114 protein-coding genes (1 of these 114 cut by a window edge) are annotated in these 110,877 nt (G+C 71.8%); 61 read left to right on the top strand and 53 right to left on the bottom strand.

Annotation, left to right across the window (positions count from 1 at the left end):
* Positions 1-75: 75 nt before the first annotated feature.
* Both ACFY2A_RS03785 and ACFY2A_RS03780 read right to left on the bottom strand, forming a co-directional pair.
* On the bottom strand, positions 76-267 hold the full coding sequence (locus ACFY2A_RS03785; RefSeq protein WP_387167990.1) for a DUF397 domain-containing protein: 192 nt from the start codon (positions 265-267) through the stop codon (positions 76-78).
* A 43-nt stretch (positions 268-310) separates the two neighbouring features.
* Positions 311-1,153, bottom strand: coding sequence for a helix-turn-helix domain-containing protein (locus ACFY2A_RS03780; RefSeq protein ID WP_387167988.1), 843 nt, complete (start codon positions 1,151-1,153; stop codon positions 311-313).
* A gap of 141 nt (positions 1,154-1,294) precedes the next feature.
* Here ACFY2A_RS03780 and ACFY2A_RS03775 point away from each other — a divergent pair, with 141 nt between their 5' ends.
* The 3 genes from ACFY2A_RS03775 to ACFY2A_RS03765 are packed head-to-tail and all read left to right on the top strand — an operon-like array spanning position 1,295 to position 4,072.
* Entirely contained in the window at positions 1,295-1,921 is a 627-nt protein-coding gene (locus tag ACFY2A_RS03775) for a GPP34 family phosphoprotein (RefSeq protein ID WP_363918962.1), read from the top strand.
* Positions 1,922-1,958: 37 nt separating this feature from the next.
* Complete coding sequence (locus tag ACFY2A_RS03770; RefSeq protein ID WP_363918960.1) at positions 1,959-3,482, top strand: APC family permease; 1,524 nt, start codon at positions 1,959-1,961, stop codon at positions 3,480-3,482.
* Positions 3,479-4,072, top strand: a complete 594-nt coding sequence (locus tag ACFY2A_RS03765) for a GNAT family N-acetyltransferase (RefSeq protein ID WP_387167983.1) — start codon at positions 3,479-3,481, stop codon at positions 4,070-4,072. Before ACFY2A_RS03770 ends, ACFY2A_RS03765 begins: the two co-directional genes overlap by 4 nt.
* A gap of 58 nt (positions 4,073-4,130) precedes the next feature.
* Here ACFY2A_RS03765 and ACFY2A_RS03760 read toward each other — a convergent pair whose 3' ends face one another.
* Positions 4,131-4,952, bottom strand: a complete 822-nt coding sequence (locus ACFY2A_RS03760; RefSeq protein ID WP_387167981.1) for a SigB/SigF/SigG family RNA polymerase sigma factor — start codon at positions 4,950-4,952, stop codon at positions 4,131-4,133.
* 422 nt (positions 4,953-5,374) lie between these two features.
* Here ACFY2A_RS03760 and ACFY2A_RS03755 point away from each other — a divergent pair, with 422 nt between their 5' ends.
* On the top strand, positions 5,375-6,079 hold the full coding sequence (locus ACFY2A_RS03755; RefSeq protein WP_363918954.1) for a hypothetical protein: 705 nt from the start codon (positions 5,375-5,377) through the stop codon (positions 6,077-6,079).
* On the opposite strand, the gene ACFY2A_RS03750 is transcribed toward ACFY2A_RS03755, so the two are convergent.
* On the bottom strand, positions 6,028-7,617 hold the full coding sequence (locus ACFY2A_RS03750) for a phospholipase D family protein (RefSeq protein ID WP_387168557.1): 1,590 nt from the start codon (positions 7,615-7,617) through the stop codon (positions 6,028-6,030). The two genes, ACFY2A_RS03755 and ACFY2A_RS03750, sit on opposite strands and share 52 nt — an antisense overlap.
* A 122-nt stretch (positions 7,618-7,739) precedes the next feature.
* On the opposite strand from ACFY2A_RS03750, the gene ACFY2A_RS03745 reads away from it, so the two are divergent.
* On the top strand, positions 7,740-7,868 hold the full coding sequence (locus ACFY2A_RS03745) for a hypothetical protein (RefSeq protein ID WP_275415497.1): 129 nt from the start codon (positions 7,740-7,742) through the stop codon (positions 7,866-7,868).
* A gap of 52 nt (positions 7,869-7,920) precedes the next feature.
* Here the strand turns inward: ACFY2A_RS03745 and ACFY2A_RS03740 are convergent, their stop codons facing one another.
* Positions 7,921-8,907 carry a pirin family protein gene (locus ACFY2A_RS03740; RefSeq protein ID WP_387167977.1) on the bottom strand — a complete coding sequence of 329 codons (987 nt, stop codon included), beginning with the start codon at positions 8,905-8,907 and terminating at the stop codon, positions 7,921-7,923.
* Positions 8,908-8,917: 10 nt separating this feature from the next.
* Positions 8,918-9,412 carry a MarR family winged helix-turn-helix transcriptional regulator gene (locus ACFY2A_RS03735; RefSeq protein ID WP_387167974.1) on the bottom strand — a complete coding sequence of 165 codons (495 nt, stop codon included), beginning with the start codon at positions 9,410-9,412 and terminating at the stop codon, positions 8,918-8,920.
* 174 nt (positions 9,413-9,586) lie between these two features.
* Here ACFY2A_RS03735 and ACFY2A_RS03730 point away from each other — a divergent pair, with 174 nt between their 5' ends.
* A complete protein-coding gene (locus ACFY2A_RS03730) occupies positions 9,587-10,108 on the top strand; it encodes a GNAT family N-acetyltransferase (RefSeq protein ID WP_363918948.1) in 522 nt (173 codons plus the stop codon).
* Positions 10,109-10,158: 50 nt separating this feature from the next.
* Here ACFY2A_RS03730 and ACFY2A_RS03725 read toward each other — a convergent pair whose 3' ends face one another.
* Both ACFY2A_RS03725 and ACFY2A_RS03720 read right to left on the bottom strand, forming a co-directional pair.
* The gene (locus ACFY2A_RS03725) at positions 10,159-10,746 is read right to left on the bottom strand and encodes a general stress protein (protein WP_363918946.1); all 588 of its coding nucleotides are present in this window, start codon (positions 10,744-10,746) and stop codon (positions 10,159-10,161) included.
* Between the two features lie 171 nt (positions 10,747-10,917).
* A complete protein-coding gene (locus tag ACFY2A_RS03720; protein ID WP_387167969.1) occupies positions 10,918-12,315 on the bottom strand; it encodes a glycoside hydrolase family 6 protein in 1,398 nt (465 codons plus the stop codon).
* A gap of 163 nt (positions 12,316-12,478) precedes the next feature.
* On the opposite strand from ACFY2A_RS03720, the gene ACFY2A_RS03715 reads away from it, so the two are divergent.
* The gene (locus tag ACFY2A_RS03715) at positions 12,479-13,441 is read left to right on the top strand and encodes an NAD(P)/FAD-dependent oxidoreductase (RefSeq protein WP_387167966.1); all 963 of its coding nucleotides are present in this window, start codon (positions 12,479-12,481) and stop codon (positions 13,439-13,441) included.
* A gap of 24 nt (positions 13,442-13,465) precedes the next feature.
* Here ACFY2A_RS03715 and ACFY2A_RS03710 read toward each other — a convergent pair whose 3' ends face one another.
* Together ACFY2A_RS03710 and ACFY2A_RS03705 are read right to left on the bottom strand one after the other, a co-directional pair.
* Complete coding sequence (locus ACFY2A_RS03710; protein ID WP_387167963.1) at positions 13,466-14,743, bottom strand: cation:proton antiporter; 1,278 nt, start codon at positions 14,741-14,743, stop codon at positions 13,466-13,468.
* 153 nt (positions 14,744-14,896) lie between these two features.
* Complete coding sequence (locus ACFY2A_RS03705) at positions 14,897-17,026, bottom strand: SpoIIE family protein phosphatase (protein WP_387167960.1); 2,130 nt, start codon at positions 17,024-17,026, stop codon at positions 14,897-14,899.
* Between the two features lie 188 nt (positions 17,027-17,214).
* Between ACFY2A_RS03705 and ACFY2A_RS03700 the strand changes: the two genes are divergently transcribed.
* Positions 17,215-18,075 (top strand): hypothetical protein, encoded by an 861-nt coding sequence (locus ACFY2A_RS03700; RefSeq protein ID WP_363918936.1) that lies wholly within the window; start codon positions 17,215-17,217, stop codon positions 18,073-18,075.
* A gap of 69 nt (positions 18,076-18,144) precedes the next feature.
* Here ACFY2A_RS03700 and ACFY2A_RS03695 read toward each other — a convergent pair whose 3' ends face one another.
* Positions 18,145-18,516, bottom strand: coding sequence for a DUF6401 family natural product biosynthesis protein (locus tag ACFY2A_RS03695; protein WP_363918934.1), 372 nt, complete (start codon positions 18,514-18,516; stop codon positions 18,145-18,147).
* A gap of 159 nt (positions 18,517-18,675) precedes the next feature.
* Here ACFY2A_RS03695 and ACFY2A_RS03690 point away from each other — a divergent pair, with 159 nt between their 5' ends.
* The gene (locus tag ACFY2A_RS03690) at positions 18,676-19,122 is read left to right on the top strand and encodes a hypothetical protein (RefSeq protein ID WP_387167957.1); all 447 of its coding nucleotides are present in this window, start codon (positions 18,676-18,678) and stop codon (positions 19,120-19,122) included.
* A 73-nt stretch (positions 19,123-19,195) separates the two neighbouring features.
* On the opposite strand, the gene ACFY2A_RS03685 is transcribed toward ACFY2A_RS03690, so the two are convergent.
* From ACFY2A_RS03685 to ACFY2A_RS03665, 5 genes are all read right to left on the bottom strand, one after another.
* A complete protein-coding gene (locus ACFY2A_RS03685) occupies positions 19,196-19,405 on the bottom strand; it encodes a hypothetical protein (protein WP_363918930.1) in 210 nt (69 codons plus the stop codon).
* Positions 19,406-19,575: 170 nt separating this feature from the next.
* The gene (locus ACFY2A_RS03680; RefSeq protein ID WP_099846597.1) at positions 19,576-19,833 is read right to left on the bottom strand and encodes a hypothetical protein; all 258 of its coding nucleotides are present in this window, start codon (positions 19,831-19,833) and stop codon (positions 19,576-19,578) included.
* A gap of 141 nt (positions 19,834-19,974) precedes the next feature.
* Positions 19,975-20,436, bottom strand: coding sequence for an SRPBCC family protein (locus ACFY2A_RS03675; protein WP_363918928.1), 462 nt, complete (start codon positions 20,434-20,436; stop codon positions 19,975-19,977).
* A gap of 49 nt (positions 20,437-20,485) precedes the next feature.
* A complete protein-coding gene (locus tag ACFY2A_RS03670; protein ID WP_363918926.1) occupies positions 20,486-20,902 on the bottom strand; it encodes a DUF2795 domain-containing protein in 417 nt (138 codons plus the stop codon).
* Positions 20,903-20,947: 45 nt separating this feature from the next.
* Positions 20,948-21,925 (bottom strand): YihY/virulence factor BrkB family protein, encoded by a 978-nt coding sequence (locus ACFY2A_RS03665; RefSeq protein WP_363918924.1) that lies wholly within the window; start codon positions 21,923-21,925, stop codon positions 20,948-20,950.
* Positions 21,926-22,065: 140 nt separating this feature from the next.
* On the opposite strand from ACFY2A_RS03665, the gene ACFY2A_RS03660 reads away from it, so the two are divergent.
* The gene (locus tag ACFY2A_RS03660) at positions 22,066-22,467 is read left to right on the top strand and encodes a ChaB family protein (protein ID WP_363918922.1); all 402 of its coding nucleotides are present in this window, start codon (positions 22,066-22,068) and stop codon (positions 22,465-22,467) included.
* Positions 22,468-22,588: 121 nt separating this feature from the next.
* Here the strand turns inward: ACFY2A_RS03660 and ACFY2A_RS03655 are convergent, their stop codons facing one another.
* Positions 22,589-24,022 (bottom strand): aldehyde dehydrogenase family protein, encoded by a 1,434-nt coding sequence (locus ACFY2A_RS03655; RefSeq protein WP_363918920.1) that lies wholly within the window; start codon positions 24,020-24,022, stop codon positions 22,589-22,591.
* A gap of 69 nt (positions 24,023-24,091) precedes the next feature.
* On the opposite strand from ACFY2A_RS03655, the gene ACFY2A_RS03650 reads away from it, so the two are divergent.
* Positions 24,092-25,705, top strand: a complete 1,614-nt coding sequence (locus tag ACFY2A_RS03650; protein WP_387167952.1) for a phytoene desaturase family protein — start codon at positions 24,092-24,094, stop codon at positions 25,703-25,705.
* Positions 25,706-25,721: 16 nt separating this feature from the next.
* On the opposite strand, the gene ACFY2A_RS03645 is transcribed toward ACFY2A_RS03650, so the two are convergent.
* Positions 25,722-26,489: a polyprenol monophosphomannose synthase gene (locus ACFY2A_RS03645; protein ID WP_387167949.1), complete on the bottom strand. Its 768-nt coding sequence runs from the start codon at positions 26,487-26,489 to the stop codon at positions 25,722-25,724.
* Between the two features lie 93 nt (positions 26,490-26,582).
* Entirely contained in the window at positions 26,583-27,020 is a 438-nt protein-coding gene (locus ACFY2A_RS03640; protein WP_387167946.1) for an SRPBCC family protein, read from the bottom strand.
* A 250-nt stretch (positions 27,021-27,270) separates the two neighbouring features.
* On the opposite strand from ACFY2A_RS03640, the gene ACFY2A_RS03635 reads away from it, so the two are divergent.
* From ACFY2A_RS03635 to ACFY2A_RS03600, 8 genes are read left to right on the top strand one after another with little or no spacing between them, the layout of a single operon-like run.
* A complete protein-coding gene (locus tag ACFY2A_RS03635) occupies positions 27,271-28,974 on the top strand; it encodes an HAD-IIIA family hydrolase (protein ID WP_387168554.1) in 1,704 nt (567 codons plus the stop codon).
* Positions 28,971-29,942, top strand: coding sequence for a glycosyltransferase (locus ACFY2A_RS03630; RefSeq protein ID WP_387167943.1), 972 nt, complete (start codon positions 28,971-28,973; stop codon positions 29,940-29,942). Before ACFY2A_RS03635 ends, ACFY2A_RS03630 begins: the two co-directional genes overlap by 4 nt.
* Complete coding sequence (locus ACFY2A_RS03625; protein ID WP_363918912.1) at positions 29,933-31,150, top strand: glycosyltransferase; 1,218 nt, start codon at positions 29,933-29,935, stop codon at positions 31,148-31,150. The genes ACFY2A_RS03630 and ACFY2A_RS03625 overlap by 10 nt, the downstream gene beginning before the upstream one ends.
* Positions 31,150-31,803 carry an SIS domain-containing protein gene (locus ACFY2A_RS03620; RefSeq protein WP_387167939.1) on the top strand — a complete coding sequence of 218 codons (654 nt, stop codon included), beginning with the start codon at positions 31,150-31,152 and terminating at the stop codon, positions 31,801-31,803. The genes ACFY2A_RS03625 and ACFY2A_RS03620 overlap by 1 nt, the downstream gene beginning before the upstream one ends.
* A 10-nt stretch (positions 31,804-31,813) precedes the next feature.
* Positions 31,814-33,244: a PfkB family carbohydrate kinase gene (locus tag ACFY2A_RS03615; RefSeq protein ID WP_363918908.1), complete on the top strand. Its 1,431-nt coding sequence runs from the start codon at positions 31,814-31,816 to the stop codon at positions 33,242-33,244.
* Positions 33,245-33,299: 55 nt separating this feature from the next.
* Entirely contained in the window at positions 33,300-33,995 is a 696-nt protein-coding gene (locus tag ACFY2A_RS03610) for an SDR family oxidoreductase (protein ID WP_387167936.1), read from the top strand.
* Entirely contained in the window at positions 33,992-34,945 is a 954-nt protein-coding gene (locus ACFY2A_RS03605; RefSeq protein WP_387167933.1) for a glycosyltransferase family 9 protein, read from the top strand. Before ACFY2A_RS03610 ends, ACFY2A_RS03605 begins: the two co-directional genes overlap by 4 nt.
* Complete coding sequence (locus ACFY2A_RS03600; RefSeq protein WP_387167930.1) at positions 34,929-35,912, top strand: DNA topoisomerase IB; 984 nt, start codon at positions 34,929-34,931, stop codon at positions 35,910-35,912. The genes ACFY2A_RS03605 and ACFY2A_RS03600 overlap by 17 nt, the downstream gene beginning before the upstream one ends.
* A gap of 9 nt (positions 35,913-35,921) precedes the next feature.
* Here the strand turns inward: ACFY2A_RS03600 and ACFY2A_RS03595 are convergent, their stop codons facing one another.
* Complete coding sequence (locus ACFY2A_RS03595) at positions 35,922-36,722, bottom strand: TetR/AcrR family transcriptional regulator (protein WP_387167927.1); 801 nt, start codon at positions 36,720-36,722, stop codon at positions 35,922-35,924.
* Between the two features lie 94 nt (positions 36,723-36,816).
* Between ACFY2A_RS03595 and ACFY2A_RS03590 the strand changes: the two genes are divergently transcribed.
* Positions 36,817-37,782, top strand: a complete 966-nt coding sequence (locus ACFY2A_RS03590) for an ATP-binding cassette domain-containing protein (protein ID WP_387167924.1) — start codon at positions 36,817-36,819, stop codon at positions 37,780-37,782.
* Positions 37,775-38,539, top strand: coding sequence for an ABC transporter permease (locus tag ACFY2A_RS03585; protein ID WP_363918896.1), 765 nt, complete (start codon positions 37,775-37,777; stop codon positions 38,537-38,539). The genes ACFY2A_RS03590 and ACFY2A_RS03585 overlap by 8 nt, the downstream gene beginning before the upstream one ends.
* A gap of 131 nt (positions 38,540-38,670) precedes the next feature.
* Here the strand turns inward: ACFY2A_RS03585 and ACFY2A_RS03580 are convergent, their stop codons facing one another.
* The 4 genes from ACFY2A_RS03580 to ACFY2A_RS03565 form a co-directional block, all read right to left on the bottom strand.
* Complete coding sequence (locus ACFY2A_RS03580; protein ID WP_363919460.1) at positions 38,671-39,174, bottom strand: hypothetical protein; 504 nt, start codon at positions 39,172-39,174, stop codon at positions 38,671-38,673.
* Positions 39,175-39,305: 131 nt separating this feature from the next.
* Positions 39,306-40,934: a RecQ family ATP-dependent DNA helicase gene (locus ACFY2A_RS03575; protein WP_387167921.1), complete on the bottom strand. Its 1,629-nt coding sequence runs from the start codon at positions 40,932-40,934 to the stop codon at positions 39,306-39,308.
* 47 nt (positions 40,935-40,981) lie between these two features.
* Positions 40,982-41,932: a TIGR03557 family F420-dependent LLM class oxidoreductase gene (locus ACFY2A_RS03570; RefSeq protein WP_387167917.1), complete on the bottom strand. Its 951-nt coding sequence runs from the start codon at positions 41,930-41,932 to the stop codon at positions 40,982-40,984.
* Positions 41,933-42,004: 72 nt separating this feature from the next.
* On the bottom strand, positions 42,005-42,127 hold the full coding sequence (locus tag ACFY2A_RS03565) for a hypothetical protein (RefSeq protein ID WP_278181633.1): 123 nt from the start codon (positions 42,125-42,127) through the stop codon (positions 42,005-42,007).
* Between the two features lie 215 nt (positions 42,128-42,342).
* On the opposite strand from ACFY2A_RS03565, the gene ACFY2A_RS03560 reads away from it, so the two are divergent.
* Positions 42,343-43,857, top strand: coding sequence for a glycoside hydrolase family 3 protein (locus ACFY2A_RS03560; RefSeq protein ID WP_387167914.1), 1,515 nt, complete (start codon positions 42,343-42,345; stop codon positions 43,855-43,857).
* Here ACFY2A_RS03560 and ACFY2A_RS03555 read toward each other — a convergent pair.
* Positions 43,841-44,122 (bottom strand): GNAT family N-acetyltransferase, encoded by a 282-nt coding sequence (locus ACFY2A_RS03555; RefSeq protein ID WP_363919458.1) that lies wholly within the window; start codon positions 44,120-44,122, stop codon positions 43,841-43,843. The genes ACFY2A_RS03560 and ACFY2A_RS03555 overlap by 17 nt on opposite strands.
* 72 nt (positions 44,123-44,194) lie before the next feature.
* Here ACFY2A_RS03555 and ACFY2A_RS03550 point away from each other — a divergent pair, with 72 nt between their 5' ends.
* The 7 genes from ACFY2A_RS03550 (at position 44,195) to ACFY2A_RS03520 (ending at position 48,483) form a co-directional block, all read left to right on the top strand.
* Positions 44,195-44,575: a hypothetical protein gene (locus ACFY2A_RS03550; protein ID WP_387167911.1), complete on the top strand. Its 381-nt coding sequence runs from the start codon at positions 44,195-44,197 to the stop codon at positions 44,573-44,575.
* Positions 44,576-44,635: 60 nt separating this feature from the next.
* Positions 44,636-45,457 carry a DUF1206 domain-containing protein gene (locus ACFY2A_RS03545; RefSeq protein ID WP_387167908.1) on the top strand — a complete coding sequence of 274 codons (822 nt, stop codon included), beginning with the start codon at positions 44,636-44,638 and terminating at the stop codon, positions 45,455-45,457.
* A 138-nt stretch (positions 45,458-45,595) separates the two neighbouring features.
* Positions 45,596-46,810 (top strand): mechanosensitive ion channel family protein, encoded by a 1,215-nt coding sequence (locus tag ACFY2A_RS03540; RefSeq protein ID WP_387167904.1) that lies wholly within the window; start codon positions 45,596-45,598, stop codon positions 46,808-46,810.
* A 147-nt stretch (positions 46,811-46,957) separates the two neighbouring features.
* On the top strand, positions 46,958-47,410 hold the full coding sequence (locus tag ACFY2A_RS03535) for a phage holin family protein (RefSeq protein WP_387167901.1): 453 nt from the start codon (positions 46,958-46,960) through the stop codon (positions 47,408-47,410).
* On the top strand, positions 47,407-47,721 hold the full coding sequence (locus ACFY2A_RS03530) for a DUF3618 domain-containing protein (RefSeq protein WP_387167898.1): 315 nt from the start codon (positions 47,407-47,409) through the stop codon (positions 47,719-47,721). The genes ACFY2A_RS03535 and ACFY2A_RS03530 overlap by 4 nt, the downstream gene beginning before the upstream one ends.
* Positions 47,718-47,990, top strand: coding sequence for a DUF4235 domain-containing protein (locus ACFY2A_RS03525; protein ID WP_363918879.1), 273 nt, complete (start codon positions 47,718-47,720; stop codon positions 47,988-47,990). The genes ACFY2A_RS03530 and ACFY2A_RS03525 overlap by 4 nt, the downstream gene beginning before the upstream one ends.
* Before the next feature lie 289 nt (positions 47,991-48,279).
* Positions 48,280-48,483, top strand: a complete 204-nt coding sequence (locus tag ACFY2A_RS03520; RefSeq protein ID WP_013732668.1) for a cold-shock protein — start codon at positions 48,280-48,282, stop codon at positions 48,481-48,483.
* 110 nt (positions 48,484-48,593) lie between these two features.
* Here the strand turns inward: ACFY2A_RS03520 and ACFY2A_RS03515 are convergent, their stop codons facing one another.
* Both ACFY2A_RS03515 and ACFY2A_RS03510 read right to left on the bottom strand, forming a co-directional pair.
* Complete coding sequence (locus tag ACFY2A_RS03515; RefSeq protein WP_363918877.1) at positions 48,594-48,788, bottom strand: hypothetical protein; 195 nt, start codon at positions 48,786-48,788, stop codon at positions 48,594-48,596.
* 56 nt (positions 48,789-48,844) lie between these two features.
* Complete coding sequence (locus ACFY2A_RS03510) at positions 48,845-49,828, bottom strand: aldo/keto reductase (RefSeq protein WP_387167892.1); 984 nt, start codon at positions 49,826-49,828, stop codon at positions 48,845-48,847.
* 91 nt (positions 49,829-49,919) lie between these two features.
* On the opposite strand from ACFY2A_RS03510, the gene ACFY2A_RS03505 reads away from it, so the two are divergent.
* Both ACFY2A_RS03505 and ACFY2A_RS03500 read left to right on the top strand, forming a co-directional pair.
* Positions 49,920-50,711, top strand: coding sequence for a trans-aconitate 2-methyltransferase (locus ACFY2A_RS03505; protein ID WP_387167889.1), 792 nt, complete (start codon positions 49,920-49,922; stop codon positions 50,709-50,711).
* A complete protein-coding gene (locus ACFY2A_RS03500; protein ID WP_387167886.1) occupies positions 50,708-51,733 on the top strand; it encodes an adenosine deaminase in 1,026 nt (341 codons plus the stop codon). The genes ACFY2A_RS03505 and ACFY2A_RS03500 overlap by 4 nt, the downstream gene beginning before the upstream one ends.
* Before the next feature lie 287 nt (positions 51,734-52,020).
* On the opposite strand, the gene ACFY2A_RS03495 is transcribed toward ACFY2A_RS03500, so the two are convergent.
* Positions 52,021-53,439, bottom strand: a complete 1,419-nt coding sequence (locus tag ACFY2A_RS03495) for an ATP-binding protein (RefSeq protein ID WP_387167883.1) — start codon at positions 53,437-53,439, stop codon at positions 52,021-52,023.
* Positions 53,440-53,456: 17 nt separating this feature from the next.
* On the bottom strand, positions 53,457-54,146 hold the full coding sequence (locus ACFY2A_RS03490) for a response regulator transcription factor (protein WP_363918869.1): 690 nt from the start codon (positions 54,144-54,146) through the stop codon (positions 53,457-53,459).
* A 74-nt stretch (positions 54,147-54,220) separates the two neighbouring features.
* On the opposite strand from ACFY2A_RS03490, the gene ACFY2A_RS03485 reads away from it, so the two are divergent.
* Entirely contained in the window at positions 54,221-55,141 is a 921-nt protein-coding gene (locus ACFY2A_RS03485) for an ADP-ribosylglycohydrolase family protein (RefSeq protein ID WP_363918867.1), read from the top strand.
* Positions 55,142-55,164: 23 nt separating this feature from the next.
* On the opposite strand, the gene ACFY2A_RS03480 is transcribed toward ACFY2A_RS03485, so the two are convergent.
* Positions 55,165-56,118: a DUF1775 domain-containing protein gene (locus ACFY2A_RS03480; RefSeq protein WP_387167880.1), complete on the bottom strand. Its 954-nt coding sequence runs from the start codon at positions 56,116-56,118 to the stop codon at positions 55,165-55,167.
* A gap of 196 nt (positions 56,119-56,314) precedes the next feature.
* On the opposite strand from ACFY2A_RS03480, the gene thrS reads away from it, so the two are divergent.
* The 3 genes from thrS to ACFY2A_RS03465 all read left to right on the top strand — a co-directional run bounded on the left by thrS (position 56,315) and on the right by ACFY2A_RS03465 (position 60,373).
* Positions 56,315-58,321: a threonine--tRNA ligase gene (gene thrS / locus ACFY2A_RS03475; RefSeq protein ID WP_387167877.1), complete on the top strand. Its 2,007-nt coding sequence runs from the start codon at positions 56,315-56,317 to the stop codon at positions 58,319-58,321.
* Between the two features lie 62 nt (positions 58,322-58,383).
* Positions 58,384-58,896 carry an HIT family protein gene (locus tag ACFY2A_RS03470; protein WP_387168550.1) on the top strand — a complete coding sequence of 171 codons (513 nt, stop codon included), beginning with the start codon at positions 58,384-58,386 and terminating at the stop codon, positions 58,894-58,896.
* A gap of 469 nt (positions 58,897-59,365) precedes the next feature.
* The gene (locus ACFY2A_RS03465) at positions 59,366-60,373 is read left to right on the top strand and encodes an aldo/keto reductase (protein WP_387168546.1); all 1,008 of its coding nucleotides are present in this window, start codon (positions 59,366-59,368) and stop codon (positions 60,371-60,373) included.
* 4 nt (positions 60,374-60,377) lie between these two features.
* Here ACFY2A_RS03465 and ACFY2A_RS03460 read toward each other — a convergent pair whose 3' ends face one another.
* Complete coding sequence (locus tag ACFY2A_RS03460) at positions 60,378-62,528, bottom strand: elongation factor G-like protein EF-G2 (RefSeq protein ID WP_387167874.1); 2,151 nt, start codon at positions 62,526-62,528, stop codon at positions 60,378-60,380.
* Between the two features lie 276 nt (positions 62,529-62,804).
* Between ACFY2A_RS03460 and pgsA the strand changes: the two genes are divergently transcribed.
* The 6 genes from pgsA to pdxT all read left to right on the top strand — a co-directional run bounded on the left by pgsA (position 62,805) and on the right by pdxT (position 67,742).
* Positions 62,805-63,437 carry a phosphatidylinositol phosphate synthase gene (gene pgsA, locus ACFY2A_RS03455; RefSeq protein ID WP_363918857.1) on the top strand — a complete coding sequence of 211 codons (633 nt, stop codon included), beginning with the start codon at positions 62,805-62,807 and terminating at the stop codon, positions 63,435-63,437.
* Between the two features lie 25 nt (positions 63,438-63,462).
* Positions 63,463-64,341 (top strand): phosphatidylinositol mannoside acyltransferase, encoded by an 879-nt coding sequence (locus ACFY2A_RS03450; protein WP_387167870.1) that lies wholly within the window; start codon positions 63,463-63,465, stop codon positions 64,339-64,341.
* Positions 64,342-64,354: 13 nt separating this feature from the next.
* A complete protein-coding gene (locus tag ACFY2A_RS03445) occupies positions 64,355-65,515 on the top strand; it encodes a glycosyltransferase family 4 protein (protein WP_363918853.1) in 1,161 nt (386 codons plus the stop codon).
* Positions 65,516-65,550: 35 nt separating this feature from the next.
* On the top strand, positions 65,551-66,048 hold the full coding sequence (locus tag ACFY2A_RS03440; protein WP_387167867.1) for a hypothetical protein: 498 nt from the start codon (positions 65,551-65,553) through the stop codon (positions 66,046-66,048).
* Positions 66,049-66,211: 163 nt separating this feature from the next.
* The gene (gene pdxS / locus ACFY2A_RS03435) at positions 66,212-67,129 is read left to right on the top strand and encodes a pyridoxal 5'-phosphate synthase lyase subunit PdxS (RefSeq protein ID WP_363918849.1); all 918 of its coding nucleotides are present in this window, start codon (positions 66,212-66,214) and stop codon (positions 67,127-67,129) included.
* A gap of 7 nt (positions 67,130-67,136) precedes the next feature.
* Positions 67,137-67,742, top strand: coding sequence for a pyridoxal 5'-phosphate synthase glutaminase subunit PdxT (gene pdxT, locus ACFY2A_RS03430; protein WP_387167863.1), 606 nt, complete (start codon positions 67,137-67,139; stop codon positions 67,740-67,742).
* A gap of 169 nt (positions 67,743-67,911) precedes the next feature.
* Here pdxT and ACFY2A_RS03425 read toward each other — a convergent pair whose 3' ends face one another.
* Positions 67,912-68,760, bottom strand: coding sequence for a helix-turn-helix transcriptional regulator (locus ACFY2A_RS03425; protein WP_387168543.1), 849 nt, complete (start codon positions 68,758-68,760; stop codon positions 67,912-67,914).
* A gap of 103 nt (positions 68,761-68,863) precedes the next feature.
* On the opposite strand from ACFY2A_RS03425, the gene ACFY2A_RS03420 reads away from it, so the two are divergent.
* From ACFY2A_RS03420 to ACFY2A_RS03410, 3 genes are all read left to right on the top strand, one after another.
* Positions 68,864-69,580, top strand: a complete 717-nt coding sequence (locus ACFY2A_RS03420) for an NADPH-dependent FMN reductase (protein ID WP_387167860.1) — start codon at positions 68,864-68,866, stop codon at positions 69,578-69,580.
* Between the two features lie 7 nt (positions 69,581-69,587).
* Complete coding sequence (locus ACFY2A_RS03415; protein WP_387167857.1) at positions 69,588-69,884, top strand: hypothetical protein; 297 nt, start codon at positions 69,588-69,590, stop codon at positions 69,882-69,884.
* Positions 69,885-70,103: 219 nt separating this feature from the next.
* Positions 70,104-70,853 (top strand): YebC/PmpR family DNA-binding transcriptional regulator, encoded by a 750-nt coding sequence (locus ACFY2A_RS03410; protein ID WP_099846556.1) that lies wholly within the window; start codon positions 70,104-70,106, stop codon positions 70,851-70,853.
* A gap of 447 nt (positions 70,854-71,300) precedes the next feature.
* Here ACFY2A_RS03410 and ACFY2A_RS03405 read toward each other — a convergent pair whose 3' ends face one another.
* Positions 71,301-71,699, bottom strand: a complete 399-nt coding sequence (locus tag ACFY2A_RS03405) for a nuclear transport factor 2 family protein (RefSeq protein ID WP_387167854.1) — start codon at positions 71,697-71,699, stop codon at positions 71,301-71,303.
* 135 nt (positions 71,700-71,834) lie between these two features.
* On the opposite strand from ACFY2A_RS03405, the gene ACFY2A_RS03400 reads away from it, so the two are divergent.
* Positions 71,835-72,047 (top strand): hypothetical protein, encoded by a 213-nt coding sequence (locus ACFY2A_RS03400; RefSeq protein WP_387167851.1) that lies wholly within the window; start codon positions 71,835-71,837, stop codon positions 72,045-72,047.
* Positions 72,044-72,667 carry a DUF402 domain-containing protein gene (locus ACFY2A_RS03395; RefSeq protein WP_387167848.1) on the top strand — a complete coding sequence of 208 codons (624 nt, stop codon included), beginning with the start codon at positions 72,044-72,046 and terminating at the stop codon, positions 72,665-72,667. The genes ACFY2A_RS03400 and ACFY2A_RS03395 overlap by 4 nt, the downstream gene beginning before the upstream one ends.
* Here the strand turns inward: ACFY2A_RS03395 and ACFY2A_RS03390 are convergent.
* From ACFY2A_RS03390 to ACFY2A_RS03355, 8 genes are all read right to left on the bottom strand, one after another.
* The gene (locus tag ACFY2A_RS03390; protein WP_387167845.1) at positions 72,664-73,725 is read right to left on the bottom strand and encodes an ABC transporter permease; all 1,062 of its coding nucleotides are present in this window, start codon (positions 73,723-73,725) and stop codon (positions 72,664-72,666) included. The two genes, ACFY2A_RS03395 and ACFY2A_RS03390, sit on opposite strands and share 4 nt — an antisense overlap.
* Positions 73,722-74,615, bottom strand: a complete 894-nt coding sequence (locus ACFY2A_RS03385) for an ABC transporter ATP-binding protein (RefSeq protein WP_387167842.1) — start codon at positions 74,613-74,615, stop codon at positions 73,722-73,724. Before ACFY2A_RS03385 ends, ACFY2A_RS03390 begins: the two co-directional genes overlap by 4 nt.
* A gap of 81 nt (positions 74,616-74,696) precedes the next feature.
* On the bottom strand, positions 74,697-75,377 hold the full coding sequence (locus ACFY2A_RS03380; RefSeq protein ID WP_387167839.1) for a response regulator: 681 nt from the start codon (positions 75,375-75,377) through the stop codon (positions 74,697-74,699).
* Positions 75,374-76,588: a sensor histidine kinase gene (locus ACFY2A_RS03375; protein WP_387168540.1), complete on the bottom strand. Its 1,215-nt coding sequence runs from the start codon at positions 76,586-76,588 to the stop codon at positions 75,374-75,376. The genes ACFY2A_RS03380 and ACFY2A_RS03375 overlap by 4 nt, the downstream gene beginning before the upstream one ends.
* A 605-nt stretch (positions 76,589-77,193) precedes the next feature.
* Positions 77,194-79,134 carry a M48 family metallopeptidase gene (locus tag ACFY2A_RS03370; RefSeq protein WP_387167836.1) on the bottom strand — a complete coding sequence of 647 codons (1,941 nt, stop codon included), beginning with the start codon at positions 79,132-79,134 and terminating at the stop codon, positions 77,194-77,196.
* 10 nt (positions 79,135-79,144) lie between these two features.
* Positions 79,145-79,741 (bottom strand): LemA family protein, encoded by a 597-nt coding sequence (locus ACFY2A_RS03365; protein WP_363918823.1) that lies wholly within the window; start codon positions 79,739-79,741, stop codon positions 79,145-79,147.
* Positions 79,742-79,812: 71 nt separating this feature from the next.
* The gene (locus tag ACFY2A_RS03360) at positions 79,813-80,757 is read right to left on the bottom strand and encodes a permease prefix domain 1-containing protein (protein WP_363918821.1); all 945 of its coding nucleotides are present in this window, start codon (positions 80,755-80,757) and stop codon (positions 79,813-79,815) included.
* Positions 80,754-81,095 (bottom strand): PadR family transcriptional regulator, encoded by a 342-nt coding sequence (locus tag ACFY2A_RS03355; RefSeq protein ID WP_387167831.1) that lies wholly within the window; start codon positions 81,093-81,095, stop codon positions 80,754-80,756. Before ACFY2A_RS03355 ends, ACFY2A_RS03360 begins: the two co-directional genes overlap by 4 nt.
* A gap of 248 nt (positions 81,096-81,343) precedes the next feature.
* On the opposite strand from ACFY2A_RS03355, the gene dnaE reads away from it, so the two are divergent.
* Positions 81,344-84,877 (top strand): DNA polymerase III subunit alpha, encoded by a 3,534-nt coding sequence (gene dnaE / locus ACFY2A_RS03350; RefSeq protein ID WP_387167828.1) that lies wholly within the window; start codon positions 81,344-81,346, stop codon positions 84,875-84,877.
* 217 nt (positions 84,878-85,094) lie between these two features.
* The gene (locus tag ACFY2A_RS03345) at positions 85,095-86,132 is read left to right on the top strand and encodes an aminotransferase class V-fold PLP-dependent enzyme (RefSeq protein WP_387167826.1); all 1,038 of its coding nucleotides are present in this window, start codon (positions 85,095-85,097) and stop codon (positions 86,130-86,132) included.
* 183 nt (positions 86,133-86,315) lie between these two features.
* On the opposite strand, the gene ACFY2A_RS03340 is transcribed toward ACFY2A_RS03345, so the two are convergent.
* The 9 genes from ACFY2A_RS03340 to ACFY2A_RS03300 all read right to left on the bottom strand — a co-directional run bounded on the left by ACFY2A_RS03340 (position 86,316) and on the right by ACFY2A_RS03300 (position 93,379).
* Positions 86,316-87,173 (bottom strand): SPFH domain-containing protein, encoded by an 858-nt coding sequence (locus ACFY2A_RS03340; RefSeq protein ID WP_387167823.1) that lies wholly within the window; start codon positions 87,171-87,173, stop codon positions 86,316-86,318.
* Positions 87,174-87,285: 112 nt separating this feature from the next.
* Positions 87,286-87,984: a DUF3618 domain-containing protein gene (locus ACFY2A_RS03335; RefSeq protein ID WP_387167820.1), complete on the bottom strand. Its 699-nt coding sequence runs from the start codon at positions 87,982-87,984 to the stop codon at positions 87,286-87,288.
* 16 nt (positions 87,985-88,000) lie between these two features.
* A complete protein-coding gene (locus ACFY2A_RS03330) occupies positions 88,001-88,402 on the bottom strand; it encodes a phage holin family protein (protein ID WP_387167817.1) in 402 nt (133 codons plus the stop codon).
* On the bottom strand, positions 88,399-89,097 hold the full coding sequence (locus ACFY2A_RS03325; protein WP_387167814.1) for a hypothetical protein: 699 nt from the start codon (positions 89,095-89,097) through the stop codon (positions 88,399-88,401). Before ACFY2A_RS03325 ends, ACFY2A_RS03330 begins: the two co-directional genes overlap by 4 nt.
* 163 nt (positions 89,098-89,260) lie before the next feature.
* Entirely contained in the window at positions 89,261-89,713 is a 453-nt protein-coding gene (locus tag ACFY2A_RS03320; protein ID WP_387167811.1) for a DUF3618 domain-containing protein, read from the bottom strand.
* Complete coding sequence (locus tag ACFY2A_RS03315) at positions 89,710-90,141, bottom strand: phage holin family protein (RefSeq protein ID WP_387167808.1); 432 nt, start codon at positions 90,139-90,141, stop codon at positions 89,710-89,712. Before ACFY2A_RS03315 ends, ACFY2A_RS03320 begins: the two co-directional genes overlap by 4 nt.
* An 86-nt stretch (positions 90,142-90,227) precedes the next feature.
* Positions 90,228-90,464, bottom strand: coding sequence for a hypothetical protein (locus tag ACFY2A_RS03310; RefSeq protein WP_387167805.1), 237 nt, complete (start codon positions 90,462-90,464; stop codon positions 90,228-90,230).
* A gap of 195 nt (positions 90,465-90,659) precedes the next feature.
* Positions 90,660-92,579 carry a helix-turn-helix domain-containing protein gene (locus ACFY2A_RS03305; protein WP_363918807.1) on the bottom strand — a complete coding sequence of 640 codons (1,920 nt, stop codon included), beginning with the start codon at positions 92,577-92,579 and terminating at the stop codon, positions 90,660-90,662.
* Between the two features lie 17 nt (positions 92,580-92,596).
* Positions 92,597-93,379 carry a 3-hydroxybutyrate dehydrogenase gene (locus tag ACFY2A_RS03300; RefSeq protein ID WP_387167802.1) on the bottom strand — a complete coding sequence of 261 codons (783 nt, stop codon included), beginning with the start codon at positions 93,377-93,379 and terminating at the stop codon, positions 92,597-92,599.
* Between the two features lie 315 nt (positions 93,380-93,694).
* Here ACFY2A_RS03300 and ruvC point away from each other — a divergent pair, with 315 nt between their 5' ends.
* From ruvC to ACFY2A_RS03260, 8 genes are all read left to right on the top strand, one after another.
* A complete protein-coding gene (gene ruvC, locus ACFY2A_RS03295) occupies positions 93,695-94,222 on the top strand; it encodes a crossover junction endodeoxyribonuclease RuvC (protein ID WP_363918803.1) in 528 nt (175 codons plus the stop codon).
* Positions 94,219-94,821, top strand: coding sequence for a Holliday junction branch migration protein RuvA (gene ruvA, locus ACFY2A_RS03290; RefSeq protein ID WP_387167799.1), 603 nt, complete (start codon positions 94,219-94,221; stop codon positions 94,819-94,821). Before ruvC ends, ruvA begins: the two co-directional genes overlap by 4 nt.
* Positions 94,818-95,882, top strand: a complete 1,065-nt coding sequence (ruvB, locus tag ACFY2A_RS03285) for a Holliday junction branch migration DNA helicase RuvB (protein ID WP_387167796.1) — start codon at positions 94,818-94,820, stop codon at positions 95,880-95,882. Before ruvA ends, ruvB begins: the two co-directional genes overlap by 4 nt.
* 138 nt (positions 95,883-96,020) lie before the next feature.
* Positions 96,021-96,359: a preprotein translocase subunit YajC gene (gene yajC / locus ACFY2A_RS03280; protein ID WP_170863428.1), complete on the top strand. Its 339-nt coding sequence runs from the start codon at positions 96,021-96,023 to the stop codon at positions 96,357-96,359.
* 286 nt (positions 96,360-96,645) lie between these two features.
* The gene (gene secD, locus ACFY2A_RS03275; RefSeq protein WP_387167793.1) at positions 96,646-98,535 is read left to right on the top strand and encodes a protein translocase subunit SecD; all 1,890 of its coding nucleotides are present in this window, start codon (positions 96,646-96,648) and stop codon (positions 98,533-98,535) included.
* Between the two features lies 1 nt (position 98,536).
* On the top strand, positions 98,537-99,721 hold the full coding sequence (gene secF, locus ACFY2A_RS03270) for a protein translocase subunit SecF (protein ID WP_387167790.1): 1,185 nt from the start codon (positions 98,537-98,539) through the stop codon (positions 99,719-99,721).
* Between the two features lie 105 nt (positions 99,722-99,826).
* On the top strand, positions 99,827-100,393 hold the full coding sequence (locus ACFY2A_RS03265) for an adenine phosphoribosyltransferase (RefSeq protein WP_363918794.1): 567 nt from the start codon (positions 99,827-99,829) through the stop codon (positions 100,391-100,393).
* Between the two features lie 173 nt (positions 100,394-100,566).
* A complete protein-coding gene (locus ACFY2A_RS03260; RefSeq protein WP_387167786.1) occupies positions 100,567-103,026 on the top strand; it encodes a RelA/SpoT family protein in 2,460 nt (819 codons plus the stop codon).
* A 281-nt stretch (positions 103,027-103,307) separates the two neighbouring features.
* Here ACFY2A_RS03260 and ACFY2A_RS03255 read toward each other — a convergent pair whose 3' ends face one another.
* Both ACFY2A_RS03255 and ACFY2A_RS03250 read right to left on the bottom strand, forming a co-directional pair.
* Entirely contained in the window at positions 103,308-104,141 is an 834-nt protein-coding gene (locus ACFY2A_RS03255; protein ID WP_387167783.1) for a peptidylprolyl isomerase, read from the bottom strand.
* A 64-nt stretch (positions 104,142-104,205) separates the two neighbouring features.
* The gene (locus tag ACFY2A_RS03250; protein WP_387167780.1) at positions 104,206-105,147 is read right to left on the bottom strand and encodes a peptidylprolyl isomerase; all 942 of its coding nucleotides are present in this window, start codon (positions 105,145-105,147) and stop codon (positions 104,206-104,208) included.
* A gap of 245 nt (positions 105,148-105,392) precedes the next feature.
* Between ACFY2A_RS03250 and ACFY2A_RS03245 the strand changes: the two genes are divergently transcribed.
* Entirely contained in the window at positions 105,393-106,112 is a 720-nt protein-coding gene (locus ACFY2A_RS03245; RefSeq protein ID WP_387167777.1) for an MBL fold metallo-hydrolase, read from the top strand.
* Between the two features lie 87 nt (positions 106,113-106,199).
* Positions 106,200-107,528 carry a histidine--tRNA ligase gene (gene hisS, locus ACFY2A_RS03240; protein WP_387167774.1) on the top strand — a complete coding sequence of 443 codons (1,329 nt, stop codon included), beginning with the start codon at positions 106,200-106,202 and terminating at the stop codon, positions 107,526-107,528.
* Positions 107,529-107,660: 132 nt separating this feature from the next.
* On the opposite strand, the gene ACFY2A_RS03235 is transcribed toward hisS, so the two are convergent.
* The gene (locus ACFY2A_RS03235) at positions 107,661-108,491 is read right to left on the bottom strand and encodes an SGNH/GDSL hydrolase family protein (protein ID WP_387167771.1); all 831 of its coding nucleotides are present in this window, start codon (positions 108,489-108,491) and stop codon (positions 107,661-107,663) included.
* Positions 108,492-108,736: 245 nt separating this feature from the next.
* On the opposite strand from ACFY2A_RS03235, the gene ACFY2A_RS03230 reads away from it, so the two are divergent.
* From ACFY2A_RS03230 to aspS, 3 genes are all read left to right on the top strand, one after another.
* Positions 108,737-109,786, top strand: a complete 1,050-nt coding sequence (locus ACFY2A_RS03230) for a S1 family peptidase (RefSeq protein WP_387167768.1) — start codon at positions 108,737-108,739, stop codon at positions 109,784-109,786.
* Positions 109,787-109,888: 102 nt separating this feature from the next.
* Positions 109,889-110,590, top strand: a complete 702-nt coding sequence (locus ACFY2A_RS03225; protein WP_387167765.1) for a hypothetical protein — start codon at positions 109,889-109,891, stop codon at positions 110,588-110,590.
* Positions 110,591-110,791: 201 nt separating this feature from the next.
* Positions 110,792-110,877, top strand: partial view of an aspartate--tRNA ligase gene (gene aspS, locus ACFY2A_RS03220; protein ID WP_387167762.1) — the start only. The gene runs 1,738 nt beyond the window's last position; 86 of the gene's 1,824 nt are visible here — the first part of the coding sequence; its start codon is at positions 110,792-110,794; its stop codon lies beyond the right edge, outside the window.

The following is a 110,877-nucleotide window of genomic DNA, read 5'->3' as shown; positions in this document are numbered from 1 at the left end:
GGGCCGCGCGGGGTCGGCGGCGCGGGGCCGGGCAGGGCGGTGTGGGCCGGCGGACCCGGCGGGCGGTGGGTGGGGTCAGCGAGGGTGGACGCTGGCGACGAAGGTGTTCCAGGCCGACGGTGGGAAGGTCAGCACTGGGCCGTGACGGTCCTTGCTGTCCCGAACCGCGACCCCACCGTCGACAGTGGCCACCTCGACGCAGTTGCCGTTGCCCACACTGCGCGTGCTGGTGCGCCACTTCGCCAGGGACAGGTCGAGCGCGGTCATCGCGATCCCTTCGTCGATACCGACAGTGACCGCGAGGCAGCGGTCACGTAAAGTAACGAGAAGCTTCCTTCAGGCGGATCAGGGACGCCGCTGGATCGAGTGCCAGACTGCACAGCCTCTCGTGCACAAGGCTATACGAGCGCACCTGTGCGGCCTCCTCCAGTGCCAGGCCAGTAGAGAGATTTTCCAGGTAGACGACGGCCGCGTCGGCCGCGTCGGCGAACGTGAGGATCACGTACGGCGAGTTCATCGCCGGATGCCCGCCAGCATCGAAGGGAAGTACCTGAATGGTTACGTTCGGTAATTCGGCGAGGGTTTCCAGGTGGGCCATCTGGCCCGCCATGACGGTGCGATCGCTGACAGGGCGTAGCAGTACCGCCTCGTTAAGCACCACCGACAGCTCCACCGGTTCGTTGCCGCGCAGCACGTCCTGCCGGCGTAGCCGGGCGGCCACCTTGCGGTCCAGATCATCCTCACCGGCGGTCAGCCGGTACACCTCGCGGGCGTACGCCTCGGTCTGCAACAGACCGGGCACCGCCTCGGCCTCGTACGTGCGCAGGGTGGCGGCCTCGGCCTCCAGTCCCACGTAGAACTCGAACCATTCCGGGAGTACGTCGCTGTAGTGCTGCCACCAGCCGCGTTGCTGCGCGCCCCGGGCGATCTCGATGAGCGCCTCGGCGTCGTTGCCGGTGACCTGGTACAGCGCGAGCGCGGCCCGGACATCGCGCGGCTTGATGCCGATCTGTGCGTTCTCGATGCGGGACAGGTTGCTTTTGGACATGTCCAGCTGTCGGGCGGCGACGTCCAGGGTCATCCCGGCGCGTTCACGTAGCTGGCGCAGTTCCCGGGCGATACGGCGGCGTCGAACGGTGGGGCTCGCGGTCACCCTCCGAGTCTGTCACGGGAAAAGGCGCAGGTCGCTTCACCACGGAGTGCAACTGACCAAAACGGGAGTTGCGTTGCAGTTGCGCTCGGTGCATCCTTTCCCGGTTAGCGATCACTGTGGACGGCCGGCTCGGGAGGACGTGTGCTCACCGCCGACGAGTTCTTTCTGATCGCGCACAACGACACCCGGGGCAAGGCGAAGCTGCACCCGGCGGCGACCAGTCTCGGGTTGGCCGGGGGGCTCCTCGGCGAGTTGATCCTCTATGGACACATCACCGTCGCCGCCGGTCAGGTCGGCGTGATCGACCGACGGCCGCCGGCTGACGCGTTGGCGCACACCGTGCTGGACCAGTTGATCGGGGAGGCCCAGCACCAGTCGGTGCGTACCTGGCTCAGCTTTCTCGCGCAGACCTCGGTGACCTCGGTGGGCGAGCGGTTGTCCCGGGCCGGTGTGCTGCGCCGACAGGAGAGCCGGCGGCTGCTGCGGACCACCGTCACCTACCAGCCCATCGACCTCAACGTCGTGGCCTGGCCGGCCACCCGGTTGCGTGCGCTGCTGGAGCGTGCCGAGCCGCCCAGTGTGCCCGACGCGACGCTGCTCGGGTTGGTCGCCGCCGCGGGACTGACCCGGGAAGTGCTGTGGAGCGCCGGTCCGCGCGCACACCACCGACTCAATCTGATCATCCCGGCCCTGCCGGACCCGCTGAAGGAACTCGTGGCGCACACCGAAGCCGCCGTTGGTGCGGCGGTGCTGCGCGGTGCCCCCTGACCCGGTACACCCCCTTCCCCTCAGACCGGAGCAGTACATGTCCTCGACAGCGACAACCGAACGACCGAGCAACGTCTCCGAGGCGCTGGCCCGCGGCCGGCTCGGCGTCCCCTCAGTGATCTTCTTCGTCCTCTCCGCGGCGGCACCGCTGACCGTGGTCGCCGGCGTGGTCACCACCGGCTACGGGGTCATCGGCGTGCTCGGCATTCCGCTGGCCTTCCTGGCGGTGGCCGTGGTACTCGCCGTGTTCTCCGTCGGCTACGTGGCGATGGCCCGTCGGATGGCCAACGCCGGGGCCTTCTACGCGTACGTGGCGCGTGGGCTGGGGCGTCCGGCCGGAGTGGGTACGGCCTGGGTGGCGCTGATCGCCTACAACGCCCTCCAGGTCGGGCTCTACGGGACCATCGGCGCGGCGGCGGCACCGGTGCTGGACCGGCTGTTCGGGGTCGCGCCGCAGTGGTGGGTCGTGGCGCTGGTGGCGTGGGCGCTGGTGGCGATGCTCGGCCTGCTCCGGGTGGACATCAACGGCATGGTGCTGGCGGCGCTGCTCTGCGCCGAGATCGCCATCATCGTGGTGTTCGATCTCGGCCAGTTGGGCAACCCGGCCGGCGGCGACGTGAGCTTCGCCGCGTTCGCCCCGGACAACTTCTTCGTGCCGGGGCTCGGCGCGGTGCTGGTGCTGGCGATCCTCGGTTTCGTCGGCTTCGAGGCGGCGGTGGTCTTCAGCGAGGAGAGCAAGGACCCGAAGCGTACGGTGCCGATGGCCACCTACCTGTCCGTGGCGATCATCGCGGTGGTCTACGCGCTCTCCTCGTGGAGCATGACGGTGGCCGTCGGGCCGGACCGGATCGTCGAGGAGGCGGGTACCCAGAGCGTCGAGCTGATCTTCAACCTGGCCGGGGCGCACCTGGGCGACACCGTCCTGACCATCGGGCAGGCACTCTTCCTGACCTCGGTGCTGGCCGCCATGATCTCGTTCCACAACACCACCGCGCGCTACACCTTCGCGCTGGGCCGGGAGCGGGTGCTGCCCGCGGTGTTCGGGCGGACCTCACCGACCACCGGCGCACCCCGGGCCGCCTCGCTCGCGCAGAGCGCGCTCGGCCTGGTGGTGATCATCCTGTACGCGGTCAACGGCTGGGACCCGGTCCTGCAACTGTTCTTCTGGTTGGGCACCAGCGGCGGCTTCGGCGTACTGCTGCTGATCGCCATCACCGCGGTCGCGATCATCGCGTACTTCGCGCGCGGCGGTGTGCAGGAGACGCTGTGGCGGCGGTTGGTCGCGCCCGGCATCGCCGTGATCGCGCTGGTCGCGATCATCGTCCTGGCGGTGCAGAACTTCGCCAACCTGCTCGGGGTCGAGCCGGACTCGCCGCTGCGCTGGGCGATCCCGCTGGCCTATCCGGTCGCGGCGCTGCTGGGCGGGTTGTGGGGCCTGTCGTTGCGGCGGCGCCGTCCCGACACGTACGCCCGGATCGGCCTGGGCGCGGAGAGCGCGGCGGCCGTCGTGGTTCCCCCGCCGGTCACCGAGCCGGCGCCGACGGCGGAGGTGCGGCGGTGACCGGGCCGGAGATCAACCAGCTCGGCGCGGACGACGCCCGCTGGGTCGCCGCGCGGATCGCCGAAGCATTCATGGTGCTCGACCAGCCCCGCTGGCTGGTGCCGGACGAGTCCAAGCGGGAGTCGGTGCTGGCCGGGAACTTCGAGATCATCGTCGACCACGCCACTCGGTACGGACTGGTGTTCGGCACCGAGGACCGCGCCGGGGTGGCCGTCTGGCTGCCGTCGGTCGGTGAACCACTGCCGCCGCCGGAGGACTACGACGCCCGGCTGGCCTCGGCTTGCGGGGAGTGGACTCCGAACTTCGTGCACCTGGACGAGTTGTTCGCCGCCAACCATCCGCACGCCGACCATCATCACCTGGCGCTGCTGGCCGTGCGTCCGGACCGCCAGGGCCAGGGCGTCGGCACGGCGCTGCTGCGCCACCATCACGCCTGGCTGGACACCAACGGCGTGCCGGCGTACCTGGAGGCGAGCAGCGAGACCAGCCGCGACCTGTACGCGCGGCACGGCTACCGGGTCGCCGAGCCGTTCCGGCTGCCCGACGGCACCCCGTTCTGGCCGATGTGGCGGGAGCCGGTCGCCGGCTGAGGTGCGAAGACGATGGTGGCCGGGTCCGTCGGACCCGGGCCACCATCGCCACCCCCTCCTAGTACGTGCCGTCGAGCTGACCCCGCAGCTTCGTCAGGGCCCGGGTCAGCAGCCGCGACACGTGCATCTGCGACACGCCGATCTGCTCCGCGATCTGCGACTGCGTCAGGTTGCCGTAGAACCGCAGCGTCAGGATCTTCTGCTCGCGCTCGTCCAGCGTGGCCAGCGCCGGGCCCAGTGCCACCCGCAGCTCGGCCAGCTCGAACTCGCTGTCCTCACCGCCGAGCATGTCGCCCAGCTCGGTCGCGCGGTCGCCGTCACCGGTCGGGGTGGACAGCGACACCGCGTTGTACGCGCGGGCGCCCTCCAGGCCCTCCAGCACCTCTTCCTCGGTGAGCTTGAGGTGGGCGGCGATGTCGGCCACGGTCGGGGAGCGACCCAGGGACTGCAACAGGGTGCTGTTGGCGTCGGAGATGGCCAGCCGCAGCTCCTGCAACCGGCGAGGTACGCGGATGTCCCACGTCCGGTCGCGGAAGTGCCGCTTCAGCTCGCCGATGATGGTGGGGATCGCGTACCCGGCGAAGTCGACCCCGCGGGACGGGTCGAACTTGTCGATGGCCTTGATCAGGCCGACGGCGGCGGTCTGCGCGAGATCGTCGGTGGGCTCGCCGCGACCGCTGTAGCGGTGGGCGAGGTGTTTGGCCAGCGGCAGCCAGGCCTCGATCGCCCGGTCACGCAGCGCGGCCCGGGAGGGATGCCCGGCCGGCAGCGCAGCCATGGCGTTCAGCAGCTCGGCGGCGCTGTCGGTGAGCGCCCGCGGGTCGAGCTTCGGGGTGCTGGCCGGGGTTGTCGCCGATTCAGTGATCGTTGACGCGGTCATGGTGGTCCTCCCTGCACCTCGTCCGCGGATATAGACGTGACGCTTTGGTTGGTTCTGTTAGTACGTTCGGGAGTCACCTTAGCCCGATCGTCTCCCAGAAATCTAGCCGAAAGGACGATGTACTTAAGTAATTTCTGGGTGGAAAAGCCGCAAAGGGTCTCAGGCTGACGTGCCGAGAGCGGTCAGATCGTCGCGGCTACCGCGTACGGGCGGCCGATCGGACCAGTCGCGGATGTCCGTGCGTCCATGATCGCCGAGCCGGACGAGGTCGTCGGGGTGCCGAACGGACGATGGCCGCCGCAGGTGGTAAGCGGAGTGTCACCAATCCGTCGTTGTCCCATGAACGGGACCGGGCTTAACGTCGCGGGGTACAACCCTGATCCGGAGGTGCCGTGCTCGATCCTGCCGTTCCTCACCTCGTCGTGAACAGCCGGACGCTGTACTTCAGCTGGCTGCCGGCGGACCCGGACGCGGTGGCGGCGCTGGTCCCCACGGGGCTACGGCCCCACCCGGACCGCGAGGTCTTCATGAACCAGTACGTCGTGGACGACGAGAGCCAGACCTCCGGCTTCGGTTCCTACTCCCTGACCTACCTCGGCGTCACGCTTGTCGACATGGACGCCCCGGACGGGGTGACCCCGGGTGGCTGGTGGACCCACTACGTCACCTCCAGCGAGCGGGTACGCGGCTACGCCCTGGCCCGGGGTGCCCCGGCCGTACCCGGCCGCACCAGCATCACCGAGCAGGGCGACACGATCGTCACCGGGACGGACATCGAGGGCGTGCCGGTGATCCGGGCCCAGGTGCGCGTCGGTGACACCGGACACGCCGTGCACAACGGGCACCATCGCTACCTGACCGAGTTGCACGGTCAACTGGTCAGCAGCATCTATGCGGTGGTCGCCGAACCGTCCACCTCGTTCGAGATCGAATCGGTCGAGTTCCTCGATCCGGACCACCCGGTGTACGCGTTGCGCCCGGAGAACCCGCTCACCATCGCCTGGGGCTACTACTCGCCGCGCTCCTCGTTCGCGTACCCCGGAGGGCTGACGGTGCTCGGCGAGTTGGAGCCGAGCTACCAGGTGCCGGACCGGCGGGCCCGCAGCGGTCTGCCGTCGGGGTCGTAGACCAGGCGGTACGCGGGCAACGCCCAGGCCCGGATCCACCAGGGCAGGCGCCGGGCACGGTGCGGTCGCAGCCGGCCGGGTGGGCGCGGGCCCACCTGCCCGCCGTCGTACCAGCGCTGCAACGCCTCGGCGGCGGCGGTGATCGCGGCGACCGCGTCGTCCGGGTCGATCAGGTCGGCGTCGTCGCCGCCGGCCGGATCGCGGTCCAGGTGCTCGCGGAGCAGACGTAGCCGGAGCTCCCGGGCGAACTGCCGGGCCCCGTCACCCCGACCGGCCGGATCGGGCGGGTGGCGTTCGTCCGCAGTGTCGTCCAGCACCGCGCAGGACAGTTCGCTGTCGTGCGTCCAGGACCGTCGGTTGAAGTTGTCGCTGCCGACGCAGGCCCACACGTCGTCGACCACGCACACCTTGGCGTGCACGTAGACCGGGGTGCCGGCGTGGTTCTCCGCGTCGAAGACGTGCACCCGCCCTGCCGCGGCCTGCTCGCACAGGGCCAGCGCCTGCTCGCGACCGACCGTGTTCGGCGGCAGAGCCAGCCGCCCGTCCACGTCGGGATGGCGGGGTACCACGGCGACCAGATGCAGCTCCGGGTTGTCGCGCAGCGCTCCGGCGAAGAGTTCGGCTACCTCGGTGGACCAGAGGTACTGGTCCTCCAGGTAGATCAGCCGACGGGCCCGGCGTACGGCCTTGGTGTAGCCGCGGGCCACCGTGCGTTCGCCGTCCGGTGCGAACGCGTACCGGGGCCGGACCGCCGGGTAGGTGCGCAACACCTGGACGTGGTGCGGCCCGCAGGTCGGCGGGTCGGCCGGTTGCTCCGGCAGCGGCCCGGGGGCGAGATCCGCCCCGCGCAACCGGTCGCGCAGATAGGCCAGGGGGTTCTCCGAATCCAGCGGTATCGGGTCGGTCCAGCGTTCGCGGAACGTGGTGTCCAGCGCGCCCACCACCGGCCCGCGCAGCGCGAGCTGCACGTCGTGCCAGGGCGGATGGTCGCCGTAGGCGGCGGCCATCCGTACCGCCTGTGGGTCACCGTGATGCGCGTCGTCGTCGCGACGGCTGTGGCAGAGGTCGATGCCGCCGACGAAGGCGACGTCCTGCTCGGGGGCGGCCGGACGGCGCAGCACCACCAGCTTCTGATGGTGTGATCCACCTCGCCGGACCCGCTGGTCGAGCAGCACCTCACCGCCGGCTGCCGAAATGGCCTCGCTGAGGTTGCGGTTCTCCTGGTGGCTGTAGGACAGCACGTCGAGGTGCGACCGCCAGATCAGACCCTTGACCACCACACCGCGCTGGGCGGCGCGGGCGAACAGTTGGGAGGTCGTCGGTCCGTCCGGGCGCAGGCGCTCGTCCGGGTCGCCCCGCCAGTCGGCGAAGAAGAGGTGGTCGCCTTCGCCCAGCCGCTCGACCTCGGTGACCAGCCGGTCGAAGTACGCGGCACCGTGAATCAGCGGCTCGGCGAGGTTTCCACTGGTCCAGACGGGTAACTCAGAGACCGGGTTGGCGCGTTCCGGTGCGGTGAGGAACCAGTCCTGTAGCGGCACGCTCCCGCCCTCAGAGAGGTCGTTCACGTCCTCACCATACGAACCCGTGGTCGGGCTCGCACGCTGGTGGGCTGCCGGCTGATGGCGACCGACCCGCACCCCGAGCAGCGAGGAGCCGAAGCATGTCCGGCGAGCCGACGAACTCCGCGACCGAGCACCGCGAGCAGGCGGTGGAAAGCGAGCGGGGGGCGCTGTTGACCGTGCTGGTGATGGTCCTGCTCGGTGTGGCCGGCATCTTCGCCGTCTCCTGAGCCGGGCGGGCGGCCCCGGTGACCGGAGCCGCCCTGCGTCCAGCGCGGTCGATCAGGGGCGCTCGCCCTGCTCCTCGGTGTGCGGCAGCCGCTCCGCCGGGACGACTCCGAGCCGTCCGGCCTGGAAGTCCTCGAATGCCTGGATCAGCTCGTCGCGGGTGTTCATCACGAACGGCCCGTAGTGCGCAACCGGCTCCCGGATGGGCTGGCCGCCCATGATGTAGAGGTCCAGGGTCTGGTTGCGGCTGTCCTGGCGGGCGTTCGCCTTGAACCGCAACGCGTCGCCCGGCCCGTGCACGGCCAGTTGTCCGGTGCGTACGCCGCGCCCGTTGGCGCCCACCGTGCCGCGCCCGCCGAGCACGTACACCAACGCGTTGAAGTCCGGCCGCCAGGGCAGGTCCACCTGCGCCCCCGGCTCGACCGTCACGTGGGTGACGGTGATCGGGGTGTAGGTGGAGCCGGGCCCGCGGTGGCCGGCGATCTCACCGGCGATCACCCGGATGAGCGCCCCGCCGTCCGGGGTGGTGAGCAGCGCGGCCTCGTTGCCCCGGATGTCCTGGTACTTCGGTGGACTCATCTTGGCCGCACCGGGCAGGTTGACCCACAGTTGGGTGCCGTGGAACAGCCCGCCGCTGACCACCAGGTGCTCCGGCGGGGCCTCGATGTGCAGCAGGCCGCTGCCGGCGGTCATCCACTGGGTGTCGCCGTTGGTGATGGTGCCGCCGCCGCCGTGGCTGTCCTGGTGGTCGAAGATCCCGTCGATGATGTAGGTGACGGTCTCGAAGCCCCGGTGCGGGTGCCAGGAGGTGCCCTTCGGCTCGCCGGGTGCGTAGTCCACCTCGCCCATCTGGTCGAGCATGATGAACGGGTCCAGCTCGCTCATCGGCACCCCGGCGAAGGCCTTGCGCACCGGGAAACCCTCGCCCTCGAAGCCGCTGGGCGCGGTGGTGAGCCGGCGGACCGGCCGGAACGCGGTGGACTCGTCGAGCCGGGGCAGCCGGGGCAGGACGAGGACGTTGTCGACGGTGATGGCGGGCATCGGGGCTCCTTCAGTTGTCGCCGGGGGCGGTGGCGAGGGTGGCGTCGCTGCCGTCGGCCCCTCGCAGCCGTCGGCCGAGCCGGGTGAAGATCCTGGTCAGGACGGCGACCTCGGCATCGTCGAGGTCGTCCATCAAGTGGGTACGCACGGAGTGCAGGTGGTGCGGCGCGGCCTCCCGCAGCGCCAGCAGCCCGGCGGCGGTCAGCACCGCCTCATTGCCCCGGCCGTCCTGCGGGCAGGGCTGCCGGGCGACCAGGCCCCGCCGTTGCATGGAGGAGACCTGATAGGTCAGTCGGCTGGGTGAGAAGACCAGGCGGTCGGCCAACTCGCCCATCCGCAGTCGTTGCCCTGGCACCTCGGAGAGCAGCACCAGCACGTGGTAGTCGGCGAAGCTGAGCCCGCTGTCGGCGCGCAGGTCGTCCTCCAGCCGGGTGAACAAGCGTTGGCTGGCCTCGATGTAGGTCCGCCAGGCGGCCAGGCGGTCGCGGTCCAGGCTCTCCGTCACGCCGCAAAGGTAGCACCTATTCAAAATTTGAACAAGAGTTCGCCGTAGTGGTGACTGCGGGTGTGGCGGGGGAGGGTAACGGGGTATTGGTCAAGCTTTGAAGGAACGGACCGGGCGACCTCCGGGGAGGTATCCGGTGCGCGCCCGGAGCGGGCGGTGTGAGACTCTGCCGCCGTGGAACTGACCGCTCCCGGCCTGCTGCTGCGTCCCTGGCGGGAGGCGGACGCACCCGCCGTCCTGGATGCCTGGCGTGATCCGGCGATCGCCCAGTGGAACCCGCAGGGCGACCCGCTCGACCTCGACGCCGCGCTGCGCTGGCTACGGTGGCGGGCCGACTGGTCCGGCGGTGGCCACGTGTCGTTGGCGGCCGCCGACCCGGTCGACCCGGAGATCCTGCTCGGTTCGGTGTCGCTGCACCGCATTCACGCCGGCGACGCGTCGATCGGTTACTGGACCGTGGCCGCCGCCCGCGGTCGCGGGGTCGCCACGGCTGCGGTCGTACGGCTCAGCGGGTGGGCCTTCGCCGACCTCGGGCTGGAACGGATCGAGTTGTGCCACGCGGTGGCCAACCCCGCGTCCTGCCGGGTCGCCGAGCGGGCCGGCTTTCCGGCCGAGGGCACCCTGCGGCAGTCGCACCGCTACGGCGACGGCCGACGCTACGACGAGCACCTGCATGCCCGCCTCGCCACCGACTGACCGGGCGGCCCCACCCACGGCGGGACCGCCCGGTGGGCGTCTTCGCGGGGTCAGCCCGCCGTCTGCGGAGCCCGTCCACCCAGGTTGAGCCGGGCCAGCAGCTGACGGGCCTGGTCGGCCACGTCGGCCTCCACGGTGACCGCGTACTGGTTGGCCCGCAGGGAACTGGCGGAGGTGAAGTCACGCTGCCCGCCCGTCATCGCATGTGCCACGGCACCGAAGACGGCACCCCAGATCGCACCGATGACGAGGCCGGCGAGGATCACCGCCACCCAGTTGCCGACGGTGAAGATGCCGAACAGCAGGCCGATGAACAGACCGAACCAGGCCCCCGTACCGGCCCCGACCAGCGCCGCGCGGGCGGTGGTCATTCGGCCCAGCACGGTCTCCACCAGGGTCAGGTCGGTGCCGACGATGGCGGTGCGTTCCACCGGGAACCGGTTGTCGGCGAGGTGGTCCACCACCCGCTGGGCGGCCGGATAATCCGGGAACGCGCCGATCGTCACGGTCGGCGGCCCGGTCGGCGGTCCGTGGCCGTCGCCACTGGGAGCGGCCGGGCGGCCGCCGGGACCCGACGGGAGGGTGCCGCCGCCGGTCACACCCGGCTGCCAGGCCGAGGGGTTCGACTGTGTGGTCATGGGTCTCCTCCTTCGTCGCCGGTCGCCTTCCCGCGTCGGCGCGGCGGTAACACCCCGGCGGCCTCCGGCTCGTGCGCCGGCGCTGAAGCGGCGGTCCTACCGGAACAGGGGCGGGCCCCCGGCGCCGCCGGTACGGGCGGCGGCCGGGGGCCCTCGGGACGGGTCGGGCGATCAGGCGCAGGCGGTCCCGTTCAGCGTGTAACCGCTCGGCGCGGACAGGCTGCTGCCGGTGTAGGTGCCCTGAAGACCAACGCTGACCGTGCCGCCGCTGGGCAGGTTGCCGTTCCAGGCGGCGTTGCGGACCGTGATCTGGTTGCCGGACTGGCTCCAGTCACCGTTCCAGCCGTTGCTCAACTGCACCCCGGAGGCGACGTTGAAGGTGAGGTTCCAGCCGTTCAACGCGGAGCCGCGGTTGGTGACCCGGATCTCGGCGGTGAAGCCACCGGTCCACGTGTTCGGGGTGAACGTCACCGAGCAGCCACCGCCGGGCGGGTTGGTGGTGGGCGGGGTGGTGGTGGGCGGCGTGGTGGTGGGCGGCGTGGTGGTCGGCGGGGTGGTGGTCGGCGGGGTGGTGGTCGGCGGTGCCGTGGTCGGCACCGGACCGGCCGCGATGGCCAGGTCGTACGCCCGCTGCGGCACGAACTGACCCGCGGCCGCGATGCAGCCGTCCGCCTCGCCCGGCAGCTTCACCCAGAGGAACGCGTCGATGGCGGAGTCACCGGTGTTGGTGGTGCTCGGGGTGCCGATCGCCCGCCCCGGCGGGTCGCACCATTCGGAGCCGGCCGGGCCGTTGCCGTTGCGGCTGGTGTCGACGACCGCCTTCAGTCGGGAGTTGCCGGTGGCCGCGATGATCTGCTTGGCGTACGAGACCTCGTCGGCGGTGCGGCGGTAGTTCGACACGTTCACCGAGATGCCGTCGGCGCTGTTGGCGATGTCGGCGGCGTTCAGCCGCGCGGCGGCCTCCCCGGCGGAGAGCCAGCCACCGTGGCCGATGTCGAAGTAGACCTTCGCCGCCGACGAACCCCGCTTGAGCGCCTTGCCGGCGTACGCCATCGAGGCCCGTACCTCGGCCTGCTGGCTCTCGTTCATGCAGCTGGTCATGATGGGGAGCACGTCGGGCTCCAGGATGATGCTGGCCGGCCGACCGCCGAGGCCCGCGGCGACCTGGTCCACCCACTGCCGGTAGGCCGAGTGGTTCGGTGCGCCGCCCCCGCTGTGGTTGCTGCAGTCACGGTTGGGGATGTTGTAGACCACCAGGATCGGGATCTTGCCGGCGGCGGCTGCGGCGCCGACGAAGGAGTCCACCTCGGCGCGTACGGTCGAGGTGTTGGTGGTGGTGTACCAGCGGGGCTGGGGGACGCTGGCGATCCGGTCCCGGATCACGGCGGCCTTCGAGTCGTTCGGGTTGGCCGCCACCCAGCGTGCGGCGCTGGTCTGCGGGTCGACGTAGAAGGCGGAGTCGGCGGCCGCGGCGGGCGCGGGGCGCAGCGCGCCCACGCCGACGCTGCCGGCCACGGTCAGTGCCGTCGCCACGACGCCGACCAGAGCGAAGGTGCTTCGGGTTCTCATGGTCTGCTCCTCGTACCCATCGAAGAAAGTGCGTGGAAGCGCTCCCACATGTCCGACAAGGTACGGGCCGATTGCCGGCTTGTGAAGACCTTCCGGAAGTATCCGGCCGACCACCGTCTCACGGCGTCGAGCCGCGGCGGGCCGGCCGCCCTACGATCATGGGATGCATGGTGAGCGGTCGGGCGTGGTGGTGATCGGTGCGGGGATCGCCGGTGTGGCCTGCGCCCGGGAACTGCGCGACGCCGGCGTACCGGTCCAGATTCGGGAGCGGGGACGGGTGGCCGGCGGCCGGATGGCCAGCCGGCGCTTCGACGGTCGCCCCGCCGACCTCGGCGCGGCCTACCTGACCGTGAGCGACCCCGAGTTCGCCGAGGTGGTACGCGGCTGGCAGGCGGCCGGTCTGGCCCGCGAGTGGACCGACACCTTCGTCGCGTACGACGGTGGGGGCCGCCGCGAGGTCCGCGGGCCGATGCGGTGGGCGGCACCGCGTGGGCTGCGCTCGCTTGTGGAACATCTCGCCCGGGACCTGCCCGTGGTGGTGAACCGGCTGGTGCTCGGTGTCGGGCCGGGACCGACCGTGGACGGCGAGGAGTGCGCGGCGGTGGTGCTGGCGATGCCCGGGCCGCAGGCCGCGTGGCTGCTCGACCCGGGACTCGCCGCGGCCACCGAGGCCGTGGCACGGCAGCGGTGGTCGCCGACCCTGGCGGCGATGCTGCGGTTTCCGAGCCGGCGGTGGAGTGACTTCCGGGGCGCGTTCGTCAACGACCATCCACTGCTCAGCCTGGTCTGCGACGACGGCGACCGGCGCGGCGACGGTGCTGCGGTCCTGGTCGCCCACACCACCGAGGAGTTCGCGGCCGGACACCTGGCCCAACCCACCGCGGCCGCGCCGGACGTCGAGGCGGCCGTACGCGACCTGCTCGCCCTCGCCGACCGGGCAGAACACCTGCACGTGCACCGGTGGACGTACGCCAAGCCGGCCGACGGTGGTGGCCCGGACACCGGCTTCCACCTCGACGACGACGGCATCGGACTGGCCGGGGACGCGTTCGGAAAACCCCGGGTGCAGACCGCCTGGCGCTCCGGCCGCGACCTCGGCCGGGCGCTGGCCCGCCGGCTGACCTGACCATCGTGCCGCCGGGTGGGCGGCTCAGGCGGCGACGGCTGCGGAAGGCTTCGGGGCCACCGTCCTGGTACGCGGACCGGACGCGTCCAACAACCGCATGACCGGGGTCGCCGCGACGCCGTGTACCACCACGGAGACGATCACCACCAGGGCGGCGGTGGCCCAGACGAGCTCCGCCTGCGGGAAGTCCGCCTTCGTGGTGGCGTAGGCCAGGTAGTAGAACGAGCCGATGCCCCGGATGCCGAAGGTGGCGATCACCAAGTGCTCCGCCGGTCGTCCCGGTGCGCCGCGCAGCGCCAGCCAACCGGCCAGTGGCCGGACCAGGAACACCAGAGCCAGGCCGACCAGCGCGGCGGGCCAGGTCAACGGGGCCAGCAGACCGCCGATCACCGCGCCGCCCAGCAGCAGCAACATCAGCACGGTGAGCAGCCGTTCCACCTGCTCGGCGAAGTCGTGCAGCACCGCGTGGTACTGGTGGCTGCGCTCCGCCGCCCGGATCGCGCGGGCGGCCACGAAGACCGCCAGGAAGCCGTAGCCGCCGGCCACCTCCACCAGCCCGTACGCCAGGAAGGTGGCGGCCAGCGCCAGGAATCCCTCCGCGTGCCGGGCCAGCCGCAACTCGCTGGGCGCCCGGAAGAAGAGCTTGCCGAGCAGCCAACCGATCAGGAGCCCACCGACCAGCCCGGCCCCGACCTTGTAGAGCAGGTCGACAGTGATCCAGCGGACCAGCCAGTCGCCGGGAGCGAGGCCGGTGCCGGCGATCGCGATCGCCGCGTAGACGAACGGAAACGCCAGACCGTCGTTCAACCCCGCCTCCGAGGTGAGCGCGAAGCGAACCTCGTCCTCGGAGTCCGACTCGGCGGTGGGCTCACCGACCTGGACGTCGGAGGCGAGGACCGGATCGGTCGGCGCGAGCGCCGCGGCGAGCAGCAACGCGCTGGCCGGCACCAGGCCCGCCCACCACCACCCGAGCAGTGCGACGGCGGCGATGCACAGCGGCATGGCCACGGCCAGCAGCCGCCACGTCGACGACCAGCGCGCCCAACTCAACGGACGATCGATCTTCAAGCCGGCGCCCATCAGCGCGACGATCACGCAGATCTCGGTCAGATGGGTGGCCAGATCCCGGTGTGACAGGGGATCCGGCACGGGCAGTCCGGTGGGCAGCGCGTACACAAGCATCCCGAAGCCGAGGAAGGCCAGCGGCATCGACAGCGGTCGCCGCTCCAACAACCGAGGCAGGATGCCGGCGAGCAGCGCGGCCACGCCGAGCACCGCGAACGCAAAGTCGATCGTCTCCACCGGACCGCCTCTCGCCACGTCCGCAGCACGCGGACAGGTGGCGCACAACGTGCCCCGGCGGAGGTTCCGGTAATCCGGGGAAAACTCCCGCGCCCGGTGACGACGGTGCCGGCCGGTGACCGACGGCGAGCGGCGTCAGCCTCCGTGGAGTGCTCAGGCGGGTGGGAGCAGGATCTCGAACCAGACCGTCGAGCCGCGGACGGTGGGGTCGGTGCCCCAGGCGTCGCTCAGCTCCTCGATCAGACCCAACCCGCGTCCGCGGCTGCTCAGCGTCTCCGTGCGGGCCCGGCTCACCGTGCCCCGGGAACCCGAGTCGGCCACCGACACGAGCAGGCGCTCCGGGCTGAGATCGACCTCCACCCGAGCCGCGGTGCCGGCGTGCAGCAACGCGTTGGTGGTCAGCTCGCTGGTGCACAGCACCGCCGCGCCGATCACCGACTCCGCGACCTCCCACTCGGTGAGCTGGGCGGTCATCCAGTGCCGCACCCGGCTCGGCGCGGTCGGCTCGGCGGGCACCTCCATCCGCGCCGACCGGCTCGGCCGCACCGCGTACTCGACAGCGAGCACGGCCACGTCGTCCTCGGTCGCGCCGGGCACGGCCGCGGAGGCCACCGCGCACAACGACCTCGGGTCGCCGCTGGGTGCCCCGGCCACCGACTCCGCCAGGCGTTCCAGGCCGTCCGACAACCCGCGCCGGCGTCGTTCCACCACACCGTCGCTGAACAGCAGCAGCGTGTCGCCGGGCGAGAACGCGACGGTACGCGTCGCCGCCCGGTAGCCGATCCCCAACGGGGCACCGGAGGGCACGTCGAGGTACTCGGCCCTCGGCTCACCCGTCGCCGCACAGCGACGCACCAGTGGTGCCGGATGACCGGCGCTGGCCAGGGTCAGCTCCTCCCGGCCGACGTCGATGACGCCGAACGCCACGGTGACGAACAGCTCGTACGTGCCGGCCTCGGCACCGAGGCTGCCCACCAGCCGGTCGAGCCCGGCGAGCACCTGGTCCGGGCGGGGGTCGTTGAGCGCCAGCGCCCGCAGCGCGGCGCGTACCTGGCCCATCCGTGCGGCGGCCTGCACGTCATGGCCGGCGACGTCGCCGAGGACCACACCCAGGTCGCCGGTGGGCAGCACGAACGCGTCGTAGAAGTCCCCGCCCGCGGCGTTGCCGTCGACCCCCGGGTCGTAACGCGCGGCGATCCGCAGGCGGGGCAGGACCGGCAGGTTCTCCGGCAGCATGCTGCGTTGCAGCAGTTGGGCGGTGCCGTGCTGGGTCTCGAACCGGCGGGCCCGTTCGGTGGCCTGCCCGACCAGTTCGGCCGAGGCTGCCAGCAGTGCCCGCTCCGCCGCCGACCACGGATGCGCCGAGCGGTAGCCGACCGTCAGCGCTCCCCGGACCACCGAGGCCCGCAGCGGTACCGCCGCCAGGGCCCGGATCTTCTCGTCGTGCCGGTCCGCCGCGATCTCGTGCAGGGGCTGGCCGTCGTCGATGAAGCTGGCCTGGCCGCTGCGGGCACTGACCACCGAAGGAGCCGACCAGCCGGCCGGGCCGCGCCGCCACAGCGGGGGCAGCCGCTCGTCCGCCTCGTCCACCAACTCGCCGCGGACCCGCCGGACCATCCGCCACCCGCTGCCACCGCCCCCGTCGTCCACCGCGAAGGAGACCCGGTCGGCGTCGAACGAGGTGATCGCGTAGCGCATTGCCACCCGGGCCACGTCGTCCAGGGTGAGCGTGCCGGCGAGCGCCGCGGCGAAATCGCTGAGGCCCTGCAACTGGCGGGTGGCCGGGCTGGTCTCGGCCACCACGGACAGCACGCCGACGACCCGGCCGTGGCTGTCCCGCACCGGTGAGCAGGCACGGGTGTAGACGGGCTGGTCGAGGGCGACGGCGGCAGGGTGCAGGGGGAGCGGGATCTCCCGGTCCAGGACGGGAACGCCGGTGCGATAGGTCTGCTCGACGACGTCACCCACCCCGGGGCGTTGCCAGACCTCGGCGAAGACCTCGGCGGGGGGACGGCCGATGGCCTCCGGGTGCCGGTCGCCGATCAGGTCGGCGTACGCGTCGTTGTACAGCAGCAGCAACTCCGCGCCGAGGTGCAGGGCCATCGGGGCCGGAGAGGCGAGCACCACCTCGACGGTCGCGCGGACGGCGGGATCCCACGACTCGTACGGGCCGAGCACCGTGGCACCCCAGCGGGGGTGGCCGGCGACGGTCGCCGTGCCCGGCACCGCCGTGCCCGGCAGCGGGCCTGCTGGCGTGGGTACTCGCCCGACCGTTCCTGGCATGAACGCAGCCTAGTCCGCCCGCTCGACCGGCGTTCCCGATCATCGGCCGGGCGCGCCGGGTCGGGACGTCAGCGCAGGTCAGAGCCGTTCCGGTGCGGTCTGTCCAGAAAAAGGGGGTGATCGGAGCGGCGTGCTGGCCGGGGGAAGGGGTAAGCGCGCGGGGCAATCCATGCGACAGGAGGGACGTCATGCCGGAAACCCTCGCGGCCAGGCAGGTCAACATCGGTGACGCCGCGGCCGACATGTGGAGGTCGGTGCTGCTGTTCGTGCCCCGGGCCATCGCGTTCATCGCGATTCTCGTGGTCGGATGGCTCATCGCCAGAGCCGTGCTCAAGATCGTGGACACGGTCCTGGAACGGGTGGGGTTCGACCGGTGGGTCGAACGGGGCGGTATCAAGCGTGCGCTGGAGCGGACGCGGTACGACGCCAGTGACATCCTGGCGAGGCTCGCGTACTACGCGGTGCTGCTGTTCACCCTTCAGTTCGCCTTCGGCGTCTGGGGGCCGAACGCGATCAGCGATCTGATCGCCGGCGTGGTGGCGTGGCTGCCCCGGGCGTTCGTCGCGATCGTCATCGTGGTGGTGGCCGCAGCGATCGCCAACGCGGTGCGGGATCTCGTCACCGGGGCGCTCGGCGGGCTGTCGTACGGCCGCTTCCTGGCCGACGTGACGGCGATCTTCATCATCGCGCTGGGCGTCATCGCGGCGCTCAACCAGGTGGGTATCGCCACCACCGTCACCCAGCCCGTGCTGATCGCGGTGCTCGCCACGGTGGCCGGCATCCTGATCATCGGCGTCGGTGGTGGTCTGGTGCGGCCGATGCAGAACCGCTGGGAAGGCTGGCTCACCAGAGCGGCCGAGGAGTCGCGGGCGATCCGCGAGCAGCGGCAGGGTGCCGAGGCCGGTCGCGGCGACATGCAGCGGCAGATGGCCGACCGGACCGGCGCGGCCCAGCCGGCCGCCCGGGGATCGGAGTCCTCGATGGCCGGGGGACGGGGTACCTACCAGTCCGGCAACGCGGGCGACGAGACCCAGCAGTTCCGTCCGTGACGGTGCTTCGGTCGCGTTGCCGGTCGCACTGGGACGGGTGTCCGCCGCATGGCGGGCACCCGTCCCACCTCACAACGGTGGTGGCTGCGGCGCCGGGGTGTCTAGCGCGGCCGTAAGCGCGCAGACCGCGAGCAGGCGCAGCAGTACCCAGTCCGCCTCCGCCCAGTCGATCGGGGTGGCCGGCTGCCAGCCGTACTCCTCGGCGGCGGCGCGCACACCGTCGGCGTAACCGGCGAGGGCTGCGGCGGTCAACGGCCGCCGGTCCCCGCGCAGGCTGTCACGCACCGCGGCGGCGTGCTGGTCCACGGCGGCGAGCAGCCCCGGCCGGGCGGAGGCGGCGGCGAGCCCGTCCAGCCCCACGGCGTTGGCGAGCGTGACCAGACTGGACCGGGTCCAGTCGACGGCGGTGGGGGAGACGACCCGGTTCGACGGCACGCGCATGGGGAACGAATGTAGCCAACCCGCAGCGTCGCGACCTCGGCCGCTCGGACGGTCCCGGTATCCGCGGCGGTGCCCGGCAGGTGTCCGAGGGGATCGAGTCGGGCGCGGCGGACGGCGGGTAAGCGGACGCTGCGGCACGACCGGCACCAGGAGGTACGGATGGACACCACCGACGGGCCCGACGAGCAGCACCGGCGTCCGGCCGGAGTGAGCGACGACACGGTGGCCGCCCTCGGCAAGCTCAGCGAGGCCCTGGAGTGCGTGGAACGCGCCCGTGGCCATCTCTACTCGCTGCACCAGCTCATCGGGCACGCCGACCTGATGCTCGACGACGCGGTACGGATGTTCCGCGACGCCGGGCACCCCGGGATCGCCGACCGGATCGCCGACGAACTGGTGGGCCGCAACGTCATCGCCGGTCGGTGGACGTTCCAGATCGTCGAGGACTTCGACGACGGATACCACGCGGTGTTCCGCGACCTGGACCGGTCGGCACGTGACCAACTGGTCGGTGGCCGACGGCACCTCTACGAGGCGGAGATGAAGGAACGCCGCCGGACACACGGGCGTTCGGGCCACGAGGCGCGCCCGGTTGGCGAACCATGAGCCCTCGGCCCGGCCGAGGCGCGCGGCCGGCGAAGTGTGCCGCCTCGACCCGGCCGGTGACCTCGGGCAGCCCCTACTCGGAAGGCGCGTCCGCCGGGCGGCGCCGCGCGGCGTCGTCGGCGATGATCACGGTCGCCACCATCAGCGCGACGCAGAGGCTGAACAGCCACGAGCTGTCGTCGACCAGCCTGGCGGAGACGGGTGCCTGCACTGCGGCGAGGAGGAAGCCGAGCCATGCCAGGCGACGCTGACGCGTGGAGAGGAAGCCGGAGCCCTGATGCATTCCGAAAGTCTTGCGCGCGACGCGGCCATTGCCGTCAGCCGAACGGCCGATTCTGCCTGAGCTGTCCGAATTCGCCGTCCGTTCGGCTGACCTGTTTCCGCTGCCGGCTGTCGCGCTCCGGGTACCTCACGGACCGCTGCCGCGGCCCGGAACGCGTACCCGTGGTGGTGTCAGAGAGTGTCCGGGCCGGTGCGCCCGGTGGTGGAGGGGCGGTAGGCGCGGTCCGGATCGGTGGGTTCGCGGCCGGTACCGGGCACCTCGCCACCCCGGTCGGCCGCCTCGGGGCCGTGCCCGAAGGCGGCTTCTTCTCCGGCGTCGTTGCCGGTCACGTCGTCGGCCTGCCCGTCGAGCGTGGACCGGGCGACGGCCCGGTCCAGTTCCTCCAGCGGGAGTCGTTCCTCGTTGCGCCACGCCCTGTCGTCGGTCATGCCATCGCGGTACCCCCGCGCCGTCGTCGCAAACGGCACCCCCGGGCCGGGCGTGATCGTTCGGCGGTAGGGCACCGGATCCGGTGCACGCGGCGACGGCCGCCGGGGACACCCGGCGGCCGTCGACGGTCTCATCCGGGATCAGGGCTGCGGACGGTCGACCTGCCCGCGCCACGCACCGGTCTCCTGACCGCGCCGCTCGATGAACGTCTTGAACCGTTGCAGGTCGCCCTTGGCCCGGCGGTCGACCACGCCGAGCTTGTCGCCGGCCTGCTCGATGACGCCGTGCGGGTCGAACTCCAACTGGAGGCTGACCCGGCTGCTGTTCTCGTCCAGTCGGTGGAAGGTGACCACCCCGGAGTGCTGGGTGCCGCCGGTCGACCGCCACGCCACCCGCTCGTCGGGCAGCTGCTCGGTGATCTCAGCGTCGAACTCCCGCTTGACCCCGGCGATCTCGACGGTCCAGTGGGTCATCGTGTCGGAGACCTGGCGAATCTCCTGCACGCCCTCCATGAACTGCGGAAACTCCTCGAACTGGGTCCACTGGTCGTACGCCGTCCGCACCGGGACGGCCACGTCGACATGCTCAATTACGCCACTCATCAGCATCCTTCCCTGCGCTTGGTGAGGCTTGCGGACCGGTCGGGTCCACCTACCAGCGCGTTGTCTCGTTGGTGTGGCCGAGCGCCGCCCACACCTCGGACACCGTCTGGTACCGGGTGCTCTCGGGCAGGCGCTCCAACGCGGCCAGTACGTCGTCGGGGGCCTCGTTCTCGCGCGCGTTGGCGAGCAGTGCGGCCCGGTCCCCGGGCAGGGCGCTCATCGTGATGAACCGCCCCAACCGGCTGCGGGCCTCGACGTCCTCGGAGGTCATGCCCTGGGGAGCGCCGCTGCGCAGGTCGCCGGCCGGCGCCGTGGTCGGCTCCGGCTGGTCCTCTCCCGCGGGCTCCGGGACGCGGAACTCGTCGACCCGTGAGCCGCCGGTCCCCGGCCCCTGCACGAGGCCGCTGACCTCCTGGCTCATCTGCTCGTCGACCCTCGGTGAGTGCTTGCTGCTGCCGCGATCCATGTCTTCTGCGCTACCCGGCGGGACGGGTGGTAAACCGGTGAGCGGTCACGCACCGGCCGGCGACCGCGGCGGCAGCACCGGCTCGTCGGCGTCCTCCCGGCCGGACTGGAGCCGCCGTCCCCGCTGGAGTTCGGCGTTGATCTGAACACCGAGCATCAGCGCGGAGTTGGACAGGTAGAGCCAGACCAGGAACGCGATCACCGCTCCGAGGCTGCCGTACGTGGTGTTGTACGAGCCGAAGTTCGCCACGTACAACCCGAAGCCGAAGGAGCCGAGCGCCCAGGTGGTCAGGGCCACCACCCCGCCGGGGGTGAGCCAGCGGAAGCGTGGCTGACGCACGTTCGGGGCGACCCAGAACAGCAGGGACATCAACAGCATCGCGATCAACGCAAGCGCCGGCCACTTGGCCACCGCCCACGCGGTGCGGGCCGCACCGCCGGCCCCCACCAGGTCACCGACCGCGTCGGCGACCGGGCCGCTGACGATCAGACCGGCGGCCACGGTGGCGAGCAGCACCAGCGACAGGGCAGCCAGTCCGATCTGCGTCGGGCGCAGCTTCCACACCGGCCGTCCCTCGACCACGCCGTAGATCGCGTTCGAGGCCCGGGTGAACGAGGCGATGAAGTTCGAGGCCGACCAGAGCGCGCCGAGCAGACCGAAGCTGAGCAGCACCCCGGCGGAGCTGTTCTGGTCCACCACCTCGCGGACCACGCCGACGAAACTCTCGTTCGCCACCACGGAGCCGGCACCGACGTCGCGGGCCAGATCGAGCACCGTGTCGACGGTGCGTTCACCGTCGGAGACCAGACCGACCAGGGCCACCACCACGACGGTGGAGGGGAACAGCGCCAGCACCCCGTAGTAGGTGAGCGCGGCGGCCCAGTCCGTGCAGTTGTCCCGCAGGTAGTTGCGTCCGGCGCGGACCAGCACGCCACGCCAGGTCTGCCAGCGGAGCTGGCGGATCCCGGGTAGCCCCGGCACCGGCGGATCGGTCGACGGGGCGTCGGGGTTCGTCGTCGTCATAGCCGCTCCCTGGGCACTGCGGGCACCGTAGCTGGCCCCGCCGGTACCCGGCGTGGTCGAGCGGCAAACGCCGCCGACGTTTGCCGCCGCACCGCCCGGGTACACCAATCCGAATCGCTCGCACACGGAGGAGGATCGAGATGCCCGGGCGCGAGGTACTGCCCAGCACGCTGCGGCGCTCCCCGGAGAAGGCCCAGCGCACCTGGGAGAAGACACACGATTCCGCGGTCGAGACCTACGGCGAGGGCGAGCGGGCGCACCGCACCGCGTTCGCCGCCGTCAAGCACGAGTTCGAGAAGGTCGGCGACCACTGGGAGCCGAAGGGCCGCAAGGGCCCCAGCGACCAGCAGGCCGCCGGCGGTGGCCCCGCCCGGCGGGCACCGACCGCCGGTGGGGTCGACGCGAACGCCCCCAAGGAACACCTCATGGGGGTGGCCCGCGAACTGGACGTGTCGGGGCGGTCGAGCATGACCAAGCCGGAACTGGTCAAGGCCATCCAGAAGGCCAACGACCGCCAGACCCGCAAGGCCCGCGGCCGCTGAGCCGACCGTTCGTCGACCCACACGGCCCGTGGCGGGCCGAGCCCGCCGTTCGTCGACAGGGGCCCGACCGGCGTACGCGCCGGGCCGGGCCCCTGCGGCACGCCCGGTCCGAGCCGCCGGTTCACCAGTGGCCGCCGCCGGGTGCCTGAATGTGTACCGCCTTGGTGGCGGTGAACTCGTCGAGCAGCTCCGGTCCGTAACCGAAGCCCTGACCACTGCCCCGGCGGGGGTGCGCGGCACCGGCCGGCGCGCCGCCGAAGACCGCGTTCACCTTCACGGTGCCCACCGGCAGCTCCCGCCAGGCCCGCTGGGCGTGGCTCATCGACCCGGTCAGCACGGTCGCCGCCAACCCGTACGGTGAGTCGGCCGCGCATCGCAGCGCCTCGGAGAACGAGTCGACCACCACCACGGCGGCGACCGGGCCGAACGTCTCCTCGCGGATCAACGCCAGGTCGTGCCGGCAGCGGTCGACCACGGTCGCCGGGTAGAAGGCACCCGGCCCCTCCGGCAGGGTGCCGCCGACGCGCAGCCGGGCGCCGTCCGCCATCGCCGCGATCACCTGCCCGTGGACCTGATCGCGATGGCGCCGGTCGACCAGTGGGCCGAGCTGGGTGTCCGGGTCGCGCCCCGGTCCGACCCGCAGTGCGGCGGCCCGCTCGACCAGCGCGTCCACGAAGTCCTCGGCGACGTCGCGGTGGGCGTAGATCCGCTCCACCGCGACGCAGATCTGTCCGGCGTTGGCGAAGGCGCCCAGGGCGGCCTCACCGGCGGCCCAGTTCGGGTCGACGTCGGCGTCGACGATCAGCGGGTCGCTGCCACCGTTCTCCAGCAGCACCTTGGCGCCGGTGCCGGCCGCGGCCGTGGCGATCGCCCGGCCGGTGGCGCTGGACCCCACGTGGGCGACCATGTCCACCTCGGCGGCGGCCAACGCCGCGCCGGTCGTCGGGCCGCCGCTGAGCAGCGACAGCACCCCGGCCGGCAGGGCGGTGTCGAATGCGCGGGCCAGCAGCCACCCCGTCGCGGGGGTGCGCTCGCTGGGCTTGTGCAGCACCACGTTCCCGGTGACCAGGGCCGCACCGAGCAGCCCGCACGACACGGCGACCGGGTCGTTCCACGGCGTGATGGCAGCCACCACGCCACGCGGCTGTGGCGTCATGAAGTCGATCGCGGCGGGATCGCCGTGCAGGGTACGGCCGCCCCGGGCCGGCGCGAGTTCGGCGTACTGCCGCAGGGTGGCGACGCCCGCCTCGACGCCGCCCCGGGCGTCCGCGAGAGGCTTGCCCATCTCGGCCGTCGTCGCCTGCGCCAGGTCGTCGGCGATCTCGCTGACCGCGTCGGCGATCCGGTGCAGCGCCGCGGCCCGCGCCGCCGGGGCCGTCGCGGCCCACTCGGACGCGACTCCCCGCGCCGCCGCCACCGCCTTGTCGACCTCGTCAGCGGTGGCGATCGGGGCGCTGGTCACCGGGCGGCCATCGGCCGGATCGTGCACCGTCAACTCGCCGGCCTCCCCGCCGGCACCCCAGACCCCACCGATGAGCTGCGTGACCGTGTACATGGCGCGCTGCATGCCCGGGCCCGGCCCCGGCAAACGTTTCGTCGGAACGACTCGGGGTAGCGTCCTCGGATGACTTCGCCAGGTTCCCTCGGTGCCGAGCGGGCCGACGCCGTCGTCGTCGGTGCCGGACACAACGGCCTGGTCGCCGCCAACCTGTTGGCCGACGCGGGTTGGGACGTGCTGGTGCTGGAGGCGACCGGGGTACCCGGCGGGGCGGTGCGCTCGGCCGAGGTGGCCGCGCCCGGCTACCTCAGTGACCTCTTCAGCTCGTTCTACCCGCTCGGCTACGCCTCGCCGGTGCTGCGCGGGCTCGGCCTGACCCGGTACGGGCTCTCCTGGCGGCACGCCCCCGACGTGCTGGCCCACCTGTTCCCCGACGACCGGGCCGCCGTGCTCAACCGCGACCCCACCGTCACGGCGGCGTCACTGGAGACCTTTGCCCCCGGTGACGGCGAGCGCTGGCTGACCGCGTACGAGCAGTGGCAGCAGGTCGCCGACCCGATGCTGGAGCTGATCACCACTCCGTTCCCGCCGGTACGCGGCGGCCTCGGCCTGCTGCGCCGGCTGCGGGTCGGCGGCTCGCTGCGGCTGGCCCGGCGGCTGGTGCTGCCGGCGAGCCGGCTCGGTGAGGAACTGTTCACCGGTGCCGGCGGGCCGGCGTTGCTCGCCGGTTGCGCCCTGCACACCGACCTGTCCACCGAGGAGGCCGGCTCCGGCGTCTACGGGTGGCTGCTCGCCATGCTCGGCCAGCAGGTCGGCTGGCCGGTGCCGGAGGGCGGCGCGCAGAAGATCACCGACGCGCTGGTGGCCCGGTTGGCCGAGCGGGGCGGCCGGATTCTGTACGGCGCCCGGGTGGACCGGATCCTGGTCGCCCGGGGCCGGGCGGTGGGGGTACGCACCGTCGGCGGTACCAACTGGCGGGCCCGTCGGGCGGTGCTCGCCGACGTGCCCGCGCCCGCGCTGTACCTGGATCTGGTCGGCCCGGCCGTGCTGCCCCCGCGACTGGTGGCCGACCTGGAACACTTCCGCTGGGACGGGTCCACGCTGAAGGTGGACTGGGCGCTGTCCGCCCCGATGCCCTGGACGAACCGCCGCGTGTCCACCGTCGGCACGGTGCACCTGGGAGCGGATCTCAACGGGCTTACCGGTTACGCCGCCACGCTGGCCCTGGGCGAGCTGCCGCCGGACCCGTTCCTGCTGGTGGGGCAGATGTCGGTGGCTGACCCGAGCCACTCGCCGCCGGGCACCGAGTCGCTCTGGTCGTACACCCACCTGCCGTTTCGCCGGCACTGGCGGGCCGACGACATCATGGCCCACGTCGAGCGGATGGAGACGGTGCTGGAAGCCGCCGCCCCCGGGTTCCGCAGTCTGGTCGTGGGCCGGCACGTGGCCGGCCCGGCCGAGCTGGAGGAGGCGAACCCGAGCCTGGTCGGCGGCGCGCTGGGCGGCGGCACCGCTGCCCCCTACCAGCAGCTCTTCCTGCGGCCGGTACCCGGACTCGGCCGCGCCGACACCCCGGTGGACCGGCTCTTCCTGGCCAGCTCGTCGGCACACCCCGGCGGCGGGGTGCACGGCGCACCCGGCGCGAACGCCGCCCGTGCGGCGCTGGCTCGCGACCGGGCCCTCACCGGTGGGTTGTACCAACGGGCGATCGCCAGCGCGCACCGGGCCGTCTACGCGTGACCGCCGGGCCGACCGGTCAGGGCTCGATGTTGCGGTGCCGGGTACGGAGCTTGAACGGCATGAGGGCGCTTTCGATCTTGGTGGCGGTGGTCATCTTCGAGGCACCGTCCCGCCGCTCCTCGAACCGGATCGGCACCTCCAGGATGGTGTGCCCCAACTTGGTGGCCAGGTAGTGCATCTCGACCTGGAAGCTGTAGCCGTTGGACTGCACCCGCTCCAGCCCGATGTCGCGCAGCGCGTCGGCCCGCCAGATCTTGAAACCGGCGGTGAGGTCGCGGATGCGTACCCGCAGCAGCGTGTGCACGTACAGGTTCGCCCAGCCACTGAGCGCCCGACGGTACAGCGGCCAGTTCTCGTCCAGCTCGCCGCCGGGCACGTAGCGTGAGCCGATGACCACACCGGCCTGAGTGGACAGCAGTGTGCCGAGCATGCCCGGCAACGCCTCCGGCGGGTGGGACAGGTCGGCGTCCATCTGGGCCACGTACTCGGCGCCGCCGTCGAGGGCCCGGCTGATCCCGTCCACGTACGCCCGGCCCAGACCCTCCTTGCCCGGCCGGTGCACGACCTGCACCCGTTCCGGATGCTCTATGGCGAGCTTGTCCGCGACCTCACCGGTGCCGTCGGGGGAGTTGTCGTCGGCGACCAGCACCTTCAGGCCGGGTAGGGGCAGCGCGAGGAGACGCTCGACCAGCGTCGGCAGGTTGCCCGCCTCGTTGTAGGTCGGGACCACGACGGTCAGGCGCACGTCCCGCCACGGCGAGGGCAACTGGACGGGTTCGATCATGGGGGACATCCTCGGTCTGCGGACAGGGTTCCCCGTGAGCGTAGCCACTTGTTCCTTCCGGGGTGAAATGGCTCCCCGTCGCCGTGCCCGCGATCAGTCCGGTGTCTTCTGCCGGCGGGCGATGTCGGAGAGCCGGTCCAAGGTCTCCTCGTTGCGCAGATGCAGCACCAGATCGTTGATTTTGGTGCGGATCCAACGCAGCGGTCCGGCAGCGAAGTCCTCGGCGAGCAGCACCCGGGTCGCGTCCGTGCCGACGGGTTCCAGGGTGAAGACCACCACCGCCTCCCCGGCCGGCCAGAGTTGCACCCGGAGCACGAGTTTTCGACCCGGCTCGCAGGCCAGCACCGTCGAACAGTCCTCCAGGGAGAACGGCCAGGGACCGGCTCGGTGGTACAGCCGGGTGCCCACCCGGGGCCAGTCCTGGTCCACGTTGCGCATGTGGGCGGTGCCCACCACCCAGTCGCTGTAGGTCCATCCGTCCGCGAGCACCGCCCACACCTGCCCGGCCGGTGCCTCGATCAATTTCTCCACGACCGCCACCGCCCCTCGGTACCCGGCCCGTGGCCTCGGCTAACGAGGCGGCCGGGTTAGCTTCTCGGGGACCGCGGGTAAGGCCAACCGCGGGCGGCCGTGCGGGTGCCGCCGGTGCGCGGTGTCCTCAGCCGCGTCGCGGGTGACGTTTACTCACCGGGGCGCAGGGAACCCGCCGCCCGTGCGACAGGACCATGGGGAGCCGGATCAGCGCAGGCCAGCAGGAGTGCTGGCCGAATCCGACCGGACCATGTCCCGCCCGGTCCTGTTCGACGCGGTCCTGCTGGACCGGGACGGCACCCTGGTCGAGGACGTGCCGTACAACTCGGATCCGGACAAGGTGCGCCCGATGCCGGGTGCCCGCCCGGCGTTGGACCGGCTGCGGGCGGCCGGACTGAAGCTCGCCGTGGTGACCAATCAGTCCGGGTTGGCTCGGGGGCTGTTCACCGAACGACAGTTGCACCGGGTTCACCGCCGGATCGAGGCACTGCTCGGCCCGTTCGACTCCTGGCAGGTGTGTCCCCACGACGACGGGGACGGCTGCGCGTGTCGCAAGCCGAGGCCGGGCCTGGTGCACGCCGCAGCTCGGGCGCTGGGCACCGTACCTACCCGCTGCGCCCTGGTCGGTGACATCGGCCGCGACGTCACGGCGGCGCTGGCCGCCGGTGCGGCCGGCATCCTGGTCCCGACGCCGGTGACCCGCGCCGAGGAGGTGGCGGCGGCTCCGTGGGTGGCCGCCGACCTGCCCTCGGCCGTCGCGGAGATCCTGCGGCGTCAGGCCGCACTGGGCCCGGCGAAGCCGATGTCGGGGGCCGGGAACCGTTCCGAAGTCAGGGGTGCCCGGCGAGCCGGCGCGGGACGCACCGGCAGCGGTCGCACCGTTCTGGTGGTGCGGTCGGACTCGGCTGGTGACGTGCTGGTGACCGGACCGGGCATCCGGGCGGTCGCCGCCGGGGCCGAGCGGGTGGTGCTGCTCTGCGGGCCCCGCGGGCGGGCCGCCGCCGACCTGCTGCCCGGGGTCGACGAGGTGATCGAGCACCGGCTGCCCTGGATCGACCCGGCCCCCGCGTCGGTGGATCCGCCGGAGCTGGCCACCCTGGTCAGCCGGCTGGCGGCGGTGGCCGCCGACGAGGCGGTCATCTTCACCTCGTTCCACCAGTCGCCGCTGCCCTTGGCGCTACTGCTGCGGATGGCCGGCGTCGCCCGGATCGCGGCGATCAGCGACGACTACCCGGGCAGCCTGCTGGACGTGCGGCACCGGGTGCCGGTTGGCGTGCCGGAGGCCGAACGGGCCCTCTCCCTGGCCGCCGCCGCCGGTTACGCGCTCGGCGAGGGCGACGAACCGCACCTGCGACTGCGCCCGGTCCCACCGCCACCGCCAGCGGCCGGCGAACCGGGTTACGTGGTGCTGCATCCCGGCTCGGCGGCACCGGCCCGGGGTTGCCCGCCCGAGTTGGCGGAGCGGATCGCCGACGAGCTGAGCGCCGCCGGGTACCGGGTGGTGGTCACCGGCGGTCCCCACGAGCGGGACCTCACCGAGCGGATCGCCGGACGGCACGGCCGGGATCTCGGTGGCCGCACCGGCCTGGCCGAGTTGGCCGGGATCGTGGCCGCGGCCGGCGCGGTGGTGGTCGGCAACACCGGTCCGGCGCACCTGGCCGCCGCGTACGGCGTGCCGGTGGTCAGCCTCTTCGCCCCCACCGTCCCCTTCGGGCAGTGGGGGCCGTGGCGGGTGCCGACGGTACGCCTCGGCGACGCCAGCGCCGCCTGCCGCGACACCCGGGCCGCACGGTGTCCGGTGCCCGGGCATCCCTGCCTGAGCGACATCGAGCCAGGTGCCGTCCTCGACGCGCTGCGACTGCTGGGTGTGGCGCCGGACCGGGTGGCCACCGGTCCGGCCGGGCCCACGACGGCACCCGAGGTGGCCACCGTCGGCGGTGGGGGCGGCCGATGAACATCCTGCTCTGGCACGTGCACGGTTCCTGGACCACCTCGTTCGTGCACGGCAAGCACCGCTACCTGATCCCGGCCACCCCGGACCGGGGGCCGTACGGGCTGGGCCGCGCCCGGACGTACACCTGGCCGGAAAGCGCCGCGGAGGTGAGCCCGGAACAGTTGCGCACCGCGGACGTCGACCTGGTGATCCTGCAACGCCCCGAGGAACTCGACCTGGCCGAGCAGTGGCTCGGTCGCCGGCCCGGCCGGGACCTGCCGGCGATCTACGTGGAGCACAACACGCCGAAGGACGGCCAGGTCCCCAACAGCCGCCACCCGATGGCCGACCGGGACGACCTGCTCATCGCCCACGTGACCGCGTTCAACGAGCTGTTCTGGGACACCGGTACCACCCGCACCACTGTCGTCGACCACGGCATCGTGGCACCGACGGCGGCCTGGACCGGCGAACTGGACCGGCTGGCCGTGGTGATCAACGAGCCGGTACGCCGGTGGCGGGTCACCGGCACCGACCTGCTGCCCCGGTTCGCCGAGATCGCCCCGCTGGACGTCTTCGGCATGAAGGTGGCCGGGCTGGCCGAGCACCTCGGTCTGCCGGCTGACCGGTTGAAAAGCCACGACGACGTGCCGCAGCACCGGATGCACGCCGAGTTGGCGCGCCGCCGGGCGTACCTGCACCTGTGCCGGTGGACGTCGCTGGGGCTGAGCCTGATCGAGGCGATGGCCATGGGCATGCCGGTGGTGGCGCTGGCCACCACCGAAGCGGTGATGGCGGTGCCACCGGGTGCCGGTGCCCTTTCCACCCGGGTCGACACCCTGCTGGAGGCCGCCGACCGCTTCGTCGCCGAACCGCAGCGGGCGCGCGCGGCCGGCGCCGAGGCTCGCGCCGCCGCTCGTGAACGTTACGGCCTCGACCGTTTCCTCACCGACTGGGACCGGCTGCTGGAGGAGGAAGTATGCGGATAGCGATGATCTCGGAGCACGCCAGCCCGCTCGCCATCCTGGGCGGCGAGGACGCCGGTGGCCAGAACACGCACGTCGCGGAACTCTCCGCCGCGCTCGCCGCCGCCGGGCACGACGTACGGGTCTACACCCGCCGCGACGCGGTGGACCTACCGGTGACCGTACGCAGCCCGGACGGCTACGACGTGGTGCACGTGCCGGCGGGGCCGGCCGAGCCGGTGGCGAAGGACGCCCTGCTGCCGCACATGCGCCCGTTCGGCGCCTGGCTGATCGACAGGTGGCGGGGCGGGGACTGGGCCCCCGAGGTGATCCACGCCCACTTCTGGATGAGTGGGCTCGCCGCGCTGGAGGCCGGCCGGCAGACCGGGGTGCCGGTGGTGCAGACCTACCACGCCCTTGGCACGGTGAAGCGTCGTTACCAGGGTGTGCAGGACACCAGCCCGGCCCGGCGGATCGGCTACGAACGCCAACTGGGTCGTTCGGTCGACCGGGTGATCGCCCAGTGCCGCGACGAGGTCGGTGAGCTGGTCCGGATGGGGGTCCCACGCACGGCGATGACGGTGATCCCGTCCGGTGTCAACCTCGCCACCTTCGCCCCGCTGGGGCCGGCCACCGAGCGGGAGCCCGGGCGACCCCGGATCCTCACCGTCGGCCGGTTGGTGGAACGCAAGGGCTTCCAGACGGTGGTACGGGCGATGGCGCACGTCCCCGAGGCCGAGTGCGTCGTGGTCGGTGGTCCGCCGGCCGGCCTGCTGGAGAGCGACCCGTACGCCCGGCGGCTGCGGGCGCTCGCCGGCAGTTGCGGTGTCGCCGACCGGGTTCGCCTGGTCGGTGCGGTGCCTCGGGAGGAGATGGGCCGCTGGTACCGCTCGGCGGACATCCTGGTCGCCGCGCCCTGGTACGAACCGTTCGGGCTGACCCCGCTGGAGGCGATGGCGTGCGGGGTGCCGGTGGTGGCCACCGCCGTCGGCGGCCTGCGTGACACGGTGGTCGACGGCGTGACCGGGGACCTGGTGCCGGCGCGGGATCCGCGCGCGCTGGGGGAGGCGCTGCGTGCGCTGCTCGACGACCGGATCCGCCGGTTCGCGTACGCGGGCGCGGCGCGGGCCCGGGCCCGCCGCCACTACTCGTGGGCGGTCACCGCGCAGCGCCTCGCCGAGGTCTACGACGAGGTGGCCGCGGTGCACCGACCGACCCGGGTGGTGGCCTGATGAGCCTGCTCGACGCGCACCTGGCACACCTGACCGCGGCGTTGCCACCGTTCCGGCGCTGCGAGCCGCTGCTCAACCGGTGGGGCGCGGCGCTGGCCCGGCGGCTCACCGACGGCGGTCGGCTGCTCGTCGCCGGCAACGGTGGCAGCGCCGCCGAGGCGCAACACCTGACCGCCGAACTGGTCGGCAAGCTCCGCGACGACCGTCAGCCGCTGTCCGCCATCGCGCTGCACGCCGAGACGTCGGCGTTGACCGCGATTGGCAACGACTACGGCTACGAGGAGGTGTTCGCCCGGCAGGTCCGCGCGCACGGCCGACCCGACGACGTGCTGCTGTTGCTGTCCACCAGCGGCGGCAGCGGCAACCTGCTCGCGGCCGCGCGGGCCGGTCGGGAGGCGGGACTGCGCTGCTGGGCGTTCACCGGGCCGGTGCCGAACCCGCTCGCTGAGGCGTGTCACGAGGTGCTCGCCGTGGACTCGCCGGACACCCAGGTGGTCCAGGAGTTGCATCTGGTCTCCAGCCACCTGCTCTGCGAGTACGTCGAGCAGGCGATGGCGGATCAGCTGACACCGGTGGCGCCGGCGGCCGGTGCGGTGCGGGCCGGTGTCGAGGTGGTGCTGGACGGCGGTGCCGCCCGGCCGGTGCAGGCGTGAGGAGGCAAGCGTGACGGGACCCGTGGTGGTGGTCGGCGACACCCTGCTCGACCGGGACGTCGAGGGTGTGGTCAACCGGCTGTGTCCGGACTCGCCGGTGCCCGTGCTCGACGAGATCGCGCACGTGGATCGGCCCGGCGGCGCCGGGCTCTCCGCCGTCTTCGCCGCCGCACAGGGTGCCGAGGTGGTGCTGGTGACCGCCCTGGCCGACGATGCCGGTGGGGCCCGGCTGAGCGTGCTGCTCGCCGCCGCCGGCGTGCAGGTGTATCCGCTGCGGCTGGCCGGTGCGACCCCGGAGAAGATCCGGTTGCGGTCCGGCGGCCGGGTGCTGCTGCGCCATGACCGGGGCGGCGGGGTGGGGGAGTTGGGGGAGCCGGGCGAGGCGGTGCTGCGCGTCCTGGACCGGGCATCGGTGGTGCTGGTCAGCGACTACGGCCGCGCGGTGGCGCGGCAGCCGGCGCTGCGGGCGGCCCTGGCTTCGATCCGCGCCCCGCTGGTGTGGGATCCCCACCCCCGTGGTCCCGCCGCGGTACCCGGAGCGAACCTGGTCACCCCGAACGAGGCGGAGGTGCGGGAGCTGATGGAGGCACCCGTCGGCGCCACCCGGCTGGCCACCGCCGCCGAGGGGGCGCAGCGGCTGCGACAGCGGTGGCGCGCGGGGGCGGTCGCGGTGACCCTCGGTGCCGACGGCGCGCTGCTCAGCCACGCCGGGTCGACGCCGCTGATGGTCCCCGCTCCGGTGGCCGCCGAGGGGGACACCTGCGGCGCGGGCGACCGTTTCGCCGTCGCCGCCGGCCTCGCCCTGGCCCGTGGCGCGCTGGTCTCCGAGGCGGTGCAGGAGGCGGTGGCGGAGGCCTCGGCGTACGTGGCGGACGGTGGTGTGGCGACGGCGCTGCCGGCACCGGTGCGGCGTGCCCCGCAGGCGGTGCACGCCGCGGTGGCCGGCGATCGGGTCGGGGTGGCCGCGTCCGCCGCCGCGGTCGCCCGGGTCCGCGCCGCCGGAGGCACGGTCGTCGCCACCGGCGGCTGTTTCGACCTGCTGCACGCCGGCCACGTGGCGACGTTGCAGGCCGCCCGGCAGCTCGGCGACTGCCTGATCGTGTGCCTGAACTCCGACGCCAGCATCACCGGCCTCAAGGGGCCGGACCGGCCGGTGATGCGCCAGGACGACCGAAGTCGCCTGTTGGCCGCGTTGAGTTGCGTCGACGCGGTAATGATCTTCGACGAGCCGACGCCGGAGGCGGCGCTGTCCTGGCTGCGCCCGGACGTCTGGGTCAAGGGCGGCGACTACGCCTCCGGCGGCGGTGACGGTGACGGCCTGCCGGAGGCGGAGCTGCTGCGTCGGTGGGGCGGTCACACGGTGGTGGTGCCCTACCTGGACGGGCGCTCCACCACCGAGCTGATCGCCGCGACGGTCACCCGGACGGAGACCGTCCGGTGAGCGTGAGGAGTGAGCCGGTGTTGCGAGCCCCGCAGTCGCGAACGAGGTTTTTCCGGTGAGCGCGTCGGGTACCGGGCGGACGGTGCTGGTCACCGGCGGCTCCAGCGGACTGGGCGCGGCCGTGGTGGCGGCGGTGGCCGCCGCCGGTGGTCGGCCTCTGGTGCTGGATCGGCGGGCGCCGGCCGACGGGGTGCCCTGGGTGGAGTGCGACCTGGCCGACACCCGCAGCGCCGAGGCGGCCACCCGCGAGTTGGTCGAACGCGTGGGCGGGCTGGACGCCGTGGTCACCGCCGCCGGCATCGACGTGCCCGGTCGGCTCGCCGACGTGCCCGGCGAGACCTGGGACCGGATCATCGCCGTCGACCTGCTGGCGACCGCCGCGGTGGTCCGGGCCGCGCTGCCGTTCCTGACGGCGTCCAGGGGCACCGTCGTGACGGTGGCCTCGACCCTCGGCGTCAAGGCGGTCAGCGACGCGACGGCGTACTGCGCGGCGAAGTTCGGGGTGGTCGGCTTCACCCGGGCGCTCGCCGCCGAACTGGCCGGCACGGTCGGCGTCACGCTGCTCATCCCGGGTGGGATGCGGACGGCCTTCTTCGACGAGCGCGACCCGCAGTACCGGCCGGGGGCGGACGCGATCCTCAACGATCCGGCCGACACCGCCGCCGCGGTCATGTTCGCCCTGTCCCAGCCGCCCGGCTGCGCGATCCGCGAGATGGTGGTCTGCGCCGATCAGGAGACGTCGTACCCATGATCCTGGCGCTGCGTGCCCTCGGCGTCGGTGACCTCGCCACGGCGGTCCCGGCGTTGCGGGCGTTGCGGGTGGCGTACCCGGACCAGCAGCTGGTGCTCGCCGCGCCGGCCTGGCTGGGGCCGCTGGTCGAGCTGGTCGGCGGGGTGGACCGGTTGCTGCCCACCGACGGCCTGACCCGGCTGGACCGGCCCGTCGGGCGGGTGGAGGTGGCGGTCAACCTGCACGGCCGGGGTCCGCAGTCGCACCGGCTGTTGGTCGGCCTTCGCCCGGGCCGGCTGTTCGCCTTCGCCAACGCCGAGGCACCGCACGTCGACGGACCGGCCTGGGACGACGACGAGCACGAGGTGGCGCGCTGGTGCCGGCTGCTGCGCGGGTACGGGATTCCGGCCGACCCGACCGACCTGGACCTGCGCCGACCGGGTCCAGAGCTGGCGGCAGGGGGGGTCACGGTGCTGCACCCCGGCTCGAAGGAGCCGGCCAAGCGTTGGCCGGCCGGCCGGTACGCGGCACTGGCCCGGGAGCTGACCGGGCGGGGGCACCGGGTGGTGTTGACCGGCAACGCGTCGGAGCGGACCGTGGTCGCCGGGATCGCGTACCAGGCGGGGTTGCCCGCCGCCGCGGTGCTGGCCGGTCGGACAGACCTGGCCCAACTCGCCGCGCTGATCGCCGGGGCGCGCCTGGTGGTCAGCGGGGACACCGGCGTGGCACACCTGGCCACCGGTTACCGCACCCCGTCGGTGGTGTTGTTCGGCCCGGTTCCGCCCGCCCGGTGGGGACCACCGCCGGAGCGCCGACGGCATCTGGCGCTCTGGGCCGGCGCGCGCGCATGGCCGGAGTGGGACGGGGTAGGTGACCATCCCACAATGGTCGCTCTCGGTGTGGACGAGGTGCTGGCCGCCGTCGACGAGGTGGAGCGGGCGGTGCGGGTGGACCGTGCGGTTGCGGCGTAGCGATCCGGGCCGGCCGGGGTACCGGCGACGCCGACGGGGCGGGGGCTGGTCGTTCCTGGGCCCGCGCGGCGAGCCGGTACGCGACCCCGATGAGTTGGCCCGGCTGCGTGCCCTGGTCATCCCGCCGGCCTGGCGGGACGTGTGGATCTCGCCCCACCCCAACGGGCACATCCAGGCCATCGGTGTCGACGCGGCCGGTCGTAAGCAGTACCTCTACCACCCGCTGTGGCGACAGCGGCAGGATGAGGCGAAGTTCGAGCACGTGCTGGAGGTCGCGGGCCGGCTGCCGCTGCTGCGCGAGCGGGTCGGTCACGACCTGGCGGTACGGGGGCTGCGCCGCGAGCGGGTGCTGGCGACGGTGACCCGGCTGCTGGACATGGGCACCTTCCGGGTCGGCAGCGATCAGTACGCGGCGGGTGAGGATCCGACGTTCGGGGTGGCGACCCTGCGCCCCGAGCACGCCCGGCTCCGCCGGGGTTGTGTGCTGTTCGAGTTCCCGGCCAAGGGCGGCATCGAGCAGGTACGGCTGATCTCCGACCCGCAGTTGTGCCGGGTACTGACCGACCTGCGTCGGCGTCGGCGGGCGGCCGACCGGTTGTTCGGTTACTGGGACGGCCGGCAGTGGCGGGACGTACGGGCCGACGAGGTCAACGACTACCTCCGCGAGGCCAGCGGCGGCGAGATGACCGCGAAGGATTTCCGTACCTGGCACGCGACGGTACGGGCGGCGACGGAACTGGCCGCGTTGGCCTCCGCCCGGTCGGTCACCGCTCGCCGTCGGGCGGTGGCGGCGGTGATGAGGCAGGTGGCGGAGTTGCTCGGCAACACACCGACGGTGGCCCGCGCCTCGTACGTGGACCCGAGGGTGGTGGATCTGTTCCACGACGGTGTGGTCGCCCCGGTGACCGAGGGGATCTCTCCGGAGCAGGCCGAGCAGGCGGTGCTGACCCTGCTCGCGCGGGCCTGACCGGGCGCCTCAACCCGCGTCGGACGGACCGTCGCCACCCGACAGGCCGGCTTCGCGGGCCGGGACGGCGGCCCGAGCCTCGATCATCGCCGCCACCCCGTCGAGGATCCGACCCAGCCCGAACCGCCATTCGAGGTCCGTGTCGTCGTCGTACTCGTCGCCCTCGGCCAGTAGCTCGTGGATCGCCGGGTACGGGCCGGGCGCGGTGACCGTGGCGAGGTGCTGCCAGTAGCGCAGGCCCACCTCCTCCGGGGTCTGCCCGGTCCGGGCGGCACCCTCGGCGATGTCGACGGTGAGCGTGGCCCAGCTGCGGGCGTATCCGCTGACCAGCATGATCGCGGCGATCCGCTCGCTGGCCCGCAGGCCGGTGCCGCGCAGGGCGGCGAGCCCGTACTCCAGCCAGCGGACCTGGTTGGGGTTGATCGGTGGGCCGCTGATCGGCACGTGCCGCATCCAGGGCTGTCGGCGCAGTGCGGCGACGTTTCCCTCACCCCAGCGGGCCAGCGCCGGTCGCCAGCCCTCGTCGGCCCCACGCGGGCGTGGGGGCGGGCCGTACGCGGTGTCCACCATGAGGTCGAGCAGGTCGTGCTTGGTCGGCACGTACCGGTAGAGCGACATCGTCGCCACGCCGAGTTCGTTGGCCACCCGGCTCATCGACACCGCCGCCAGCCCTTCGCCCTGGGCGATCTGGATTCCGGCGGCAACGACCTGGTCCAGGCTGAGGCTGCGCTTCGGACCACGGCTCGGGCGGTCGCGCAGGCCCCAGGCGAGCGCGACGCTCTCGGGCAGCTCGACGTCGGGTCCGTCCACTCCACCTCCCAGGCCGGCGTTGACCGCCAGCATAGCCTCTGCGTATGGTCTACGCAGAAACGCGTATGTCGTACGCAGATTCGTGGAGGTGTTCATGGTGAACGGACCGCCGTCGGTCGAACTTGTCGACCTGCGCAAGTCCTTCGGGGATGTGGTCGTGCTCGACGGGCTTACCCTGCGGGTACCCACTGGCGGGGTGCACGCTCTGCTGGGCCAGAACGGGGCCGGCAAGACCACCACGGTGCGGATCCTGGCGACGCTGACCCGGCCGGATTCGGGTACCGCCCGGGTCGCCGGTCACGACGTGGTGCGGCAGCGGCGGCGGGTACGCCGGGCGATCAGCCTCGCCGGCCAGCACGCGGCGCTCGACGACGGGCAGACCGGCGTGGAGAACCTGACCATGCTGGCCCGGCTCGCCGGGCTGCGGGTACCCGCGGCCCGCGCCCGCGCCACGGCGCTGCTGGACCGCTTCGACCTGGCCGACGCCGCCGGGCGACGGGTGGTGACGTACTCCGGCGGAATGCGGCGGCGCCTCGACCTGGCGGCCAGCCTGGTCGGTGCCCCGTCGGTGATCTTCCTGGACGAGCCCACCACCGGCCTCGATCCGCGCAGCCGGCAGGGGCTGTGGGAGGTGATCGGCGAGTTGGCCGGTGCCGGGGTGACGGTGCTGCTCACCACGCAGTACCTGGAGGAGGCCGACCAGCTCGCCGACCGGATCATGGTGCTGCACGGCGGTGGGCTCGTCGCCGAGGGGACGGCGAGCGACCTCAAACGCCGGTTCGGTGCCCAGCGGTTGGAGCTGACCTGGCGCGACGCCGCCGGTCTGGCCGAGGCGGCGCGGCGGTTGGGCGACCGGGTCACCCACCGCGAGCCGGCCCGGCTGGCGTTGTCCGTGGCCACCGACGGCAGCGCACCCCAGGTACGTCGCCTGCTCGACGAGGTCGATCCGGACCGGCACGGGGTGGTCCGGTTCACCGTCCGGGAGGCGACCCTCGACGACGTCTTCTTCACCCTCACCGGCCGTCCGGCCAGCCCCGAGCGGGAGGTGGCCCGTGTCTGAGCTGACTGTGCGGCCGATGCACGCCGCGGTGATGATCGGCCGTTGCGTGCGGCTGTCCCGGCGCAACGTCGACGCGCTGCTCACCTCGCTGCTGCTGCCGGTGATCCTGATGCTGCTCTTCGTCTACCTGTTCGGCGGGGCGATCGAGACCGGTTCGGCCTACGTGACCTACGTGGTGCCCGGTGTGCTGCTGCTCTGCGCCGGCTTCGGTGCGGCCGGCACGGCGGTCAGTGTCACCACCGACCTGACCAACGGGATGATCGAACGGCTACGCACGATGGACGTCGGCGCCACCTCGATCCTCGCCGGGCACGTGGTGGCGAGCGTGGCCCGCAACACGGTCTCCACGGTGCTGGTGCTGGGGGTGGCCGTGGCCATCGGGTTCCGGCCGGCCGTCGCGCCGCTGCGCTGGTTGGCCGCCGCCGGCGTGCTGCTGCTGTTCCTGCTGGCGGTGTCCTGGTTGTCGGCGGCGTTCGGCCTGCTGGCCCGGACCCCGGAGGCGGCCAACGGCTACACCTTCCTGGTGATGTTCCTGCCGTATCCGAGCAGCGCCTTTGTGCCGGTCGAGACCATGCCCAGCTGGCTGCGTGGCTTCGCCGAGCACCAACCGGTCACGCCGGTCATCGAGTCGCTGCGCGGACTGCTGCTGGACACCCCGGTCGGTACGGCACCGACCCGGGCGGTCATCTGGTTCGTCGGCCTGCTCGCCGTAGCGATGCTCCTGTCCGCCCTACTCTTCCGCCGCCGAATCGCCTAACCCCACCCCACCCCACCCACCCCCCACCCCCACCCACCGAGTTGATCATGAGGTTAGCGGCGGTCCTGATCTCCGCTGGTGCCGCTAACCTCATGATCAACAGGGCTTACGGGGGGAGGGTGGGGGAGGGGTCAGTCGTTGAGGATCTGGGAGAGGCGGTCGCGGAAGCGGCGCTCGGAGGGGCTGACCTCGGTGCCGCCCAGGCCGAGCACGCCGCCGGTGCTGGCGGCGCCGACGACCTGCTCGGCGATCTCCACCAGCCAGTGCCGGTACGCGCCCGCCTCGCCCTCGTCCACCTTGGCCGCCAGCAGCGCCGACGCCTCCTTGGCCCGGCCCAGCACGTCCTCGGCGTAGCCGCGCGGATCCGCGGGCTCGATGACCGGCAGCTCCTCACCGGCCTCCGGGTCACCGACCCGGGTGACGATCTCGCCGGCCACGGCGGCCACCAGCGGGCTGGCCGACTCCCGTCCGCCGGAGATGGTCTCCAGACCGGCGGCACCCTCGGCCATCGTCGCCTTGGTCCCGTCGGACTCGGCGGCGCTCGCCGCGGTGAGCACCGACTGTGGCAGGCCGACCAGCAGCCCCCACTCCTCGTCGGAGAAACCGAAACCGGTGTACGCCGGTTCTTCGATCACGACCCGCCCCTCCCGTTCGTCGTTCACGTCCTCGTCAGCCCTACCGCCGGCGGTGGTGCGGCCCGGTCTGGTCCAGTCGCCGGAACCGGCCGGCTCGACACGGCCCAGTCGCCGGCGGCGGCCGGCTCAGGTTAGTCCAGGGTGAGCAGACCCTGTTCGGACACCACGCTCACCGACAGCGTCTTGTACCCGACCTCGTCGAACAGGACCGTCATCCGATCCTCCTCGTAGCTGAGCACCAGGCCGGAGCCCCACTCGGCGTGCCGCACCTGGCTGTGCACCGGGAACGGGCCGACCGAGCCGTCGTCGGGCACGCTGGTGCCGGCGTGGCAGTTGTCGCAGTGCCCGCAGATCTCGGTCATCTGCTCGCCGAAGTAGGCAAGTAGCGTCTGTCCCCGGCAGGCGCTGGTCTCGGCGAAGGCCCGCATCATGTCGGTACGCGACCGGGTCAGGCTCTGCTGCCGTTCCGCCTCGGCCACCGCGGCCGCCGCCGCGTCGACCGGGGTGGGGGCGTAGCGGGGGGCGCCGACCCGTTGCCCCGCCTGCTGAGCGGCGCCTACCTGCTCCAGCAGGGCGAGGTACTGCCCGAGCTTGCGGGGGCCGAGCCCGGTCACCTCGCGCAGTTCCTTACGGGTGGTCGGTTCCTTGTGCAGCAACGCGGCCAGGTCGCGCAGCTCGGTGGCGTCGGGCAGGCCACCGCTGAAGTAGCGTTGCAGCCCGACGTCCTCGGCCTGCCAGAGCAGCAGGACCCGGGCCGGCTGGCCGTCGCGGCCGGCGCGGCCGATCTCCTGGAAGTAGCTGTCCGGCGAGTCGGGCAGCGCCATGTGCACCACCCAGGCGATGTTGGGCTTGTCGATGCCCATGCCGAAGGCCGAGGTCGCCACCATGATCGGCACCTGGTCGGCGAGGAACGCCTCGTGCAGCCGGGCGCGGGCGTTGGCGGGCATTCCGCCGTGGTAGTACTGCGCGGGAAAGCCCGCGTCGGTCAGCCGGGCGGACAGTTCCTCGGCGGCGCGGCGGGTGGGCACGTAGATGATGCCGGGTCGCCCGTCCTCGCGCAGCAGGGCGATCAGGCGCCGCCACCGGTAGTCCTCGGTGGGGCAGTGCGCCACCTCGAAGAAGAGGTTGGGCCGGTCCAGTCCGGACACCACGATCTCGGGCTTGCGTAGCCGCAGCCGGTCGACGATGTCGTCGCGTACCGGTGGGGAGGCGGTGGCGGTCAGCGCCACCACCGGTGGCCGGCCGATGCCCTCGATGAGCTGCCCGAGGGCCAGGTAGTCCGGCCGGAAGTCGTGGCCCCAGGCGGAGATGCAGTGCGCCTCGTCGATCGCCACCAGCGCCGGCTTGAGGTCCCGGACCTCGGCCAGCCGGTCGGGGTTGGCCAACTGTTCCGGGGTGATGAAGAGGAACTCGGCCCGCCCGTCGCGGATCTCGGCGATCGCCTCGGCCTGCTGGGCCGCGGTCTCGTCCGAGCTGATCCGGACCGCTCGCAGTTCCGAGCGCTGTCGCTCGTTGAGCGCGGCGATCTGGTCCTGCTGAAGTGCCAGGAGGGGGGAGATCACCACGGTCGGGCCGGGGATCAGGCTGGCCGGGATCTGGTAGATCGCCGACTTGCCGGCGCCGGTGGGCAGCACCACCAGGGCGTCGCGGCGGCGCATCACGGCGCGCATCGCGGCCAACTGGTTGGGCCGCAGGGCGGTCCAACCGAACAGGCTGCGCGCGGCTCGGCGCAACGACATCGAGTGCGTGGTCAGCTTCATCGAAGGCCGCAGGTACCCGGGAGGATCCGCGCCGAAACCCCGGTTGATCAACGCACCCGGGGCAGCACCTCGCGCTGGTACAGGTCGAGCAGCCCCTGCCAGTTCGGTCCGGTGTTGGCGACGTAGACCTCGTCGAAACCGGCAGTCGCGTACGCGTCGATCCTCGCCAGGTGGGCGTCGGCGTCGTTGCCGCAGACGAACGCCTCCCGCATCGCCTCCGGGCCCACCAGCGTGGCGGCCTGCTCGAAGTGGCGGGGCGAGGGCAGGACCTGGAGCAGCTCACCGGGGATCGCCTCGGTCGGCCAGCGCTCGTACGCCAGCCGCATGCCCTCCTCGACCGTCGGCGCGTACGCGGCCTTGAAACCGGCCTGGCAGGGCTTGTCGCCCCCGCCGTTGTCCCGGAACCGGCTCACCAGCTCGGCGTCGGGCGTGGTGTTGACGAAGCCGTCGCCGATCCGCGCGGCCAGGTCCACCGCCTTCGGCCCGAATGCGGAGACGTAGATCGGCGGGGGCGTCTCGGGCAGCGTGTAGATCCGGGCGTGCTCCACCTGGTAGTGCCGGCCGTGGTGGTTGACGAAGCCACCGCGCCACAGCTTGCGCATTACCTCGACCGCCTCCTCCAGCATCTCCAGCCGGACGCCGGCCTGCGGCCACGGGCCGCCGAGGATGTGTTCGTTGAGTGCCTCGCCGGAGCCCACCCCGAGGACGAACCGGCCGGAGTGCAGCACCGCGCTGGTCGCCGCGGCCTGGGCGAGCACCGCGGGGTGGATGCGTACGGTCGGGCAGGTGACGGCGGTGGTGACCGGTAGCCGGCAGACCTGGCTCAGCGCCCCGATCATCGACCAGACGAAGGGGCTCTGCCCCTGGGCGTCCGTCCAGGGATGGTAGTGATCGGAGATCCACAGCGCCTCGAAGCCGGCCCGCTCGGCGGCCCGGGCCTGGTCGAGCAGCTCGGCCGGCGCGTACTCCTCGGTGGACAGGAAGTATCCGATCTTCATTTCTCCCCCTCGGGGCCGCCGCCTGTGCGGCAGGCGGTACCCCGGCGGGCACCGGTCACACCCGGCGGGTGGTCAGCGGCGGAACATCGCGCGGATGGCGAGGAGCAGCAGCAGGCCGCCGACCACCAGGCCGAGCAGGCGTACGCCGGGGATGTCGGCCGGGCTCGTCGCGTCGGCCAGCAGCACGGGGTCCATACCCGCACTGTCGCGGTGCAGCGCTCCCAAGGCAACTGTAAGGTTTATTGACTATTGAGTGGCGCGGTGTGACCATGTCTGCACCGCCGGCTGGCGGGGGAGTCCACGGCGGAACACGCGGGGGTACAGCGCCGAATGAGCGAGCGGCAGCGAGCGAATCATCAACTCAGCGTGGCGGTGCCCCATGGCGGCACGCAGCGAAGCGGAGTGCCGGCATGAGCGAGCGAGTCGAGCGCAACGGAAACCTGGCGGCCCTGGCGGCCGCGGTCCTCCAGCCCGGTTTCGTCGGCACCGTCCCACCTGCCTGGATCTGCCGCTGGCTCGGCGACGGGCTCGGCTCGGTGGTGCTGTTCAGCCGTAACGTCGTCGATCCCGCGCAGGTCGCCGCGCTGACCGCCGCGCTGCGCGCGGAGCGGCCCGACGTGATCGTCGCCATCGACGAGGAGGCGGGCGACGTCACCCGCATCGAGTCCGGCCGGGGCAGCTCCCGACCGGGCAACCTGGCGCTCGGCGCGGTGGACGATCCGGCGCTGACCGAGGAGGTCGCCCGCGATCTCGGCGTGGAACTCGCGGCCGCCGGGATCACGCTCAACTACGCGCCGGACGTCGACGTCAACTCCAACCCGGACAACCCGGTGATCGGCGTCCGTTCGTTCGGCGCCGAGCCGTCGCTTGTCGCCCGGCACACCACCGCCTGGGTACGCGGCCTCCAGTCCGGTGGCGTCGCCGCCTGCGCGAAGCACTTTCCCGGCCACGGTGACACCCGCGTCGATTCCCATCACGATCTGCCCCGCATCGACGCCGACCGGGCCCGGCTGCACGCCGTCGAACTGGCTCCGTTCCGGGCCGCGGTGGCGGCGGGCGTCCAGGCGGTGATGACCGGGCACCTGCTGGTGCCGGCCCTGGATCCCGACCTGCCGGCCACTCTGAGCGGCCGTATTCTCGGTGGCCTGCTGCGCGAGGAGATGGGCTTCGACGGAGTCGTGGTGACCGACGCGGTGGAGATGGGCGCGGTGGCCGACCGCTACGGTTTCGCCGGTGCGGCGGTGCGTGCCCTGGCCGCCGGGGCGGACGCGATCTGTGTGGGCGGCGAACACGCCGACGAGGAGACGGCCCGGCACCTGCGCGACGCCATCGTCGACGCGGTCGTCGCCGGCGAGCTGCCCGAGGAGCGGCTGACCGAGGCGGCCAAGCGGGTCGGCCAACTCGCCGCCTGGACGGCGGCGGCCCGTACCGCCCGGTCCGCAAGCCCGGCCGGCGGCTCGGCTGTCGGACTGGTCGCGGCGCGACGTGCCGTCCGGGTAACCACCGGCGATGCCCCGGCCACGACGCTGCCGCTGACCGGCCCGGCGCACGTGGTGGAGTTCCAGCCGCCGCACAACATCGCGATCGGGTCGGAGACCCCCTGGGGGGTGGCGGCACCGCTGGCCGCCCTCGTGCCGGGCACCACGAGCGTCCGGCACGTCGAGCACTCGGTGCCGGCCGACCTGGCCGCCGACGCCACCGGCCGGCCCCTGGTGCTGGTGGTCCGCGACCTGCACCGGCACGCCTGGATGCGGGATGCGGTCGACCGGGCGCTGGCCGTCCGCCCCGACGCGGTGGTCGTCGAACTCGGTGTGCCCGCGCTGGTCACCGGCGCGGTGCACGTCGCCACCCACGGCGCCACCCGGGCCGCCGGTCGGGCCGCGGCCGAGCTGCTCGCCGGCGGTGCCGTCAGTCCGGGCTGGTGACCAGGTCGGCGTACTCCGGGTGGCGTTCGATGAAGGCGGCCATGAACGGGCAACGTGGCACCACCCGCTGCCGCTGCGCGCGGACCTGGTCCAGGGTGCCACGCATCAACGCCGAACCGACGCCCATGTTCTGGAAGGCCGAGTCCACCTCGGTGTGCGTGAAGATCAGCACCTGGTCGCGGGGCAGGTACGCGGTGAAGCCGGCGAGCGCGTCGTCGACCAGGATCTCGTAGCGGTGTTTGGCGGGATTGTCCTCGACAAGCATGCTCACCCCTGCATTGTCCATCGCCGGTCGACCCAACCGGTCGGTTCGCCGGGGTCTCGTACGCTTGACGGCGTGACGAACCGACTCCCCGCCGGCAGGACCCCGCTCATTCCCACCCGTGGCACCCCCACCCGACTCGCCGGACTGCTGGCCGGTCTCGCGCTCGGCGCGGCCCTGCTGGCCGGTTGCAGCTCCGAGGGGGCCAGCACCGACTGCGGGCTGGACGCCTGCACGGTGACCTTCGACCGGGGCGTGGACGCCCGGGCCAACATCCTCGGCGTCGAGGCCCGTCTGGTCGAGGCGCAGGACGACGTGGCCACCATCGAGGTCGGCGGCGAGCAGCTCTCCCTCACGGTCGGCCAGCAGGCGGCCGACGTCGGTGGCCTCGCGGTCACCCTGGACAGCGTCACCGATACCGAGGTGAAGGTCCGCATCGCGCGTAACGGCGGCTGACGCGATCCGGGGCGGCGGCCAGCACGTTTGGAAATCTTCGCGTTCGGAGATTGAGGCGCCATGTCTCTTACCCGGAACGCCGAAGCCACCGCCGCCCGTACGGCCGACAGCCGGTGGCTGGAACTCCTCGCCCGGGCCGGTTTCATCGGCTACGGGATCGTGCACCTGCTGTTCGGCTGGCTGGCGCTGCAGATCGCGTTCGGCAGCTCGTCCGACGACGGCGACCAGTCCGGCGCGCTGCGTACCCTCGCCGCGCAACCCATGGGCCAGTTCCTGGTCATCGCCATCGCCGTGGGCATGCTCGCCATGGCGATCTGGCAGGCACTCGAGGCGGCCGTCGGGCACCGCACCGAGCGGGGCAACGACCGGCTCAAGGAACGGATCATCTCCGCCGCCCGCACCGTCATCTACCTATGGCTGGCCTGGACCGCCTGGAAGGTCTTCTCCGACGCCAACTCCGACAGCGCCTCCCAGCAGGAGGGCCTGACCGCCCGGATGATGGAGTCCACCGGCGGCCGGTGGCTGGTCGGCCTCGCCGGCCTGGTGCTCCTGGGCATCGGCGTCGGTATGACGATCTACGGCGTCAAGAAGAAGTTCATGAAGCGGCTGAAGACCGGCGAGATGAACGCCAAGACCCGGCAGCTCGCCCGCCGGCTCGGCATGGCCGGATACGCCTCCCGGGGTGTCGCCTTCGCCGTCACCGGCCTGCTGGTCATACTGGCCGCGGTGAACTACGACCCGGAGAAGGCCCGTGGTCTGGACGCCGCCCTCCGGACCCTGCGTGACCAGTCGTTCGGCACCATCCTGCTCATCCTCATCGCGCTGGGTATCGCCGCCTTCGGCGTCTACTGCTTCCTCCAGTCCCGCTACCGCAAGGTATGACCTTCTCCTCCCCGGCCACCCCCGCGGTGGCCGGGGCCGGCAATCCAAGGCACCATTGCCCCTTTGCCGGATCTTGATCGCCCGTGCGCCGGACGTCACCGCCGGGGGCCGCCGTCGGGCCGGAAGGAGAAGCGCCACGTGGACAGCTACCTCGGGACGGTCGTCGCCACGCTCGCCGCGGCGGCGATCGCTCTTGCCGTGGTCGAGGTGGTGCATCGTCTCACCCGCCGGTGGGGCCGTCGATCGCTGCTGCTGACCGAGTTGACCGAGCACGCGCACCGCTCGTTCCAGGTCGCCGCCACCGTGCTCGCCGTGCAGCTCGCCGTCCGGTTCAGCACCGGGTACGCGATCGGCACCGGCTGGCGCCAGGCGTTGCTGCACCTGCTGGTGCTCGCCGTCATCGCCGCCGTGGCCTGGCTGGTCGCCTCGCTGCTGGTGGTGGTGGAGGACACCGCGCTGGCCCGGTTCCGGGTGGACGTGCCGGACAACCGGCACGCCCGGCGGGTGCGTACCCAGGTGGTGATGCTGCGCCGGGTGACGATCGTGGTGATCGTCGTGCTCACCCTCGGCGTGATGCTGATGACCTTCCCCGCCGTGCGGGGCATCGGTGCCGGCGTACTGACCAGCGCCGGTGTGGTCGGTGTCGTCGCCGCCCTGGCCGCGCAGAGCCTGCTGGGCAACGTCTTCGCCGGTCTGCAACTCGCCTTCAGCGACGCGGTACGCCTCGACGACGTGGTGGTGGTCGAGGGAGAGTGGGGCCGGATCGAGGAACTGACCCTCAGCTACGTGGTGGTCCAGATCTGGGACGACCGGCGGCTGATCCTGCCCACCTCCTACTTCACCAGCACGCCGTTCCAGAACTGGACCCGGACCGAGGCGAAGGTCCTGGGCACGGCCGAGTTCGAGGTCGACTGGTCGATCCCGGTGCAGGCCATGCGGGAGGAACTACGCCGGCTGGTCGAGAGCACCGAGCTGTGGGACGGCCGGGTCTGTGTCCTCCAGGTCATCGATGCGACCGGCGGGATGATCAAGGTTCGCGCGCTGGTGAGCGCCGCAAACGCGGGCGCGCTGTGGGACCTGCGCTGTCGCGTGCGGGAACATCTGGTGGCGTGGGTACGCGACCACCGCCCCACCGCGATGCCCCGACTTCGTACGGAGGTCGGCGACGGCGGAAGCGACCTGCCGTGGCAGTGGGTCCAGCCGCGGCACTCGGGGCGCCGCCGGGCCGAGGCCGAGGTGCCCGACGACGCCCGAATCTTCGGTGGCAGCGACGACGGCCACGCCCGCAACGAGGCCTTCGTCGGCCCCGACGAGACCGTCGAACCTCGGGAGCCCGCCGAACCTCGCCGCTGACCACCTCGTTATCCACTCGGATGTGGAGGTTTGGCGCGGCGTTCGGCGGGGACGTGCTGCCCGACGCTTCTGCCCCCTTTTTCGGGAACAGGATTGACGAGCGGCGACTCCGGGCATACAGCGCGGTGATGACGAGAGGGGGACAGCATGGCTGACGTGGCGAACGCCCGTACGTCCCACAACGGGCGTACGTCCCACAACGGGACCGAGCCGTCCACCGCCGAACTGGTCCAGCGGGCGACCGAGCAGGTCTCGCGCCTGGTTCGGGACGAACTGGCGCTGGCCCGCGCCGAGCTGACCGAGAAGGGCAAACAGGCCGGTATCGGTGTCGGCCTGTTCGCCGGTGGGGGCGCCCTCGCCTTCTTCGGTCTGGGTGCACTGGTGACCGCCGCGATCCTCCTGCTGGCCCTGGTGCTGCCGGCGTGGGCAGCCGCCCTGATCGTGGCGGTGGCGCTGTTCCTGGTCGCCGGAGTGCTCGCGCTGATCGGCAAGCGCCGGGTCAGCCGCGCGGTCCCGCCGGTGCCCGAGGCGACCGTGCGCAGCCTGCGGGCCGACGTCGACGTGGTCAGCGCTGCGGTGAAGGACAGGGGACGGGCATGACGGGCAACGGTACGGGTGACACGGAGGCGCTGCGGGAGGAGATCCGGCGCACCCGCGTCGAGCTGGGCGAGACGATGGAGGCGCTGGCCGCCAAGGCCGACGTGAAGAAGCGACTGAAGTCCTCGGCGGATCAGGCCCGGGAGCGGGTACGCGAGCAGGCCGCGCTTACCGTCGCCCGGGTCCGCGCCCAATCCGGTCTCAACCACGAACTGGGACGGAGTCGGCAGGGGCCCGCTCCGTTCATCGCCCTTGCGGCCGGTGCCGTCGCCGCCGCCGTGGTGTTGATGATCATTAGAGGGAGGCGTGCGTGAGCAAGGGAATCGGCAGGGCCGCCTACAAGCCGGTCGGCGTGCTGATGGGCTTCGCCGCCGGTGCGATCGCGGGCGCGGTCTTCCGCCAGGTGTGGAAGATGACGGCCGGTGACGGCGAGGCGCCCAACCCGACCGACGAGGACCGCCGCTGGGGTGAGATCCTCGCGGCGGCCGCCTTGCAGGGAGCCATTTTCTCGGTCGTTCGGGCTGCTGTGGACCGAGGCGGCGCGGTCGGCGTGCGTCGGCTCACCGGTCGTTGGCCGGACTGAATATCGGTGTCAAGGCCCTCTCACCAGTTGCCGGTGAGAGGGCCTTTCGCCTTGTCCCACCGCCTCCACCCGACGGATCCCACGCATCCGTCAGGTCACATGTCGGAGAATTTCGTCGGTTAGGTTGTGCAGAGTTTTTGCGTACGTGGTTAAGCTGTTCCACGCTGTTGAGAGATGGCGTGGGTTGAGAGAAGTCTCCTTCACCGGGGGCCGCCTCAGGCACCGCTGCTCGAAAACGGCCAACCGGCCGCACGGTGTGCTCGGCCGCCAGTTTTAGAAGGAGATACACATGGCGCAGGGAACCGTGAAGTGGTTCAACGCTGACAAGGGCTTCGGCTTCATCACCGTCGACGGCGGGGGTGCTGACGTGTTCGTCCACTTCTCGGCCATCCAGTCCAGCGGCTACCGCACGCTGGAGGAGAACCAGCGGGTGGAGTTCGAGATCGCCCAGGGCCAGAAGGGTCCGCAGGCCGAGCAGGTCCGCCCCCTCTGAGGCACCGGTCGGCGACCGTCGGCCAGTGGCGAGGCAGTCCCCGAATCAGTGCGAAGCCCCGCGTCCCGACCGGACGCGGGGCTTTCCGCATCGTTGGCTGCGGTGTGGCCTCAGCGGCGGCTGCGGGCGCGTACGCCGAGCCAGAGCAGGGCCAACCCGACAAGTACCAGCAACGGTCCGAGTACCGCCCAGATCCGCTGGCCGGTCATCACGCTGCCCTCGACGTAACCGAGGCCCTGCACCGTCCACACCGCGCCCACGACCACGGCCAACAGGCCGAGCGTGAGCCGAAGCCAACCGTTCATCGCGGTCTCCCTCCGCTGTGGCCCGTCACCGGACGGCCCGCCGCCGGGCGCACCGCTCACCATCGGTGGTGCACCTGGGGGCGGATCAGGTCGTCGTAGACCGCCGCCACCTCGGCCAGTTCCGCAGTGGACAGTGGTGGCTGGCTGGCCACGGCGGCGTTGCCGCGGGCCTGGGTGGCGTCGCGGGCACCGGGGATGACCACGGTGACGCCGGGTTGGTCGAGCACCCAGCGCAGCGCGAACTGGGCCATCGTGCGGTCCTCGCCCACCAGCGGGGCGATCCGTCGCACGGCGGCCAGGCCGGTGGTGAAGTCCACCCCGGAGAACGTCTCGCCGACGTCGAACGCCTCGCCGTGCCGGTTGTAGTTGCGGTGGTCGTCGGCGGCGAAGGTGGTGTGCTCGTCGTACCGGCCGGAGAGCAGGCCACTTGCCAGCGGGACGCGGGCGATGATGCCGACCTTGGCGGCCGAGGCGGCCGGCAGTACCCGTTCCAGCGGCTTGTGGCGCAGCGCGTTGAGGATGATCTGGACGCTGGCCACCCCGGGCCGGGCGATCGCGGTGAGCGCCTCGTCGCAGGTCTCCACGCTGACGCCGTACGCGGCGATGCGCTTCTCGGCCACCAGGGTGTCGAGGGCGTCGAAGACCTCGTCGGTGGCGAAGACGGCCGTCGGCGGGCAGTGCAACTGCACCAGGTCCAGCGTATCCATGCCGAGGTTCGTCCGGGACCGGTCGGTCCACCGACGGAAGTTGTCCAGCGTGTACGCCTCGGGCGTCTGCGCCACCCGCCGGCCCATCTTGGTCGCCACGGTCAGCCCGGCGTCGGGGTGCGCCGCCAGGAAGCGTCCGATCAGCTGTTCGCTGCGCCCGTCGCCGTACACGTCGGCGGTGTCCAGGAAGGTGACCCCGGCGTCGACCGCGGCGGTGAGCACCGCCATCGCGTCGTCCTCGGTCACCGTGCCCCAGTCGGCGCCGAGTTGCCAGGCGCCGAGCCCGACCACGCCGACCTGGCGATCCATGCGGGGGAACGTGCGTTGCTCCATACGCTGAGCCTAGTGACCCGGCTTGCCCCGGCGGGGGGCGGGCCGTACGGTAAACAAGACGGACGTACGGTATGTGAAAGGTGGGGCGGCCATGTGGGATCCGGCGACGTACCTGCGCTACGGCGACGAACGGTCCCGGCCCTTCCACGACCTGCTGGCCCGGGTGGGCGCCGACCGCCCCCGGCAGGTGGTCGACCTCGGCTGCGGCCCCGGCACCCTCACCGCCGTGCTCGCCGCCCGCTGGCCGGACAGTCGGCTCGTCGGCCTGGACTCCTCGCCGGAGATGATCGCGCGGGCCACCGCGCTGGACGTCCCGGCCAGCTTCCGCGTGGCTGACGTCCGCGACTGGCGTCCCGACCCGGACACCGACGTGGTGGTCAGCAACGCGGCGCTCCAGTGGGTGCCCGGCCACCGGGACCTGCTCGTCCGCTGGGCCACCGAGCTGCCGGCCGGCGCCTGGCTGGCGGTGCAGGTGCCGGGAAACTTCGACGCGCCCTCCCACCGGGCGCTGCGCGAGGTCGCCGGTCGCCCACCGTGGCGGGCGGCGTTGACCCCGCTGCTGCGGGAGTCGCCGGTCGCCGACCCGGTCGACTACGCCGGGTCGCTGGTCGCCGCCGGCTGCACCGTCGACGCCTGGGAGACTACCTACGTGCACCTGCTGGCGGCCGGTCCCGACGCGGACCACCCCGTGCTGACCTGGTTGGAGGGCACCGCCCTGCGCCCGGTCCGGGCCGCGCTGGACGCCGCCGGCTGGTCCGCCTTCCGGACCGCGCTGGCGGTACGCCTCACCGAGGCGTACCCGGTGCGGCACGGCCAGGTGTACTTCCCGTTCCGACGGATCTTCCTCGTCGCCCGTACCGGTTTCGCCCAGGAGAACTCGTGACCGACCTGCGTACCTTCATCGCCGGACTGCCCAAGGTGGAGCTGCACGTGCACCACGTCGGCTCCGCCTCGCCCCGCATCGTGGCCGAGCTGGCCGCCCGGCACGAGGGACGCAGCCCCGTCCCGGCGGACCCGCAGCTGCTGGCCGACTACTTCGTCTTCCGCGACTTCGCCCACTTCGTCGAGTTGTACCTCAGCGTGGTGGACCTGGTCCGGGATCCGGACGACGTCTGGATCCTCACCCACGAGGTGGCCCGGGAACTGGCCCGCCAGCAGGTCCGCTACGCCGAGCTGACCGTGACGCCCTACTCCCACGTGCGGCGCGGCATTGCGGCACCTGCGTTCTGCGAGGCGATCGAGGACGCCCGCAAGCGGGCCGCCGCCGACTTCGGCATCGAGCTGCGTTGGTGCTTCGACATTCCCGGCGAGGCGGGCCTGCCGGCCGCCGAGGAGACGCTGCGGATCGCGCTCGACCAACGCCCCGACGGTCTGATCAGCTTCGGCCTCGGCGGCCCGGAGATCGGCGTGCCGAGGCCGCAGTTCAAGCCCTACTTCGACCAGGCCCGCGCGGCCGGGCTGCGGTCGGTGCCGCACGCCGGGGAGACCACCGGCCCGCAGACGATCTGGGACGCGCTGCACGAGCTGGGTGCCGAACGCATCGGCCACGGCATCTCCGCCGCGCAGGATCCGCGACTGCTCGCGTACCTGGCCGAGCGGCGGATCGCGCTGGAGGTCTGCCCGACGTCGAACGTGCGTACCCGGGCCGTGGCCGACATCGACGAGCACCCGCTGCGCCGGCTGGTCGACGCCGGGGTGCAGGTGACCATCAACTCCGACGACCCACCGATGTTCGGCACCACCCTGGACGACGAGTACGCCGTCGCCGCCCGGCTGCTCGACACCGGCCCGGACGGGGTGGCCGCGCTGGCCCGCGACGCGGTGACCGCGTCCTTCCTCGACGAGACCGGCAAGCAGCGGATCCTCGCGGAGATCGACACCTACCTCGCCGGTCAGCGCGGCTGACGCCATCGCCCTCCGGCAGGTGCGGGGGGCGAGCACAGACGGTCAGCTCGGCCGCCTCCGGCCAGGTGGCGCGCGGCGGGAGGAGGTGTGGGGGGACCGTGTCTCCCGCCGCGCGCACTGCTCCACCGACCGAATGCGCTGGGAGCGATAGGCCGGTGGAACTGCTGGGTTCGCAGCGATCCTGTCAGTCGGACCGGTCGGGTGGAACGGGGTTAATTCGGATCTAAGAAAGACTTGTGCCGTCGCACAGCCCGAGGCGACCGGCCGCGATCCGGCGGTCCTGGCCGTCAGCGGTCCGTCGGACGCTGACGGGGCCAGCGGCGTCCACCGGCCTTCTGCTCCCGGCCCTCCCGAGCCATCCGGCCCACCAGGCCGAATCGGCTGACCTGGCGCGGCGTCGCCTCCGGGTCGGACAGCAGCATCACCACACTCGCCCCGCCCAGGTGGGCCCGGTCGATGCTTACCGAGCCGTTGGCCTGCAACGCCACCCGCTTGGCGATGTCCAGCCCCAGCCCGGTGGAGCCCTGGTCGCTGGCGCCGCGCCGCAGGGCCCGGTCCGGGTTGGCGATACCGGGGCCGGCGTCGTCGATCCGGATGGCCACATACCCGTCGCGGCGCGACACCGCCACCTCGAACGCGGTGCCCTGCGGGGTGTAGCGGAACACGTTGCCGATCACCGCGTCCAGGGCGGCGGCCAGCTCGGCCCGGGGCACCGGCGCGGGAATACGCAGTTGGGCACCGGAGACCCGGTGCGGGCGGTTCTGGTCACCGGCGAGAGCGGCCCAGAACACCATCCGGTCCCGGACCACCTCGCTCACGTCGCACGTCGCCGGGGGCGCGGCCTCGGTCGCCACCGCCTTGCGGGTGGTCTTGATCAGTACATCGATCTCACCCTCCAGGGTGACGATCGCCTGCCGGATCCGCCGAATGCCGCGCCGGTAGTCCAGCTCGGCCTGACTGAACGAGCCGACACTTGTGTCGTCGGACTCCAGTGCCTCGGCGTCCAACCGCAACACGGTCAGCGGGGTACGCAGCCGGTGGGACAGGTCCGCCACCAGCTCCCGCTCCTCGGTGCGAGCCGCCACCAACCGCTCCGCCATCCGGTTGAACGCGTGGCCGGCCTCGACCAGCTCGCGCGGGCCGTGCGGCTCGACGCGTACGCCCAGGTCGCCGTCGCCGATGGCGAGCGCCGCCTTGACCAGAGCGCGGCTCGCGTCGGCCGCGCGGGCGGCGAGTCGGTCCACCACCAGCATCGCGGCGCCCACAAGCGCGACTGCCACCCCGGCCAGCAGCAACCACCGGCCGCCGCCACCGGCGTCGAGCACAGCGTCCGGGACGAAGACCTCCACCACGGCGGTCCGCTCGCCCAGCACCACCGGATCCAGCCGCAGCAGCCCGCCGTCGATGTCGACGACAAGTGAGCGGCCCTGCTCCCGGGCCTGCTCCAGCTGCGTGGCGTCGGCCCGCCCGGCGGAGGAGTCCACGTCGAGCCCGTGCACGACCGGCCGGGTGGCCGGGTCGCCGCCGCTGGCCTCGATCGCCCGGGTCACCACCGCCGACTCGGTGCTGATCGCCAGCGCCCCGGTCACCAGCGCGCTGCGCCGGGCCGCGTCGGCGATCGCCTCCTCACGCGCCTGCCCGCCGAGGGTCAGCCCGAGCGGCACCAGGAAGGCCAGCGCCAGCAGGGCGCCCACGCCGGCCGTCAACAGGGCCAGCGCCCTTCTCAGTCCGGCGCCACCAGCCGGAAGCCCACCCCCCGCACGGTGCGCAGGTAGCGCGGCTTCGCCGCGGACTCGCCCATTTTGCGCCGTAGCCAGTACAGGTGAACGTCGATGGTCTGATCCTCGCCGACCGATGGCTGCCGCCATACCTCCTCCAAGAGCTCCCGCCGGGACACTACCCGGCCAGGGCGGGCGGCGAGATACGCCAGCAGGTCGAATTCCTTGCGGGTCAGCGCCAGCGCCGCGCCGTCGAGCTGGGCACTGCGCTCGCCGACGTCCACCCGCAGCCCACCGACGCTGTGCACGGCCGGCTGGGTGGAGCGGCTGGCCCGGCCCGCGCGACGCAGCACGGTGGTGATCCGGGCGTCCAGGTGCGCGCCGGTGAACGGCTTGATCATGTAGTCGTCGGCACCGGCCCGGAGCAGCTTGACCACGGACTGCTCGTCGTCGCGGGCGGTGGCGATGATGATCGGCACGTCGGTGATGCCCCGGAGCATCCGCAACGCGTCCGAGCCGTCCAGATCCGGCAGGCCGAGGTCGAGCACCACCAGGTCCGGTGTCTCGGCGGCGACCCGGCGCAGCGCGTCCAGGGCGGTGCCCACCGCGTGTACGGCGTGACCCCGGTCGGTGAGGGAACGAAGCATCGCGCCGCGTACGACGTGATCGTCTTCGACCAGGAGGACGGTGGCCACCCAAGCACGGTACTCGGGGCGGCAAGTGCGGCGTCATTGCGGCCCACCCCGGAACCCGCCAAGCTGGTGCGACCATGACGTTCACCCTCTATCCGGACACCCGCCTGGCCCTGGCCCGGGACAGCCTCGCCGGCCTGTCGGTCGGCGACGCCCTCGGCTCCCAGTTCTTCGTTCCCGGCCGGCACGCCGCCGACCTCGCCGCCGATCGCCTCCCGCCACCGCCCTGGCAGTGGACCGACGACACCGAGATGGCCTGCTCGGTGCTGACCCGGCTGGCCGAGGCGGGCCGGATCGACCGGGACAGCCTGGCGCTCGACTTCGCCGGACGTTGCGAGCCCTACCGTGGCTACGGCCCCGGAGCGGTGCGCATCCTGCGCCTGATCCGGACCGGCACCCCGTGGCCGGTCGCCGCCGCGTCCGCGTTCGACGGGCAGGGGTCCTGCGGCAACGGGGCGGCGATGCGAGTCGCCCCGCTGGGCGCGTACTTCGCCGACTCGACCAGCCGGGTGGTCGCGCAGGCACAGGCATCGGCCGAGGTGACCCACGCCCACCCGGAAGGGATCGCCGGTGCGGTGGCGGTGGCGGTGGCCGCCGCGCGAGCCGCCCGGGCCCGGCTGGACGGCGACCGGCCGGATCCGGGTCGCCTGCTCGCCAGCGTCGCCGCCGCAGTGGACCCGGCGACGGAGGTGCACCGGGGCGTACGCCGGGCGGCGGGGTTGCTGGGCCGTCCGCTGCCGGAGGTGGTGGACGCACTCGGCAACGGATCCCGCGTCACCGCGCAGGACACCGTCGCCTTCACCTGCTGGGTCGCCGCCACCCACCTGAACGACTACCCGGCCGCGGTACGCGCCTGCGTGGCGGCGGGTGGCGACGTGGACACCACCGCCGCCATCGCCGGTGGGGTGGTCGCCGCGTACACCGGGGTCGCCACCGAGGGCGGCGTGCCCGCCGACTGGCTGGCCGCCCGGGAGCCGCTACCCGACTGGGTCGGCTGACCCGGACGCGCCGCGCCCGCCGCTCACCGCCGCGCGCCCGCCTCGACCTTCTCGGCACCGGCACCCTTGGGCGTCCCGGCCGCACCGGAGCCGTCCGCCACGTCGCTGGGCGTCCCGCCATCGGCCGTCCCGGCGGTGGCCGTCTCAGGGCCGTCCGCGTCGCCCGTCCTGCCCGCGTCGGAGCTGGCCGTCGCGGGCCCGGCTGGCGGCTGCTCCTCGTCGAGCACCGAGCGGTCGATCTCCTCGGTCGTCGCGCGGCGTCGGCGGCTGATCAGCCAACCCACCACCGCGCCGCCGCCGAGGCCGGCGACCAGCCCGGCGGCGAGCAGGCTGTTCGCATTCGGACCACCGTCGGAGGCGGCGGTGGTGGGCGGAGCCTCGGCGGGCGCTGCGCCGCCGGGGGCCGCGCCGTGCCCACCGTGGGCACCCGGATAGGCCGGATCACCCGGCACCAGCGTCAGCGTGGGCAGCCGACGCTGGCCGGGGCGACCGCCCCACTGCACCTGGAGTCCGTCGGCGTACGTCTGCACCAGTTCGAAGGTCAGCCGTTGGGTCTGCGGCAGGGGGGCCATCGAGAACACCAGCCGAGCCGGGCCCTCGCCCGCCGCACCCTTCGCCCGCGACCAGATCAGCGAGGCGGTCACCACGTCGGTGGCCGGGCCGTGCATGCCCGCCACCGGCCGGTCCAGCTTCCGGGTGGTGATCGTCGGTGCCCAGCCCGGCACCGACAGCGGGTACACCTCGGCGATCGGCGGGTCCTCGGGGATCCTGATCTCGACCTTCTCGGTCCGGACACCCGGCCGTTCGTCGGGCACCACGAATTCGAGCTTCACCGCGTTGCCCTGCTGCGCCTCGGTCGGGGTGAAGGTCACCCCGTCGGCCCATGCCGTGGCGGGCCAGAGCAGCACCACGGCCGTGGCCAGGGCGGCCACCAGCACGCCCCGGCGTCGACGGCTCCCGCCGTGCGTCATCGCCATCTGGGTTCCCATCCGTGTCCACGCGGCCGGAACCGGCTCCGGCCACACCCGGTAGTTCGGATCCCGGGCCGGAAAGGTTCAACGGTGGCGGCAATCGTCTGCCGGCGGTGTCGACGACGGTGACGCCCGGGCCGCCCGATAGCATCAGTGCGCCGGCATCGGCACCATCCGTCACGTCTGCTGCGAGGAGTCATCCGTGTCCGCACCCCGTACCCCCGCCGTGGCCGACCCCGTCGTCGTCGCCGCCGGGACCACGGCGGCCGACGCGGTGGCCGCGGCCGGGCTGCCCACAAACGGCCCCCGGGCGATCGTGGTGGTCCGCGACCCGCACGGCGTGCTGCGCGACCTGGACTGGCGACCGGCCGAGGAGACCGCCGTCGAGCCGGTCGCGCTGGACTCGCCGGACGGGCTGAACGTGCTGCGCCACTCCACCGCCCACGTGCTGGCCCAGGCCGTACAGGACATCTTTCCGCAGGCGAAGCTCGGCATCGGCCCGCCGATCGACAACGGCTTCTACTACGACTTCGCGGTGGACAAGCCGTTCCAGCCCGACGACCTGGCCAAGCTCGAGAAGCGGATGCAGGAGATCATCAAGTCGGGGCAGCGGTTCCGGCGTCGCCGCTTCGACAGCTTGGACGAGGCGAAGACCGAGCTGGCGGCCGAGCCGTTCAAGCTGGAGCTGATCGACGTCAAGGGCGAAGGGCTGGACTCCTCCGAGGTGATGGAGGTCGGCGGCGGTGAGCTGACCATCTACGACAACCTCGCCGCCGACGAGGACAAGGTCTGCTGGTCGGACCTGTGCCGGGGGCCGCATCTGCCGAACACCCGGCTGATCGGCGCGTTCAAGCTGATGCGCTCGGCCGCCGCCTACTGGCGTGGGTCGGAGAAGAACCCGCAGTTGCAGCGGGTGTACGGCACCGCCTGGCCGACCCGCGACGGGTTGAAGGCGTACCTGAAGCTGCTGGAGGAGGCCGCCCGGCGCGACCACCGCAAGCTCGGCGCGGACCTGGACCTGTTCAGCTTCCCCGACGAGATCGGTTCGGGCCTCGCGGTCTTCCATCCCAAGGGCGGCATCATCCGCCGGGAGTTGGAGGACTACTCGCGTCGCCGGCACGAGGAGGCGGGGTACGAGTTCGTCAACAGCCCGCACATCACCAAGGCGCAGCTCTTCCACACCTCGGGCCACCTGCCGTACTACGCCGACACGATGTTCCCGCCCATGCAGTTGGAGGGGGCGGAGTACTACCTCAAGGCGATGAACTGCCCGATGCACAACCTGATCTTCCGGTCGCGCGGTCGGTCCTACCGCGAACTGCCGCTGCGGCTGTTCGAGTTCGGCACCGTCTACCGGTACGAGAAGTCGGGTGTGGTGCACGGCCTCACCCGGGTACGCGGCCTGACCCAGGACGACTCGCACATCTACTGCACCCGGGAGCAGATGCCCGGCGAGCTGACCACCCTGCTGTCGTTCGTGCTGGACCTGCTGCGCGACTACGGCCTGGACGACTTTTACCTGGAGCTGTCCACCCGCGACGACTCGCCGAAGTTCATCGGCTCCGACGCCGACTGGGCGGAGGCCACCGAGGCGCTGCGCACCGCCGCCGAGACCTCCGGTCTGGAACTGGTACCGGACCCGGGCGGCGCGGCCTTCTACGGCCCGAAGATCTCCGTGCAGGCCAAGGACGCCATCGGCCGGACCTGGCAGATGTCCACCATCCAGGTCGACTTCAACCAGCCGGAGCGGTTCGGCCTGGAGTACCAGGCCGCCGACGGCACCCGGCAGCGGCCCGTCATGATCCACCGGGCGCTCTTCGGTTCGATCGAACGGTTCTTCGGCGTGCTCACCGAGCACTACGCGGGGGCGTTCCCGGCCTGGCTGGCCCCGGTGCAGGTGGTCGGCATCCCGATCCGCGACGACCACGCCGACTACCTGCACGGCTTCGTCGCCGCGCTGCGCGCCGAGGGCATCCGCGCCCAGGTGGACGCCGGTGACGAGCGGATGCAGAAGAAGATCCGCACCGCGCAGCAGCAGAAGATCCCGTTCATGGTGATCGCGGGCGACGACGACGTGGCCGCAGGCACCGTCTCGTTCCGCTACCGGGACGGCTCCCAGCGCAACGGCGTACCGCTGGCCGAGGCGGTCACCCACGTCCTCGACGTGGTCACCTCCCGGACCAACACCGGCCCCTCCGCCGAGATGTGACGGCCGGGAAGGGCCGTAGGATCGCCGATGTGACTGGGGCGGAGGAGCACACCGACAGGGACATGGCCGACGGGCTGGACCGGCTCTGGACGCCCCACCGGATGACGTACATCTCCGGGGAGGACCGGCCCGAGGGGGGTTACGAGCGACCCTCCGGGTGCCCGTTCTGCCTGGCGCCCGCCCGGCCGCCGGAGGAGAGCCTGGTCGTGGCGCGTGGTGGGCACGTGTTCGTGGTGCTCAACCTGTACCCGTACAACCCGGGGCATCTGCTGGTCTGCCCGTACCGGCACGTGGCCGACTACACCGACCTGGACGGGCCGGAGACCGCCGAGCTGGCGTCGTTCACCCAGACCGCGATGCGGGTGATCCGCAAGGTCAGCAGCGCCCACGGCTTCAACCTGGGGATGAACCAGGGCGGAGTCGCTGGTGCCGGCATCGCCGCCCACCTGCACCAGCACGTGGTGCCCCGGTGGGGTGGTGACGCCAACTTCATGCCGGTGATCGGGCGTACCAAGGTCCTGCCGCAACTGTTGGGCGACACCCGCGACCTGCTCGCCCGCGCCTGGCCCTCCTGACCACAGCCCGCCTCCGGCCCGTCCCGCGCCGTTTCCGCGCCGTCCGCGCCGTTTCCGCGCCGCGCCGTTTCCCCGTCGTCTCCAGCTCGTGCATCGCGCCGCGCCGTCTCCCGCTCGTGCTTCGCGTCTTGTCGCCGGGTGACGGCGGCAGCCCTTGGTCCGCGCCCTTTGCTCTGCTTCAACCCACGCGGAGGTTACGCAGTGAAGTCGATGCGTATCAGTAAGCAGAGCAAAGGGGACACGTCGAACAGTGGCTTCCCGGGGGCCATCCGCAGGTCGGTCGCGGCGCGGCGCGGCGCGGACGAAACGGCGCCGGATCCCGCCGCCAGTCGGGTGATCCGTACGCACACCGGGACCCGTACGGATGATCGTGCTGGATGTTCGTCAACGTCTGTCCGAAAGATGGCACGATGCGCCGGTGGTGGAGTCGACGCGGACGCTGGGCCGCAGCGGCATCGAGGTCAGCGCCATGGGCATGGGCTGCTGGGCGATCGCCGGCCCGTGGGCCGAGGGGCGCATGCCGCTGGGCTGGGGGGCGGTTGACGACGAGGAGTCGGTGCGGGCGATCCGTCGCGCGCTCGACCTCGGCGTGACCCTCTTCGACACCGCCGACAGCTACGGCGCGGGACACGGTGAACGGGTCCTCGGGCGGGCCCTGGCCGGACGCCGTGACGAAGCGGTGATCGCCACCAAGTGGGGATACACGTTCGACGAGCGGACCCGGCAGGCCATCGGGCCCGACGCCTCACCGGCGTACCTGCGGCGGGCCGTGTGGGACTCGCTGCGCCGCCTCGGGACCGACCGGATCGACCTCTACCAGCTACACCTGGCCGACCTGCCCGTGCCGCAGGCCCACGAGCTGATCGGCGCGTTGGAGGACCTGGTGGCCGACGGTCTGGTCCGTGCGTACGGCTGGAGCACCGACCGGGCCGACCGGGCTGCGGCCTTCGGGCACGATGCCCCGCACGCCGCCGCCGTGCAGCACAGCCTGTCGGTGCTGCGTGACGCACCCGACCTGCTCGCCGTCTGCGAGAAGTACGACCTGGCCAGCGTCAATCGTGGTCCGCTCGGCATGGGGTTGCTCACCGGCAAGTACCGCCCCGAGTCGGTGCTGCCCCGCGACGACGTGCGGGGGATGACCTCGGGTTGGCTGGAGTGGTTCCGGGGCGGGCGGCCGGCGCCGGAGTGGCTGCGCCGGGTGCACGCGGTCCGGGCCACGTTGATCGCCGACGGACGCACCCTGGCGCAGGGGGCGCTGGGCTGGATCTGGGCGCGCAGCGATCGGGCCATCCCGATCCCGGGCTGCCGCACCGTCGCCCAGGTCGAGGAGAACGCCGCCGCGTTGGCCCTCGGCCCGCTCGCCCCCGACCACTTCGCCGAGGTGGAACGGCAGCTCGCCGCCCTGCGGGCCGCCGCGCTGCGGGAAGCCGACCGCCCCTACTGGCCCAGCCCGATGCTCCCCACCGCCCGCCCCTGACCGGTCAGGTGTGCTCCTTGCGGATCTGGTCGGCGAGGTGGGCGGGCATCGGGTCGTAACGGACGAAGTGGCGCCGGAAGGTGCCGGCTCCCGAGGTCATCGCCCGCAGCTCCACGGCGTAACGCAGCAGCTCCGTGGCGGGCACCTCGGCGCGTACCAGGGTGCGGCCCTCCGAGGCCGGGTCCGGTTCGGTGCCGAGCACCCGGCCGCGTCGCCCGGACAGGTCGCCCATCACCGCGCCCACGTTGCCGTCGGGCACCCGTACCGTCACCTCGTCGACCGGCTCCAGCAGCGCCGGCTGCCCCTGGTCGGCGGCGTCACGCAGGGCCAGCGCCCCGGCGGTCTGGAACGCCGCGTCGGAGGAGTCCACGCTGTGTGCCTTGCCGTCGACCAGGGTGACCCGCAGGTCCACCACCGGATGGCCGGCGACCAGACCGCGCTCCATCTGGGCGCGTACCCCCTTCTCCACCGAGGGGATGTAGTTGTGCGGGACCGCGCCGCCGACCACCCGGTCGACGAACTCGAAGCCGCCGCCGCGCGGCAACGGCTCCACCTCGATGTCGCAGACGGCGTACTGTCCGTGGCCGCCGGACTGCTTGACATGCCGGCCGTGCCCCCGGGCCGGCACGGTAAGCGTCTCCCGCAGCGCCACCCGCACCGGCTCGGTGTCCAGCTCCACCCCGCCCGCGCGCAGCCGGTCGAGGACCACGTCGGCGTGCGCCTCGCCCATGCACCACAGCACCAGTTGGTGGGTCTCCGGGTTGCGCTCCAGCCGCATCGTCGGGTCGCCGGCCACCAGCCGGCCGAGGTTGCGGGCCAGGGTGTCCTCGTCGGACCGGGACTTCGCCACGATCGCCACCGGCAGCAACGGCTCCGGCATCTCCCACGGCGCGATCAGCAGTGGGTTCTCCTTGGCGGAGATGGTGTCGCCGGTCTCCGCGCTGCCGGACTTGGTGATCGCGCAGATGTCACCGGCCACCGCCACGCCGACCTCCCGCAGGGTGGCGCCGAGCGGGCTGTAGAGGTGGGCGATCCGTTCGTCGGCGTCGTGGTCGGGGTGCCCGCGTTCGGCCAGACCGTGCCCGGACACGTGCACGGTCTGCTCGGGGCGCAGCGTGCCGGAGAAGACCCGGACCACGCAGACCCGCCCGACATGCCGGTCGATGGTGGTCCGCACCACCTCGGCCACCAGGGGGCCGTCCGGGTCGCAGGTCAGCGGCGGCCGTGGGGAGCCGTCCACCCCGGTCACCGCGGGCAGCGCGTGCTCCGGCGGGGCGGGGAAACCGGCGGTGAGCACTTCCAGCAACGCGTCCAGGCCGACCCCGGTCGCCGCGCAGACCGGTACCACCGGATAGAAGTGGCCGCGGGCGACCGCCTTCTCCAAGTCCTCCACCAGGATGCCGGCGTCGATCTCCTCACCTGCGAGGTACCGGTCCATCAGGGTCTCGTCCTCGCTCTCGGCGATGATCCCCTCGATCAGCTCGTTGCGGGACTCGACGATGGCCGGCAGGTGCTCCGGGTCGGGTTCGCGCACCTGCGGCGGCAGCCCGCCCGTGTAGTCGAAGACCCGCCGCGTGATCAACCCCAGCAGGCCGACGGTGGATTCGCCGTCGTCACCGAGCATCGGCAGGTAGAGCGGGAGCACGTTGTCGCCGAAGACCCGCTGGCACAGCGCCACCGCCTCGTCGAAGTCGGCGCGGGGATGGTCCAGTCGGGCCACCGCGACCGCCCGGGGCATGTCCACCGCCGCGCATTCCTCCCACAGCGCCGCGGTGGCCGCGTCCATCCCGTCGACGGCGGAGACCACGAAGAGCGCGGCGTCGGCGGCCCGTAGCCCGGCGCGCAGCTCACCGACGAAGTCGGCGTAGCCGGGCGTGTCGAGCAGGTTCACCTTGATCCCGTCGTGCAGCAGCGGCGCGCAGGCCAGCGCGACCGAACGCTGCTGACGTACGGCGGCGGGGTCGTGATCGCAGACGGTGGTGCCGTCGGTGACCGAGCCGGCCCGGGCGATCGTTCCGGTGGCCGCGAGCAACGCCTCGACAAGCGTCGTCTTGCCCGCCCCGGAATGCCCGACGAGCACCACGTTGCGGATCCTGGTGGGGTCGGTCACCGCCGGTACGCCGGCGGCCCCCTTGTCCTGACTCCTCTGCGCCATCGGGCGCACCTCCCTCAGCCGTGGTGGTGGGTGGCGACCGCCGCACGCGACGGGATGCGGCCCGGGCGGGGTGCTGCGGCGATATCCTCCGGTGATTCGCTGGGAACCGGGCAGTCAACAGGCGGCGGGGTGAGCCGGGTCACCCTTCTGGCTCGATCTCACACCCGATGACGGGCCGACACAACCCTCTTCGGGCGGGCCGCCGCGTCGGCTGAGCGTGGCTGGTCAGACGGGCGGTGTCGCCGGTCGAGCGCCGACCGTTATCGTGGGACCGCCATGGCGAAGATCTTCCAAGTGTCGGCCCGCGCGGGGATGACCCGCGTCGTCGAGCCGATCGCCCGTAGCCTGCTGCGCGCGGGCGTGTCCCCCAACGCGGTCACCGTCGCGGGCACCCTCGGGGTGCTCGTCGGCGCGCTCGGCTTCGGCGCCCGCGGCCATCTGGTCGCCGGTGCGCTGATCGTGACGGTCTTCGCGCTCACCGACCTGCTCGACGGGACGATGGCCCGGATGAGCGGCGGGTCGACCCGGTTCGGTGCGTTCCTCGACTCCAGCATGGACCGGGTCGCCGACAGCGCGGTGTTCGGCGCGGTCGCATTCTACCTGGCCACCGAGGGCAACCACGCGGGCGTGGCCGCCGCGCTGATCTGCCTGGCCGCGGGTGGGCTCGTGTCGTACGTCAAGGCCCGCGCCGAAGGGCTCGGGATGACCTGCAACGTGGGCATCGCCGAGCGTACGGAACGACTGCTGATCGTCGGTGTCGGCGGTCTGCTCGCCGAACTGGTCCACCCGGTGGCGCTGCCGATCGCGCTCTGGCTGCTCGCGGCGGTGTCCCTGTTCACCGTCGGCCAGCGGATGCGGCACGTGTACCGGCAGGCCCAGCAGGTCGACGTGCCGGGCGGCCACGGGTGACCGGCACAGCCGGGCGGAGTACCCGGTGAATCTCACCGAGTTCGGTTTCGTCGCCGGCTGGCGGCTGGTCCGCGTGCTGCCCCGGCCGGTCACCGCCGCCGCGTTCACCGCCGGGGCCGACCGCGCCCACCGCCGCCGTGGCCCGGGTGCCACCCGGCTACGCGCCAACCTCCGCCGCGTGGTCGGGCCCGAGCTGCCCGAGGCCGAACTCGACGACCTGGTCCGCCGGGGCCTGCGCTCGTACGCCCGCTACTGGATGGAGGCGTTCCGGCTGCCCGCGCTTAGCCGCGAGCAGCTGCTCGCCGGGTTCCGGCTGGACCGCGCCGAGGTGCTCGCCGCGGACGTGGCCGCCGGGCGTGGTGCGGTGGTGGCGCTGCCGCACGCCGGCAACTGGGACGCGGCCGGGGCCTGGGTCGCCGCCAACGGCTGGCCGCTGTCCACCGTCGCCGAGCGGCTCAAGCCGGAGGGCGTCTTCGAGCGCTTCGTCGCCTTCCGGCAGGGGCTGGGCATGGAGATCCTGCCCACCAACGGTGGTGCCCGCCCGGCGATCGACGTGCTGACCGACCGGCTGGCCGCCGGGGCGGTGGTACCGCTGCTGGCCGACCGGGATCTCTCCACCCGTGGCGTGGAGGTGGACTTCTTCGGCGGCCGGACCCGGATGCCGGCCGGTCCGGCACTGCTCGCGCTGCGTACCGGCGCCCCGCTGTATGTGGCGTCGATGTGGTACGAACCGGATGCGGCGTGCGCCTCGCTGGTGGGCCCGCTGCCGGTGCCGGGGCCCGAGGCGGGCACCCTCGACACGCGGGTCCGATCGCTGACCCAGCTGATCGCCGACGGTCTCGCGACGGGCATCGCCCGGCATCCGGAAGACTGGCACATGCTGCAACGGATGTGGCTGGACTGAGGGGACGGGCGCAATGCGGATCGGCATCGTCTGCCCGTACTCCTTCGACGTACCCGGCGGGGTGCAGAACCATGTCATGGACCTGGCGGAGGCGCTGATCGGGCTCGGGCACGAGGTGAGCGTCCTGGCCCCGGCGGACGAGGATTCACCGTTGCCGCCGTACGTGGTGTCGGCCGGCCGGTCGGTGCCGCTGCCGTACAACGGCTCGGTGGCCCGGATCGCCTTCGGGCCGGTCTCCACCGCCCGGGTACGCCGCTGGATCACCCGGGGCGACTTCGACGTGCTGCACGTGCACGAACCGCTCGCGTTGAGCCTGTCCATGCTCGCCGTGCTCTCCGCCCGGGGGCCGGTGGTGGCCACCTTCCACACCGCGATGACTCGGTCCCGGATGCTCGCCGCCGCCCAGGGGATGCTCCAGATCGTGCTGGAGCGGATCACCGCTCGGATCGCGGTGAGCGCCCTGGCCCGCAAGGTGCAGGTCGAGCACCTGGACGGTGGGGCGGTGGAGATCCCCAACGGGGTGGCGGTGGCCAAGTTCGCCGGGGTCGAACCGCTGCCCGGCTGGCCGGGCGAGTGCGGGCCGGGCACCGGCGGCACCCTCGGCTTCCTGGGCCGCTTCACCGAGCCCCGCAAGGGGTTCCCGATCCTGCGCGACGCCTTCGTCGAGCTGGCCCGGCAGCGTCCCGGCCTACGCCTGCTGGTCGCCGGTCCCGGCGACCCGGACGATCTGTTCGACAGGTTCCCGCCCGACCTGCGGGACCAGGTCACCTTCCTCGGCCTGGTCTCGGAGGAGGAGAAGGCGCGGATGCTGCGCAGTGTGCACCTCTACGTCGCGCCGAACACCGGCGGCGAGTCGTTCGGCATGATCCTCACCGAGGCGCTCGCCGCCGGCACCACAGTCGTGGCCAGCGACCTGGACGCCTTCCGCCGGGTGCTCGACGGCGGCCGGGCCGGCCGGCTGTTCCCGACCGGCGACGCGGTGACCCTGCGTGCGACGCTGTCGCAGTTGCTGGACGACCCGGCTCAGCGGGCGGAGCTGACCGCCTGCGGTGACCAGGTGGTGGCGAATTTCGACTGGCCCGTGGTTGCCCGCCGGGTTCTGGAGGTATACGCAGCGGCGATCGAGGCCACCGACGGGCGGGTGATCGACCAGGAGTGGGTGGAGTTGACCTGATCGCGAGGAACGGGAGCAGCACTACGATGCCGGGCATGTGGTGGGTGGTGGGCGCGACGGTGGTCGTCGCCCTGGTCGCGGTGTACCTGATCTGGACCGCCGGCCGGGTCGAACGGCTCCAGGATCGCGCCCAGCTCGCCGCCCGCGCCCTCGACGCCCATCTGCTGCGCCGGGCCGCCGCGGCGGCGGTGCTGGCCGAGCGCCGCTACGGCGTCGAGCTGTACGCGGCGGCGCGCGTCGCCCTCGACGCCGAGCCCGACGAGCGGGAGGCGGCCGAGAACGACCTGACCCGACAGCTGCGGGCGGTTCCGCTCGATCCCACCGACGCCGACTGCGAGGCGGTCATCGCCGCCAGCCGACGGCTCGCCCTGGCCCGCCAGGTGCACACCGACCTGGTCCGCGACGCCCGGTCGGCGCGCGGCCGGCCACTGGTGCGGTTGTTGCGGATGGGACGCCGGCACACCTGGCCGCGCTACTTCGACATCGACGACCCGACCCTCACCTTCCCCGCCGCCGACGTGCCCAGCCGCTGACCCCCCGCCGAGCCCTTCCGTGCGCCCTACCTGACCGTGGCCGGGCACGGGTGACGGCGGACACAGTGCAGGCCACCACGGGTCTGATTGGCTGTCGGAGCGGCGTTGGCCCGGGCGTAGCATCTGCGCTGCCACCTGCCGAGGACGCCTGAGGAGCGACGACGTGTCCGAGACGACTTCCCCGAACGCCGGTCCCACCCCGGTCGTCGGCACCGCCCGCGTGAAGCGCGGCATGGCCGAGATGCTCAAGGGCGGTGTGATCATGGACGTGGTCACCGCCGAGCAGGCCAAGATCGCTGAGGACGCCGGCGCGGTAGCGGTGATGGCGCTGGAGCGGGTACCCGCGGACATCCGTGCCCAGGGCGGGGTGTCCCGGATGAGCGACCCCGACATGATCGACGGCATCATCAACGCGGTCTCCATCCCGGTGATGGCCAAGGCCCGCATCGGCCACTTCGTCGAGGCGCAGATCCTCCAGTCCCTCGGGGTCGACTACGTCGACGAGTCCGAGGTGCTCACCCCGGCCGACTACGCCAACCACATCGACAAGTGGGCGTTCACCGTGCCGTTCGTCTGCGGCGCGACGAACCTGGGCGAGGCGCTGCGCCGGATCACCGAGGGCGCCGCCATGATCCGCTCCAAGGGCGAGGCCGGCACCGGCGACGTCTCCAACGCCACCACCCACATGCGGAAGATCCGCCAGGAGATCCGCCGCCTCCAGTCACTGCCGACCGACGAGCTGTTCGTCGCGGCGAAGGAGTTGCAGGCACCGTACGAGCTGGTCAAGGAGATCGCCGAGACCGGCAAGCTGCCGGTGGTGCTGTTCACCGCCGGTGGCATCGCCACCCCGGCCGACGCGGCGATGATGATGCAGCTCGGTGCCGAGGGCGTCTTCGTCGGCTCCGGCATCTTCAAGTCCGGCAACCCGGCCCAGCGGGCCGCCGCGATCGTCAAGGCGACCACCTTCCACGACGACCCGGACGTGCTGGCCAAGGTGTCCCGGGGCCTCGGCGAGGCGATGGTCGGCATCAACGTCGACGACATCCCGCAGCCGCACCGCCTCGCCGAGCGCGGCTGGTGACCCGACGGTGACGGCACCCGTCATCGGTGTCCTCGCCCTCCAGGGCGACGTCCGCGAACACGTCACCGCGCTGACCGCGGCGGGCGCGCGAGCCCACACCGTACGCCGGCCGGCGGAACTGGACGCGGTCGACGGCCTGGTCATTCCGGGCGGGGAGTCCACCACGATCAGCAAGCTGGTCGACATCTTCGAGCTGCGCGGCCCGATCGACAAGCGGATTGCCGACGGAATGCCGGTCTACGGCTCCTGCGCCGGGATGATCATGCTGGCCAACGAGGTGCTCGACGGCCGGTCGGACCAGCGTGGCTTCGACGGCATCGCGATGACCGTCCGCCGCAACGCGTTCGGCCGGCAGGTCGACTCCTTCGAGGCGCCGGTGGAGATCACCGGCATCCCAGGTGGGCCGCTGCAGGCGGTCTTCATCCGTGCGCCCTGGGTCGAGCGGGTCGGCGAGGGCGTCGAGGTGCTCGGCACGGTGGCCGACGGACCAGCCACCGGTCGGATCGTCGCCGTACGCCAGGGCAACCTGCTGGCCACCTCGTTCCACCCGGAACTCACCGGCGACCCCCGCCTGCACGCCTACTTCGTAGACCTGGTCCGCGCCCCCCACTGACCCTGCCCCGCCCGCCTGACCACCCCCGCGCCGCCCGCCCGGCCACCTGCCTGGCCCGCCACCCCTCCCGCGCCGCCCGCCTGACCACGTCCGCGCCGCCCGCCAATCTTCGGCGCGGCGGCGCGGCGGCGCGGCGGGGGCGGCGGGGGCGGGTGGTTGTGTCTTGGCTTCAGCCGGCGACGGAGCGGAGGCTGCCGGGGCGGCGGCCCTGGAGGCGGTCCAGTGCTGCGGCGCTGTCCGCGTCGGTGGGCTGCTGCACCACCAGTCGCTGCTGGTCGTCGGCGAGTTCCAGCGTCTCGTACGACAAGCGCAGCGGCCCCACCTCCGGATGCCGCAGCCAGCGCACCCCGCTCGGCTGCACGGCGACCGGCCGGCGCTGCCACCGGGACCGGAACGGTTCCCCGACGGTACGGCCGAGCCGTTCGGCGAACGCGTCGGTGGCGGGGTCGCCCCCGCGCAACCGGTGCAGGTCGGCGACCTGCTGGTCGGCGAGGTCGGCCCAGTCGGGGAAGTGCTCCGGTGCGCGTTCGTGGGCGAAAGTGAACCACACGAGGTTGGGCTGCTCGTCGTCGAGCAGCCCCAGCGGGCGGGCCAGCCGGTCGAACGGCTCGTTCCAGGCCAGCACGTCGCCGAGCCGGTTGATCAGGTACGCCGGTCGGTCCCGTAGCGCCTCCAGCAGCGTTCGGACCTGTGGGCGGACGGTACGTGACACGAACGGCCGCCCACCCGCGCACAGTTCCCGGCGTTGGTCGACCGACGCGAGCTGCTGAAGGTGCCGCCGGTCGGCGTCGTCCAGCTGCAGCGCCTCGGCCAGCGCGGCGAGGATGCCCGGCGACGGGCGGGTGTCCCGGCCCTGTTCGAGCCGAGTCAGGTATTCCACACTGACCTGGGCCAACGTGGCCAACTCCGCACGCCGAAGGCCCGGCGTACGCCGCCGGCCGTTGGTGGGCAACCCCACCTGCTCGGGCCGCAGCGCCTCCCGGCGGCTGCGGAGGAACGCGCCCAACTCGCCGTCCATCACGCGTCCAGTCTGCCGCGCCCGTGGCCCGGGAGCGTGTCCCCGCCAGGGCTACCCTCCCGCCGGTCTCCCCGAGTGCTCCCGACAGCGGTGGGATCGGCTCATGAACGGAACACGACAGCACGGACCGATCAAGGTGGCCCTGGTCGTCGGCAGCAGCCGCCCGGGGCGACGTGGCCCGACGGTGGCGGGATGGGTGGCCGAGACGACGGTCGGGCATCCGGCGGCGCGAGCGGGTGAGGTGACCGTCGAACTGGTCGATCTCGCCGAGCAGCGGCTGCCGATGCTCGACGAACCGGTGCCGGCGAGGTTCGGCGACTACCGTCACGATCACACCCGTCGCTGGTCGACGGTGGTGGCGGCGTACGACGCCTTCGTCTTCGTCACCCCGGAGTACAACAGCTCGGTCCCGGCGGTCCTCAAGAACGCGATCGACTATCTCGACGCCGAGTGGCGCGGCAAACCGGCCGGGGTGCTCACCTACGGCGTACGCGGGGGCGGGCGGGCGGCCGAGCACCTGCGGCCGATTCTCGCCGAGGTGGGCATGGAGGTCCTACCGAGCCATGTCGAGCTGGGGTTGTTCACGGACTTCGACTGGACCGGTGCGGATCGGTCGGACCCGACCGCCGACGGTCGGATCTCGCCCGGCGAAGACAGGGCGGCGATGATCACGGCGATGCTCACCGAACTCCTCGCCGCGGTACGGGAACACCGCGTCGGCCACCGGGCGGACCTGGCGACGGGTGCCGGCGAGGCGGCGGACCCGGTGGCGGGTGCCGAGATGGCGGGCCGGGACGCCGTCCCGGCTGTTGGCCGGTGAGCCGATCATGGAGACCCTTCTGATCACGTATCGCATCCGCGCGGACCGCCTCGACGAGCATCTGACCCTGCTTGATGCGGTACACCGGGACCTGACCCGGCTGCGCCCGCCCGGATTCCGCTATCTGACCCTGCGGCTCGATGACGGGCTCAGCTTCGTCGACGTCGTCATGGGCCCGGACCTGCCCGGACCGCTGCCGTCGCTGGAGTCGTTCGGCCACTTCCGGGCGGAGCTCGACGAGCGCTGCGAGCAGCGCAGCACTGCCGAGTTCACAGTGCGGGGGTCGTACGGCATGGGGGAGTGACTTCGTCCGCTTTGTGTCGATCGGGGGAGAGCGGGCCGGTGGCTGACGTGCGGCGGGTGACGGTCACCCGCCGTACGTCGGTAGGATTGTCGAGATTCGGCAGGGCCATCTGGCCGCCACTGCTTCCACCAGAGCTGACCGGCACCACCGTGTGCGCCGGTGCGGAGCGGGGCGCTCGGTGCGGTCGATGCAGACGGCGGGTAGCAACGGAGGTAACAGATGTCCGGCCACTCAAAGTGGGCGACGACCAAGCACAAGAAGGCGGTCATCGACGCCAAGCGCGGCAAGATGTTCGCCAAGCTGATCAAGAACGTGGAGGTCGCGGCGCGTACCGGTGGCGGTGATCCCGCCGGTAACCCGACGCTCTACGACGCGATCCAGAAGGCCAAGAAGAACTCGGTCCCCAACGACAACATCGACCGGGCCGTCAAGCGCGGCTCCGGCCTGGAGGCCGGCGGCGCCGACTACCAGACGATCATGTACGAGGGGTACGGCCCGAACGGTGTCGCGCTGCTGATCGAGTGCCTGACCGACAACCGCAACCGCGCTGCCACCGAGGTACGCACCGCGCTGACCCGCAACGGCGGCTCGTTCGCCGACGCCGGCTCCGTGTCGTACATGTTCTCCCGCAAGGGCGTGGTGATCGTGCCCAAGGCCGGCACCACCGAGGACGACGTGATGATGGCCGTCCTCGACGCGGGCGCCGAGGAGGTCAACGACCTCGACGAGGCGTTCGAGGTGGTCTCCGAGCCGGGTGACCTGCTCGCCGTGCGGACCGCGTTGCAGGACGCCGGCATCGAGTACGAGTCGGCCGAGTCGTCACTGGTGCCCAGCGTCACCGTGCCGCTGGACGAGGAGGGCGCGCGCAAGATCTTCAAGCTGATCGACGTCCTGGAGGACAGCGACGACGTGCAGAACGTCTACGCCAACTTCGACGTCTCCGACGAGGTCATGGCCGCCGTCGGCTGACCCGCGGGCAGTGGGCAGCGATCCCCGACAGCCTGAGCCTGTGTGGTGGGCCCGACAGATCGACCGACGGCGACTAAACTGCCATGGTGGCTAGAGGGCCTGGACAGGTCGTCAATGGCATCGGGACATCGGGTGTCGCGGTGGGGGCAATCGTGCTTCTTTTGAGCCTCGCCACCAAGGCGCTCGATCGGGAAGTCGTCTTCGCCGCCGCATTGCTCGTGGTCGGCGGCCTTCTGTTGCGGGCGCTCTGGGGAAACAGCGGCCGAGGTCGGGCTCCGAGCAGTCATTGATGACGGGTCGGGGCTCGGATCATCGCCCCGGTACGCCCGGTGTCGTTGCCCACGGCGGCGCGGTGTCGCGGTAACCGCAATCTTGGACAGTTTCTGCTAGCGCGTAACGGAAATTGTCCAAGATTGGTGAGCCCTGACCTGCTCTGGGGCGGTGGGTTCAGGGGAAGAGGGTGGTGGGTGGGAGGTGTCTGCCCTCTTTGCTGTGGGAGTAGTCGCGGGCCTCGGTGACCAGGCCGTCGGCGTCGAAGCGGACCAGCGTGCAGCCGGAGATGGTGACCGGCTCGTCGTACGGGTAGGTGATCGCCCAGTACTCGATGGTGGCCGTGTCGCCGTCGACCCGTGGTTCGCCGAACCAGACCTCCGCCGGCCGGGTCTCCTCGCCGAAACACTCCGCCACGTACGCCCGGAGGCCGGCACGGCCCCGGTGCGGGCGGAACATCGACGCCCAGTGGTCACCGTCCTCCGCCTGCAGGTCGACGATCCTCGCCACGTCCCGGGCGGGCCAGCCCTGAGCCCAGGCGTCCGCCCACCGTCGAGCGGCATCCCGTACGTCCATGATCGTGCTCCTCGTGTCCAGGGGTGCTGGATTTCTACCGTCGGGGTGTGACACTCGCGGGCGTGCCAGGCCGTTGAGCCGTGGTGCGGCCCAGCCCAGGAAGCGGTCGAACAGCTCTGCCGGCGTCGGCGGTCGATGTCCAGCCAGCCCCAGCAGGTCCCCGGTGGCGTCGAACAGCTGACCGGCCAGGTAGATCGAGAGGCCGACCCGGTCTGGGCCGTACTCGTGGCGCAGCAGCATCCGGGCTTCCCGGAGCCCATCGCGGTGCTGGCGATGGGCAAGGTGTGGCGGAAGGCGGATGTGCAGGCGTGGATTCGGGAGCATCGGCCGGAGCTGGCGGGGGAGTGACCCCGACGCCGGAACCGGTGGGCGGACGCTTCGCCCCGGGCCAGGTGGTGGTGCGACGGGAGATCCTGCGCGGTGAGGTGTGGTTCGGCTGCCCGACGATCTGCGTCGAGGATTCCGCCGACCTGCTCGCGCTCTACCTGCCGCCCGGGGCCGAGTTCGGCTTTCCCGAGTCTGGTGAGTTCCCGTGCGGCCGGCACCCGTGGCAGCTCGCCGGGCACACCGCCTGGACCGGTCACGGCAAGCTGATGCTTCAGCGGCCCGGCGAGGCACACTCGGTCGACGTGTTCTGGTCCGGCTCGGAGCGCGTCTTCGCCGGCTGGTACTTCAACCTCCAGGACCCGTTCCGGCGTACGCCGATCGGGGTGGACACCCTCGATCACGAGCTGGACCTGTGGTGGGCGGCGGACGCCGACCGGTACGTCTTCAAGGATGTGGAAATCTTCGCGCAGCGGCTGGTGGAGGGGCGCTACCCGGGCCAGGGCGAGGCGATCCGCGCCGAGGGCGACCGGATCGCTGCCCGGCTCGACGCCGGCGAACGCTGGTGGGACGAGTCCTGGTCGACCTGGCAACCCGACCCCGCCTGGCCCGTCCCCCGCCTCCCCACCAACTGGGCGTCTTAGCCGAGGGTCTCGCGCTCGCGCCAGGCGGTGCGGATCGAGGTGCGTCCGTTGGTGCGCAGCAGGGAGCCTTCGTACACCCGGGCTCCGGCGAGCAGGAACCCCGCCGCCGTGATCAGGAGCAGGGCCAGCGAGACGACCAGTTCCCAGCCGGCGGCGTCGCCGTTGAACAGCCGTAGCGGCATCGCCGTCGGCGAGGAGAATGGCAGGTAGGACAGCACCCGCATGGCGGTGACGTTGTCGTTGAGGAAGATCACCGCGAAGAACGGCAGCATCACCGCGAGCTGTACCGGCATCGACACGCCACCGATGTCCTCCAGCCGGTTGACCAGCGCGCCGGCCGCCGCCCACATCGACGCGATCAGCACGAAGCCGAGCAGGAAGAACGGCACGAACCAGCCGATCGCCGGCGCGAGCAGCGACAGCAGCGTGGTGTTGTCACCGAACGCCATACCCGCCACCGCGACCACGGCCACCAAGCCGATCTGCCCGAGCGCGAGGATCGTACCGGCGAGCATCTTCCCGGCCAGCAGGGCGCGGACCGGCACCGCGGCGACGAGGATCTCCACTATCCGGGTCTGCTTCTCCTCGATGATGCTCTGCGCGATCTGCACCCCGAAGGTCTGCGAGGTGATGAAGAAGATGAAGGCGAAGGCGAACGGCACCAGGAAGGCCACCACCGGGTCCACCGCGTCCGGGTTCAGCAGCCGGACCGGGGGTTCGGTGCTCAACGCGGAGACCACGTCGTTGGGGGCGTCGTCCATGGCGAGCACGGCCGGGCCGGCGACCACCGCGGCGTCCGCGTCGCCGTCGCGGACCGCCTGCTCGGCTGCGGCGTCGTCGGGTACGGCGAGCACCTCCAGCCCCGCCGCCCGCAACGGGCCGGCCGCCGCCTCGGTGACGGCCACTGTGGACGGTCCGCCGGACAGCAGCGGCGGCAGGATCGTCGCCGCGGCGGCGATCAGCAGGAAGACGACGGTGCTGATCAGGAAGGTACGGTCGCGCAGCTTGACCCGGATCTCCCGGGCGGCGACCAGGCGGGTGGCCTGCATGGCGTTCACTTGGCGACCTCTCGGAAGATCTCGGCGAGGGAGGGAGTGATGGGGCGGAACGCGCGAACCGGGCCGCGTTCCAGTGCGGCGCGCAGCACCGGCTGTTCGTCGGTTTCGGCGGCCAGGTCGAAGACGGCGCGCGCGCCGTCGAGGTCGACCAGGCTCACCCCGGGGTGGTCGCGCAGCCAGCCGGCATCGGTCTCCACCACCAGCTCGAAACGGGGCGTGGTGTACGCCGAGCGCAACTGCTCCCGGCTGCCGGCGGCGCGGATCGAGCCGTCCGCGATGATCACCAGGTCGTCGCAGAGCCGTTCGACCACGTCGAGCTGGTGACTGGAGAAGAGCACCGGAGCACCGGCGGCGGCCCGCTCCCGCAGGACGCCGACGACCGTGTCCACGGCCAGCGGATCGAGGCCGGAGAAGGGCTCGTCGAGCACCAGGACCTCCGGGTCGTGCACCAGCGCCGCGGCGATCTGGGCTCGTTGCTGGTTGCCCAGGGACAGCGTCTCCAGCAGGTCGTTGGCCCGCTCGGCGAGACCGACCCTCTCCAGCAGCCCGTCGGTGGCGCGTCGAGCGGCGTCGACGGTCAACCCGTGCAGCTGACCCAGGTAGGTGACCTGCTCACGGACGCTCATCTTCGGGTACAGGCCGCGTTCCTCGGGCATGTAGCCGAAGCGCCGCCGAGCGTCCCGGCTCAGCGATTCTCCCCGCCACGTCACCTGGCCGGCGTCCGCGGCGAGCACCCCGAGGATGATGCGCATCGTGGTGGTCTTGCCGGCACCGTTGCCGCCGACGAAGCCGGTCATCCGGCCGGCGGTGACGTCGAAGGAGACGTCCTTGAGTACCTGACGGTCGCCGAAGCTGCGGTCGACGCCGTCGAGACGGAGCACGCTGGTCATGGCGTAACGCTAGGTCGTCCAGGACCGGCTGCCGTCCGCCCGCCGACGGAGATCATGACTCCCTCTCGCGGCGGAGGTCGCTCACCCGCCGGGCCGCACCACCCCGTGTTCGTACGCGAAGACCACCGCCTGCACCCGGTCGCGCAGCCCCAGCTTGGCGAGCACCCGGCTGACGTGTGACTTCACCGTCGCCTCGCCCAGGTGAAGGCTGGCGGCGATCTCGGCGTTGCTGGCGCCCCCGGCGACGAGCACCAGGACCTCCCGTTCCCGGGGTGTCAGGCTGCCCAGCGCCGCCTCCGATGTCACGTCACCTCCGGGTTCACTGCCCGGGCGGGCGAAGGTGGCGATCACCCGCCGGGTGAGTTCCGGCGCGAGCAGGCCGTCGCCCCGGGCCACCACCCGGATCGCGTCGACAAGCGCCTCCGGCGTGCCGTTCTTGAGCAGGAAGCCGCTCGCTCCGGCGCGCAGCGCGGCGAACAGGTAGTCGTCGCGGTCGAACGTGGTAAGCATCAGCACGGCCGGCCCGCCCGGCTCGTCATCGCCGGCGCTGATCCGCCGGGTGGCTTCGAGCCCGTCCACCCCGGGCATCTCCACGTCCATCAGCACCACGTCCGGGCGCAGCGCCCGGGTCATGCCGACGGCCCGCTCCCCGTCGGCGGCCTCGCCGACCACCTCGATGTCGTCCTCGATCTCCAGGATGACCCGGAAGCCGGTACGCACCAGGTGGTGGTCGTCGGCGAGGAGCACTCGGATCGGGTTCATGCCGGACTCCCCGCCGGTAGCGGGAAGCGGACCCGCACCCGCCAGCCACCGCCGCTACGCGGACCCACCTCCAGTTCGCCGCCGTGGGTCGCGACCCGTTCCCGCATCCCGATCAGTCCCAGCCCGTCGGCGTTCGCCGTGCGGCTGGCCCGGCCGTCGTCGCTCACCTCGACCTCCATCTCCTGCGCCAGATAACGGATCCGAACGTCGAGCAGGCTCGCCCCGGTGGCGTGCTTCAACACGTTCGTCACGGCCTCCTGCACCACCCGGTACGCGGCCTGGGAGACCGACTCCGGCAGCGGCTGCGGATCGCCGTACACCCCCAGGGTGGCGCGTAGCCCGGCCTCGCGCGCCCGGTCCACCAGGGCGGCTATCCGGTCGACCCCGGCCGGCTGCCGGGCGTTTTCCGAGTCACCGTCGCGGGCCCGCAGCACGCCGAGCATCCGACGTAACTCGTCGACCGCTTGACGGGCGGTCTCCTCGATGGAGGCCAACGCGGTGCGGGCCTTCGCCGGATCCTTGTCGAAGACCCGGCGACAGGCCGCCGCCTGCACCCCCATCACCGACACGTGGTGGGCGACCACGTCGTGCAGCTCACGGGCGATCCTGACCCGCTCGCCGACCACCGCGTGCTCGCGTACCTCGGCCTGTGACCGGCGCAGCCGTTCCGCCTGCTCGGCCACCTGGTGCTGACGACGGGCCGCCACCCAGGCGGTCTCGCCGAAGAAGTACGCGAACCCGAAGTACAGCGCGTTGACCAGGATGCCAGTGACGATCGCGGCGAGTACCGGCGGCACCGGGCCGACCGCGTCGGCGAATGACTCCGCGCTGAGCGTGCGGTAGTTGATCGACAAGGCGATCCCCATCCAGGTGAACATCGCAACGATCACGCCGATCCGCAGTCGGCGGGACAACCGACGGTCCCGGCCCCAGGCGCCCAGCGTGTAGATGGCGATGAACAGCGCCCAGGAGGAAAGCTGCCACTCCGGGACGGCGCGCACTTGCGAACCGATGAACGCGGCCGACACGGCCAGCGTGGCAGCGACGGGGAAGCGACGTCGCCAGATCAACGGCAGCGGCACCGCGACGGTCCAGAAGAGCTGTTCGACACCGGATGGTGGTGGTCCCAGCATGAACGCCCCGGTGCTACGGGCCAACGTCAGGCTGAGCAGGGCAAGGGCCGTCGCGGCCAGCCCGGCGTACAGGTCCAGCCGTCGTTGTTCCGGCGTCGGCCCCGGCCGTCGCCACTCGTCACTGGTCTCGGCCCGTCGCCATTCGTCGGTGGTGGTCTCGGTGGGCTGCCGCCACTCGTCGACGGTCTCGGTGGTCACCCTGGGCAGCATGCCATCCCCTCGCAGCCCGCCCGTTGCGTCGGCTGAGATCCGGCCGTCCGTCCGCTCACCGGCCCTCACGGACAGTGCCGCCCGACCGCCCCCCACCAATACCCCTGCGCTCCCTTTGCTCTGCTTCAACCGACGCAATACTCACGGAAAGTAGCGGAGGGTGCGGCATGTGTGGCCGGAGGCTGACGCAGCATGCCAGGTCAAGCGCCAGTGCGTGGGTTGAAGCAGAGCAAAGCGTGCGTAGTGGGGTAGAGGTAGGTCCCGTTGTCGTGACGGACGGCAACTGTAACTCTCTGTGTTTGGTCTTACTGGGCCTGCACCTGGCAGAGCACCGCCGCGTCGGGCTGCCCGCGTCGCGTCGGGCTGCACGGGGCGGGGCGGGGGCCGGGCCTGCCGGGACTGGAGACGGTTGGGCGGGTACGGCGATCCGGTCCGGACGGCCGGGGTGCGCCGAGGGCGGTCGAGGGAGGCGATCAGCCGGTGACGTGGCCGGCCATGGGGGGCAGCGGACAGTGCAGCAGACCGCAGATCGTCCGCAACAACTCGATCTCGGGCACCGTCATCATCCCGTCGTGGCTGATCACCGCAACGGTGGCCGCCACCAGCCGCTCCTTGTCGGCCGGGCGTAACCCGTCGAGCACCGGCCAGGCGGTCTCCAGGGCGAGCACGCCGTTCTCCGGTGGTGTGTACGGCAGGTCGGTGCCGGGCAGCAGCGCGGCGACGCCGGCCTGGAAGGCCCGTTCCGCCTCGGGTCGATCGGGGTGGCCTACCTGGGCGAGGATGGCCAGCAGGGCGGCTGCCGCGGAGCGCGCGTCGGTGAGTTTGCGCCGGTCGGTACGCCACCGCGAGTCCGGCCGCAGCGACTCCTCCAACTCGGCGAGCAGCAACCGGGACAGGCAGTACTCGGTCACGTTGATCGCGCCGTCGGCCTGGATCAACGTGAACACGGCCGCCAGCAGTGACTCCACCTCGGCGCCGGGTCGATCGCGTAGCGCCGGGAAGGCCAGCTCGGCCAGCGGCAACCGCAGGTCGGCGGGAAGCTCGACCAGCTCGTCCGCCGCGTGCAGCGCGCCGTCGGCCAGCTGCTGGCCGTGTCGCTGCGCCACTGCGGCGTACTGGTGCTGCCGGATCTCCGGCTCGGCGCTGAGCAGCAGGCCGAGCAGCAGCGGCACGGCCGCCTCCCGATCACGGGCCCGGTCGAGCAGCGGATCCGGGATCCGGTCGAGGATCGCTGCGGCGTGGGTGTAGGCGGTCGCGGTGGGGGCGGCGACCCGGGCCAGCACCTCGTCCGGTGCGACGCGTACCCGCTCGCCGCGTACCGGTGGCCCAGGCTGCGCCGGCGTCGTCCGCCCCGGCGCCAGGCCCATGGCGATGTCCTCCTGGCGGCCCGACGGCGGTGCCGCCGCCCACTGCCGCGACAACTGTTGCAGTTCGGCCGGGTTGAACGACGGTTCCAACGCCTTGATCCGGTCGGCCAGCGGGGGATGGGTGGCGAACCAGGACGTCCGGGCCGCCTCGCCGAAGAGCATGTGCCCCACCTCGTCGCGCTTCGGCGACTTCAGCTCGGAACCGTCGCTGAGGCCCCCGATCTTCTTCAGCGCTCCGGCGATGCCCCCGGTCTGGCGGGTGTACTGCACCGCCGAGGCGTCGGCCAGGTACTCCCGCTGCCGGGAGACCGACGCCTGGATGAGCCGCCCGGCGAGGACGCCGACGTAGCCGGCCACCAGCAGGGCCAGGCCCACAAGCGCCAGCGGAGCGGCGCTGCCGCCGCTGTTGTTGCCGCGCGACCTGCCGCCGCCGATGACCCCGGCGCGGGCCAGCCCGCGGCCGATCACGGTCAGGAAGAGGATGCCGAACAGCAGGCCCATCAGCCGGATGTTGAGCCGCATGTCGCCGTTGACGACGTGACTGAACTCGTGGGCGATCACCCCCTGGAGTTCGTCGCGGTTGAGTCGCTGCAACGCGCCCCGGGTGACGGCGACGGCAGCGTCGGACGGTGTCCACCCGGCGGCGAAGGCGTTGATCGCCGTCTCCTCCGGCAGCACGTAGACCTCGGGGACGGGTACGCCGGAGGCCAGCGCCATCTCCTCGACGACGTTGCGCAGCCGGCGCAGCTCCGGATCGGTGGTGTTTGCCGGCACCGGCACCCCGCCCAACTCCCGGGCCACCTTCCCGCCGCCGCCGCGCAACGCGAGCGTACGGACCAGGGCGGCCAGCCCGATCGCGGCGAGGGTGCCGATGGTGACCATGGCGATGAACCCGGCGAGCTGGGCAGGATCGGCGGTGGTGGCGTTGAAGGCGAACAGCGCCGCGAGGTTCACCACCACCACGATCCCGACCACGGCCAGCACGAACAGCAGCACCAGCCGGGTCGACAGCCGGCGCACCTGGCGCTGTCGTTCGAAGAAGTTCATCGCGGCCCGATCAGAACGAGACCTGCGGCGCCTGGCGCTGCTGCGGGTCGTCCGGCTGGAACAGCTCCGCCGGGCCGAACGAGAACATCCCCGCCACCACGCTGGAGGGGAACACCTCGCGCTTGTTGTTGTAGGCCATCACCGCGTCGTTGTACGCCTGCCGGGCGAAGGCGACCCGGTTCTCCGTCGAGGTCAGCTCCTCCGACAGCTGCATCATGTTCTGGTTGGCCTTGAGATCCGGGTACGCCTCGGAGAGCGCGAACAGCCGACCCAGGGTGGCGGTGAGTGCGTTCTCCGCGCCGCTGAGCTGCTGCATGGCGGCCGGGTCACCGGGGGCCGCCGCGGCGGTGGCCTGCGCGTTGACGGCGGCGTTGCGGGCGTTGATCACCGCCTCCAGCGTCTCCCGCTCGTGCTTGAGATAGCCCTTGGCGGTCTCGACCAGGTTGGGGATCAGGTCGTGCCGCCGGACGAGCTGCACGTCGATCTGGGCGAAAGCGTTGCGGTACGCGTTGCGGGCCCGGACCAGCCCGTTGTAGATCGAGACGCCGAAGCCGACCACCGCCACGACGATCAACACCAGGCACACCAGTCCGATGATCAGTTCCACGGCCGCTCCCTCGGTGTCTGTCGGCACTTCCGCTGATCATCGTACGTGCGTCGGTCCAGGCCCGCTCCTGCTCAGTGCGCGGATCGACGCGCCTTGACCGCGCTGTCGACGATGTCCCAGAGGGTGATGGCGACGATCACCACGACGCTGATCCGGGTGACCGTGCCGAGTCCGCCGTCGTTCAGCCAGGCGAAACGAGCGACGAACTCCGGGTTGAGCAGCCGGTCGTCGAGCAGCAGCCAGATCGCCGGAACCGCGAACGCCAGGCTCAGTACGGCGTTGACGGCGACCAGCGGCCAGGTCCACCGGCGGGCGCGGTACTTGGCGATCTCAAACGCGATGCTGGCGAGCAGGACGACGAGCAGCAGCGGCAGCCAGAACGTCCACAGCGCCGGATCGAGAACCGGCAGGCGCTCGCCGTCGGGCCCCATCACCGACTGGAAGTGCTGCCACGGCAGGAAGGCGGCGAACAGGCCCAGGAACACGATCGAGGCACACACGTCGGTGAGCGTGACGTCCCGCTCGGCGGGGTGCTCGGGTAGCTGGTCGACGCTCCATTCGGGCAGGTTCAGCGGGGTGCCGAGGCGTTCCATCACCGCGAAGACCAGGGTCACCCAGAAGGCGATCTGCACGGCGACGTTGAACGCCCCGGCGATGCCCTCGCCGATCGCGCCCGCCGCATTGTCGGCGACGGTGGCCTGGAGTACGCCCATCAGCACCCCGACGATGGCGGGAATGGTGCTGAGCAGCACGATCAGCAGCCGCTGCCAGGCCAGGTAGTACTCGGGGCCGATGAGTTGCAGCCGACGGTCGGTGTATCGGGCGGCCAGCTGCGCCGGATTGCCCAGCTCGGTGAGGACGGCGCGCTCGGCGGTGGCGGCGTCGACCCCGTCGGCGGTCCGACCGTCGATCATGTCGGCGATGGAGGCGCGCAGTTCCGTGGCGATCTCCTCGCGCCGCCGGGTCGGCACCGAGCGCAGGGTGGCGGCCAGGTAGCGGTCGGTCAGGGAGGTCATCGGGGTGCTCCTTCGATCAGGGTGGTGAGGGAGGTCTGTACGGCGGCGAGGTCATCGAGCAGCCGCCGTAGCACCTGCTCGCCGGACTCGCTTGTGCGGTAGAACTTGCGCGGTCGGCTCTCCTCGGTGTTCCACTCGCTGGTCAGGAGCCCCTGCTCCTCCAGCCGCCGCAGTAGGGGATAGAGGGTGTTCGCGTCGACGGGGAAGCCGTGCCCGGTGAGTCGTTGCAGTAGCGCGTAGCCGTAGCCGGGTCGGCGCAGCGCGACCAGACTGGCCACCACCACCGTGCCCCGACGTAGCTCCTGTAGATGGGTCCGTAGGACGTCATCACTGACCATGCGTCGCACCATACTGTGTGACACACACTGTTGTCCATCGCGCAACGATGTCGCCGGACCAACATCGTGTCAGCCAGGGCTTTTGGGTCCGGCAACGCGGCGTCCGGTCATCCGGGCGCCCCGCGTCGTCCGTCCAGGCGTGCTGTGCGGGTCGTCGAGCACCTGGCGCGGCGCGCTTCAGCGGCCGGCGACGGCGGGGTTAGGGTTAGCGCCGACCGACTCGATCAGCTGACCCGGGGGGCCTCCGCATGGGCGATTCGTTCGCGCATCTGCACGTGCACACGGAGTACTCGATGCTTGACGGGGCAGCCCGGCTCAAGGATCTGTTCGCCGAGGTCAAGCGGCAGGGAATGCCGGCGGTGGCGATGACCGACCACGGCAACATGCACGGCGCGAACGACTTCTACAAGCAGGCGATGGCCGCCGGGGTGACCCCGATCCTGGGCATCGAGGCGTACGTGGCGCCGGAGTCGCGGTTCCACAAGCAGCGGGTGCGGTGGGGCCGGCCGGAGCAGAAGAGCGACGACGTCTCAGGTAGCGGTGGCTACACCCACAAGACGATCTGGGCGCGCAACAAGACCGGTCTGCACAACCTGTTCGCGCTGACCTCGCGCTCCTACACCGAGGGCTACTTCGTCAAGTGGCCTCGGATGGACACCGAGCTGCTGGCCGAGTACGCCGACGGACTGATGGCCACCACCGGCTGCCCGTCCGGCGAGGTGCAGACCCGGCTGCGGCTCGGCCACGACGCGCAGGCCCTCGAAGCCGCCGCGAAGTACCAGGAGATCTTCGGCAAGGAGAACTACTTCCTGGAGCTGATGGACCACGGCTTGGACATCGAGAAGCGGGTCCGCGACGGGTTGCTGGAGATCGGCCGCAAGCTCAACATCCCGCCGGTGGTCACCAACGACTCGCACTACACCCACGAGGCGCAGTCCGAGGCGCACGACGTGCTGCTCTGCGTGCAGACCGGAAGCAACGTCGCCGACCCGAACCGGTTCAAGTTCGGCGGCAGCGGCTACTACATCAAGTCGGCCGACGAGATGCGCGGCGTGGACAACTCCGACCCCTGGCTGGAGGGTTGCCGCAACACGCTGCTGGTGGCCGAGCGGGTCGACCCGACCGGGATGTTCGAGTTCCACAACCTGATGCCGCGCTTCCCGGTGCCCGAGGGGGAGACCGAGGAGTCCTGGTTCCGTAAGGAGACCTTCGCCGGCCTGGCCCGCCGGTATCCGGAGGGCATCCCCGAGGGGCACATCGTACAGGCCGAGTACGAGTTGGGCGTCATCATCCAGATGGGCTTCCCGTCGTACTTCCTCGTGGTGGCCGACTTCATCCAGTGGGCCAAGGCACAGGGCATCGCCGTCGGTCCCGGCCGTGGCTCCGCGGCCGGTTCCCTGGTCGCGTACGCCCTGGGCATCACCGACCTGGACCCGATCCCGCACGGGCTGATCTTCGAGCGGTTCCTCAACCCCGAGCGGGTCTCCATGCCGGATGTCGACATCGACTTCGACGAGCGTCGGCGCGGTGAGGTGATCAAGTACGTCACCGACAAGTGGGGTGAGGACAAGGTCGCCCAGATCGCCACCTTCGGCACCATCAAGGCGAAGGCCGCGATCAAGGACTCGGCCCGGGTGCTCGGCTACCCGTACGCGGTCGGCGACCGGATCACCAAGGCGATGCCACCGGCGGTGATGGGCAAGGACATCCCGCTCACCGGCATCTTCGACCCGAAGCACCCGCGTTACGCCGAGGCCGGCGAGATCCGCGGCCTGTACGAGTCCGACCCCGACGTCCGCAAGGTGATCGACACCGCCAAGGGCATCGAGGGGCTGATCCGGCAGACCGGGGTGCACGCCGCCGGGGTCATCATGTCCGCCGAGCCGATCATCGAGCACATCCCGCTGATGCGCCGGGACGCCGACGGGGCGATCATCACCCAGTTCGACTACCCGACGTGTGAGTCGCTCGGGTTGTTGAAGATGGACTTCCTCGGCCTGCGCAACCTGACCATCATCGACGACGCGCTGAAGAACATCGAGCTGAACCACGGACTCAAGGTCGACCTGCTCAAGCTGCCGCTTGACGACAAACCGACGTACGAGCTGCTGGCCCGGGGTGACACCCTCGGCGTGTTCCAGCTCGACGGCGGGCCGATGCGGTCGCTGCTGCGGCTGATGAAGCCGGACAACTTCGAGGACATCTCCGCCGTCCTGGCGCTCTACCGGCCCGGCCCGATGGGCGCCAACTCGCACACCAACTACGCGCTGCGCAAGAACGGGCTCCAGGAGATCACCCCGATCCACCCGGAGCTGGCCGAGCCGCTGGAGGAGATCCTCGGCCCGACCCACGGCCTGATCGTCTACCAGGAGCAGGTGCAGCGTGCCGCCCAGGTGCTCGCCGGGTACAGCCTCGGCAAGGCCGACCTGCTGCGCCGGGCGATGGGCAAGAAGAAGAAGGAGGTCCTCGACAAGGAGTTCATCCCGTTCCGCGACGGGATGAAGAGCAACGGCTACTCCGACGAGGCCATCAAGACCCTGTGGGACATCCTCGTTCCGTTCGCCGACTACGCCTTCAACAAGGCGCACACCGCCGGCTACGGGCTGGTGTCGTACTGGACCGGCTACCTGAAGGCCAACTACCCGGCCGAGTACATGGCGGCGCTGCTGACCTCCGTCGGTGACGACAAGGACAAGATGGCCATGTACCTGTCGGAGTGCCGGCGGATGGGCATCCAGGTGCTGCCACCGGACGTGAACACCTCGGCCGGCCCGTTCACCCCGGTCGGCCGGGAGATCCGTTTCGGCCTCGGCGCGATCCGCAACGTCGGCGCGAACGTGGTCGCCGCGATCATGCGCTGCCGCGAGGAGAAGGGCGAGTACGCCGACTTCTACGACTTCCTGTCCAAAGTGGACGCGGTGGTCTGCAACAAGAAGACCATCGAATCCTTGATCAAGGCGGGGGCGTTCGACTCGCTGAAGCATCCCCGCAAGGGCCTGCTCGCCGTGCACGCCGACGCCATCGACGCGTACGCCGACGTCAAGCGCAAGGAGGCCGTCGGGCAGTACGACCTGTTCGGTGCCGGCTTCGGCGACGACGAGGTGGCGACGAACACCACGGTCATGCCGACCATCGCCGAGGGGGAGTGGGACAAGCGCGACAAGCTCGCGTTCGAGCGCGAGATGCTCGGCCTGTACGTCTCCGACCATCCCCTGTTCGGCCTGGAACACATCCTAGGCGCGGCGGCCGACACCACCATCGCGGCACTGTCGGAGGAGGGCACCGTGCCCGACGGCGCGGTGGTCACCCTCGCCGGCATCCTCTCCGGCGTGCAGCGACGGGTCACCAAGCAGGGACGGGCATGGGCCTCGGCCACCCTGGAGGACCTGGCCGGTGGCGTGGAGACGCTGTTCTTCCCGAACACCTACGAGGTGATCGGGCAGTACATCGCCGAGGACGCGATCGTGGTGGTCAAGGGCCGGGTCGACCGGCGCGACGACACCCCGCGCATCATGGCGATGGACATGTCCCTGCCGGACATCAGCACCAGCACCGCGAACAAGCCGGTCACCCTCACCATCCCGGTGACCCGCTGCACCCCGCCGCTGGTGGAGCGGCTCAAGGAGACGCTGGTGCTGCACCCCGGCGACGCCGAGGTGCACGTCAAGCTCCTCAACGGCACCCGTACCACCACCCTGCGCCTGAGCCCGGTCCGAGTGGCCGCCACCACCGCCCTCATGGCCGACCTGAAAAGCGTCCTAGGCCCCGCCAACGTCACCTAACACCCACCCCCACCCCGCTGCGCTCGCCCCCACCCCACTCCGCGCGCGCCGATCTTGCAGTTTTCGTCGCTGGAATGCGCCGATTAGACCCTTTTGGGGAGACAACAACTGCAAGATCGCCGAGAGCGGGGCGGGTGGGGTGGGGTGGGGTGGGGGTGGGGCCACGGGGGTGGGATTGGCGCTTAGGGGTGGGGGGCGAGGCCACTAGCGTCGGGGTGTGGAACTGGAGCAGGCGCAGAAGCTGTGGCAACCGCAGCCGGGCTGGCTGAACACCGCCAGCTACGGGTTGCCGCCCGACCCGGCCTGGGACGCGTTGCAGGACGCGCTGGCCGCGTGGCGGGTGGGGCAGGGGGCGTGGGAGGACTGGGGCACGTCCACCGACCGGTCTCGGACGGCGTTCGCCCAACTGGTCGCGGTACCGGTCGCTGACATCGCGGTCGGCGCCACCGTTTCCCAGTTGCTGGCGCCGGTCGCCGCCGCGCTACCCACCGGCGCCCGGGTGCTGGCACCCGAGGTCGAGTTCACCTCCAACCTGTTTCCCTGGCTGGTCCAGGCCGAACGGGGCGTCGAGGTGCGCACCGTCCCGCTGGACGAGCTGGCCGCCTCCATCGACGCTGACACCGACCTGGTGGCGTTCAGCCTGGTGCAGTCCGCCGACGGCACGATCGCCGCGTACGACGAGATCGTCGCGGCGGCCCGGGCCCACGGTGCGCTCGTCGCGGTGGACGCCACTCAGGCGTGTGGCTGGCTGCCGTTCGACGCGGCCCGCGCGGACGTCGTGGTGGCCGGCGGATACAAGTGGCTGATGGCTCCCCGGGGCACCGCGTTCGCCTACCTGGCTCCTGGGCTGCGGGACCGGCTGCGACCCGACGCCGCCGGCTGGTACGCGGGTCGCGATCCGCACGCCTCCTACTACGGGCCGCCGCTGCGGCTGGCCGACGACGCCCGCCGGTTCGACCTCTCACCGGCCTGGTTCAGCTGGGTGGGTGCCGTTCCCGCGCTGGAACTGCTGCTGGAGATCGGCGTCGAGCAGGTGCGGGCGTACGACGTGGCGCTGGCCAACCGGTTCCTCACCGGTCTGGGGCAGCCACCCGGGCACAGCGCGATCGTCACCGTCGAGGTGCCCGGCGCGCAGGAGAAGCTGGCCCGGGCCGGGGTACGCGCGGCGGTGCGGGCCGGTCGGGTCCGGGCCTCGTTCCACCTCTACTCCACCACCGAGGACGTCGACCTGGCCCTCGACGCGCTCACCTCCTGACCGCGCCGTCCACGCCGCACCGGGACGGCTCGCCGGTGTGCGGCCGGCGCTCGCCGCCCGCCCTCATCACCTGACCGGTGAGGGCGGGCGGCACTGTCCGCCGGGCGTCTCTCGGCCCGGGCCGGCCGGCCTCCCGCCACCCCGGACGGTGTCCGGAAGAGGTGCGGGACGCGTCCGCCCGGCTCACTTGCCGGTGATGATGCCCGGGTTGATGCACAGGCCCGGCGAGCTGCCGTGCTTGTCCGCGATCTCCAGGCAGCGGGTCACCTTGTCCACCGTCGCGTTGGTCTCGGTGACCTGCTTCTGGATCTCGGCGTTGAGGCGGTCCTGTTCGAGGTTGCGGGTCTGCGCGAGCTTGTCCTGGAACGCCTTGATGTTGCCCTCGGTCTTGTCGTCGTGGTTGACCCGGGTGATGGTGACCGACAGGATCTCGACGTCGTCGGTCAGCCGCCCCTCGGCGTTGGACTTGATGCTCGCCGAGAAGGGCTTGAGGTCGACGTTGAGGTTGCCGGTCTTCGAGTCGATGCGCTCCAACGGGTTGTAGGTGGCGAAGGCATCGTTGACCGCGCTGTCGAGCTGGACGCCGACCCGCTGCCCCCGGAAGCTCTCGAAGTCCCCCTTGTAGTCCATGAACTGCTGCGGGGCGTTCTCGGGCCGGACCTGCCACTCGACCAGCACCTCCACGCACGCGTCCGCGAGGGTTCCGGTACGCACCCGCACGCACTGGTCGCTGCCGATGTGGTCGTACTTCTGCCGCCCGGCGTCCCACTCGCCGACCCGTTGCCACGGGGTGACCCATTTCAGGCCGGAGCCGGTGACCTCACCGGTCGGCTTGCCGAAGCTGGTGACGATGCCGACCGAGCGGATCGGTACCGAGTGGGCGCTCGACGCGACGGTGAGGATCGCCGTACCGGCCAGGGCGCCGACCGCCGTCAGCACGCCGATCTGCCGCACCTGGCGTTGCGAGCTGAACAGGACGACGGCGACAGCGATGATCGCGATGACGGCGGCGACGATCGCCAGGATGAAGCCGAAGGGCATGTGCTCGACACCTTTCCACCAGAGGTGTGGATCAAGGTAACCGAGCGTGGCAAGCCGCCCCGGGTCGGTCGACCCGGGGCGGACGAGGTGTCGAGGGCCCGCGGCGCGGGTCCTACAACCGTTGGGACGCCTGCCGCGCGTCGTCGCGTACGTGCTGAGCCTGCTCGGTGCCCGCGTCGCGCACCGAGGCGGCACCCTGCGAGGCCGTGGACTTGACCGCCTGCGACGCTTCCTGCACGGGTTCGCGCAGGTTGTCCTGGACCTGGTGCATCATGTCGCCGGCCTTCTGCTTCACCTGGTCCGCGTGCTCCATGGCCTCGTGTTTGGCGCGTTCGGCGAGCTGCTGTTCCCTCCCGCTGGGCGGCAGGAGGGCGGAGACGAGCATGCCCACCCCGAAGGCGATCACCCCGGCGGCCAGCGGGTTGCCCTCTGCCCGTTCCTTCGATGCGTGGGTGAGCGACTGCGCGCGGTGCCCGGCCGTCGAAACGGCCTCCGAGGTCTGGTGTGCCGCGTTCGACACGGCGCCCCTGGTCTGCTGTGCCGCGTGTGCCACGGCTCCGGCGCCCTGGTGCGCTCGGTCGGACACCTGGTGGCCGACGTCGTACGCCTGATGCACGGTGGCGTCACGGGTGTGTCTCGCGGTCCCCATCACCCGGTCGACGATGCGGCTGAGCCGGCCCCGGGCGCGCGTCACCGGCACGCTGGCGATCCGGCGCGGGTTCACCTTGTGGGTCAGCGCGTCAACGTCGTTGCTCAGCTCGGCTCGGGTGTGCTCGATGTCGTGGCGGATCTGTTCCGGATCGCTGGACATGATGGCTCCCTTCGGCTCAGCGGCCCCTCACCGCGTCGGGTATCTCCTGCGCCGTCTGCCTGGTGCGCGGAAGGGGTTTTATGGTGCGCAGCTGCTTGCGGGCCCGGGAAGCGAGCACGGCGCCGATGACGGCCCAGATCACGGCGACGAGAAGCGCGGCCCACCCCTGGTCCATCACGTTGGACAGGCCCCACCAGAGGGCATGCGACACGAAGATCAGGGTGAGCAGCCCGGCGACCGCGGCTGCGGCGAACATTCCCGCCACGCTCCCGATGCTGCTTGCCTCCTGGCGCAGCTCGGCCTTGGCCAGGTCGACTTCCTTCCGCAACAACGTGGAGAAGTTGCGGGTGGCGTCGGTCAGCAGTTCGCCGATGGATGCCTGCGTCCGGTCGGCGCCACCGCCCGCGGGCGTAGTCACGGCCCCACCTCGTGGCCCGTGGGGCCGTGGCGCACGGGCGTGGTCGGACCGACCGGCGGCGTCTGCGGCGGGTGCGGCATCGGCGGCCGAGACGGCGGATACGGTGTCGGCGGCATCGGTGGCCCCTGCGGCACGGTGCGTCCCGTTGGACGGTGCCCCTGGTCGGTGGTGTCCTGCTCGCCATGGTCCTCCTTGCCTCCGGTGAGGGCTCGGCCGAGCCGTCCGGCGAGCAAACCGGCGATCGCCGCGCCGGCGAGGAACGTGCCGGGATGCCGGCGGGCGTAGTCGCGCACCTCCCGCACCAGATCGCCGGGTTCCCGTTCGTCCAGCCAGCCGGCCGCCTGCCGGGCCGCGTCGGCGCCGCGCCGGGCGACCTCGGTCGCCATGCTGCTCTGGTCACCGGAGTCGGCCATGGACCCGAGTTGCTCCCCGAGCGTGCGGAGGCTCTCCGCTGCCCGGTTCTGCTGTTCCTGAGCCTGTGTACGTGCCTGCGAGGAAACCTCGCTGACCAGGTTGCGTGCCTGGTGACGGGTTTCCGCAGCCACCTGCCTGCCCTGGTTGACGGTTTCCTGGGCAAGCTGCCCACCGGCCTGTGCCGTCTCCCGGCCGACCTGCGTGGCCTCCTGCCGGACCTTGCCGACCCCGTCACCGCCCGACCTGTCAGGCGGGGAGCCGCTTCTCCCAACCGTTGTCATCCGATCTCCCCTCTTCGGGCCCGCCAGCGACGAGCACGTCGGCGCTTACCCGGACGATCCCGATGTACTCGTCGACCTGCGGCCTGCCCACCTGGGCAAAAAGGCGCACTCGGCGGTAGGGGCACGACGAACGGAGTTCGGGCGTGGCGCCGTCAGGGAACGATCACCTCGTTCGGCGGCGCCGGTAGACGGCGAGACCGAGCGCTGCTGCGGCGGCACCGGCGGCTAGGATCGGCACGGGTCTGGCACGGACCGAGGCGCCGATGCGGGCGGTGGCGTTGTCGGCCGACGTTTGAATTGCCGTCCGCTGACTGGACACCGTCGAGCTGGCCGCGTCGGTCGCGCGGCGAACCGTCCGGATCAGGGCGGTGGTCTGCTCGGACGCTTTCCGGCTCATCTCGCGGGTCATCCACGCCACGGTGCTCCTTGCCGTCGGTCCGGCCTCGGTGGCCTGCTGCCGGAGCCCGTCGGCGACCCCGCCGGCCTTCGTGCGGAGGCGACCCTTGACGTCGGACTTGGCGGACAGTGCGGCGACCGTGTCCCCGAGTTGCTCACGCGTCTGCTGGATGTCCCGGCGAACCTGCTCCGGATCGCCGTTACCGTTCGCCACGCTCATGATCGCCTCCGGTTCGCCGCGTTGCGGATGGTCTCGGCGTCGGCACGCACGCTGTCCCTGGCGGCGTTCGGGGTGGCCGGCATGGCCCCGCTTATCTGCTTCTTGCCGCTTCGGGCCGCGATCGCGGCGGCGATGAGCAGGATGATCCCCACGATGAGTGCGGCGAGTGCGTCCGGCATGAACGCACCCAGCACCAGCACGGCGGCGGCGACGAGTGCGCCGCCGGCGTAGAGACTCAGCATGGCGCCGCCGCCGAGCATCCCGGCACCGGAACCGGCCCGTCTGCCCTTCGCCGCCATCTCTGCGCGGGCGAGTGTCAACTCGTCGCGCACCAGTCGGGTGATCTGTTCGGCGGCTCGCTGCACCAACTCAGCGACCGGCTTGTCAGGGGAGGCGGAGCCCGGGCCGCCACTCGTTCCGTCGGCCATGAGAGCCCCTATCCGTTCCCGGTCGGCCGCAGGGTCCAGGCCGACACCGCTGACCTGACCAGCGACGAGATTGTGCGATCCATGGCTCAGCCCTGCTTGACCGCTACCGGCGCGCCGGCCGGGGCCGGTGGGGGATTGTCGAGGCGCCCGTCGAGAGCGGCAGGGCTGATGTCGCCGTCGAAACCCGTGGTGTCGCCCGCCGAGCCCACAGCACGCCGGCCGCGACGCCGCAGCGTCAGGGTGCCCGCCGCACCCGCCAGCGTGCCCACCGCGAAGGCCAGGACGAGGGCCTGACGGGTGTGTGACGTCTTCCTGCGTGCCATGATCACCACTCCCTTGGGTCGAGTATCCCTCTGGTCCTGATTGTCCATTCTGCGTCGTTGGTCCGCGCGGCTAATCGGCGCACGTGCATGCTGGTGGAGGGGACTGTGCACCCTGAGAAGATCACCGACGGTGTCCCCGGTCGGCACGCGCGCCGCTGGCCCTTGCCACCGGCGGCCTCACCCGTCGCGGGCGGCTCAACCAGCGGGAGTACGCAGCCGGTGCAGACGCAGGGCCAACTGCACCTCCAGCGCCCGATCCGGGCGCTGCCAGTCGGCACCGAGCAACTGCCCGACCCGCTCCAGGCGCTGCGTCACCGTGTTGACGTGCACATGCAGCTGCTCGGCGGCCCGGGCCAGGCTGCCACCCACCCCGAAGTACGCCTCCAGGGTCCGCACCAACGCGGTGCCCCGCCGGGCGTCGTATTCGATCACCGGCCCGATGGTCGCGGTGAGGAACCGGCTCACGTCGGCGTCGCCGCCGTCGTCGACGGCACCCAGCAGCAGCCCGACGAAACCCAGCTCGGCGCTGCTCGCCCCCTGCCCGGCCCGGCCCAGCGCGCCGAGCGCGGTCAGGCAACGGTCCGCCTCCCGGAACGCGGCGGCCAGCGACGCCGGTCCCGTCGACGGGCCGCTCGCGCCCGCGGTCACCGGCCGACCGGTGATCCGGGACAGGTCGCGGGCCACCGCCCGGGCACTGCCACCAGCATCCCGACCGGGCAGCATCAGCGCCACCCGACCGTCCCGCGCCGCGGCCAGCCCGCCCCGCGTCGAGGCGTACGTGGTGGCCCAGGAGAGCACCCGCTGCCGGGCGGAACCGGTCGCCGCGATGGCGTCGTCGCCGACGGCCACCAGCACGTGCGGCGCGTCCAGGTCCACGCCCAACCGACGCGCCCGGCTGCGTAGCGCGTCGGTGTCGCGCAGCGGCCGGGCGATCAGATCGTCGAGCAACTCGCCCCGGACCCGTCCCTCCGCCTCGGCGACGGTACGCCGGAACAGCAGCAGCAGGGCGGTCACCAGCGCCGCCCGTTCCAGGATCCGCTGGTCGGCGTCGGCCGGCTCGCCCTCCGGACGCAGCACCAGCACGCCCAGGTTCTCCGCGCCGGCCACCACGGCGGCGTACCACAACCTGCCTCGGCGTACGCTGCGTCCCTCGGTCCGCGACGCCGCGACCGCCTCCACGATCTCCGCCCGGTCCGGCTCGTCGATCTCACCGACCTGGGCCAGCCGCCGTCCCTCGGCGTCCAGCGCCAGCAGCGCGCCACCGAGCACGTCGGTGACGGCTGAGGCCACGTCCTCCACCCCGCCGCCGCGCAACACCAGCGCGGTCATCCGGTCGTGCGCCGCCGCGGCCCGCTCCACGGAACTGCTGTGCGCACGGATCGTGGTGTTCGCCGAGGACAGTTCCTCCAAAGCCGAGCGGGTCTCGGCCAGCAGCCGCGCGGTGTCGATCGCCACCGCGGCGTGGGCCGCCAGTGAGAGCAGCAGCGCCACCTCCTCGCGGGCGAACGGCCGGGCCGAGCGGTTGGCCGCGTAGAGCACGCCGATGCTTGTCGAGCCGAGTCGCAGTGGCACCCCGAGGATGGCCACCAGCCCTTCCTCACCCACCCCGGCGTCGATCTCGCGGGTGTGGTGGAACCGCTCGTCCTCCGGGTAGTTCGCGGTGACGTACGGGGCGCCGGACTGGGCCACCAGTCCGCCGAGCCCGGCACCCATGGGCAGCCGCAGCCGCTGGAACCGGGCGGAGACCGAACCGTCGGTCACCCGCATGTAGGTGTCACCGCGCTCGGCGTCGTCGAGCGTCATGTAGGCGACGTCCGCACCGAGCAGGTGCCGGGCCCGGTGCACGATCGCACGCAGCACCTCGTCCAGGTCGCGCAGCCCCGCCAGGTCGCTGACCGTGTCGTACAGGCCGGACAGTTCGCTCTCCCGACGGCGGCGGCGCTCCAGCAGTGCCCGTACCCGCAGCGCCACCGTCTTTGCCTGCTCCAGCTCGGCGAGGCGCTCGGCGGGCAGCCCGGCCGAGCGGGCGGCGACCAGCGGTCCCTCGAACTCGACCGCGGCTGCCTCCCGGGCGAGCAGCTCCAGGAACTCCACCGGCGACGACATGACCGACATTCTGCGGGTGGCCGGCGTCAGTTCGCCGTCCAACCCCCGTCGAGCGCGATCGAGGCACCGGTGAGGAACCCCGCCGCCGGTGAGCAGAGGTACGCCAGCAACTCCGCCACCTCCTCGGGCTCGATCAGTCGCTTGACCGCCGCCCGGGCCAACATGATCTTCTCGATCACCTCGGACTCGGGGATGCCGTGGGCGGTCGCCTGGTCGGCGATCTGGCTCTCCACCAGCGCGGTGCGCACGTACGCCGGGTTGATGCAGTTGGCCGTCACCCCGTGCGCCGCACCCTCCAGCGCCACCACCTTCGACAGCCCCTCCAGGGCGTGCTTCGCCGAAACGTAGGCCGCCTTGTACGGCGAGGCGCGCAGCCCGTGCACCGAGGAGATGTTCACGATCCGCCCCCAACCGCGGGCGTACATGTGCGGCAGCGCCCGCCGGATCAGCAGGAACGGTGCCTCCACCATCACCCGCTGGATGTACTCGAACCGCTCGACGGGAAAATCCTGGAGCGGTGCGACGTGTTGCAGCCCGGCGTTGTTGACCACGATGTCGACGTCGGCGTCGAGCGCGTCCACCGCCGCCGGGTCGGCGAGATCCACCCCCTCGGCCCGGCCGCCGGCCTCGGCGGCCACCAGCTTGGCCGCCTCGACGTTGCGGTCCACCACCACGACCGTGGCGCCGGCCGCGGCCAGCCGCAGCGCGCAGGCCCGGCCGATGCCGCCGCCCCCGCCCGTCACGAGGGCGGTACGACCGGCCAGGTCGACGTTCACGACGTGGGGGACCGCCACGGGTTCTGCCGTCATGGCGCAAGAAGTTACGAGCTGTGTGGTCGGGGGCACATGGGATGGTGGCACATACTCCCGCCCCACTGTGTGGCCGTCCGCTACATCCCGGCCGCACCCGCCACGGCGGGCGCGGCCCCGCGGCACAGCGTGGCCGCCCCGACCGCGACGGCCGCGACGGGCGTGTCCCGCGGCGCGCGTTGGCGGGCGTGTCCCGCGGCGCGGTGGTGGGCGTGTCCCGCGGCGCGGTGGTGGGCGTGTCCCGCGGCGCGCCGTGCCGGCGGCATCGGTAGGGTGTCGAACACACGTACTGGCTGGCGGCTGGAGGGAGGCGGCGTGCGGGTGCTCGGCGTCGACCCGGGGCTGACCCGGTGCGGCGTCGGCGTGGTCGAGGGAGTACCCGGTCGGCCGTGCACGCTGATCGCCTACTACGTCGTCTACACCGACCCGGCCGACGAGCTGCCCACTCGCCTGCTGCACCTGGACCGCTCGCTTACCGAGCTGGTCGCCGAGCATCGACCGGACAGCGTGGCCGTGGAGCGGGTGTTCAGCCAGCACAACATGCGTACGGTGATGGGCACCGCCCAGGCCAGCGGGATCGCGGTGCTGGCCGGCGCGCGCGCCGGGCTGCCGGTGCAGACGTACACCCCGAGCGAGGTGAAGGCGGCGGTGACCGGTTCCGGCCAGGCGGACAAGGCCCAGATGACCGCGATGGTCACCCGGCTGCTTCGGTTGCCCGAGCCGCCCCGGCCGGCGGACGCCGCGGACGCCCTCGCGCTGGCCATCTGCCATGTGTGGCGCGGCGGCACCCGGTCGAAACTGGCCGCCGCGGCGGACCGGGTCAGACGAGGAGGAGCGAGATGATCGCCAGCGTGCGTGGCGTGGTTGCCGCCACCGGACCGGACCACGCGGTGATCGAGGTCGGCGGGGTGGGCCTGGCCGTGCAGTGTGCCCCCGGCACGCTCGCCGACCTGCGGGTCGGCCAGCCGGCCCGGCTGGCCACCAGCCTCGTCGTCCGGGAGGACTCGCTCACCCTCTACGGTTTCGCCGACGACGACGCCAAGGCGCTGTTCGAGCTGTTGCAGACCGCCAGCGGGGTCGGCCCGCGGCTGGCCCAGGCGGTGCTCGCGGTGCACACCCCCGACGCGGTACGCAAGGCCATCGCCAACGCCGACACGGCGGCGCTTACCCGGGTGCCGGGCATCGGCAAGAAGGGCGCCGAACGGCTGGTGCTGGAGCTGCGCGACCGCATCGGCCCGGTGCCGGTGGCCGCCGACGGCGCGGCCGGGGTGACCGGCGGCAGCTGGCCGGATCAGGTCCGCCAGGCGTTGATCGGGCTCGGCTGGACGGCCGGCCAGGCCGACCAGGCGGTCGCCGCCGTCGCCGAGACCGTCGACGGCCCCACCCCGCCGGTGCCGGTGCTGTTGAAGCAGGCCATCCGGCTGCTGGGCCGGGCCCGATGAGCAACGAGAACCTGGTCTCGGCGTACGTCAGCGACGCGGAGCTGGACGCGGAGGTCAGCGTCCGACCGAAGCGGCTGGACGAGTTCATCGCCCAGCACCGCGTCCGGGACCAGCTCGACCTGCTGCTCCAGGGCGCGATGCGGCGCGGCTCCCCACCCGACCACATTCTCCTGTCAGGGCCACCTGGCTTGGGTAAGACGACCCTGGCCAACATCGTCGCCGCCGAGCTGGGTGCCGGGATCCGGGTGACAAGTGGGCCGGCGATCGAACGCTCCGGGGATCTGGCGGCGATCCTGACCAGCCTGGCCGAGGGGGACGTGCTCTTCATCGACGAGATCCACCGGATCGCCAGGCCGGCGGAGGAACTGCTCTACAGCGCGATGGAGGACTTCCGGGTCGACGTGGTGGTCGGCAAGGGGCCGGGCGCCACCGCCATCCCGCTCGACGTGGAGCCGTTCACGCTTGTCGGCGCGACGACCCGGTCGGGTCTGCTCACCGGCCCGATGCGGGACCGGTTCGGCTTCGTGGCTCACCTGGACTTCTACGCACCGGCCGATCTGGAGACGCTGCTGCACCGCTCGGCGCGCATCCTCGGGGTGCCGATCACCGACGACGGTGCGGCGGAGATCGCCGGCCGGTCCCGGGGTACGCCCCGGATCGCCAACCGGCTGCTGCGCCGGGTGCGGGACTACGCCGAGGTACGCGCCGACGGTGTGGTCACCGTCGAGACCGCCCGGGCCGCGCTGACCGTGTACGACGTGGACGCTCTCGGGTTGGACCGGCTCGACCGGGCGGTGCTGACCGCGCTCGTGGATTCGTTCCGGGGTGGCCCGGTCGGCCTGTCGACCCTGGCCGTGGCGGTGGGGGAGCAGCCGGACACCGTCGAGGAGGTCTGCGAGCCGTTCCTGGTGCGGGCCGGGCTGCTGGCGCGTACCCCCCGGGGCCGGGTGGCCACCGAGGCCGCCTGGCACCATCTGGGCCGTACGCCGCCGAATGGTACATTTGCGGCAGAAGCTCCTCCCGCGCCCGATCTGTTCACGCTGGACGTCGGCGAGCCGTGATCTGTTCGTGATCTCTGCCGCATTCGGCGTTCCCAGACAGAGCGACTAGACTCGCCGCGGTCTGTACAGGACGTGAAAATCCGCCTCCGTTCCGGCGCCGACGCGCCGGTCCGGCGGCCAATGGGAAGGTCGACAACCGTGCACTACGCAGCAGAAGGCGGCGGAGCGGGAGGCTTCACGCCGATCCTCATGATCGCTCTGCTCTTCGGCGTCATGTACTTCATGATGATCCGTCCGCAGCAGAAGCGCCGCCGCGAGGCCGAATCGATGCAGTCCAACCTCTCCGTTGGCGACGAGGTGGTCACCATCGGCGGGCTCTACGGCACGGTCACCGGTGTCGAGGACGACAGCGTCCTGCTGGAGGTCGCTCCCGGAGTGCAGACCCGCTACGCCCGCCCGGCGATCGCCCGGGTGGTCACCCCGGCGGAGCGCCCGGTCGAGTCGCCCGTCGAGGAGTCCGACTCCGTCAAGGACTGACGCCGAGTCCCATCCGGGTTGCCGGTCTCCCGGCGGTTCGGATGGGAGGTGCCCACGCGCGTCCCCGGGTGGGTGCCATCCGCGAATTGCGCATTGAGACAATTGGATAGAAGGCCGACGCCGGGCGCCGGCGCGCCGGCTCGTACCCGGTCCACGCGTCCGCGTCGACCGCCCGAGGCGGCGGCGCCAGCCTGAGCGCCGTCGGAAGGCAGACCGTCGGCCGGGGGATTCCGGCCGACCCGCCGCCGCGCCCGCGGCGGCGTGACCACAGGGAGACAGGACAGCCGTGGCACCACCTCAGGGACAGATGCGCCCAGGACGGCAGTTGGCCGTGCTCGGGGCCATCTTCGTCGTCCTCTATCTTTTGGTGTTCTTCTCGGGCGGCGCCAGCGGTGGCTGGAAGGATCGGCTCGAACCCCGCCTCGGTCTCGACCTGGTCGGCGGTACCCGGCTCACGCTGGAGGCCACCAACACCCTGGACGGCCGGGCCCCGACGGCGGAGAACCTGGAACGCGCCCGCCAGATCATCGAGAGCCGGGTCAACGCGTACGGCGTGGCCGAGGCCGAGGTGGTCACCGAGGGCGATCGCAACATCGTCGTCTCCCTGCCCGGCGAGAACCGCGAGCTCAACGAGGTTGGCAGCGCCGCCGAGCTGCGGTTCCGGAAGGTGCTGAAGATCGCCGACGGCAGCGGGTCGATCCCGTCGCCGGCCCCGAGCGAGAGCCCTTCGGCGACCCCGTCCGGCTCCGCGAGCCCCGAGGCCACCCCGTCGGGCTCCGCGAGCCCCACGCCCGACGCCGAGGCCACCTCGTCGCCCGACGCTGGTGGTCAGGGCGGTGGCGCGCCGACGCCGACGCCGTCGGCGACTGCGTCGCCCGCCCCGTCGGCCACGCCGGACGAAGAGGTGACGCAGAGCATCGAGGAGCAGCGCCGAGCCGTCGAGCAGAAGGTCGGCGCCGAGGCGTGGGCCGCGGCGAGCGGACTACAGGCGCCGGCCGACCTGAGCGCCGACCCGTCGCTGGCCGACAAGCTCAAGCCGTTCGGTGAGCTGACCGGCCGCGAGGTCGCGGTGCTGCCGGCGCAGATGCAGTTCAACGTGCCGACGATCAGCTGCGTCCAGCTCGACGACCGGCCTCCGGCGTCCATCTCCGACCCGGAGCAGCAGGTCGTCGCCTGTGAGGGTGGCTACGCCAAGAACCTGCTGGACGTGGCAAAGGTGCTCGGCACCGACGTCTCCGACGCCAACGCGGTGCGCGACCAGACCAGCCAGTGGGTGGTCAGCCTCAACTTCACCGGCTCGGGCCAGGACAAGTGGACCGCGCTGACCCGCGAGGCGTTCAACAACGAGGGCCAGGCGTGTGACGCGTCCGCGCTCGGTGACGAGGGCAAGTGCCGGGTCGCCGTGGTGCTGGACAACGCGATCATCTCGTCGCCGCAGATCCAGGGCGTGCTGACCGGCAACTCCCAGATCACCGGTAACTTCAGCAACGCCGAGGCCAGCGAGCTGGCCGGCTACCTCAGCTACGGTGCCCTGCCGGTCACCTTCGAGGCGCAGGAGCAGCAGAACGTCACCGCCACCCTGGGCGCCAGCCACCTGCGGGCCGGCCTGCTCGCGGCCGGCATCGGCATGCTGCTGGTCATCATCTACTCGTTCTTCTACTACCGCCTGCTCGGCTCGGTGATCTTCCTGAGCCTGATCCTGTCGGCGCTGCTGCTCTTCGGCGCCCTGGTGTTCCTCGGTCGGCAGATCGGCTTCACGCTCACCCTCGCCGGCATCGCCGGCATCATCGTCTCGCTCGGTGTGGCGGCGGACTCGTTCGTCATCTACTTCGAACGACTCAAGGACGAGATCCGGGAGGGCCGCAGCCCACGTAGCGCGGTACCTCGCGCCTGGGTCCGAGCCCGCCGGACGATCATCTCCGCCAACGCGATCACGATCATGTCCGCGGTGGTGCTCTACATCGTGTCGGTCGGCACGGTGAAGGGCTTCGCCTTCGCCCTCGGCCTGGCCACGGTGCTGGACCTGCTCGTGGTCTTCCTCTTCCGGCATCCGATCATGACGATGTTCGCCCGGACCAAGGCGTTCCTGTCCCCGCGGGTCAGCGGCCTGGGCCGGGCACTGCCGGCCCGTTCGGAGCCGGCCCAGCCCCGCAACCAGCGTGTCAAGGAGGCCTGAGATGGCTGAGACTGGTCTGGCAGCCCGCCTCTACCGAGGTGAGGCCGGCCTCAACATCGTCGGCCGGCGCAAGGTGTGGTTCACCGTCGCCGCCGTGCTGGTGATGATCGCGCTCGGTAGCGTCATCTTCCGGGGCTTCAGCCTCGGCATCGAGTTCGCCGGCGGCAACTCGTTCCAGGTCCCGACCAGTGTCGGCACCCTGGAGCAGGTGGAGCAGCGCGCCGGCGAGGTGCTGACCGGTGAGGGCGGCCGGGTCGTCACCACCCAGCAGGTCGGTGGGGGCGGGGGCGAGTTCTACGAGCTGCGTACCACCGAACTCGACGCCGAGCAGGCCGAAGCGGTCCGGGTCGAGTTGGGGCAGGTGTTCAACATCGACCCGGCGGAGATCGCCAGTAACCGGGTCAGCGAGGCGTGGGGCAGCCAGGTGACCAACCGGGCACTGCTCGGTCTGGTGATCTTCCTGGCGCTGGTGACCGTCTACCTGGTCCTGCGCTTCGAGTGGCAGATGGCCGTGGCGGCCATCTTCTCGCTGGTGATGAACCTGGTCCTCACCGCCGGTCTCTACTCGATCGTCGGCTTCGAGGTCACCCCGTCGACGATCATCGGATTCCTCACCATCCTGGGCTTCGCCCTGTACGACGTGGTGGTGGTCTTCGACAAGGTGCAGGAGAACACCAGAGGGATCACCGCGAACAACAACCAGACGTACGGCGAGGCGGCCAACCTGGCCGTGAACCAGAGCCTGATGCGGTCGATCAACACCTCGGTGGTCGCCCTGCTCCCGGTCGGCGGCATCCTGTTCATCGGTGCCGGCCTGCTCGGCGCGGGCACCCTGAAGGACCTCGGCCTGGTGCTCTTCGTCGGTATGGCAATGGCCTTCGTCACCTCGATCACGCTGGCCACCCCGCTGCTGGTGGTGCTGAAGAACCGTGACCCGCGGATCCAGGCACACAACAAGCGGGTGCTGGCTCGGCGCGGCACGGTCACCCGGGGCGAGACCCCGGCCAAGGCCAGCCCGGCTGCCACGGCCGAGCCGGAGCAGGAGCCGGTCACCGCGGAGGCCGGTGCCCTCGCCGGTGCCGCCGCGCCGAAGGTGGGCGCCCGGCCGGCGGGCAAGCGTTCCGGTGGTGCCCGGGGTGGGCGTCCCGGTGGCGGTAACCGTCCGGGCGGCGGAAAGCGACGCTGAGGACGCTCGGAACGACCCGGTAGGAACAGGTACCGGCGGCGTCCTGCATGCTGTGCGAGCAGTGTGCGGGACGCCGCCGTCGTGTGGAAGGGATGCGGAACTGCCGTGACGGAGACCCACAGCACCGGGGTACGCGGAGACAGCGGGCCGGAGGCGGCCCGGCTGGTGGCCAGCCGGGTGCTCGATGTGCCCGACTTCCCCAAGCCCGGCGTCATGTTCAAGGACCTGATGCCGTTGTTCGCCGACGGTGCAGCCTTCCGGGACGTGATCGACGGGATCGTCGCGTACCACGGACGGGAGTCATTCGACGCCGTGGTCGGCATCGAGGCGCGGGGATTCGTCGTCGCCGCCGCGATCGCGTACGCGACGGGAGTCGGGGTGGTGCCGGTGCGTAAGGCCGGCAAGTTGCCCCGTCCGGCGTACGCCGCCTCCTACGAACTGGAGTACGGCGAGGCCACACTCGAGGTGCACCAGGACGCCTTCACCGCCGGTCACCGCGTGCTGGTGGTCGACGACGTGCTCGCCACCGGTGGCACGGCGGCGGCCACGCTGGACCTGGTCGAGCGGGCGGGTGGCACGGTGGCGGGCTTCACCGTGCTGCTGGAGTTGTCGTTCCTCGGTGGGCGTGACCGACTGGCCCCGCGTCCCGTGCATGCCCTGTTGACCGTTTGAGACGGCGACGACCCCCGGACGGACCCGGCACGGTCCGTCCGGCGGAGCGGCACGGCACCCCCGGTGGGGGTAGCATTGCCCATTGCTGACCGGGCGGTTACCCGCCTGTGCGGCGCTAGACCAGACCGGCCGACGCACGGTCGGTGTCGTCCCGGCGAGCGGTGAGGAGGCCGGTGTCCCACGAGGTCGTTCCTCCGGTGGAGGGCACGGTGCACCCGACAGGTGACGCGGAGGGCTCGCTGACCGACCGCAACGGCGCCGTACCGGCGTCGGGTGGCGGGTCCGCGGCGCAGCAGACCGGTGACCCGGCTCGTCCATCCGTCGGCGTCGGGGACGGTGCCGGCGATTCCTCGGCGGCTGGTGGTTTCGCCCTGTCCCACGCGCCCACCGGGCGGCGGGTTCGGGCACGGCTCGCCCGGTTCAACGCGCCATGGCAGTCGTCGCAGGTCAGCGAGGTGCTGGAGCCGCTGATCGCGTCACACCGGGAGAATCACCCCAAGGCTGACGCGCGGCTGTTGCAGCGGGCCTTCGACACGGCGGCGCGCTGGCACTCCGGGCAGTACCGCAAGTCCGGCGACCCCTACATCACCCACCCGCTCGCGGTGGCGACCATCCTGGCGAACCTGGGCATGGACACCACCACCCTGGTCGCCGCGCTGCTGCACGACACCATCGAGGACACGGAATACTCCCTCGACCAGATGCGGTCCGACTTCGGTGGTGAGGTGGCCCTGCTGGTCGACGGCGTCACCAAGCTCGACAAGGTCAAGCTCGGCGACGCGGCGAAGGCCGAGACGATCCGCAAGATGGTCGTCGCGATGGCCAAGGACCCGCGCGTCTTGGTGATCAAGCTGGCCGACCGGCTGCACAACATGCGGACGCTGACCTTCCTGCCGCGCCCGAAGCAGGAACAGAAGGCGAAGGAGACGCTGGAGATCCTCGCCCCCCTGGCCCACCGGCTCGGTATGAACACGATCAAGTGGGAGCTGGAGGATCTGGCGTTCGGGACGTTGTTCCCGAAGCGGTTCGAGGAGATCAACCGGCTGATCGGGGAGCACCAGCCGCAGCGGGAGGCGTTGCTGCGGCAGGTGACCCAGAAGGTGCAGACCGACCTGAAGGCCGCCAAGATCAAGGCGGAGACCACCGGTCGGCCGAAGCACCTGTACTCGATCTACCAAAAGATGATCGTGCGGGGGCGGGACTTCAACGACATCTACGACCTGGTGGGTGTGCGCATCCTGGTCGACACGGTGCGGGACTGCTACGCGGCGCTGGGGGTGATCCACGCGAACTGGCAGCCGGTGCCGGGTCGGTTCAAGGACTACATCGCCATGCCGAAGTTCAACATGTACCAGTCGTTGCACACCACGGTTATCGGTCCGACCGGTAAGCCGGTGGAGATGCAGATCCGCACGTACGCGATGCACCGCACGGCGGAGTTCGGCATCGCGGCGCACTGGAAGTACAAGGAGCACAAGGGCACCCAGATCGTCGGCCCACCCGCGCACATCGACGAGATGACCTGGCTGCGGCAGCTGCTGGACTGGCAGCGGGAGGCCGCCGACCCGAGCGAGTTCCTGGACGCGCTGCGGTTCGACCTCTCCAGCCAGGAGGTGTACGTCTTCACCCCGAAGGGTGACGTGATCCCGTTGCCGACGGGGTCGACGCCGGTGGACTTCGCGTACGCGGTGCACACCGAGGTGGGGCACAAGTGCATCGGGGCGCGGGTCAACGGCAAGCTGGTGCCGTTGGAGTCGACGCTGTCCAACGGTGACGTGATCGAGATCTTCACCTCGAAGTCCGACACGGCCGGCCCGACGCAGGACTGGCTCGGCTTCGTGAAGAGCCCCCGGGCGCGGACGAAGATCCGGCAGTACTTCAACAAGGAGCGTCGCGAGGAGGCGATCGAGGAGGGCAAGGACGCGATCGTCAAGGCGATGCGCAAGCAGGGCATGCCGTTGCAGCGGATGCTCACCTCCGACAACCTGATGGCCATCGCTCGGGACCTGCACCTGCCCGATGTGGCGTCGCTGTACGCGGCGGTCGGCGACAGTCAGGTCTCCGCCCAGTCGGTGGTGCAGAAGCTGATGGCCTCCTACGGCGGCGAGGAGGGCGCGGCCGAGGACATCGCCGAGACCGCCGTGGCCACCCGCCCGCCGCGCAGCCGCGCCTCCAGCCACGATCCCGGTGTGGTCGTACGCGGTGTCAGCGACGTGTGGATCAAGCTGGCCCGCTGCTGCACTCCGGTCCCGCCCGACTCGGTGTTCGGTTTCGTGACCCGTTCCGGCGGGGTGAGTGTGCACCGCGACGACTGCGCCAACGCGGAGGACCTGCGCGCCCAGGGCGAGCGGGTGGTTGAGGTGAACTGGAAACTCACCTCCGCCTCGACCTTCCTGGTGGCGATCCAGGTGGAGGCGCTCGACCGGCACAAGCTGCTCGCGGACGTCACCCGGGTGCTCTCCGAAGAGCGGGTCAACATCCTCTCCGCCACCGTCACCACCACCCGCGACCGGGTGGCGGTGAGCCGGTTCAGCTTCGAGATGGCCGACCCGAAACACCTAGGGCACCTGCTAGCCGCCGTACGCAAGGTAGACGGCGTCTTCGACGCCTACCGCGTAACCTCCGGCGCCTAACCCCCACCCCTCCCACCCCCACCCCCCGCGCTACCCCCTGCGCCCGCGATCTTGCACTTTTCGTCTCCGCATATCGGGTAAAAGCCTCGTAACGGCGACACAAAGTGCAAGATCGCGGGTGCGGGTGCGGGTGCGGGTGCGGGTGCGGGTGCGGGTGCGGGGTGCGGGTGCGGGTGCGGGGTGCGGGTGCGGGGTGCGGGGTGTGGGTGTGGGTGTGGGTGTGGGTGCGGCGAAGCGCCCGCCGGGCGTGGCCGGCGGGCGCTTCGGAGGGTTGGTTCGGGTCAGGCGTCGGTCATGGTGAGGTCGGTGATGACGACCTCCTTCTTGGGGTGACCGCCGCCGGCCTGCTGGGCGAACGCGCCGTCGTCACCGGCCGCCGCGACGTCGTTCACGATGTCCATCCCGCCGGTGATGGTGCCGAGGACGGTGTAGTTCGGGTCCAGCGGCGAGTCGCCGTACACGATGAAGAACTGGCTGCCGCTGCTGGACGGCTGGCCCGAGTTGGCCATCGCGATGACGCCTGCCGGGTACGGCGGCCGCTTGTCGGCCGGCAGGTTCTCCTCCGCCATGCGGTAGCTCGGGCCGCCGGTGCCGTCGGTGTCCCGCCAGCCCTCGCCGGTGGCGCTCGGGTCGCCGCACTGGAGCACCTTGATGCCCTCGGTCACCAGCCGGTGGCACTTGGTGTTGTCGAAGAAGTTCTGCTCGGCCAGGTGGGTGAAGCTGCCCGCCGTGCACGGCACCGCGGACCGGTCGATCCGGGCGGTGATCGGGCCGAGGTTCGTGGTGATCGTCATGGTCTGGACGCCAGCCTTGCTCTGCTGGGCCTCCGGCAACCCGACGTCCTTGACCTGCGGGGTGCGCTCGCCGTCGGGCAGCTCGACCCAGTCGCACTGCACGGAGTTCGCCTCCTGGGCCGCGTTGTCGGTGCCGCTGTCGTCGCCGAGCACGTTGCTGGCCAGCCAGGCCGTGCCGGCGACCACCAGCAGCAGGACCACGCCGGCCCCGACGACCGCCTGCGTCTGGCGGCGCTTACGGGCCCGAGCGGCCCGCTCGGCCATCTCCTTCTCGAGCCGGGCGCGGGCCGCCGCGCGCTGCCGCTCTCTGGTGGACGTCACGCCTCGATCCTCCTGGACTGTATGTGGATGCCGCTGCGGTGGGTGGGGGCCCGGTCGACCGTGGTCAGCCGGCGCTGGCGCTGGCCTCGGGCGCGCCGGAGGCCGCCGGACTTGGCGTGCCCGAGGACTCCGGACCCGGCGTGCCCGAGGGGGCCGGATCGGCGGATGACGCCGGGTCCAGCACGGGCTCGCCGACGGTCAGGCTCTGGATGACCACGTCGTCATTCTCCGGCTTGACCTTCTCCCCGGCCCCATTGTCCACCGTCGGCAGGGCACCGATCTTCTCGACGACGTCGAGGCCCTCGGCGACCCGACCGATGATCGGGAACGCCGGCTCGGCGGTGGTGAAATCCTTGAAGAAGATCAGGAACTGGCTGCCGTTGGCGCCGGGCGGGTTCGAGATCATCGCGACAGTGCCCTTGGGGTACGTCGGTGGCTCGTCCGGCGACGGGCTCGGCTCCGGGGAGGCCTCGGGGGCGGTCGGCACGTTCTCGCTGTGGAACGAGTAGGCCGGGCCGCCCAGACCGGTGCCGCTGGGGTCGCCGCAGCGCACCGCACCGTCGGCGGTGATCTCGTGGCACTTGGTGTTGTCGTAGAACGACTGGCTGGCCAGGTGGGCGATGCTGGCTGCGGCGCACGGGGCGCTGGCGAGATCCAGCTCGACGGAGATCGGCGCACCCTGGTTGGTGGTGATCGTCATCGGCCGGGTGCCGGTGACCGGCAGCCCGGTGGTGGGGGGCTCACCGACATCCTTGAGGTTGGCGTTGCCTTCGGTGTTCTGCGGGGTCCAGAGGCAGATCTCGTCGGCCGCGGTGTCCTCGGTCGGCTCGCCGTCGAACGCGCCGAGTGCCCACGCCGAGCCGGCGACGACCAGTACGAGGATCAGGGCGGTGCCGACACCGGCCTGGATGCGTCGGCGACGCCTGGCGGCGGCGGCCCGGCGGGCCAGTTGCCGGTCGAGCTTGGCCCGCGCCAGTTTGCGCTGCCGGTCCCTGCTGGAAGCCACCCGTGCTCCCCTTTCCTCTACCCTGGTCGTTACCCGGTGGTCGTGTACCTGTCGGGCGGCAGGTGTGCCACGCCACACGCCCGCCAGAGTGTACGGGTACCGGCTGGGAAAGTGGTGTACGAGGTCGGTGCCCATCTACATCGGGATCCGTCAGTGCCTCACCCGGGGGTCGGCGGGGCGGACCGGCCGGACGGCGACGCCGGTAGGCTGCCGGGGAGGACGACTCGACGGAAAGGGGTGCGGACGTGCTCGTGGCCGGCTTTCCCGCGGACGCCTTCGGCACCAACTGCTACGTGGTCGCCACCGGGCCGGGGGAACAGTGCGTGGTGGTCGACCCCGGCATCGGGGTGGTCGACCGGCTCGACGCGCTGCTCGCCGAGCATCGTCTGCACCCGGCCGCGGTGCTGCTCACCCACGGGCACCTCGACCACACCTTCTCCGTGGCGCCGGTCTGTGGGGCGCGCGGGATCACCGCGTACGTGCATCCCGATGACCGGGAGCTGCTGGCGGATCCGACGAAGGCGCTGTCGATGGACCTGACGCAGCTCTTCGGCGGGCGACTGCCGTACGCCGAGCCCGAGGACGTGGCCGAGTTGGCCGACGGTACGACGCTCGCCCTCGCCGGGCTGGAGATCACCGTCGACCATGCGCCCGGCCATACCGGCGGGTCGGTGCTCTTCCGGCTGCCCGGCGCCGGCTCGCCCTGGGAGGCGGAGCAGATCTGCCTCTCCGGTGACGTGCTGTTCGCCGGCTCGATCGGCCGCACCGACCTGCCGGGCGGCAGCATGCCGACGATGATCACCAGCCTGCGGGACAAGATCCTCCCGTTGGCCGACGACACCGTCGTCCTGCCCGGCCACGGCCCCACGACCACCATCGGCCGCGAGCGCGTCACCAACCCGTACCTCGTCGAGGTGGCGGAGATGGGCGGCGCGCGACCGGCGGCACCCACCCGCGGCCTGTAACGGTCGCGTCGAGACCTCACCGCGCGGACCGCGCGGGATCGTCAGCAGACTCTGCCGCGCAGCGCGCGGCTGCCGAGGGAGTACGTCATGAGCAAGCCCACGCCCATCTCCGGGTTCCCGGAGTGGACGCCCGCCCAGCGGATGATCGAGCAGTACGTGCTGGACCGGATCAGGTCGACCTTCGAGCTGTACGGCTTCGCGCCCTTGGAGACCCGCGCGGTCGAGCCGTTGGACCAACTGCTGCGGAAGGGGGAGACCTCCAAGGAGGTCTACGTGATCCGGCGGCTGCACGGCGACCCGGAGGGCCCGGCCGGTGACGACGCCCTCGGTCTGCACTTCGACCTGACCGTGCCGTTCGCCCGGTACGTGTTGGAGAACGCCGGCAAGCTGAACTTCCCGTTCCGCCGCTACCAGATCCAGAAGGTGTGGCGCGGTGAGCGCCCACAGGAGGGGCGTTACCGGGAGTTCCTCCAGGCGGACATCGACATCGTCGACCGGGACACCCTCGCGGTGCACCACGAGGCGGAGATGCCGTTGGTCGTCGGGGACGCGCTGCGGTCGTTGCCGATCCCGCCGATCCGCATCCAGGTCAACAACCGCAAGATCTGTGAGGGCTTCTACCGGGGCATCGGCCTGACCGACCCGGAGGCGGCGCTGCGTGCGGTCGACAAGCTCGACAAGATCGGGCCGGCCGGGGTGGCGGAGCTGTTGGCCGGCACGGCGGGAGCGAGCGAGGCGCAGGCGAAGGCGTGCCTGGCGCTGGCCGAGATCAACGCGCCGGACGCCTCCTTCGCCGACGCGGTGCGCGCGCTCGGGGTGAGCCACCCGCTGCTCGACGAGGGGGTCGAGGAGTTGGTCCGGGTGGTGGAGACCGCCGCCGCGCACACGCCGGGTCTCTGCGTGGCGGATCTGCGCATCGCCCGCGGCCTGGACTACTACACCGGCACGGTCTACGAGACACAGCTGATCGGGTACGAGCGGTTCGGCTCGATCTGCTCCGGCGGGCGGTACGACAACCTGGCCAGCGCGGGCAACGCCAGCTTCCCCGGGGTGGGCATCTCGATCGGCGTGACCCGCCTGCTCGGGCTGCTCTTCGGCGCGGGCACGCTGTCCGTGTCGCGGGAGGTGCCGACCTGCGTGCTGGTGGCGGTGACCAACGAGGAACTGCGTTCGGCCAGCGACTCCGTCGCCGGGGCGCTGCGGTCCCGGGGCATTCCGACCGAGGTGTCGCCGAGCGCGGCGAAGTTCGGCAAGCAGATCCGGTACGCCGAGCGGCGCGGCATCCCGTACGTCTGGTTCCCCGGCACCGATGGTGCCCCCGACGAGGTCAAGGACATCCGCTCCGGCGAGCAGATCGCCGCCGCCCCCGGCGAGTGGACCCCGCCCCGCCAGGACCTCACCCCCCTGGTGAGCTGACCCCGCCGCACGCCCCGCCCCGCCCTCCACCGACCCCCGCGATCTTGCACTTTCGGTCGCCGATACGGGTGTTGTATCCCGTTCCGACGCGACGAGAAGTGCAAGATCGCGGGGGTGAGGGGAGGGGGAGGGCTACCAGGCGAAGCCGGCGGGGTAGGAGATGGTGGCGAGGGTCTGCTGGCCGGTGGTGTTGGGGTGGAAGTAGTCCCAGGTGGAGAGCTGGGCGAGGGTGAAGGGGTAGCCGAAGACGGCGTTGTTGTCGTATCGGCAGTTCGAGCCGTACGCGGCGCAGGCCGCCGCGAGTTGGCCGTTGAAGTCGATCACCCGCTGGCGAACCCGGGTGCGCCGGTCGACGTCGGCCTGTGCGGTGGAGGTCGGGTTGGCCAGGATCGATTGGCAGATGCCGAAGAGCGACCAGGCGGTGCGGGCGCTGCCGCTGCCTTTGCCGACCGTCCAGAGCCGGTGCACGTCCGGGATGCTGATCACGAAGACCCGGGCGTTCGGCAGGCCCGTCTTCAGCCGGTTCAGCGCGGAGTCAATGTTGGCCCGGAAGGTGGTCGGCGAGGTCATCGTCGACTCCGAGCTGGTGCAGGCGTCGTTCGCGCCGATCAGGATCGTCACGTAGCCCACGCCCTGGCTGACCGCGGTGCCGGCCTGGCCGTACAGGTCGGCTGATTTCGCGCCGGTGCGGGCGGCGTTGTGGTTGCGTCCGTTGATGGCCGGGTCGATCCGGCGGATGCGCAGGTAGTGACTGTTGACGGTGGAGTTGTCGCCGGTGCTGAACGAGCGGCTGGTGCAGTCGACGTACCACCCGCAGGCATTGAAGCCGCGCGTGATGGAGTCGCCGAGGCTGGCCATCGAGGTGGGCGGTGGGCCTGGGTCGGCCGTCGCAGGGCTGGGGGCGAGCAGGGCGAGGGCGGTGACGCCGGCGAGGGTGGCCAGCGTACGTCGGATGAGGGGCATGGTGGCCTCCGGTTCACGGGTGCCGGACAGCGGCGGTTACCGGAGCGTATAGATGACTTTCTGTGTCCACAATGTTGCGGAGCGGTTACCTGTGGCCGATGGGTGAATTCGGGCAAACAGGGGTCTTGCTTACGATCTTAAATATGTGAATACTTTCCCTCGCTTGGCCATTTCCCCAGGTGGTCGAGCTGCCCCCGTCCCTGTCGACGTGACAGGGCCCATCCCCCATATCGGGAGGCTGTTACATGCGACCCACGAGGTCAATGCTCCGCCGCGTCGTCACCGTCGCCGCGGCCGGAACCCTGGTCGCCGGCGTGTTGGCCGGCACCCCCGCCCAGGCGGCACCCGGGAGCGTCACGCCCGACGCCGCAACCGCGCTCGCCGATCGGCTCGGTGACCGCGCCGCCGGTGCGTACGCCGACGCCAGCGGCAAGATGGTCGTGGCCGTCACCGACGTCGTCGCCGCCCGCCAGGTGGCCGCCGCCGGCGGCACCCCCAAGGTCGTCAAGCGTGGCGCCGCGGAGCTGAACCGCGCCACCGCCGTGCTGGAGCGCTCCGCCGCGATCCCCGGCACCGCCTGGTGGACCGACCCGGTCACGAACCAGGTCGTCATCTCCGTCGACAGCACCGTCACCGGTGCCAAGCTGGAGCGGGTCAAGGCCGCCGCCGCGCGCACCAACGGCGCGGTGCGCATCGAGGCCGAGGCCGCTCCGCTGAGCACCCTCATCTCCGGCGGCCAGGCGATCTACGCCGGCGGCGGTGGACGGTGCTCGCTCGGCTTCAACGTGCGCAGCGGCAGCACGTACTACTTCCTGACCGCCGGGCACTGCACCAACATCTCGTCGAGCTGGTACAGCAACTCGGGCCAGACCTCGCTGCTGGGCACCCGTGCGGGCACCAGCTTCCCGGGCAACGACTACGGCATCGTCCGGCACAACAACTCGGGCAACGCGGCCGGCAACGTCTACCTCTACAACGGCAGCTACCGCGACATCACCGGCGCCGGTAACGCGTACGTCGGCCAGTCGGCGCAGCGCTCCGGCAGCACCACCGGCCTGCGCAGTGGCTCCGTGACCGCGCTCAACGCCACGGTCAACTACGCCGAGGGCCAGGTCCGTGGTCTGATCCGCACCAACATCTGCGCCCAGCCCGGTGACAGCGGCGGCTCGCTGTTCAGCGGCAGCACCGCGCTCGGCCTGACCTCCGGCGGCAGCGGCAACTGCTCCACCGGCGGCACCACCTTCTTCCAGCCGGTCACCGAGGCGTTGAGCCGCTACGGCGTCAGCATCTTCTGACCTCCCCGCCAGGAGAACCTCCTCCGCCTGCGGGCCGCCGGATTCCTCCTCCGGCGGCCCGCACCGCTGTCTCGGATCAGGTCCATCACGTACGGTCACCCAATGGTCTTACGACTCCTGGCTCAGCTCCGCGCACCGATATTCGTGTGCGGGCAGGTGATCGCCTGGGTACTGCTCGCCGTGGACGCGCGTCGTGAATGGAATGCGTTCTGGTTCGTCGGGCTCCTCCTGGCGCTCGGTGCGCTTGCCGCGATACCAGCGAAAGTCGTCGACGCGCCGGAGTTCCGCCCGGTCGCCCTGGTAACCCAGACCATCGGCGCCGGCATCGTCGCGCTGGCTCTGTACGACACGGCGGACAAGCGGGCGCTGTGGGCGTACGCCCTGGCCGCCCTCGGCGCGGTGGCCCTGCCGGCGAGTCGGACCGCGCTCGGGGCTTTGCCGGCGAGTCGGCCGGCACTCGGGGCCTTGCCGGCGCGTCGGACCGCGCTCGGTCGGGCGACCGTGATCGGCGTGGGGGCGGCGCTCCTGCTCACCATCGGCGCATCGGCTCCGGCCCTGGCCTGGGGTGGTACCCAGCCCGAGGTGATGGTGTGCGTGCGGCCGGAAGTGACCGTCGACGAGCTGATGCGCGAGAGTCACCGCTTCGATCCCGATCACCTCATCGCCGGCTTCGGATTCGCCGGGCCGCAGACACCGTGTCTGGAGGTGATCTTCGATCCCGGTGCCACCGCTGGCGACGCCGACGAGGTCGCCCGCCGCTACGCCGCGGACCCGAGGGCCGCGTCCGTGAGCCGGACGCGCTGACGAATCTGTCCGCGTACGAGGACCAGGCGAGGTCGCCCGCCAATCCCGCTCCGGCGCTGCCGCCGCCTTCGCCCCAGAGTGTCAAGAAGGGGCCCTTCGGCCACCGCAGGCGTTAACAGGGGGCCCTTCCGCACACCCGGGGAACGGAGGCGGGCAGAATGCGGGAGCACAAACATTGAGCAGACGAGGGAGACGTACGTCGTGATCCGTACCCATGACGCCGGCAGCCTGCGTGCGACGGACGCCGGCACCACGGTGACGCTCGCCGGGTGGGTGGCCCGCCGGCG

Origin of the sequence: Micromonospora sp. NPDC000442 (assembly GCF_042898635.1) — a bacterium.
GTDB lineage: Bacteria > Actinomycetota > Actinomycetes > Mycobacteriales > Micromonosporaceae > Micromonospora.
The sequence above is the reverse complement of the archived record's forward strand: the minus strand, read 5'-3'. Positions and strand labels throughout refer to the sequence as shown.

What these genes read in the sequence shown, in the direction of transcription:
- ACFY2A_RS03785 (WP_387167990.1), bottom strand. Translation starts at nt 267, where the DNA reads ATGACCGCGCTCGACCTGTCCCTGGCGAAGTGGCGCACCAGCACGCGC.
- ACFY2A_RS03770 (WP_363918960.1), top strand. Translation starts at nt 1,959, where the DNA reads ATGTCCTCGACAGCGACAACCGAACGACCGAGCAACGTCTCCGAGGCG.
- ACFY2A_RS03760 (WP_387167981.1), bottom strand. Translation starts at nt 4,952, where the DNA reads ATGACCGCGTCAACGATCACTGAATCGGCGACAACCCCGGCCAGCACC.
- ACFY2A_RS03745 (WP_275415497.1), top strand. Translation starts at nt 7,740, where the DNA reads ATGTCCGGCGAGCCGACGAACTCCGCGACCGAGCACCGCGAGCAGGCG.
- ACFY2A_RS03740 (WP_387167977.1), bottom strand. Translation starts at nt 8,907, where the DNA reads ATGCCCGCCATCACCGTCGACAACGTCCTCGTCCTGCCCCGGCTGCCC.
- ACFY2A_RS03725 (WP_363918946.1), bottom strand. Translation starts at nt 10,746, where the DNA reads ATGACCACACAGTCGAACCCCTCGGCCTGGCAGCCGGGTGTGACCGGC.
- ACFY2A_RS03720 (WP_387167969.1), bottom strand. Translation starts at nt 12,315, where the DNA reads ATGAGAACCCGAAGCACCTTCGCTCTGGTCGGCGTCGTGGCGACGGCA.
- ACFY2A_RS03715 (WP_387167966.1), top strand. Translation starts at nt 12,479, where the DNA reads ATGCATGGTGAGCGGTCGGGCGTGGTGGTGATCGGTGCGGGGATCGCC.
- ACFY2A_RS03705 (WP_387167960.1), bottom strand. Translation starts at nt 17,026, where the DNA reads ATGCCAGGAACGGTCGGGCGAGTACCCACGCCAGCAGGCCCGCTGCCG.
- ACFY2A_RS03700 (WP_363918936.1), top strand. Translation starts at nt 17,215, where the DNA reads ATGCCGGAAACCCTCGCGGCCAGGCAGGTCAACATCGGTGACGCCGCG.
- ACFY2A_RS03695 (WP_363918934.1), bottom strand. Translation starts at nt 18,516, where the DNA reads ATGCGCGTGCCGTCGAACCGGGTCGTCTCCCCCACCGCCGTCGACTGG.
- ACFY2A_RS03690 (WP_387167957.1), top strand. Translation starts at nt 18,676, where the DNA reads ATGGACACCACCGACGGGCCCGACGAGCAGCACCGGCGTCCGGCCGGA.
- ACFY2A_RS03685 (WP_363918930.1), bottom strand. Translation starts at nt 19,405, where the DNA reads ATGCATCAGGGCTCCGGCTTCCTCTCCACGCGTCAGCGTCGCCTGGCA.
- ACFY2A_RS03680 (WP_099846597.1), bottom strand. Translation starts at nt 19,833, where the DNA reads ATGACCGACGACAGGGCGTGGCGCAACGAGGAACGACTCCCGCTGGAG.
- ACFY2A_RS03675 (WP_363918928.1), bottom strand. Translation starts at nt 20,436, where the DNA reads ATGAGTGGCGTAATTGAGCATGTCGACGTGGCCGTCCCGGTGCGGACG.
- ACFY2A_RS03670 (WP_363918926.1), bottom strand. Translation starts at nt 20,902, where the DNA reads ATGGATCGCGGCAGCAGCAAGCACTCACCGAGGGTCGACGAGCAGATG.
- ACFY2A_RS03665 (WP_363918924.1), bottom strand. Translation starts at nt 21,925, where the DNA reads ATGACGACGACGAACCCCGACGCCCCGTCGACCGATCCGCCGGTGCCG.
- ACFY2A_RS03660 (WP_363918922.1), top strand. Translation starts at nt 22,066, where the DNA reads ATGCCCGGGCGCGAGGTACTGCCCAGCACGCTGCGGCGCTCCCCGGAG.
- ACFY2A_RS03655 (WP_363918920.1), bottom strand. Translation starts at nt 24,022, where the DNA reads ATGTACACGGTCACGCAGCTCATCGGTGGGGTCTGGGGTGCCGGCGGG.
- ACFY2A_RS03650 (WP_387167952.1), top strand. Translation starts at nt 24,092, where the DNA reads ATGACTTCGCCAGGTTCCCTCGGTGCCGAGCGGGCCGACGCCGTCGTC.
- ACFY2A_RS03645 (WP_387167949.1), bottom strand. Translation starts at nt 26,489, where the DNA reads ATGATCGAACCCGTCCAGTTGCCCTCGCCGTGGCGGGACGTGCGCCTG.
- ACFY2A_RS03635 (WP_387168554.1), top strand. Translation starts at nt 27,271, where the DNA reads ATGTCCCGCCCGGTCCTGTTCGACGCGGTCCTGCTGGACCGGGACGGC.
- ACFY2A_RS03630 (WP_387167943.1), top strand. Translation starts at nt 28,971, where the DNA reads ATGAACATCCTGCTCTGGCACGTGCACGGTTCCTGGACCACCTCGTTC.
- ACFY2A_RS03625 (WP_363918912.1), top strand. Translation starts at nt 29,933, where the DNA reads ATGCGGATAGCGATGATCTCGGAGCACGCCAGCCCGCTCGCCATCCTG.
- ACFY2A_RS03620 (WP_387167939.1), top strand. Translation starts at nt 31,150, where the DNA reads ATGAGCCTGCTCGACGCGCACCTGGCACACCTGACCGCGGCGTTGCCA.
- ACFY2A_RS03605 (WP_387167933.1), top strand. Translation starts at nt 33,992, where the DNA reads ATGATCCTGGCGCTGCGTGCCCTCGGCGTCGGTGACCTCGCCACGGCG.
- ACFY2A_RS03590 (WP_387167924.1), top strand. Translation starts at nt 36,817, where the DNA reads ATGGTGAACGGACCGCCGTCGGTCGAACTTGTCGACCTGCGCAAGTCC.
- ACFY2A_RS03575 (WP_387167921.1), bottom strand. Translation starts at nt 40,934, where the DNA reads ATGAAGCTGACCACGCACTCGATGTCGTTGCGCCGAGCCGCGCGCAGC.
- ACFY2A_RS03570 (WP_387167917.1), bottom strand. Translation starts at nt 41,932, where the DNA reads ATGAAGATCGGATACTTCCTGTCCACCGAGGAGTACGCGCCGGCCGAG.
- ACFY2A_RS03565 (WP_278181633.1), bottom strand. Translation starts at nt 42,127, where the DNA reads ATGGACCCCGTGCTGCTGGCCGACGCGACGAGCCCGGCCGACATCCCC.
- ACFY2A_RS03560 (WP_387167914.1), top strand. Translation starts at nt 42,343, where the DNA reads ATGAGCGAGCGAGTCGAGCGCAACGGAAACCTGGCGGCCCTGGCGGCC.
- ACFY2A_RS03555 (WP_363919458.1), bottom strand. Translation starts at nt 44,122, where the DNA reads ATGCTTGTCGAGGACAATCCCGCCAAACACCGCTACGAGATCCTGGTC.
- ACFY2A_RS03545 (WP_387167908.1), top strand. Translation starts at nt 44,636, where the DNA reads ATGTCTCTTACCCGGAACGCCGAAGCCACCGCCGCCCGTACGGCCGAC.
- ACFY2A_RS03535 (WP_387167901.1), top strand. Translation starts at nt 46,958, where the DNA reads ATGGCTGACGTGGCGAACGCCCGTACGTCCCACAACGGGCGTACGTCC.
- ACFY2A_RS03530 (WP_387167898.1), top strand. Translation starts at nt 47,407, where the DNA reads ATGACGGGCAACGGTACGGGTGACACGGAGGCGCTGCGGGAGGAGATC.
- ACFY2A_RS03520 (WP_013732668.1), top strand. Translation starts at nt 48,280, where the DNA reads ATGGCGCAGGGAACCGTGAAGTGGTTCAACGCTGACAAGGGCTTCGGC.
- ACFY2A_RS03515 (WP_363918877.1), bottom strand. Translation starts at nt 48,788, where the DNA reads ATGAACGGTTGGCTTCGGCTCACGCTCGGCCTGTTGGCCGTGGTCGTG.
- ACFY2A_RS03510 (WP_387167892.1), bottom strand. Translation starts at nt 49,828, where the DNA reads ATGGAGCAACGCACGTTCCCCCGCATGGATCGCCAGGTCGGCGTGGTC.
- ACFY2A_RS03505 (WP_387167889.1), top strand. Translation starts at nt 49,920, where the DNA reads ATGTGGGATCCGGCGACGTACCTGCGCTACGGCGACGAACGGTCCCGG.
- ACFY2A_RS03485 (WP_363918867.1), top strand. Translation starts at nt 54,221, where the DNA reads ATGACGTTCACCCTCTATCCGGACACCCGCCTGGCCCTGGCCCGGGAC.
- ACFY2A_RS03480 (WP_387167880.1), bottom strand. Translation starts at nt 56,118, where the DNA reads ATGGCGATGACGCACGGCGGGAGCCGTCGACGCCGGGGCGTGCTGGTG.
- ACFY2A_RS03470 (WP_387168550.1), top strand. Translation starts at nt 58,384, where the DNA reads ATGGCCGACGGGCTGGACCGGCTCTGGACGCCCCACCGGATGACGTAC.
- ACFY2A_RS03465 (WP_387168546.1), top strand. Translation starts at nt 59,366, where the DNA reads ATGGGCATGGGCTGCTGGGCGATCGCCGGCCCGTGGGCCGAGGGGCGC.
- ACFY2A_RS03460 (WP_387167874.1), bottom strand. Translation starts at nt 62,528, where the DNA reads ATGGCGCAGAGGAGTCAGGACAAGGGGGCCGCCGGCGTACCGGCGGTG.
- pgsA (WP_363918857.1), top strand. Translation starts at nt 62,805, where the DNA reads ATGGCGAAGATCTTCCAAGTGTCGGCCCGCGCGGGGATGACCCGCGTC.
- ACFY2A_RS03445 (WP_363918853.1), top strand. Translation starts at nt 64,355, where the DNA reads ATGCGGATCGGCATCGTCTGCCCGTACTCCTTCGACGTACCCGGCGGG.
- ACFY2A_RS03440 (WP_387167867.1), top strand. Translation starts at nt 65,551, where the DNA reads ATGTGGTGGGTGGTGGGCGCGACGGTGGTCGTCGCCCTGGTCGCGGTG.
- ACFY2A_RS03425 (WP_387168543.1), bottom strand. Translation starts at nt 68,760, where the DNA reads ATGGACGGCGAGTTGGGCGCGTTCCTCCGCAGCCGCCGGGAGGCGCTG.
- ACFY2A_RS03420 (WP_387167860.1), top strand. Translation starts at nt 68,864, where the DNA reads ATGAACGGAACACGACAGCACGGACCGATCAAGGTGGCCCTGGTCGTC.
- ACFY2A_RS03415 (WP_387167857.1), top strand. Translation starts at nt 69,588, where the DNA reads ATGGAGACCCTTCTGATCACGTATCGCATCCGCGCGGACCGCCTCGAC.
- ACFY2A_RS03410 (WP_099846556.1), top strand. Translation starts at nt 70,104, where the DNA reads ATGTCCGGCCACTCAAAGTGGGCGACGACCAAGCACAAGAAGGCGGTC.
- ACFY2A_RS03405 (WP_387167854.1), bottom strand. Translation starts at nt 71,699, where the DNA reads ATGGACGTACGGGATGCCGCTCGACGGTGGGCGGACGCCTGGGCTCAG.
- ACFY2A_RS03400 (WP_387167851.1), top strand. Translation starts at nt 71,835, where the DNA reads ATGTCCAGCCAGCCCCAGCAGGTCCCCGGTGGCGTCGAACAGCTGACC.
- ACFY2A_RS03385 (WP_387167842.1), bottom strand. Translation starts at nt 74,615, where the DNA reads ATGACCAGCGTGCTCCGTCTCGACGGCGTCGACCGCAGCTTCGGCGAC.
- ACFY2A_RS03380 (WP_387167839.1), bottom strand. Translation starts at nt 75,377, where the DNA reads ATGAACCCGATCCGAGTGCTCCTCGCCGACGACCACCACCTGGTGCGT.
- ACFY2A_RS03370 (WP_387167836.1), bottom strand. Translation starts at nt 79,134, where the DNA reads ATGAACTTCTTCGAACGACAGCGCCAGGTGCGCCGGCTGTCGACCCGG.
- ACFY2A_RS03360 (WP_363918821.1), bottom strand. Translation starts at nt 80,757, where the DNA reads ATGACCTCCCTGACCGACCGCTACCTGGCCGCCACCCTGCGCTCGGTG.
- ACFY2A_RS03355 (WP_387167831.1), bottom strand. Translation starts at nt 81,095, where the DNA reads ATGGTCAGTGATGACGTCCTACGGACCCATCTACAGGAGCTACGTCGG.
- dnaE (WP_387167828.1), top strand. Translation starts at nt 81,344, where the DNA reads ATGGGCGATTCGTTCGCGCATCTGCACGTGCACACGGAGTACTCGATG.
- ACFY2A_RS03340 (WP_387167823.1), bottom strand. Translation starts at nt 87,173, where the DNA reads ATGCCCTTCGGCTTCATCCTGGCGATCGTCGCCGCCGTCATCGCGATC.
- ACFY2A_RS03335 (WP_387167820.1), bottom strand. Translation starts at nt 87,984, where the DNA reads ATGTCCAGCGATCCGGAACAGATCCGCCACGACATCGAGCACACCCGA.
- ACFY2A_RS03325 (WP_387167814.1), bottom strand. Translation starts at nt 89,097, where the DNA reads ATGACAACGGTTGGGAGAAGCGGCTCCCCGCCTGACAGGTCGGGCGGT.
- ACFY2A_RS03320 (WP_387167811.1), bottom strand. Translation starts at nt 89,713, where the DNA reads ATGAGCGTGGCGAACGGTAACGGCGATCCGGAGCAGGTTCGCCGGGAC.
- ACFY2A_RS03315 (WP_387167808.1), bottom strand. Translation starts at nt 90,141, where the DNA reads ATGGCCGACGGAACGAGTGGCGGCCCGGGCTCCGCCTCCCCTGACAAG.
- ACFY2A_RS03310 (WP_387167805.1), bottom strand. Translation starts at nt 90,464, where the DNA reads ATGGCACGCAGGAAGACGTCACACACCCGTCAGGCCCTCGTCCTGGCC.
- ACFY2A_RS03305 (WP_363918807.1), bottom strand. Translation starts at nt 92,579, where the DNA reads ATGTCGGTCATGTCGTCGCCGGTGGAGTTCCTGGAGCTGCTCGCCCGG.
- ACFY2A_RS03300 (WP_387167802.1), bottom strand. Translation starts at nt 93,379, where the DNA reads ATGACGGCAGAACCCGTGGCGGTCCCCCACGTCGTGAACGTCGACCTG.
- ruvA (WP_387167799.1), top strand. Translation starts at nt 94,219, where the DNA reads ATGATCGCCAGCGTGCGTGGCGTGGTTGCCGCCACCGGACCGGACCAC.
- ruvB (WP_387167796.1), top strand. Translation starts at nt 94,818, where the DNA reads ATGAGCAACGAGAACCTGGTCTCGGCGTACGTCAGCGACGCGGAGCTG.
- secF (WP_387167790.1), top strand. Translation starts at nt 98,537, where the DNA reads ATGGCTGAGACTGGTCTGGCAGCCCGCCTCTACCGAGGTGAGGCCGGC.
- hisS (WP_387167774.1), top strand. Translation starts at nt 106,200, where the DNA reads ATGAGCAAGCCCACGCCCATCTCCGGGTTCCCGGAGTGGACGCCCGCC.
- ACFY2A_RS03235 (WP_387167771.1), bottom strand. Translation starts at nt 108,491, where the DNA reads ATGCCCCTCATCCGACGTACGCTGGCCACCCTCGCCGGCGTCACCGCC.
- ACFY2A_RS03230 (WP_387167768.1), top strand. Translation starts at nt 108,737, where the DNA reads ATGCGACCCACGAGGTCAATGCTCCGCCGCGTCGTCACCGTCGCCGCG.
- ACFY2A_RS03225 (WP_387167765.1), top strand. Translation starts at nt 109,889, where the DNA reads ATGGTCTTACGACTCCTGGCTCAGCTCCGCGCACCGATATTCGTGTGC.